Source organism: Delftia sp. DLF01 (genome assembly GCF_014852125.1).
Lineage (GTDB): Bacteria > Pseudomonadota > Gammaproteobacteria > Burkholderiales > Burkholderiaceae_C > Comamonas > Comamonas acidovorans.
Genome location: NZ_JACVAZ010000005.1, coordinates 341040 through 451937, shown reverse-complemented (window position 1 = coordinate 451937; position 110898 = coordinate 341040). Strand labels below are relative to the sequence as shown.

General features: G+C 67.7%; 100 protein-coding genes, 1 pseudogene and 1 riboswitch (1 of these 102 cut by a window edge). Of the genes and pseudogenes, 53 read left to right on the top strand and 48 right to left on the bottom strand.

Annotation, left to right across the window (positions count from 1 at the left end; translation table 11 throughout):
* From IB269_RS25740 to IB269_RS25730, 3 genes and pseudogenes are all read left to right on the top strand, one after another.
* Positions 1-824: RHS repeat-associated core domain-containing protein (locus IB269_RS25740; RefSeq protein ID WP_192368663.1), on the top strand; the 824-nt coding region annotated here is incomplete at its 5' end.
* 503 nt (positions 825-1327) lie between these two features.
* A pseudogene (locus IB269_RS25735) lies at positions 1328-1654 on the top strand (RHS repeat-associated core domain-containing protein); the annotation flags it as partial.
* Between the two features lie 1081 nt (positions 1655-2735).
* On the top strand, positions 2736-3599 hold the full coding sequence (locus IB269_RS25730) for a DUF4034 domain-containing protein (protein ID WP_192368662.1): 864 nt from the start codon (positions 2736-2738) through the stop codon (positions 3597-3599).
* A 68-nt stretch (positions 3600-3667) separates the two neighbouring features.
* Here the strand turns inward: IB269_RS25730 and IB269_RS25725 are convergent, their stop codons facing one another.
* Positions 3668-4996, bottom strand: coding sequence for a sulfatase (locus IB269_RS25725; protein WP_013800172.1), 1329 nt, complete (start codon positions 4994-4996; stop codon positions 3668-3670).
* Between the two features lie 85 nt (positions 4997-5081).
* Positions 5082-6059: a tripartite tricarboxylate transporter substrate binding protein gene (locus IB269_RS25720; protein WP_097204579.1), complete on the bottom strand. Its 978-nt coding sequence runs from the start codon at positions 6057-6059 to the stop codon at positions 5082-5084.
* Between the two features lie 102 nt (positions 6060-6161).
* Between IB269_RS25720 and IB269_RS25715 the strand changes: the two genes are divergently transcribed.
* The gene (locus IB269_RS25715; protein WP_192368661.1) at positions 6162-6677 is read left to right on the top strand and encodes a MarR family winged helix-turn-helix transcriptional regulator; all 516 of its coding nucleotides are present in this window, start codon (positions 6162-6164) and stop codon (positions 6675-6677) included.
* A 21-nt stretch (positions 6678-6698) separates the two neighbouring features.
* Here IB269_RS25715 and aldA read toward each other — a convergent pair whose 3' ends face one another.
* From aldA to IB269_RS25695, 4 genes are read right to left on the bottom strand one after another with little or no spacing between them, the layout of a single operon-like run.
* Positions 6699-8132: an aldehyde dehydrogenase gene (gene aldA / locus IB269_RS25710; protein ID WP_192368660.1), complete on the bottom strand. Its 1434-nt coding sequence runs from the start codon at positions 8130-8132 to the stop codon at positions 6699-6701.
* A gap of 16 nt (positions 8133-8148) precedes the next feature.
* The gene (locus IB269_RS25705) at positions 8149-8958 is read right to left on the bottom strand and encodes an HpcH/HpaI aldolase family protein (protein WP_192368659.1); all 810 of its coding nucleotides are present in this window, start codon (positions 8956-8958) and stop codon (positions 8149-8151) included.
* Between the two features lie 11 nt (positions 8959-8969).
* Entirely contained in the window at positions 8970-10157 is a 1188-nt protein-coding gene (gene rhmD, locus IB269_RS25700; protein ID WP_016452099.1) for an L-rhamnonate dehydratase, read from the bottom strand.
* A 29-nt stretch (positions 10158-10186) separates the two neighbouring features.
* The gene (locus tag IB269_RS25695; protein ID WP_071953834.1) at positions 10187-11482 is read right to left on the bottom strand and encodes an MFS transporter; all 1296 of its coding nucleotides are present in this window, start codon (positions 11480-11482) and stop codon (positions 10187-10189) included.
* 205 nt (positions 11483-11687) lie between these two features.
* Between IB269_RS25695 and IB269_RS25690 the strand changes: the two genes are divergently transcribed.
* Positions 11688-12695, top strand: a complete 1008-nt coding sequence (locus tag IB269_RS25690; protein ID WP_034397782.1) for a LysR family transcriptional regulator — start codon at positions 11688-11690, stop codon at positions 12693-12695.
* A 32-nt stretch (positions 12696-12727) separates the two neighbouring features.
* On the opposite strand, the gene IB269_RS25685 is transcribed toward IB269_RS25690, so the two are convergent.
* Positions 12728-13708, bottom strand: coding sequence for a hypothetical protein (locus tag IB269_RS25685; RefSeq protein WP_318652182.1), 981 nt, complete (start codon positions 13706-13708; stop codon positions 12728-12730).
* Positions 13709-13915: 207 nt separating this feature from the next.
* Positions 13916-15331, bottom strand: coding sequence for a PLP-dependent aminotransferase family protein (locus IB269_RS25680; RefSeq protein ID WP_192368658.1), 1416 nt, complete (start codon positions 15329-15331; stop codon positions 13916-13918).
* Between the two features lie 118 nt (positions 15332-15449).
* On the opposite strand from IB269_RS25680, the gene IB269_RS25675 reads away from it, so the two are divergent.
* The 4 genes from IB269_RS25675 to IB269_RS25660 all read left to right on the top strand — a co-directional run bounded on the left by IB269_RS25675 (position 15450) and on the right by IB269_RS25660 (position 20395).
* Positions 15450-16739 carry a hydroxymethylglutaryl-CoA reductase, degradative gene (locus IB269_RS25675; protein WP_123695049.1) on the top strand — a complete coding sequence of 430 codons (1290 nt, stop codon included), beginning with the start codon at positions 15450-15452 and terminating at the stop codon, positions 16737-16739.
* A gap of 41 nt (positions 16740-16780) precedes the next feature.
* A complete protein-coding gene (locus IB269_RS25670; protein ID WP_016448616.1) occupies positions 16781-17206 on the top strand; it encodes a hypothetical protein in 426 nt (141 codons plus the stop codon).
* A gap of 1 nt (position 17207) precedes the next feature.
* Positions 17208-18590, top strand: coding sequence for a tripartite tricarboxylate transporter permease (locus tag IB269_RS25665; RefSeq protein ID WP_013800161.1), 1383 nt, complete (start codon positions 17208-17210; stop codon positions 18588-18590).
* A gap of 164 nt (positions 18591-18754) precedes the next feature.
* The gene (locus IB269_RS25660) at positions 18755-20395 is read left to right on the top strand and encodes a YifB family Mg chelatase-like AAA ATPase (protein WP_192368657.1); all 1641 of its coding nucleotides are present in this window, start codon (positions 18755-18757) and stop codon (positions 20393-20395) included.
* Here the strand turns inward: IB269_RS25660 and IB269_RS25655 are convergent.
* Positions 20390-21307 (bottom strand): LysR family transcriptional regulator, encoded by a 918-nt coding sequence (locus IB269_RS25655; RefSeq protein ID WP_071953841.1) that lies wholly within the window; start codon positions 21305-21307, stop codon positions 20390-20392. The two genes, IB269_RS25660 and IB269_RS25655, sit on opposite strands and share 6 nt — an antisense overlap.
* A gap of 102 nt (positions 21308-21409) precedes the next feature.
* On the opposite strand from IB269_RS25655, the gene IB269_RS25650 reads away from it, so the two are divergent.
* Complete coding sequence (locus IB269_RS25650) at positions 21410-22612, top strand: YbfB/YjiJ family MFS transporter (protein WP_192368656.1); 1203 nt, start codon at positions 21410-21412, stop codon at positions 22610-22612.
* A 34-nt stretch (positions 22613-22646) separates the two neighbouring features.
* Positions 22647-23720, top strand: a complete 1074-nt coding sequence (locus IB269_RS25645) for an NAD(P)H-dependent flavin oxidoreductase (protein ID WP_192368655.1) — start codon at positions 22647-22649, stop codon at positions 23718-23720.
* Positions 23721-23733: 13 nt separating this feature from the next.
* On the opposite strand, the gene metC is transcribed toward IB269_RS25645, so the two are convergent.
* From metC to IB269_RS25625, 4 genes are all read right to left on the bottom strand, one after another.
* The gene (gene metC / locus IB269_RS25640) at positions 23734-24951 is read right to left on the bottom strand and encodes a cystathionine beta-lyase (protein WP_192368654.1); all 1218 of its coding nucleotides are present in this window, start codon (positions 24949-24951) and stop codon (positions 23734-23736) included.
* Positions 24951-25949, bottom strand: a complete 999-nt coding sequence (locus IB269_RS25635) for a Bug family tripartite tricarboxylate transporter substrate binding protein (protein ID WP_065345443.1) — start codon at positions 25947-25949, stop codon at positions 24951-24953. The genes metC and IB269_RS25635 overlap by 1 nt, the downstream gene beginning before the upstream one ends.
* A 191-nt stretch (positions 25950-26140) precedes the next feature.
* Positions 26141-27712, bottom strand: coding sequence for a rhodanese-like domain-containing protein (locus tag IB269_RS25630; protein WP_192368653.1), 1572 nt, complete (start codon positions 27710-27712; stop codon positions 26141-26143).
* Positions 27713-27843: 131 nt separating this feature from the next.
* A complete protein-coding gene (locus IB269_RS25625; RefSeq protein ID WP_097205496.1) occupies positions 27844-28434 on the bottom strand; it encodes a cysteine dioxygenase family protein in 591 nt (196 codons plus the stop codon).
* Positions 28435-28530: 96 nt separating this feature from the next.
* Between IB269_RS25625 and IB269_RS25620 the strand changes: the two genes are divergently transcribed.
* The 4 genes from IB269_RS25620 to IB269_RS25605 all read left to right on the top strand — a co-directional run bounded on the left by IB269_RS25620 (position 28531) and on the right by IB269_RS25605 (position 31862).
* The gene (locus tag IB269_RS25620; RefSeq protein WP_123695036.1) at positions 28531-29391 is read left to right on the top strand and encodes a LysR substrate-binding domain-containing protein; all 861 of its coding nucleotides are present in this window, start codon (positions 28531-28533) and stop codon (positions 29389-29391) included.
* A gap of 148 nt (positions 29392-29539) precedes the next feature.
* Positions 29540-29866 (top strand): DUF3649 domain-containing protein, encoded by a 327-nt coding sequence (locus tag IB269_RS25615; RefSeq protein ID WP_013800146.1) that lies wholly within the window; start codon positions 29540-29542, stop codon positions 29864-29866.
* Positions 29863-31584 (top strand): PepSY-associated TM helix domain-containing protein, encoded by a 1722-nt coding sequence (locus tag IB269_RS25610; protein ID WP_192368652.1) that lies wholly within the window; start codon positions 29863-29865, stop codon positions 31582-31584. Before IB269_RS25615 ends, IB269_RS25610 begins: the two co-directional genes overlap by 4 nt.
* Positions 31581-31862 carry a DUF3325 domain-containing protein gene (locus IB269_RS25605; protein WP_013800144.1) on the top strand — a complete coding sequence of 94 codons (282 nt, stop codon included), beginning with the start codon at positions 31581-31583 and terminating at the stop codon, positions 31860-31862. The genes IB269_RS25610 and IB269_RS25605 overlap by 4 nt, the downstream gene beginning before the upstream one ends.
* A 17-nt stretch (positions 31863-31879) precedes the next feature.
* Here IB269_RS25605 and IB269_RS25600 read toward each other — a convergent pair whose 3' ends face one another.
* Entirely contained in the window at positions 31880-32671 is a 792-nt protein-coding gene (locus tag IB269_RS25600; RefSeq protein WP_192368651.1) for an SDR family NAD(P)-dependent oxidoreductase, read from the bottom strand.
* Between the two features lie 93 nt (positions 32672-32764).
* Between IB269_RS25600 and IB269_RS25595 the strand changes: the two genes are divergently transcribed.
* From IB269_RS25595 to IB269_RS25580, 4 genes are all read left to right on the top strand, one after another.
* The gene (locus IB269_RS25595; RefSeq protein WP_192368650.1) at positions 32765-33700 is read left to right on the top strand and encodes a LysR family transcriptional regulator; all 936 of its coding nucleotides are present in this window, start codon (positions 32765-32767) and stop codon (positions 33698-33700) included.
* A gap of 260 nt (positions 33701-33960) precedes the next feature.
* Positions 33961-34734 (top strand): ferredoxin--NADP reductase, encoded by a 774-nt coding sequence (locus IB269_RS25590; protein ID WP_012202207.1) that lies wholly within the window; start codon positions 33961-33963, stop codon positions 34732-34734.
* 44 nt (positions 34735-34778) lie between these two features.
* On the top strand, positions 34779-35585 hold the full coding sequence (locus tag IB269_RS25585) for an IclR family transcriptional regulator (RefSeq protein ID WP_012202206.1): 807 nt from the start codon (positions 34779-34781) through the stop codon (positions 35583-35585).
* Positions 35586-35718: 133 nt separating this feature from the next.
* On the top strand, positions 35719-36492 hold the full coding sequence (locus tag IB269_RS25580) for an SDR family oxidoreductase (RefSeq protein ID WP_034397748.1): 774 nt from the start codon (positions 35719-35721) through the stop codon (positions 36490-36492).
* A gap of 63 nt (positions 36493-36555) precedes the next feature.
* On the opposite strand, the gene IB269_RS25575 is transcribed toward IB269_RS25580, so the two are convergent.
* The 10 genes from IB269_RS25575 to IB269_RS25530 all read right to left on the bottom strand — a co-directional run bounded on the left by IB269_RS25575 (position 36556) and on the right by IB269_RS25530 (position 47653).
* Positions 36556-37731, bottom strand: a complete 1176-nt coding sequence (locus tag IB269_RS25575) for an ABC transporter substrate-binding protein (RefSeq protein ID WP_016452145.1) — start codon at positions 37729-37731, stop codon at positions 36556-36558.
* Positions 37732-37908: 177 nt separating this feature from the next.
* Positions 37909-38616 carry an ABC transporter ATP-binding protein gene (locus tag IB269_RS25570; protein ID WP_192368649.1) on the bottom strand — a complete coding sequence of 236 codons (708 nt, stop codon included), beginning with the start codon at positions 38614-38616 and terminating at the stop codon, positions 37909-37911.
* On the bottom strand, positions 38603-39367 hold the full coding sequence (locus tag IB269_RS25565; protein WP_012202201.1) for an ABC transporter ATP-binding protein: 765 nt from the start codon (positions 39365-39367) through the stop codon (positions 38603-38605). The genes IB269_RS25570 and IB269_RS25565 overlap by 14 nt, the downstream gene beginning before the upstream one ends.
* Positions 39354-40328: a branched-chain amino acid ABC transporter permease gene (locus IB269_RS25560; protein ID WP_012202200.1), complete on the bottom strand. Its 975-nt coding sequence runs from the start codon at positions 40326-40328 to the stop codon at positions 39354-39356. The genes IB269_RS25565 and IB269_RS25560 overlap by 14 nt, the downstream gene beginning before the upstream one ends.
* Positions 40329-41192 (bottom strand): branched-chain amino acid ABC transporter permease, encoded by an 864-nt coding sequence (locus tag IB269_RS25555; RefSeq protein ID WP_043823209.1) that lies wholly within the window; start codon positions 41190-41192, stop codon positions 40329-40331.
* A gap of 236 nt (positions 41193-41428) precedes the next feature.
* Positions 41429-42367 (bottom strand): LysR family transcriptional regulator, encoded by a 939-nt coding sequence (locus IB269_RS25550; protein WP_043780296.1) that lies wholly within the window; start codon positions 42365-42367, stop codon positions 41429-41431.
* Between the two features lie 124 nt (positions 42368-42491).
* On the bottom strand, positions 42492-43478 hold the full coding sequence (locus IB269_RS25545; protein ID WP_034397739.1) for a YihY/virulence factor BrkB family protein: 987 nt from the start codon (positions 43476-43478) through the stop codon (positions 42492-42494).
* Between the two features lie 70 nt (positions 43479-43548).
* Positions 43549-45114 carry a galactarate dehydratase gene (garD, locus tag IB269_RS25540; protein ID WP_192368648.1) on the bottom strand — a complete coding sequence of 522 codons (1566 nt, stop codon included), beginning with the start codon at positions 45112-45114 and terminating at the stop codon, positions 43549-43551.
* Positions 45115-45287: 173 nt separating this feature from the next.
* Positions 45288-46286, bottom strand: coding sequence for a Bug family tripartite tricarboxylate transporter substrate binding protein (locus IB269_RS25535; RefSeq protein ID WP_063327751.1), 999 nt, complete (start codon positions 46284-46286; stop codon positions 45288-45290).
* A gap of 50 nt (positions 46287-46336) precedes the next feature.
* Positions 46337-47653 (bottom strand): glucarate dehydratase family protein, encoded by a 1317-nt coding sequence (locus tag IB269_RS25530; protein ID WP_192368647.1) that lies wholly within the window; start codon positions 47651-47653, stop codon positions 46337-46339.
* 82 nt (positions 47654-47735) lie between these two features.
* On the opposite strand from IB269_RS25530, the gene IB269_RS25525 reads away from it, so the two are divergent.
* The 7 genes from IB269_RS25525 to IB269_RS25495 all read left to right on the top strand — a co-directional run bounded on the left by IB269_RS25525 (position 47736) and on the right by IB269_RS25495 (position 55585).
* On the top strand, positions 47736-48524 hold the full coding sequence (locus IB269_RS25525; RefSeq protein WP_012202192.1) for a FadR/GntR family transcriptional regulator: 789 nt from the start codon (positions 47736-47738) through the stop codon (positions 48522-48524).
* Between the two features lie 148 nt (positions 48525-48672).
* Positions 48673-49650 (top strand): Bug family tripartite tricarboxylate transporter substrate binding protein, encoded by a 978-nt coding sequence (locus IB269_RS25520; protein ID WP_013800130.1) that lies wholly within the window; start codon positions 48673-48675, stop codon positions 49648-49650.
* Positions 49651-49696: 46 nt separating this feature from the next.
* Positions 49697-50608, top strand: a complete 912-nt coding sequence (gene kdgD, locus IB269_RS25515) for a 5-dehydro-4-deoxyglucarate dehydratase (protein WP_012202190.1) — start codon at positions 49697-49699, stop codon at positions 50606-50608.
* Between the two features lie 58 nt (positions 50609-50666).
* On the top strand, positions 50667-51626 hold the full coding sequence (locus IB269_RS25510; protein ID WP_012202189.1) for a Bug family tripartite tricarboxylate transporter substrate binding protein: 960 nt from the start codon (positions 50667-50669) through the stop codon (positions 51624-51626).
* 105 nt (positions 51627-51731) lie between these two features.
* Positions 51732-52718 carry a 2-hydroxyacid dehydrogenase gene (locus tag IB269_RS25505; protein WP_192368646.1) on the top strand — a complete coding sequence of 329 codons (987 nt, stop codon included), beginning with the start codon at positions 51732-51734 and terminating at the stop codon, positions 52716-52718.
* A gap of 44 nt (positions 52719-52762) precedes the next feature.
* Entirely contained in the window at positions 52763-54100 is a 1338-nt protein-coding gene (locus tag IB269_RS25500) for an enolase C-terminal domain-like protein (RefSeq protein ID WP_192368645.1), read from the top strand.
* A gap of 36 nt (positions 54101-54136) precedes the next feature.
* The gene (locus IB269_RS25495) at positions 54137-55585 is read left to right on the top strand and encodes an aldehyde dehydrogenase family protein (RefSeq protein WP_192368644.1); all 1449 of its coding nucleotides are present in this window, start codon (positions 54137-54139) and stop codon (positions 55583-55585) included.
* 104 nt (positions 55586-55689) lie between these two features.
* Here the strand turns inward: IB269_RS25495 and IB269_RS25490 are convergent, their stop codons facing one another.
* From IB269_RS25490 to IB269_RS25480, 3 genes are all read right to left on the bottom strand, one after another.
* Positions 55690-56004, bottom strand: a complete 315-nt coding sequence (locus IB269_RS25490) for a hypothetical protein (protein ID WP_192368643.1) — start codon at positions 56002-56004, stop codon at positions 55690-55692.
* Positions 56005-56901: 897 nt separating this feature from the next.
* Positions 56902-57594 carry an LrgB family protein gene (locus IB269_RS25485; protein WP_013800125.1) on the bottom strand — a complete coding sequence of 231 codons (693 nt, stop codon included), beginning with the start codon at positions 57592-57594 and terminating at the stop codon, positions 56902-56904.
* A 5-nt stretch (positions 57595-57599) separates the two neighbouring features.
* On the bottom strand, positions 57600-58073 hold the full coding sequence (locus IB269_RS25480) for a CidA/LrgA family protein (protein WP_192368642.1): 474 nt from the start codon (positions 58071-58073) through the stop codon (positions 57600-57602).
* Between the two features lie 76 nt (positions 58074-58149).
* On the opposite strand from IB269_RS25480, the gene IB269_RS25475 reads away from it, so the two are divergent.
* Entirely contained in the window at positions 58150-59058 is a 909-nt protein-coding gene (locus tag IB269_RS25475) for a LysR family transcriptional regulator (RefSeq protein WP_123695008.1), read from the top strand.
* Positions 59059-59062: 4 nt separating this feature from the next.
* The gene (locus tag IB269_RS25470; protein ID WP_192368641.1) at positions 59063-59698 is read left to right on the top strand and encodes a pseudouridine synthase; all 636 of its coding nucleotides are present in this window, start codon (positions 59063-59065) and stop codon (positions 59696-59698) included.
* On the opposite strand, the gene IB269_RS25465 is transcribed toward IB269_RS25470, so the two are convergent.
* Positions 59695-60717 (bottom strand): hypothetical protein, encoded by a 1023-nt coding sequence (locus tag IB269_RS25465; RefSeq protein WP_192368640.1) that lies wholly within the window; start codon positions 60715-60717, stop codon positions 59695-59697. The two genes, IB269_RS25470 and IB269_RS25465, sit on opposite strands and share 4 nt — an antisense overlap.
* A gap of 2 nt (positions 60718-60719) precedes the next feature.
* Positions 60720-61076 (bottom strand): zinc ribbon domain-containing protein YjdM, encoded by a 357-nt coding sequence (locus tag IB269_RS25460; protein WP_013800120.1) that lies wholly within the window; start codon positions 61074-61076, stop codon positions 60720-60722.
* A gap of 138 nt (positions 61077-61214) precedes the next feature.
* Here IB269_RS25460 and IB269_RS25455 point away from each other — a divergent pair, with 138 nt between their 5' ends.
* The 3 genes from IB269_RS25455 to IB269_RS25445 all read left to right on the top strand — a co-directional run bounded on the left by IB269_RS25455 (position 61215) and on the right by IB269_RS25445 (position 64049).
* Positions 61215-62108 carry a LysR family transcriptional regulator gene (locus IB269_RS25455; protein WP_065345457.1) on the top strand — a complete coding sequence of 298 codons (894 nt, stop codon included), beginning with the start codon at positions 61215-61217 and terminating at the stop codon, positions 62106-62108.
* 94 nt (positions 62109-62202) lie between these two features.
* Positions 62203-62925 (top strand): DsbA family protein, encoded by a 723-nt coding sequence (locus IB269_RS25450; RefSeq protein ID WP_013800118.1) that lies wholly within the window; start codon positions 62203-62205, stop codon positions 62923-62925.
* Positions 62926-63017: 92 nt separating this feature from the next.
* Positions 63018-64049: a cyclase family protein gene (locus IB269_RS25445; protein WP_016452163.1), complete on the top strand. Its 1032-nt coding sequence runs from the start codon at positions 63018-63020 to the stop codon at positions 64047-64049.
* Positions 64050-64193: 144 nt separating this feature from the next.
* Here the strand turns inward: IB269_RS25445 and argE are convergent, their stop codons facing one another.
* Positions 64194-65357: an acetylornithine deacetylase gene (gene argE / locus IB269_RS25440; RefSeq protein WP_013800116.1), complete on the bottom strand. Its 1164-nt coding sequence runs from the start codon at positions 65355-65357 to the stop codon at positions 64194-64196.
* A gap of 164 nt (positions 65358-65521) precedes the next feature.
* Here argE and IB269_RS25435 point away from each other — a divergent pair, with 164 nt between their 5' ends.
* From IB269_RS25435 to IB269_RS25420, 4 genes are all read left to right on the top strand, one after another.
* Positions 65522-66835: an MFS transporter gene (locus IB269_RS25435; RefSeq protein WP_071953865.1), complete on the top strand. Its 1314-nt coding sequence runs from the start codon at positions 65522-65524 to the stop codon at positions 66833-66835.
* Between the two features lie 300 nt (positions 66836-67135).
* Complete coding sequence (locus IB269_RS25430) at positions 67136-68479, top strand: C4-dicarboxylate transporter DctA (protein WP_043823239.1); 1344 nt, start codon at positions 67136-67138, stop codon at positions 68477-68479.
* Positions 68476-69162, top strand: a complete 687-nt coding sequence (locus IB269_RS25425) for a GntR family transcriptional regulator (RefSeq protein ID WP_012202175.1) — start codon at positions 68476-68478, stop codon at positions 69160-69162. Before IB269_RS25430 ends, IB269_RS25425 begins: the two co-directional genes overlap by 4 nt.
* Positions 69163-69332: 170 nt before the next feature.
* Complete coding sequence (locus IB269_RS25420; RefSeq protein ID WP_192368673.1) at positions 69333-70676, top strand: glycerophosphodiester phosphodiesterase family protein; 1344 nt, start codon at positions 69333-69335, stop codon at positions 70674-70676.
* A gap of 102 nt (positions 70677-70778) precedes the next feature.
* Here the strand turns inward: IB269_RS25420 and metH are convergent, their stop codons facing one another.
* Positions 70779-73535, bottom strand: coding sequence for a methionine synthase (gene metH / locus IB269_RS25415; protein WP_225614294.1), 2757 nt, complete (start codon positions 73533-73535; stop codon positions 70779-70781).
* 27 nt (positions 73536-73562) lie between these two features.
* Positions 73563-73689: riboswitch (S-adenosyl-L-homocysteine riboswitch) on the bottom strand.
* A gap of 277 nt (positions 73690-73966) precedes the next feature.
* Here metH and IB269_RS25410 point away from each other — a divergent pair.
* Genes IB269_RS25410 through IB269_RS25390 form a run of 5 tightly spaced genes read left to right on the top strand, consistent with a single transcriptional unit; the run spans position 73967 to position 77719 of the window.
* Positions 73967-74773: a FadR/GntR family transcriptional regulator gene (locus IB269_RS25410; RefSeq protein WP_026062625.1), complete on the top strand. Its 807-nt coding sequence runs from the start codon at positions 73967-73969 to the stop codon at positions 74771-74773.
* A complete protein-coding gene (locus tag IB269_RS25405; RefSeq protein ID WP_013800110.1) occupies positions 74770-75576 on the top strand; it encodes a transporter substrate-binding domain-containing protein in 807 nt (268 codons plus the stop codon). Before IB269_RS25410 ends, IB269_RS25405 begins: the two co-directional genes overlap by 4 nt.
* Positions 75577-75607: 31 nt before the next feature.
* Positions 75608-76336, top strand: a complete 729-nt coding sequence (locus IB269_RS25400; protein WP_099732519.1) for an amino acid ABC transporter permease — start codon at positions 75608-75610, stop codon at positions 76334-76336.
* Positions 76333-76986, top strand: coding sequence for an amino acid ABC transporter permease (locus IB269_RS25395; protein WP_012202167.1), 654 nt, complete (start codon positions 76333-76335; stop codon positions 76984-76986). Before IB269_RS25400 ends, IB269_RS25395 begins: the two co-directional genes overlap by 4 nt.
* Positions 76973-77719, top strand: a complete 747-nt coding sequence (locus IB269_RS25390; RefSeq protein WP_012202166.1) for an amino acid ABC transporter ATP-binding protein — start codon at positions 76973-76975, stop codon at positions 77717-77719. The genes IB269_RS25395 and IB269_RS25390 overlap by 14 nt, the downstream gene beginning before the upstream one ends.
* 72 nt (positions 77720-77791) lie before the next feature.
* Here the strand turns inward: IB269_RS25390 and IB269_RS25385 are convergent, their stop codons facing one another.
* From IB269_RS25385 to urtA, 7 genes are all read right to left on the bottom strand, one after another.
* Positions 77792-78151, bottom strand: a complete 360-nt coding sequence (locus tag IB269_RS25385) for an FmdB family zinc ribbon protein (RefSeq protein WP_012202165.1) — start codon at positions 78149-78151, stop codon at positions 77792-77794.
* 46 nt (positions 78152-78197) lie between these two features.
* Positions 78198-79427, bottom strand: a complete 1230-nt coding sequence (gene fmdA / locus IB269_RS25380; RefSeq protein ID WP_192368639.1) for a formamidase — start codon at positions 79425-79427, stop codon at positions 78198-78200.
* Between the two features lie 36 nt (positions 79428-79463).
* Positions 79464-80153, bottom strand: coding sequence for an urea ABC transporter ATP-binding subunit UrtE (gene urtE, locus IB269_RS25375; RefSeq protein ID WP_012202163.1), 690 nt, complete (start codon positions 80151-80153; stop codon positions 79464-79466).
* A 20-nt stretch (positions 80154-80173) separates the two neighbouring features.
* Complete coding sequence (gene urtD, locus IB269_RS25370) at positions 80174-80917, bottom strand: urea ABC transporter ATP-binding protein UrtD (protein ID WP_012202162.1); 744 nt, start codon at positions 80915-80917, stop codon at positions 80174-80176.
* A 19-nt stretch (positions 80918-80936) separates the two neighbouring features.
* Positions 80937-82139 (bottom strand): urea ABC transporter permease subunit UrtC, encoded by a 1203-nt coding sequence (urtC, locus tag IB269_RS25365; protein WP_141832868.1) that lies wholly within the window; start codon positions 82137-82139, stop codon positions 80937-80939.
* A 72-nt stretch (positions 82140-82211) separates the two neighbouring features.
* The gene (gene urtB / locus IB269_RS25360; RefSeq protein ID WP_013800106.1) at positions 82212-83126 is read right to left on the bottom strand and encodes an urea ABC transporter permease subunit UrtB; all 915 of its coding nucleotides are present in this window, start codon (positions 83124-83126) and stop codon (positions 82212-82214) included.
* Positions 83127-83236: 110 nt separating this feature from the next.
* Positions 83237-84502 (bottom strand): urea ABC transporter substrate-binding protein, encoded by a 1266-nt coding sequence (gene urtA, locus IB269_RS25355; protein WP_012202159.1) that lies wholly within the window; start codon positions 84500-84502, stop codon positions 83237-83239.
* Between the two features lie 214 nt (positions 84503-84716).
* Between urtA and IB269_RS25350 the strand changes: the two genes are divergently transcribed.
* Positions 84717-88217: an ATP-binding protein gene (locus IB269_RS25350; protein ID WP_192368638.1), complete on the top strand. Its 3501-nt coding sequence runs from the start codon at positions 84717-84719 to the stop codon at positions 88215-88217.
* 19 nt (positions 88218-88236) lie between these two features.
* Positions 88237-89229, top strand: coding sequence for a response regulator (locus IB269_RS25345; RefSeq protein WP_192368637.1), 993 nt, complete (start codon positions 88237-88239; stop codon positions 89227-89229).
* Here the strand turns inward: IB269_RS25345 and IB269_RS25340 are convergent.
* Positions 89202-89696 carry a PACE efflux transporter gene (locus tag IB269_RS25340; protein ID WP_012202156.1) on the bottom strand — a complete coding sequence of 165 codons (495 nt, stop codon included), beginning with the start codon at positions 89694-89696 and terminating at the stop codon, positions 89202-89204. The genes IB269_RS25345 and IB269_RS25340 overlap by 28 nt on opposite strands.
* Positions 89697-89770: 74 nt before the next feature.
* Here IB269_RS25340 and IB269_RS25335 point away from each other — a divergent pair, with 74 nt between their 5' ends.
* The 4 genes from IB269_RS25335 (at position 89771) to IB269_RS25320 (ending at position 93795) form a co-directional block, all read left to right on the top strand.
* Complete coding sequence (locus IB269_RS25335) at positions 89771-90682, top strand: LysR family transcriptional regulator (protein WP_099732522.1); 912 nt, start codon at positions 89771-89773, stop codon at positions 90680-90682.
* Positions 90683-90834: 152 nt separating this feature from the next.
* The gene (locus tag IB269_RS25330; protein WP_192368636.1) at positions 90835-92484 is read left to right on the top strand and encodes a M30 family zinc metallopeptidase; all 1650 of its coding nucleotides are present in this window, start codon (positions 90835-90837) and stop codon (positions 92482-92484) included.
* 5 nt (positions 92485-92489) lie between these two features.
* Positions 92490-92894, top strand: coding sequence for a hypothetical protein (locus IB269_RS25325; RefSeq protein ID WP_225614293.1), 405 nt, complete (start codon positions 92490-92492; stop codon positions 92892-92894).
* A 28-nt stretch (positions 92895-92922) separates the two neighbouring features.
* Positions 92923-93795 (top strand): PPK2 family polyphosphate kinase, encoded by an 873-nt coding sequence (locus IB269_RS25320; RefSeq protein ID WP_192368634.1) that lies wholly within the window; start codon positions 92923-92925, stop codon positions 93793-93795.
* 24 nt (positions 93796-93819) lie between these two features.
* Here the strand turns inward: IB269_RS25320 and IB269_RS25315 are convergent, their stop codons facing one another.
* On the bottom strand, positions 93820-94638 hold the full coding sequence (locus IB269_RS25315) for a fumarylacetoacetate hydrolase family protein (RefSeq protein WP_192368633.1): 819 nt from the start codon (positions 94636-94638) through the stop codon (positions 93820-93822).
* 176 nt (positions 94639-94814) lie between these two features.
* Here IB269_RS25315 and IB269_RS25310 point away from each other — a divergent pair, with 176 nt between their 5' ends.
* From IB269_RS25310 to IB269_RS25290, 5 genes are all read left to right on the top strand, one after another.
* A complete protein-coding gene (locus IB269_RS25310) occupies positions 94815-96119 on the top strand; it encodes a Glu/Leu/Phe/Val family dehydrogenase (protein WP_013800098.1) in 1305 nt (434 codons plus the stop codon).
* A 321-nt stretch (positions 96120-96440) separates the two neighbouring features.
* A complete protein-coding gene (locus IB269_RS25305; RefSeq protein WP_012202149.1) occupies positions 96441-97409 on the top strand; it encodes a Bug family tripartite tricarboxylate transporter substrate binding protein in 969 nt (322 codons plus the stop codon).
* A gap of 30 nt (positions 97410-97439) precedes the next feature.
* A complete protein-coding gene (locus IB269_RS25300) occupies positions 97440-99020 on the top strand; it encodes a class I adenylate-forming enzyme family protein (protein WP_192368632.1) in 1581 nt (526 codons plus the stop codon).
* Positions 99021-99040: 20 nt separating this feature from the next.
* Positions 99041-100039: a tripartite tricarboxylate transporter substrate binding protein gene (locus IB269_RS25295; protein WP_225614292.1), complete on the top strand. Its 999-nt coding sequence runs from the start codon at positions 99041-99043 to the stop codon at positions 100037-100039.
* 179 nt (positions 100040-100218) lie between these two features.
* On the top strand, positions 100219-100671 hold the full coding sequence (locus IB269_RS25290) for a PaaI family thioesterase (protein WP_013800094.1): 453 nt from the start codon (positions 100219-100221) through the stop codon (positions 100669-100671).
* A 58-nt stretch (positions 100672-100729) separates the two neighbouring features.
* Here IB269_RS25290 and IB269_RS25285 read toward each other — a convergent pair whose 3' ends face one another.
* From IB269_RS25285 to IB269_RS25250, 8 genes are all read right to left on the bottom strand, one after another.
* Positions 100730-101275 (bottom strand): hypothetical protein, encoded by a 546-nt coding sequence (locus IB269_RS25285; protein ID WP_012202143.1) that lies wholly within the window; start codon positions 101273-101275, stop codon positions 100730-100732.
* Positions 101276-101413: 138 nt separating this feature from the next.
* Complete coding sequence (locus IB269_RS25280; protein WP_192368630.1) at positions 101414-102493, bottom strand: Bug family tripartite tricarboxylate transporter substrate binding protein; 1080 nt, start codon at positions 102491-102493, stop codon at positions 101414-101416.
* 187 nt (positions 102494-102680) lie between these two features.
* A complete protein-coding gene (locus IB269_RS25275) occupies positions 102681-103553 on the bottom strand; it encodes an HpcH/HpaI aldolase/citrate lyase family protein (protein WP_192368629.1) in 873 nt (290 codons plus the stop codon).
* Positions 103554-103576: 23 nt separating this feature from the next.
* A complete protein-coding gene (locus IB269_RS25270) occupies positions 103577-104584 on the bottom strand; it encodes a tripartite tricarboxylate transporter substrate binding protein BugD (protein WP_017406883.1) in 1008 nt (335 codons plus the stop codon).
* A 91-nt stretch (positions 104585-104675) separates the two neighbouring features.
* Positions 104676-106040 carry an MmgE/PrpD family protein gene (locus IB269_RS25265; RefSeq protein WP_063327778.1) on the bottom strand — a complete coding sequence of 455 codons (1365 nt, stop codon included), beginning with the start codon at positions 106038-106040 and terminating at the stop codon, positions 104676-104678.
* 41 nt (positions 106041-106081) lie between these two features.
* The gene (locus IB269_RS25260; RefSeq protein ID WP_192368628.1) at positions 106082-107284 is read right to left on the bottom strand and encodes a CaiB/BaiF CoA transferase family protein; all 1203 of its coding nucleotides are present in this window, start codon (positions 107282-107284) and stop codon (positions 106082-106084) included.
* A gap of 141 nt (positions 107285-107425) precedes the next feature.
* The gene (locus IB269_RS25255; protein WP_012202137.1) at positions 107426-108592 is read right to left on the bottom strand and encodes an acyl-CoA dehydrogenase family protein; all 1167 of its coding nucleotides are present in this window, start codon (positions 108590-108592) and stop codon (positions 107426-107428) included.
* Positions 108593-108622: 30 nt separating this feature from the next.
* Entirely contained in the window at positions 108623-109528 is a 906-nt protein-coding gene (locus IB269_RS25250; protein ID WP_192368627.1) for a MaoC family dehydratase N-terminal domain-containing protein, read from the bottom strand.
* 207 nt (positions 109529-109735) lie between these two features.
* Between IB269_RS25250 and IB269_RS25245 the strand changes: the two genes are divergently transcribed.
* Complete coding sequence (locus IB269_RS25245) at positions 109736-110653, top strand: SDR family NAD(P)-dependent oxidoreductase (protein WP_017406887.1); 918 nt, start codon at positions 109736-109738, stop codon at positions 110651-110653.
* A gap of 169 nt (positions 110654-110822) precedes the next feature.
* Positions 110823-110898 carry the 5' end (the start) of a MaoC family dehydratase gene (locus IB269_RS25240; protein WP_097204682.1) on the top strand. Its footprint extends 818 nt past the window's final position, so 76 of the gene's 894 nt are visible here — the first part of the coding sequence; the start codon lies at positions 110823-110825; the stop codon falls past the right edge of the window.

Sequence of the window (110898 nt, the reverse complement as noted above, 5' to 3'; positions counted from 1 at the left end):
TCGCCATCCACCACTACCACTGCGACCACCTGGGCACACCCATGGCGCTGACGGACCAGACCGGCCAGGTGGCCTGGGCCGCCAAGCTGGATCCCTGGGGCAATGTGCTGCAGGAGTACAACCCGCAAGGCATCCACCAGGCGATCCGGCTGCCGGGGCAGCACCATGACAGGGAAACGGGGCTGTATTACAACCGGCATCGGTATTACGATCCGGTGGTGGGCAGTTATATCAATCAGGATCCGATTGGGTTGAATGGAGGAACGAACATATCAGTGTATGCGCCAGATCCATTGCAATGGATTGATCCACTGGGATTAGTGAGGTGGGCTGATGCAGTGAATAATGGGTTAGGAATTTTAGGGAACGCGGGCGGTGCAATCGTTGGCGGCGCCTTGCTGGCGGCACCAGAACCAACCCTGGTAACAAAAGTGGCTGGATCTGCCGTGCTTTCAAAATCTGTATATGGTTTTGGTGCAAGCTGGTATGGATTTACAAGAGCCTTGAGCGATGACCCAAGCTACGATATACCGAGCGATCAATCTTCATTGCCTCGTGCACTCGTTTGTGCTGCTGGATGCAATGATGCAGGCAGAGGGGTTGCAGATGTGATGGATTTAAGTTTGGATTTAGCTGTTGGAAAGATTCCAGTTAATAATAAAATAAAACTACCAATAAAATGGGGCATGGATGTGGACCCACCATGGAAACAGCCTGTCAGCAGTATGTTCACTCCCCGGCAAAACACTGCTCTGGATGTATTGCAAGGAGCGACTGCTGCGCAAAGCATGATGAACTCCGGGTCGTCCATTTGCAAGAAATAGAAATCAATGAAAATAGACCATAAATCATCTTTAGTGCATTTTGAAAAATATTCAGATATATACGCTGGACTTTTATCTATTCTGATGAATTTAATGTTAGTTATTAATTTATTCGAGAATAGTGTAAGTTTATTATTTAGTTTCTTGTTTTACATTTTTTGTGGATTGTATATATTTGGCGCAGGCTCAAGGGAACTAAGAAGAAAAAATACTAGAGGTTATTTCATTTTCTTTTTATTCTATTTAATTCCGTATTTTTTCTCTGGTGTATTTTGTTTATATTTTGCATTATTTAATAATGCTTAAAAACCGCGAATAATTCAAAATATTAATAAGCGTGCAATGATATTTTTATTCAAGTAGTAGCAAAATATGCCTGCACTACACCCAGAATCGTAGCTGCAGACACCTTGGCCCTGCTGGGGCTAGCAGTTCCAATGTGCCACGCACATTCATGCAATATATGTAGATGCAACTGCAGAGAAAAAAGAGAACAGCAATAGCGCATCGCCATCTATCACTACCGCTGCGACCACCTGGGCACACCCATGGCCCTGACCGACCAGACCGGCCAGGTGACCTAGGCCGTAAAGCTGGACCCCTGGGGCAATGTGCTGCAGGAGTACAACCCGCAGGGCCTGCACCAGGCGATCCGGCTGCCGGGGCAGCACCATGACAGGGAAACGGGGCTGTATTACAACCGGCATCGGTATTACGATCCGGTGGTGGGGAGTTATATCAATCAGGATCCGATTGGTTTGATGGGTGGATGGAACTTATCTGGATATTCAGAAGGTTCTCCCTTGAATTATTTCGATCCAGTCGGACTCGCCACAAAGGAGCAAGTTGATACAGCGGTTAACGTGCTGAAGGGGCAATTCCCCGAAATACTAAAAACACCGAAATCAGTTACTGGCGTTGTAGGTTTATCTGGAACGCTTGGGCAAGTTCTTGCCGGCAGAACAGATCTTAGTGGGAATATTCAATACAACGCAGATATTTATGGCGAAGACGGCGCTTCCATGTGTGATAGTAAATTAGATGATTTTCTTCAAACAATGGCGCATGAAATGCAGCATTTAAACGAGAGTGTTTTGATAGAATTGGATTAAGTACGGGTCAGCTACTGAACAGAATTTCGCCAAAATTTTCTAGCATCGAAGATATTATTGATCATAATGCAGATATTATGTATCAATCCACCATAAATAAATACAAAAGCATTATAAATGGTGAAAAATAAATTGATTATTAGAGTAATAATATATATAGCTCTAGCATTGTGTATATTATTATTGATACTTGGAGATTTTAGCCGTGGAATATAAATAAACTTCGTGATCAATGATATTGCAGATGGAACAAAATAAATTACGTTTTCCTATAAAAATAGGGCATGCCTACTGGAAAAATTTGCATTTCCCCTAGGACATAGAAATGAATATGCAAAAAAGGGCAAGCAATTTTACTTCAGGCTTTGTTGGATGAAATAAGAGGCAGTGGCATTATTTACATCAACAGCAAAGACAAGTCAGTTAGAAGAAAAATTTCCGAGGATTTGAAAAATATCCAGATTCATCTGCTACTGAGTAAAAAGCCCTTTACTCCAGGAGCGAGAAGGGGAAAGATGTTCTTTTTTCGAACATGCCCACGCATGGCAGGATGACCATGCAAACTCCGGATGAATCGCAGTCATACAGTTGCTTTGAGAAAATTTATTATCAGAATAATGCTCAATAAATTTCCCAAATAATCTCATTGCAGCGTTATTATAAAGATTTTTTATGGATTTCAACATTTACTATTTAATGATGAACTTTTATTGAAAGGAGTTTTCTGGAAATAATCAAATATATTTGTCAATTTATTCTGGCAATTCTGAATAACACATTCCATTTCCAAGAGGGACACATGACCGCAAAAACCACCCAAACCCTGATCCGCATCCTGCTCGCAACCCTGTCTCTCTCCGCAGCCACTGCCACCTATGCCGCGCAGTGCCCGCTGATTCCCGATGGCAATGCCACTCTGGAAGAGTCCGAGAGGGCTGCACTGCTCAGCGAGTTCAAGTTCGAGGCGCTGGACAAGGAACTGGCCCGCAAGCACAAGAAGAATCTTTCTTCCTCGGGCGGGGACTTGTTGACCATGCGGGATCTGCTGGGACTGCAGCAACTGAGCCTGCAAGAAGAGAACGTGATGCGCATGTGGGCGGATCAGCAGCCCAAGTCGTTCTTTGCCCAGCTCAATGCGGGCCTCTATTACGGCAACAAGGCATTTGGCGCCCGCGGCAACGCGCCGGCTTCCAGTGTGACGGGCAGCCAGTGGAACAGTGTCAAGCAGCTCAGCGCGAAGGCCCAGCCGTATCTGCAAAAGGCCATGGCGCTGGATGCCCGCTCGGCCTTGCCGCAGACGATGCTGATTGGATTGGCCGCGATGGAAAACCAGGTGGGTGGGCGTACTGCGGCGCAGTGGCTGCAGGCGGCCGATCAGGCCGATCCCAAGAACCTGGCGGCCCGCGTCAATGCCCTCAATTACCTGAGCCCGCGCTGGGGCGGGTCCTTGGAGGGCCTGGACCAAATGGTGTCACAGGCCGTGAAGTCGCTGCCATCGGCCAGCGCCAGCTATCTCCAATACAACCTGGTGCTTGCCAAGGCCAGCCATTACGAAGTCGTCGACAAGGACAAGAGCAAGGCCCAGGCCCTCTACAAACAGGCCAAGGACATGTGCGACAACTCGGAGGCCGCACGGGCGGGCATGGTCAGGACGTACCAGTAATCAGGAAACAAGGCAGGCCCAAAGGCCTGCCTTGTTTTATCGCCCACAGCCTGCGGGCACACACACCCTCAAAACGTCGCCGAAGGCAGATCCTGCCGGCTGAACACCAGCGACACCTTGGCTTCTTCCGGAATGGGCGGCAGTGAAGCATCCCATTGCTGCCAGGCCTGGCGCAGCTCGGCCAGGCGCTGGGGCTCGCGGTCGCGCAGGTTGGCGCGTTCGCGCGGGTCCTGGGCGACGTTGAAGAGGTATTCCACGCCTTCGATCTGCAGGTATTTCCAGTCGCCGCGCACCAGGGCGCGCTGGGCGCGGTGCTTCATGCGCCAGCACAGGTCTCGCTCGGGATTCCAGGCGCCATCGTCCATGAGGGGCAGCAGGCTGATGCCGTCCAGCGGGTAGTCGGCGTGGCCGTGCACGCCGGCGGCGGCCAGGAAGGTGGCCGACCAGTCCATGGTCAGGTTGGGGGTGTCGCTGACGGCGCCTGCCGGCATGCGGTCAGGCCAGCGCGCCACCAGGGGCACGCGGATGCCGCCTTCGAGCAGGTCCATCTTCTGGCCGATGAAGGGCCAGTTGTTGGAAAAGCGTTCGCCGCCGTTGTCGCTGGTGAAGACGATGAGCGTGTTCTCGGCCATGCCCTTTTTCTCGAGCGCGTCCAGCACCCAGCCAATGCCTTCGTCCATGTGGTGGATCATGCGCTGGTAGGTCTCGATGGTGCCACCGTCGGTGTGCTTGCCGAAGCCGCCGATGCGCCGCGATTCCTCCAGGTCGTCGCGCGTGAGCCAGGGCCAGTGCGGGGCGCTGTAGTGCAGGGACAGGTAGAAGGGCTTGTCGGCCGTCTGGCGCTCGACGAAGTCCACGGCGCGGCGGCTCAGCAGGTCGGTGAGGTAGCCCTCTTCCTCGTGCGGCTCCTCGTTGATCCAGAAGTCGGGGCGGCCACGCGGGTCGCAGTGGGCGAAGTAGTCGGCGCCGCCTGCGTGAAAGCCGTAGAACTCCTCGTAGCCCGACATGCGCGGGCCGAAATGCGGCGGGTAGCCCAGGTGCCATTTGCCGACCAGGGCGGTGGCGTAGCCGGCGTCGCGCAGCAGCGAGGCCACGGTGGGATGGTCGGGCGGCAGGCCCAGCACTTTGTCGCCGTGGACGCTGGCAATCGGCTCCTCGGCCGCGCCGCGCAGGCGGTACTGCCAGCGGCCCGTGGCCAGGGCAAAGCGCGTGGGCGAGCACACGGCCGAGTTGGAATAGCCACGCGTGAAGCGCATGCCCTGCGCGGCCATGGCGTCCAGGCGGGGCGAGACATCGGTGGCGCGGCTGTGCGCATCGCGCGCGCCCGTGCAGCCGAGGTCGGCGTAGCCGAGGTCATCGGCCAGGATGAAGATCAGATTGGGGCGCTGGGTTGCCATGGGAGCCAGGAGACAGTGGATGCGTTGGGAAAGGGAGTATCGCCAAAACGGCGGTGCCTCAGGGCCACAGGCCCTGGTGGCGCCTTCAGTCGTTGGTCAGGTGGATGCGCTTGACCAGGGCGGCCCACTGCGCGGACTGGCCCTTGGCGCGTGCCTGGGCCTCGGCCACGGTGGAGCCGACCATCTCGATGTCCAGGGCCTTGGCGCGTTCCTTTTGCTCGGGCGCGCGGATGGCCTCGTTCATGGCATCGACAAAGCGCTTTTGCACGGCGGGCGGCACGCCCTTGGGCGCGGCCAGCAGGATCCAGAAGGTGCCGTCGAACTCGGGAAAGCCCGATTCGGCAATGGTCGGCAGCTCGGGCGCCAGCGCCGAGCGCGTCTTGCCCGAGGTGGCCAGGGCGATCAGCTTGCCGCTCTGGACCTGGGGGAAGACCGTGGGGCCAGCCAGGAAGCCGCAGTCCACCTGGCCGCCCAGCAGGTCCTGCATGGCCGGCGCCGGTCCCTTGTAGGGTACGTGGACCATCTTGGCGCCCGAAGTGGCCAGCAGCGATTCCATGACCAGGTGGCCCGGCGAGCCCGCGCCGCCCGAGGCATAGGTCAGCTCGCGCGTCTTGCTGGCGGCCACCATGTCCTTGACGGACTTGAAGCCCGTGCCCGGGCCGCAGACCAGGGTCTGCGAGAAGCGCGCGGCCACGACCAGGGTTTCCAGCGCGTCGGCCTTGTAGCCCATGTTCTTGTAGACATGGGGGTTGACGGTGAGCACCGGGTCCATGGCCCACAGCCAGGTGTAGCCATCGGCGGCAGAGCGTGCGACCTCGGCCGCGCCGATGTTGCCGTTGGCGCCGGGCTTGTTGTCCACGACCACGGCCTGGCCCAGCGCGGCCTGCATGGCAGCGGCCACGGGGCGCAGCGAGATGTCGGAGGGGCCGGCCGGCGGATTGGGCACGACGATGCGTATGGGCCTGGCCTTGGGCCATTCCTGGGCCAGGGCGGGCGCCGCGCACAGCACGGCGGAGGTCAGGGCCACGGCGGCACGCGCCAGGGCTGCGAGGGGGCTGGGCATACTTGTCTCCTTGTCGTTGTCTTGCGGCCAATGTACGCAGGCCGCAGACAATGCATCTAATCCATCATCCCTAGCGTAAACCCGAAACCGGCCCGCGAGCCCATGACCGACCTCCACCGCTGGCGCCACCCCGCCGTGCTCGACGACATGTTCCTCTACCACCTGGCGCGGCTGCAGGCGGCCGCTGGCAGCCGCGTGGTGCGCCTGTGCGAGGGCCGCTACGGCATCACGCGGCGCGAGTGGCGCATGGTCTGCCTGCTGGCCGAGGCCGGGCAGCTGCAGCCCTCGCAGCTGGCCGAGCAGGCGCAGCTGGACCGCACGCGCACCTCGCGCGCCGTCACGGCGCTGCTGGCCAAGGGCCTGGTGTGGAAAGAGAGCCAGGTGGGCGATGCGCGCCGCGCACTGCTGCGCCTGAGCGACACGGGCCGCGCCCTGCATGCCGAGCTGTTCCCGCAGGTGCAGGCCATCAACCGCGAGCTCATGGACGCCGTGCCCGAGCCCGAGCTGCAGGCCATGGCCAGCGCCTTTGCCCGCATCCGTACGCGGGCGCGGGAGCTGGAGGCCAGCAGCCCGCCGCCCAAGGCGCCGCGCAATCGCAAGAAACCGGCAGCGCCCTGAAGCCAAGGTCCAGGAGGTCAATCACCCCTGCAGATACACCACATGCGTGTGCGTGTACTCGTACAGGCCGTGCTTGCCGTCGGCCCCGCCCACGCCCGACTTGCGCACGCCCGCGTGGAAGCCCTGCATGGCCTCGAAGTTCTCGCGGTTGATGTAGGTCTCGCCGAAGTCGATCTCGCGCATGGCCTGCATGGCCTTGGACAGGTCGCGCGTGTAAAGCGACGAGGTCAGCCCGTATTCGCAGTCGTTGGCCAGGGCGATGGCCTCGTCCAGGTCCTCCACCACCTGGATGGGCAGCACGGGGCCGAAGATTTCCTTGCGCATGATCTCCATGCTGGCATGGCAGCCGGCCAGCACCGTGGGCTGGAAGTGAAAGCCCGCGCCCAGGTCTGCGGCCTGCCCGCCCGTGACCAGTTGCGCGCCGTCGGCGATGGCCTGGCGCACCTTGGCCTGCACGCTGTCCAGGCCCTTTTGGTTGATCAGCGGGCCCATTTCCACGTCGGGCCGCGCAATCGGGTCGCCATAGCGCGTGGCGGCCATGGCCTGGGCAATGCGGGCCGTGAACTCCTCGGCCACCTGGCGCTGCACGTAGACGCGTTCGGCGCAGTTGCAGACCTGCCCAGTGTTGATGATGCGCGAGTCGCGGATGGCGCGCACGGCCAGGTCCAGGTCGGCATCGGCCAGCACGATGGCCGGGGCCTTGCCGCCCAGCTCCAGGTTGAGCTTGGTGATGTGGGGCGCGGCGGCTGCGGCGATGCGCTCGCCCGTGGCCACGCTGCCCGTGAAGCTGACCATGTCCACGCCCGCATGGCCGGCCAGCGCAGCGCCCGTGCCGCCCTGGCCATAGACCACGTTGAACACGCCGGCCGGCAGCTCGCACTGGGCCAGCAGCTCGGTGAAGGCATGGCAGTTGATGGGCGTTTCCTCGCTGGGCTTGATGACGATGGTGTTGCCCGTGAGCAGGGCCGGCGCCATCTTGCGGGCGATCAGGAAGAAGGGGAAGTTCCAGGGCAGGATGCCCGCGACCACGCCCAGCGGCTTGCGCAGCAAAAAGATCTGCTCGTTGGCCCGGTCGCTGGTGATGACTTCGCCCTCGATGCGGCGTGCCCATTCGGCCATGTAGTCCAGGTAGTCGGCGGTGAAGTTCACCTCGACCTCGGCCAGGCCCAGGACCTTGCCCTGCTCCTCGGTGATGGTGCGCGCAATGCGCGCGGCGTTGTCGCGGATGCGGGCCGCCACGCGGCGCAGGTACTGTGCGCGCTCCACGGCAGGGCGGCGTGCCCAGGCCCTGTGGGCGCCACGCGCAGCGGCGATGGCGCGGTCCACATCGGCCTGGCTGGACAGGGGCGAGCGCGCCAGCACCGCGCCCGTGGCGGGGTTGGTCACCTCATGCAGTTCGGAGCTGTCGGTGAAGCTGCCGGCGATGAAATTGCGCAGCACGGTAGGGGATGCCATGGAGTTCTCCTTGGGTTCAGTAGGTGCGGGATGCAGGGGCTGCCTGGTCCGTGGCTTGGGTGGCGCGATAGCGCCCCAGGTTGGCCAGCGCAGCCTGGCGCAGCAGGCTGATGTCTATGCCCACGGCGATGAAGCGGCAGCCCCAGTCCGCATAGCGGCGCGCATCTTCCTCGCGCGGCGCGAGGATGCCGCAGGCCTTGCCGGCAGCCAGCGTGGCTTCGACGGTGCGGCGTATGGCCTCCTGCACCTCGCCCTGGCTGGCGTCGCCCGCATGGCCCATGCCCGTGGACAGGTCGGCGGGGCCGATGAAGACGGCGTCCACGCCATCGACGGCCGCAATCTCGGCCGCATGGGCCACGCCCCGGGGCGATTCGATCTGCACGATCAGGCACAGCTGTTCATGCGCCGTGCGGATGTAGTCGGGCACGGCATCCCAGCGCGTGGCCCGCGTCAGGCCGCCGCCCACGCCGCGCACGCCGTGGGGCGGATAGCGCATGGCGCGCACCAGTTCGCGCGCCTGTTCGGCCGTCTCCACCATGGGCACCATCAGCGTCTGCACGCCCACGTCCAGCAGTTGCTTGATGAGCACGGTGTCGCCCTGCACGGCGCGCACCACCGGGTGCGTGGCGTAGGGCGCCACGGCCTGCAGCTGGCCCAGCAGCGTGGGCACGGTGTTGGGGGCATGCTCGCCATCGACCAGCATCCAGTCATAGCCCGTGGTGGCGATGATCTCGGCCGCATAGGGCGTGGCAAGGCCGGCCCAGATGCCGTACAGCGGCTCGGCGCGCCGCAGCGCGGCCTTGAAGGGGTTGGCAGGCAGTTGCATGGCGGGCTCCTTCAGTGCGTGTACGGGCGGTGCAGGGCGCACTCGGGATTGAGCTCCACGCCGAAGCCAGGCCTGTCCAGCGCCGACAGGCGCATGCGGCCGTTGACGGGCACGGGCTCGCCCAGCAGTTGCGGATGGAACATGGGCACGACCTCGTCGGCCTTGGGGGCCATCATCAGGAACTCGGCAAACGGGCTGTTGTGGCGCGTGGCCACGAAGTGGTAGCTGTAGACGCTGGAGCCATGCGGGATGACCAGGGCCTGGTGGGCATCGGCCAGGGCCGAGATCTTGAGCAGTTCGGTGATGCCGCCGCACCAGCCCACGTCGGGCTGGATGATGTCGCAGCAGCCCATCTCCAGCAGCTGGCGAAAGCCCCAGCGCGTGGCCTCGTGCTCGCCCGTGGTCACCAGCATGCCGGTGGGCACGTTCTTGCGCAGGGCCGCGTAGCCCCAGTAGTCGTCGGGCGGCAGGGCCTCCTCGATCCACTTGAGGCCATGGGCCTGCGCACCCTGGGCCAGGCGCGTGGCGTAGTTCACGTCCAGGCTCATCCAGCAGTCCAGCATGAGCCAGAAGTCCGGGCCCACGCGCTCGCGCATGGTGGCCAGCTCCTGCAGGTTGCGGCGCAGGCCCTCCTCCCCTTCGGCCGGGCCGTGGTGCAGCGGCATCTTGCCGCCGATGAAGCCCATCTTCTGCGCCAGGTCGGGCCGCGCGCCCGTGGCGTAGAACTGCAGCTCGTCGCGCACGGCGCCGCCCAGCAGCTGGTGCACGGGCTCGCCGCGCACCTTGCCCAGCAGGTCCCAGAGCGCCAGGTCCACGCCCGAGATGGTGTTGATGACGATGCCCTTGCGGCCGTAGTACAGCGTGGACAGGTACATCTGGTCCCAGATGCGCTCGATGTCGGTGACCCGGGCGCCTTCGAGAAAGCGGGCCAGGTGCTTTTCGACGATGTAGGCCGCAGGCTCGCCGCCCGTGGTCACGGCAAAGCCCACGCGTCCGGCGCTGTCCTCGATCTCCACCACCAGCGTGCCCAGCACGTTGATGCCGAAGCTGCGGCGGCTTTGCCGGTACTCGGGGTACTTGGCCATGGGCGTGGCGATGTGGTCGTCGATCCAGTGGCCGTCGGACTGGTCGTGGTAGTCGGCGCCGCCGCCCTTGAGCGTGAAGGCGCGCACCTGCTTGATGGTGGGGATCTGTGTCATGGGATGGTTCTGCTCCGTGTGCAAGGGGTTCAGGCGGCCGACGGTGCGGCCAGGCCCGGCGCCAGGCGTGCGCGCACGCCCAGCACCAGGGCCGCAGCCAGCAGCGTGGTGCCGGCCAGCAGGTACAGGCCCGCCGCCGGGGAGTGGAAAAAGCCCTCGGCCCAGTTCTTGACGATGGGGGCGATGAAGCCGCCCACGGCGCCGAGGGAGTTGATGAAGGCGATGCCGCCAGCGGCCGCAGCGCCGGCCAGCGTGTTGGCGGGAAAGGTCCAGAACACGGGCTGCACGGCGATGAAGCCGGCCGCCGCCAGGCACAGCGCGGCCACACCCAGCAGGGGGCTGGAGAAACTCACCGATGCAGCCATGCCCACGGCAGCCATCACCAGCGTCAGGCTGGCGATACCGCGCGGCTGGCCTGTTCGCTCGGCATGGCCCGGAATCCACCAGGCGGCCAGCAGCGCGCACAGCCAGGGAATGGCCGAGACCACGCCCACCAGCAGGCCCACCTTGGTGCCCAGCAGGCCCGCCACCTGGCTGGGCAGGTAGAACACCACGCCATAGACGCTGGCCTGGATCAACAGATAGATCAGCGCCAGGTAGAGCACGCGCGGCTGGCACAGCGCGGCCAGCAGGCTGTGGCCGTGGCTGCCCTTGGCGCGCTCTTCGCTGTCGAGGATGTCCTGCAGCAGCGCCTTGTCCTCGCGGCTGAGCCAGGTGGCGTCGGCGGGGCGGTTGTCCAAGTGGAAATACGCCCAGATGCCCACGGCCACGGCCATCAGTCCCTCCACCGCGAACAGCCACTGCCAGCCGTGCCAGCCGCCCATGCCGTCCAGCTCCAGCAGCAGGCCCGACAGCGGGCTACCGAAGATGAAGGCCAGCGGCGCGCCGAAGTAGAAAAAGCCCATGGCCTGCGCGCGGTGCGCTGCCGGGAACCAGTAGGTCAGATACAGGATGACGCCGGGGAAGAACCCCGCCTCGGCCACGCCCAGCAAAAAGCGCAGCACGTAGAACGTGGTCTGGTCGTGGGCGAACATCATGGCCGCCGACACCAGGCCCCAGGTGACCATGATCCGGCACATCCACATGCGGGCGCCCACGCGGTGCATGATCAGGTTGCTGGGCACTTCCAGCAGCGCATAGCCTGCGAAGAACACGCCCGCGCCAAAGGCGAAGGCCGCATCGCTGATGCCGGTGTCGGCCTGGAAGGCCACCTTGGCAAAGCCCACGTTGGCCCGGTCCAGGAAGGCCATGATGTACATGAGCAGAAGAAAGGGCAGCAGGCGCCAGGAGATCCTGGCGAGCAGGGGAGCGGGGAGTTTTTTCATGACGGTCCTGAAGGCGATGGAGAGCCATCACGCCCACAAAAATGGGGGCGCTGAAGGCGTGCTTTTTCGGAAGGCGAGAGGCGGCTGCGGCTTGGGTGCCGGCCGCGTCAGCGCGTCATGAAACAGGCGATGGGCTGTGCATGTCTTGTCTCCTGGATTGGGTCTGTTTTTTCTTGTCGCAGGGCCAATGTACGGCGCATGATCGATGCTCAACAAATCGAATTTCGGTCACATCCGATACCTTGTACTTATGCCTGCGAACACGCCCGAATCCGACCCGCCCGTGCTGCACCGCAGCCTGCTCAACCGTCTGCGCTACAAGCACCTGCACATGCTGGTGGCGCTGGGATCGAGCCTGAACCTGCACCGCGCATCGCTGAGCCTGGCCATGTCCCAGCCTGCGGCCACGCGCATGCTGCGCGAGATCGAGGACATGTTCGGCTGCCAGCTCTTCGAGCGCCTGCCGCGCGGCATGCGGCCCACGGCGCTGGGCGCGCAGCTGGTGCGGTTTGCCGAGGCCTCGCTCAACAGCCTGGACCGCTGCGCCGAAGACCTGGCCGCGCGCCGCCAGGGCGGCTACGGCTACCTGTCCATCGGCACCATCATGGGCGCCGCACCCGACCTAGTGATGACGGCCGTGGCCCGCATGAAGGCACAAAGCCCCCAGCTGCGCCTGCGCATCATGGGCGACACCAGCGACCAGGTGCTGCGCCTGCTGGACCAGCGGCGCATCGACATGGCCATTGCGCGGCGCAGCCCTGCGGCCCACAGCAGCAGCTACAGCTTCGAGGAACTGGGCAACGAGCGGCTGCTGGTCGTCGTGCGCAGCGGCCATCCGCTGACACGCCGGCGCAAGCTGGGCTGGCAAGAGCTTGTCGGCGACTGGCCCTGGATCCTGCAGCCGGCCACCAGCCCCGCGCGCATCGCGCTCGACCAGTTGCTGCAGCGCCTGGAGCTGCCCGCGCCCGCCGACATCATCGAATGCAGCTCGGTGTACTCCATGCAGCAACTGGTGCAACTGACCGACGCCGTGATGCTGCTGTCCGAATCCGCGCTCAAGGACTATCTGCGCATGGGCCTGGTCAGGGCGCTGCCGGTCTGCATCGACGTGCCCATGGCGCCCTTCGGCATCCTCACGCGCACCGACGACGCGCCCACGCAGGAGCAGCAGCGCTTCATCGCGCTGCTGCGCGCGCAGGCCAGCGGACACTGAGTTGGCGAGCCGGTTGCAATGACAAACCCGCCTCAGGGAAAGGGCACCCAGGTACCCCAGTCAACGCGCGCAATTCGAGGGTCCGGATGTGCATGCATGCGCAAGAAAGACTCTCGCTTGAGACGTACTTCTGCGACCGGAAGAAGGCCAGACATCTGAGGTTTCAGGTCAAGCGCTTCGGTGGACCCGGGCTCAAGATCTTCCATGATCTCGATGAACACCCGGCGTACGCTCGCCTCCTGTTCCCTGAGCTCCGTTCCCGTGAGCATGGAAATCCTTGGTGCATAACCAGGATAGGACCTCAAGCCGATACGGACGACGGCGCCCGCACCATGCGGAAAGGAGTCCAGAGCGGCGGTATGCCAGGCAACACGGGGAATATGGACGTCGGCATCCAGACGCTTCAAATCCCTGTCGACCAGATTGAGGCTCAGGACATCCTTTCTGCTTTTCAGTTCGTACAGCCCCTCGATTCTTGCATCCAGGTCGACGGACGGATTTCCCTGCGGATAGGCCTTGCCCCACATCTGGCCCATGGCCATGGTTCCCTCCATCCAAAAGCCCTTGAAGTGCCCAGGATGCAAAGAGCCAATGAATGCGCGCTTCCTCACTTCGATATCTCCGCAGGGGTCAGGCCCAGCGGCGCCCCCCGCGGACTCCTTGCCCTGTACGCATGCGGGCACCACGCTGATCAGGGCAGATCCCTTTTTCCTGATTTCCCGCTCGATCTTCTTGAGCTCCTCACCGGGATCGAAGATATCCAAGTTGCCCACCACCGGCTTTATCGCACTGACCAAGCCACTTTCAGACAGCTTCTTGAGTCCGGAATCCGTGACATAGAGAGCCATCTGACCCGCAGCACCACGCCAAACCGCCGCAGGGATGTACTCGCCCTCGATCCCAGCAAGAATCTCTTCTTGCTGGCTCCTGAAAACCGGCTCGGGACCCTTCTTGAGAACCTGGCTCGAACCTGCCACCTCCATGGTGACCAGTACATGCATGTAGCTGCCCACCAATGGCTCTTGCTGGCGCGCCAGGGGCTGCAATATTGAAGATGAGTCCGTTTGGCCCGCCTGGACTGGAGCCATTGCACAGGCTGCGAGGAGCCAGGCCAGCAGCAAGAAATATGGGTTTCCGTGCATCTTTCCGTCCAGTCATCCACCTGATCAATACGAATACCCTGATCCGGGCGCAGCTTGGCCTGTTCCTCGGGCAACGCGTTACTGTACTCGGCCGTCTGCTGCCAGCACCTGCCCCATCGCGGCCTGGAACCTCGGATCCAGCATGGCGCTGACGTTGCACCGCGACCAGCGCGAGACGGCCGAGGGATCGACATGGAAAACACGGCCCGGCGCCATGCTGAGCTTGCGCGGCACCAGTTGCTCGGCCAGCCGCAGCGAGTCCTGCACACCGGGGAAGGCCACCCACAGGTACAGGCTTTGCGGGCTGCGCGCAAAGACTTCGCAGCCGTGGGCATCGAGCCAGCCCAGCGCCTGGGCCGTGGCCTGGCCCAGCTTGTGGCGCAGGCGCACCAGGTGGCGCTCGTAGTGGCCCTCGCGCAGCATCACGTCCACCATGCGCTCGCAGTACTCGGAGCCGCTGACGTGGATCAGCGCCTTGAGGTCGGCCAGGTCGCTGGCCAGCGCGTCGTTGCAGGCGATGAAGCCCACGCGCAGCGCGGCCGAGAAGGATTTGGAGAAGCTGCCGATGTAGATGGTGCGCTCCAGCTGGTCCAGCGTGGACAGGCGCACGGCCGAGGTGGGCTTGAAGTCGGCCAGCGGATCGTCTTCGACGATGAGCAGGTTGTGGCGCTCAGCCAGCTGCAGCACCTTGTAGGCCTTGGCGGCCGAGATGTCCGAGCCCGTGGGATTGTGGGCCAGCGACTGCGTGAAGAACAGGCGCGGCCGGTGCTGGGCCAGCAGTGATTCGAGCGCGGCCACGTCGGGCCCGTCGGCCAGGCGCGGCACGCCGACCACATGGGCGCCGGCCAGCCTGAGCTTGCCGAACAGCGGGTAGTAGCCGGGCTCGTCCACGAGCACGGTGGCCCCCGGCGGCACGAAGTAGCGGATGACCAGGTCCATGGCCTCATTGGCGCCATGGGTCAGCACCAGCTGGCCCGGCGTGGCCTGCAGGCCGAAGTCACCCAGCTTGCGCACCAGGCTGTCGCGCAGCGGCGCATAGCCGTAGCGGCTGCCGTAGCGGAACAGCGATCCCAGCCCCGTGCGCACCACCTTCTGGTGGTAGCGGTCCAGCCGCATGTCGGCCAGCCATTCCACGGGCGGAAAGCCGTCGCCCACGCCCACGCAGTCGGGCTGGGTCTTGAGCTGCTCGCGCATCAGCCAGACGATGTCCATGGCCCGACCCAGCTGGCCCGCGTCCTCATCGGTGCGCTGGGCACCGCGCCCCGTGCCCAGCACGTAAAAGCCCGAGCCCCGGCGCGGCTCCACGATGCCGTGCGAGACCAGCAGGTCAAAGGCCGAGACCACGGTGTTCTTGGCATAGCGGTGCAGCTGCGCCAGCTCGCGCAGCGAGGGCAGCTTGTCGCCAGGGCGGTACACGCCGTCGACGATCTGCTGGCCGATCAGGTCGGCCAGCTTCTCGGCAATGGGGGCCGAGCGCCCTCTGGTGTCTGCCATGCGCCCTCCGTTCATGTTGCAGTGCGATGGTACTGTTCCCCGAAACTGTACCTTTTGAAAGCGGTACAGTTTTCCTACAGTCCGGCGACCAGAGTTTTGATCCGAGGAGATGTCTTCCATGGTTGCCGATTCGCGCCTGCCCAATTTCCGTGCCCTCACACCGGCCCAGCGCCGGGATTTCCTGGCCGATGCCTGCGGCCTGTCCGATGCCGAGCGCGCCCTGCTCGCCGCCCCCGGCGCCCTGCCCCTGGCGCTGGCCGACGGCATGATCGAGAACGTGTTCGGCAGCTTCGAGCTGCCGCTGGGCGTAGCGGGCAACTTCCGCGTCAACGGCCGCGACGTGCTGGTGCCCATGGCGGTGGAGGAGCCCTCGGTGGTGGCCGCCGCCTCGTACATGGCCAAGCTGGCGCGCGAGGACGGGGGCTTTCAGACCTCCAGCACGCTGCCGCTGATGCGCGCCCAGGTCCAGGTGCTGGGCGTGACCGATCCGCACGGCGCGCGCCTGGCCGTGCTGCAGGCGCGTGCGCAGATCATCGAGCGCGCCAACAGCCGCGACAAGGTGCTGATCGGCCTGGGCGGCGGCTGCAAGGACATCGAGGTCCACGTCTTCCCCGACACGCCGCGCGGCCCCATGCTGGTGGTCCACCTGATCGTGGACGTGCGCGACGCCATGGGCGCCAACACCGTCAACACCATGGCCGAATCGGTGGCGCCCCTGGTCGAGCAGATCACGGGCGGCAGCGTGCGGCTGCGCATCCTGTCCAACCTGGCCGACCTGCGGCTGGCCCGCGCCCGCGTGCGGCTCACGCCGCAGACCCTGGCCACGCAGGAGCGCAGCGGCGAGGAGATCATCGAAGGCGTGCTGGACGCCTATACCTTCGCGGCCATCGACCCCTACCGCGCGGCCACGCACAACAAGGGAATCATGAACGGCATCGACCCCGTCATCGTGGCCACGGGCAACGACTGGCGCGCGGTCGAGGCCGGCGCCCATGCCTATGCCAGCCGCAGCGGCAGCTACACCTCGCTCACGCGCTGGGAAAAGGATGCCGGCGGCGCACTGGTCGGCAGCATCGAGCTGCCCATGCCAGTGGGCCTTGTCGGCGGCGCCACCAAGACCCATCCGCTGGCACGCCTGGCGCTGAAGATCATGGACCTGCAGTCCGCCCAGCAGCTGGGCGAGATCGCCGCCGCCGTGGGCCTGGCGCAGAACCTGGGCGCCCTGCGCGCCCTGGCCACCGAAGGCATTCAACGCGGCCACATGGCCCTGCACGCCCGCAACATCGCCCTGGTGGCCGGTGCCACGGGCGACGAGGTCGATGCCGTGGCGCGCCAGCTGGCCGCCGAGCACGACGTGCGCACCGACCGCGCACTGGAAGTGCTGGCCGCGCTGCGCACCAGGGCCTGACCAGCGCGCGGCTACACAAACAAAAACCCAAGGAGACACACATGACAAGCAAGGATCCCGCCGACTGGCGGCTGGCCGAGGTCTGGGGCGACACCGTGGACCTGCGCCACCTGGCCTGGGCGATTGCCATCGGCACCGGCATCAGCGTGCTGGGCTTCTACCTGGCCAGCCGCTGGCTGGCCACGGTGGTCGAGTCGCGCCAGCTGGCCCACGCCTACGCCATGCTCGCGGGCCTGGCCGGCTGCGTGATCGCCGGCGTGATCTGCGCACGTGCCTTTCCGCCCAAGCGGGAAGTGACCGAGCTGGACACCTCGAACGACCCCGAATGGCGCCGCGAAGTGCTGGAGGAACTGGCCCGCCAGCCCGGAGGCCTGGGCACGGTGCAGGACCTGCCGCCCGCCGTGGTGCAGGAACTCAAGGAGCTCAAGCTCTACGAGCTGTTCGCCGACAAGGCCGGGAGGGCATGAGATGGAAACCCTGCTGACCAATGATATCGCCGTCGCAGCCGCCATGGGACTGATAGGCGCCGTGGTGTTCGCCGCCATCGGCCTGGTCTCCGGCACGGACGAGACCACCACGCTGGCCCCGCTCACCCTGCTGGTGGTGCTGCTGGGCGTGCCGCCCGCCGGCGTGTTCACCTTCTTCCTGGCCGGCGCCGTGGCCAAGCACATGACGCATGCCGTGCCCACGGCGCTGCTGGGCATTCCCGGCGACACGCTGGCCACGCCGCTGCTGCAGGACGCCAACATGCTGCGCAAGCTGGGCGTGCCCCATATCGCGCTGCGCAAGATGGTCTCGGGCGGCATCGTCGCGGCCTTTGTCGCCGTGCCGCTGGCCGTGCTGTTCGCCGTGATGCTGGCGCCTTTCGGCAGCATGATCACCAAGACGGCGCCCTGGATCTTCCTGGCCGCCGCCCTCCTCATCGCCTACTTCTCGGCGGGGCGCTGGGCCTCGGTGATGCTGCTGATTCCGTTCGTGGTCGTCATCATTGCGCTGCAAAGCCTCACCGCCAAATACGAGGTCAAGCTCAGCATCAGCTACTTCCTGGGCATTGCCATCGGGCCGCTGATCGCCGACCTGTTCACCGTGATCTCGCCGGCCGGCCGCCAGCGCATGCTGCGCGACAAGGTGCGCCAGTTCAACCTGGCGCCCGACGTGAAGGGCTGGTCGGGCTACTTCCCCAACCCGCTCAAGGTGCTGGACCGCGTGCAGACGCGCTGGACCCTGGCCACGGCCACCATCTCCAGCGCCACCTTCGTCTTCAGCCCCGTGGCCATGACCGTGGTGCTGGGCGAGCTGGTGGGCTCGCGCATCAAGCATGCCTACCACCGCCTGACCACGGTGCTGAGCGCGCGCAACGGCGTGACCGAGGCCACCTACATCGCCGAGGCGCTGATCCCGCTGATCGCCTTCGGCCTGCCGCTGAGCCCCGTGGCCGCCGGCCCCGCCGCGCCGCTGTTCAATGCGCCGCCGCGCTTCACCGTCGATGCCGCCACAGGCCAGGTGAACAACCTGCACAACCTGCTCAGCCACTGGGAGTTCCTGGGCTACGGCATGCTGGCCGTGCTGCTGGCGGCCCTCGTGTCCTACCCCTTCGCCATGAACTTCGCGCGCAGCGCGGCGCTGTTCGTCTCGCGCCGGGTCAGCCACGAAGCCATCATCGCCACCTTCGTGGGCCTGATCATCGTCATCAGCGTCTGGGAAGGCCAGTTGCTGGGCCTGCTCGTGATCCTGACCATGGGCCTGCTCGGCGGCCTGCTGTCACGCGGCTTCGGCTTCAACACCGGCGTGCAGTTCATGGGCTACTACACGGCCGTGCTAAGCGTTCCGGCGCTGGTGAAGCTGTTCTGATTTTTGCGCCGCAAGGGTCAGAACATTCTGAGATTTGGGGGCAGCGCCGCACCCGCCGCCCACAAGGCCCAAGGCCGTTGCCATACTGGGTCACCGAGGCCGCCGCTCCGCAGGCGGCTTCTTCCTTTGTGTGGCTTTGTGTCTGTCGTTCCTGCGAGGTGCCCATGGGTCTGGCCCTGGTTCAAAGTCGTGCGCTGCTGGGGCTGGCCGCCCCGCGTGTCACCGTGGAAGTGCATCTGGCCAACGGCCTGCCGTCGTTCACGCTGGTGGGCCTGGCCGATGTCGAGGTCAAGGAAGCGCGTGAACGCGTGCGCTCGGCACTGCTGAACTCCGGGCTGGAGTTCCCGAGCAACAAACGCATCATCGTCAACCTGGCACCCGCCGACCTGCCCAAGGATTCGGGGCGCTTCGACCTGCCCATTGCGCTGGGCATTCTCGCGGCCAGCGGCCAGATCAATGGCGATGCGCTGGGCGACTACGAATTCGCGGGCGAGCTGTCGCTGTCGGGCGCCCTGCGGCCCGTGCGCGGCGCGCTGGCCACGGCCCTGGCCCTGCACCGCCAGCAGGACGGCGCCCGCCTGGTCCTGCCGCCGGGCAGCGCGCAGGAGGCGGCCTTTGTGCCATCGGCCCAGGTGTTCTGCGCGCACCACCTGCTGGACGTGGTGCGCCGCTTCATCACACGCTCGGCCAATGCCCTGGTGCAGGCGAAGCAGGACACGGACAGTGCCTGCTGCAGCGACGAAAGCGAGGACACCGGCGAGACCGACGAAACCGACGCCTTGCCGGCAGCAGGCGACACCCAGGCATGCTCCGGCCCGGGCTGGCATGCGGTGCAGCCGCAGCCCGCCGCCCCAGTGCGCAGCAGCCTGGACCTGGCCGAGGTGCGCGGCCAGGCCCAGGCGCGGCGCGCGCTGGAAATCGCTGCGGCCGGAGGCCACGGCCTGCTGCTGGTGGGGCCGCCGGGCTCGGGCAAGTCCATGCTGGCCCAGCGCTTTGCCGACCTGCTGCCGCCCATGAGCGATGACGAGGCGCTGGAGGCCGCCGCCATCGCCAGCCTGGCCGGCCGCTTCACGCCCGAGCGCTGGCGCCAGCGTCCCACGGCCAGCCCGCATCACACGGCCAGTGCCGTGGCCCTGGTCGGAGGAGGCTCGCCACCGCGCCCCGGCGAGATTTCGCAGTCCCATCAGGGAGTACTGTTTCTGGATGAATTTCCCGAGTTCGCACGCAGCGCGCTGGAGGCGCTGCGCGAGCCGCTGGAGACCGGCCAGATCACCATCGCCAGAGCCGCGCAGCGCTGCGAATTCCCCGCGCGCTTTCAGCTGGTCGCGGCCATGAATCCCTGCCCCTGCGGCCATTGGGGGTCGACGGTGCAGCGCTGCCGCTGCACGCCCGACAAGGTGGCGCGCTACCAGGCGCGCATCAGCGGCCCGCTGCTGGACCGCATCGACCTGCATGTGGAAGTCGGCGCCCTGCCCCCGCAGGAGCTGCTGGCCGCGCGCTCGGGCGAAACCAGCGAGGCCGTGCGCGAGCGCGTGGTCCAGGCCCGCGCGCTGGCCGTGCAGCGCCAGGGCAGCGCCAACCACCAGCTCCAGGGCCAAGCCCTGGACGACCACCTGGGCCTGTCGCCCGAGGCCCTGACCTTCGCCCACAAGGCCGCCGCACGCCTGGGCTGGTCGGCCCGCAGCACCCACCGCGCGCTCAAGGTGGCGCGCACCATTGCGGATCTGGCAGGCAGCGCGGCAGTGGAGACGGGGCATGTGGCCGAGGCCATGCAGTATCGGAGGGTGTTGCGGTTGCCTTCATGAGCCGGCGGGCACCAGGCCTTGCGCATCGACAGCCGCAACCTCTTGGTCGATCCCCAACACCTCCACGCACGCATGCAGCGCAGGCGACCAGCCCTGGCGCGCGGGCACGACGAACCAGGTTTCCACACGGGCGACTTCCTGGGCGAGTGCGCCGGGCAGGGCCGTGATGTGCACACCGAAGCGGTGCTGCTGGGCCTGGACCACGCTGCGCGGCAGCAGGCCGTAGCCCATGCCGGCGGCCACGCAGCCGAGGATGGCGTCCAGCGATCCCATTTCCATGATGCGTGCGGCTACGCCGCGCGCGGCCAGCAGCAGTTCGATGCGCTGGCGGTAGCTGCAGCCCTGGCGGAAGGCCAGGAAGGGCACGGCGCTGAGCTGGGCGGCATCGGGAAAGCGCGGCAGCGCGAAGGCGGTGACCAGCACCAGCTCCTCCTCGAAGACGCGCCAGCCCTGCAGGCGGGACTGGGGCGGCATGCCGGAGACGAAGGCGCAGTCCAGCCGCCCGGCAAGCAGATCGGCCAGCAGCTCGGCCGTGGTGGCCGTGCGCAGCTCCAGGTCCAGGCCGGGCTGGGCCTGGTGCAGGCGTGCCAGCAGCGGCGGCAGGCGCAGCGCGGCCGTGGTTTCCATGGAGCCTATGCGCAGCGCGCCGGCGGCCCGGGAGCTGCCTTGCAGCAGGGCCAGCGCCTCGTCATGGTCGGCCAGCATGCGCCGCGCGTATTGCTCCAGCAGGCGGCCTGCGGGCGTGGCGTGCACGGGCGCGCTGCGTTCCAGCAGTTGCACGCCGGCCTCGTCCTCGAGCTTTTTCACATGGGCCGTCACGTTGGACTGCACGGTGTGCAGTTGCTGCGCGGCGGCGCCGAAGCTGCCGCTGTCGCAGACGGCCAGGAACATGCGCAGGGACTTCAGTTGCATCGCGGCTCCAGTGACATCCATCTTCAATCGAGATCGATGCCATCATTTTGAATCATTGGACATGATGGGCGGCAACGCCTAATGTATGCCCATCCTCCCCGCATGGCGCCCACTCCCGTGATCCAACGCAACGAAACTTCCCTGCTGCTGACCGGCTTCATGGCCACGCTCAGCGGCGTCGGCCTGGCGCGCTTTGCCTACACGGCGCTGATGCCGCAGATGGTGCATGCCGGCTGGTTCAGCGGCGAGCAGGTGGCCTACCTGGGCGCGGCCAATCTGCTGGGCTATCTGATCGGCGCTCTGGCCGCCGCGCCGCTGGCCGAACGCCTGGGCGCGCTGCGCGTGCTGCTGTGGTGCTGGGTGGCCCTGGCGCTGAGCTTTGCGGCCTGCGCCTGGCCTCTGCCCATGCCCTGGTTCTTTGCCTGGCGCTGCATCTCGGGCATTGGCGGCGCCATCCTGATGGTGCTGGGCCCCTCCGTGGCCCTGGCGGCCACGCCCGTGCAGCGGCGCGCGGCCCTGGGGCCGCTGATGTTCTGCGGCATAGGTGCCGGCGCCCTGCTGTCGGCCACGCTGATACCGCTGCTGGCGCGCCAGAGCCTGGGCGCCGTCTGGTGGGCGCTGGCGGCGGTCTGCGCCTGGGCCGGCTGGCTGGGCTGGCGCCATGTGCGGCGGCTGCCGGTGCCTGCACCCATTGCCATCACGCCCCATGCCCGGCACGTGCCCGCCGCGCCCCTGTGGACGCTGCCCGTGGTGCTGGTGATGCTGGCCTATATGACGGACGCCTTCGGCTTTGTGCCGCACACGGTGTTCTGGGTGGACTACCTGGCGCGCGAGTTGCAGTTGGGCGATGCCTATGCCTCCACGCAGTGGGCCGTGTTCGGCCTGGGCGCCATTGCCGGGCCGCTGGTGGCCTCGCTGTGCGCCACGCGCTTTGGCTGGTGGGGCACGACCACGGGCGCCTATGCGGTCAAGACCCTGGCCATTGCCATGCCGCTGTTCTGGGTGGGATTTGCGGGGCATGCGACCTCGTCCTTCCTGGTGGGCGCCCTGTCGCCGGGCATGGCGGCCATCACCTCGGGCTACCTGATGCAGCTGATCGGCCCCGCGCAGCACAAGCGCATGTGGGGCTATGCCACGGCGGCCTTTGCGCTGATGCAGGCCGTGTCGGGGTATTTCATGGCCTGGAGCTATGCGGGCCTGGGCTCGTACCAGCGCCTGTTCGTCATCGGCAGCGTGTCGCTGCTGCTGGGCACGCTCATGATCGCCGCCAGCCGCGCCAGCGCGCGCCGGCAGGCTGCCGCATGAGTGCGCGGATTCGAGACAGGAAACAAGGAGTCGTATGAGCACCGCAAAGACCGCGTGGATGGCCCGCCTTGGCATGCGCCATCCCATCATCCAGGCCCCCATGGCCGGCACGTCCACGCCCGCGCTGGCGGCTGCCGTCACCGATGCGGGCGGCCTGGGCTCGCTGGGCATTGGCGCCAGCGGCACGGAGCAGGCACGCCAGCAGGTCGTGCAGACGCGCGCGCTGACATCGGGCGCCTTCAACGTGAACCTGTTCTGCCACCGGCCGGCCCGGGCCGATGCGCAGCGCGAGGCCGCCTGGCTGGCCCATCTGGCGCCCGAGTTCGCGCGCTTCGGCGCCAAGCCGCCGGCCGGCCTGAACGAGATCTACGCCACCGCCGTCGGCAACGCGGCGCTGCAGGCCATGCTGCTGCAGGAGCGGCCCGCCGTGGTGAGCTTTCATTTCGGGCTGCCTGAGCAGGACTTCATCGACGCGCTGCGCGCGGCCGGCGTCGTGACCCTGGCCAGCGCCACGTCGCTGGACGAGGCGCGCCAGGTGGAGCAGGCCGGTGTCGATGCCATCGTGGCCCAGGGCGTGGAGGCCGGGGGGCACCGCGGCACGTTCGATCCCGCGCAGGACCGCATGATGGGCACCTTCGCCCTGGTGCGCGTGCTGGCCCGCAACACGGCACTGCCCGTAATCGCGGCCGGCGGCATCATGGATGGCGAGGGCATTGCGGCCGCGCTGGGCCTGGGCGCCTGTGCGGCGCAGCTGGGCACGGCCTTCATCCTCTGCCCTGAATCGTCCGCCAGCCCGGCCTACCGTGCCGAGCTGCGCAGCGAACGCGCCCACCACACAGGCATCACCGCAGCCATCTCGGGCCGGCCTGCGCGCGGCATGGTCAACCGGCTGCATGCGCTGGGCGCCAGCCATGGCCAGCCCCTGCCCGACTACCCGCGCGTCTACGACGCGGGCAAGGCGCTGCACCAGGCGGCGTCCGCCCAAGGCAGCTCCGACTACGCAGCACACTGGGCCGGCCAGGGTGCGCCGCTGGCGCGCGAGATGCCGGCTGCCGCGCTGGTGCAGACGCTGGCCGGCGAACTGGCGAGTGCTCAGGCAGGCCGCTAGAGCGTGTTATCCACTAAAGTGCCGCCAGCCCTTGCTCCAGGTCGGCGATGAGGTCGCGCGGCGACTCCAGGCCGATGTGCAGGCGCACCACGGGCCCGCGCGCACTCCAGTCGGTGACGCTGCGCGCCTGCGCCATGTGCGCGGCCGTCGCCAGGCTTTCGTAGCCGCCCCAGGAAGCGCCGATGCCGAAGAGGCGCAGGCCGTCGATGAAGCGGTCCACGGCGGCCTCGGCGGTGCCGGGCTGCAGCTCCAGCGACACCAGGCCGTTGGTGCCCTGGCAGTCGCGCAGCCACAGCGCATGGCCAGGGTGCGTGGGCAGCGCGGGACAGAACACGGTGGCCACGGCCGGGTGCTGCTGCAGCCAGTGCGCCACCTCCAGCGCATGCGCCTCGTGCATCTGCAGCCGTGCGGCCAGCGAACGCATGCCGCGCAGCACCAGCCAGGCATCGTCGGGGCTGACCGCCATGCCGAAGGCATCGCAGCGCGCGGCCAGCGGCTCCCAGGCGGCCTCGGTGGTGGCCACGGTGCCCATCATCACGTCGGAGTGGCCCGACAGGTACTTGGTGGCTGCCATCACCGAGACATCGGCCCCCAGCGCCAGCGGCCGGTACTGGCAGCCCGACCCCCAGGTGTTGTCGGCCACGACCAGGGCGCCGCGCGCATGGGCCATGGCCGCCAGCGCGGGCAGGTCGCACATCTCGTAGACCAGCGATCCCGGGCATTCGGCATAGACCATGCGGGTGTTGGGGCGCATGCGCGCCTGGGCGTCGCTGCCATCGGCCGCGAAGAAGTCGTACTCGATGCCGTAGGGCCGCAGCCATTGCCCGGCCAGGTGGCGCACAGGCTGGTAGGCGCTGTCGGTCAGCAGCACATGGTCGCCGGGTCGCAGGTAGCTGAGCAGGGCCATGCCGATGGCCGCCAGGCCGGTGGGCAGCAGCCGCGTGCGGTGGGCGCCTTCCAGCTCGCTGACGGCGTCTTCCAGCGCAAAGCCGGTGGGCGTGCCGCGCGCGCCGTAGCTGAAGATGCGCTCGCCGGCGCGGCGCTCGCGCATCTCGCGCTGCTGTGCCGTGCTCTCGAACAGCACGGTGCTGGCGCGCACCAGGGGCGGGTTGACGGCCGTGCCGCCGGCATAGGCCGGGCGCTTGCCCGCATGCAGCAGCCGGGTCTGCAGGTCCAGCGCGGGGGCGCCAGGGGCCGATGATCCAGGCACGGGGGCGTGTGCGGCAGCCATCAGTCGATCTTCGCGCCCGAGAGCTTGACCACGCGCGACCAGCGCTCCATGTCCTGGCGCAGCTGGGCGGCAAAGGCCTCGGGCGTATTGGCCACGACTTCGCTGCCGCCATCGACGACCAGCTTGGTCACTTCCGGCAGTTGCAGGGTGCGCACGATGGCGTCGTGCAGATAGGCCACGCGCTCGGGCGGCGTGCCGGCGGGTGCGAAGAAGCCGTACCAGTCCTCGAAGCGCGCATTGCGCAGGCCCAGTTCCTCCAGCGTGGGCACCTTGCCGAACACGCCGATGCGGCGCGGGCTGGTGACGGCCAGCGCACGCACCTGGCCCGCCTGGATCATGCCGGCCACGGACGAGGTGGAGGTGATCAGCACATCGACCTGCTGGCCCAGCAGATCGTTGATGGCCGGCCCCGCGCCCTTGTAGGGCACATGGGTCATGGGCACGCCGTTTTCCTTGGACAGCACCACGCCCACCAGGTGCGACAGCGTGCCGTTGCCGGGCGTGGCATAGGTGACGCGGCCCGGCTCGCCCTTGCTGCGCGCCACCAGGTCGGCAAAGCTCTTGAGGGGCGAGGCCGAGGCGACCACGATGGCCAGCGGCGCCGCGTTGATCTGCGTGATGGGCACGAAGTTCTTGAGCGGATCGAAGCCCGGCGCGCTGTAGAGCGCGGGGTTCACCGCCATCAGCGAGACCTGGCCTGTGAGCACGGTGTAGCCATCGGGCTTGGCCTCGGCCACGGCCTTGGCGCCGATGTTGCCGCCTGCACCGCCCCGGTTTTCCACCACGGAGGGCTGGCCCGTGGCCTCGGTCAGGCGCGTGGTGACCCAGCGTGTGCTGGCGTCGTTGCCGCCGCCCGGCGGGAAGGGCGAGATGAAGCGGATCGGCTGGGCCGGATAGCCGTTGCGCGCAGCCAGCGGCTCGGCCGTGGCCTGCGAGAGCATGGCCAGGGCCGCGAGGCTGGCGGCCAGCATCCTGGCCAGGGTGGGGATTGCGAACATGTCTTGTCTCCTGTCGTTATGTGATCTGATTTATGTCGCTCTACGGCAAGTCAGCGATATATGGCGCTGCCTTTGCAACTGACGTGACTTTGGCCAGGGGCACCAAGCAAGGGCCGCCCCCGCAGCGAGGGTGCCGTCCCCCTCCCGCGCAGCGAGAGAGGGGGAAGCGGCGAAGCCGCTCAGGGGGAGCTTCATGCACTCGGCAGGCGGAAGGCGGCCAGTTCCTGCGCGTCCAGTTGGGGCACCAGGCCCGTCTCCCAGGCCAGGTAGCGGCGTGCCGCTTCCTTGTTGCCGTCGTGGCGGTCGTGCACGAAGAACAGGTAGTCGATGCACTCGGCGTCGGTGGGGCTGTCGGGCGTGGCCTCGACGGGCAAGCCGGCCTGCTGCCATGCGGCCAGGCCGCCTTCGAGCAGCAGCGGCGCGGCGCCCTGCAGCTCCAGCGCGGCCCATTGCGCCATGCCGGGCTCGTCGGCCACCAGCACGATCTGGCGCGTCTCGCCGGCCAGATCGCTGGCAAGGCACGGGCGGATGGACCAGCGGGCCCCGGCGATGTGGCCTGCGCGGTACTTCATGCCCGCGCGCAGATCGACCACGGCCACCTCGCCCTGGCGCATGCGCTCGTGCAGGGACTGCGCCGTGATGCCTGCCAGTGCGGGGACCTGGGGCGGCTGGGCCGGTGCCAGGTCCAGGCCGCTTTGCAGGCCGCCCCGCAGCACGCAGGCGTCATGGCCGAGCTGGCGCAGCCAGCTGGCCACCACGGGGGCGCGCACGCCATCGCTGTCGAACAGCACCAGGCGCGCACCGCGCACGCCCACGTACTGGTCGCCGGCCTGCATGAGCTGGCCGCCGGGCGTGTGCTGGGCGCCGGGCAGCGAGCCGGCCTTGAATTCCTCGGGCGTGCGCACATCGCACAGGAACAGCGTGCGCGCAGCATCCTGGCTCCAGGCGCGCACGGTGTCGGCATCGACCTCGGGCACGTCGAAGCGTTCGGCCAGGGCACGGGCCTGGGCTTGCAGCGCGCTGCTGGCCGAGTCGTCGCCATAGCGGTGCGTGCCGCCGTGCTCCAGCGGCAGGTCGGCCAGGTACCAGCCCTGGGTGCCGTTCTCCAGCGCGTAGACGGGGTTGGGAATGCCCAGGTTGATCAAGGTCTGCGCGCCGATGATGGAGCGCGTGCGGCCCGCGCAATTGACCACGATGGGCGTGGCCGCATCGGGCACCAGGCGGCTCACGCGCAGCGCCAGCTCGCCATTGGGGCAGCAGATGGCGCCGGGGATGTTCATCTTGTGGAACTCGGAGACGGGCCGGCCGTCCAGCACCACCAGGGGCAGGCCCGCCGCCTGGCGCGCCGCCAGCTGCTGTGCCGTGATGCGCGGCGTGCCATAGGCGTGTTCGGCCAGTTCGCCAAAGGTCTTGGAGGGCAGGTTCACGCCGGCGAACAGCGTGTAGCCCGCAGCGCTCCAGGCCTTGGCACCGCCTTCGAGCACGGCGACCTGGGTATAGCCCAGGGCTTCGAGGCGGCGCGCGGCACGCTCGGCCACGCCCGCGCTGGCATCGCCCTCGCCACCGTCGTAGGTGACGACGCGCACCTGCCTGCGCGGCACCAGGCGGGGCACATCCAGCTCCAGCCGGCTGTAGGGCAGGGGCGTGGCGTAGAACAGGTGCGACTCGCCGTACTGGCCGTGCTCGCGCACGTCGAGCAGCGCGATCTCATGGCCGTCGTGCAGCCAGGATTTGAGGGTGTGGGCGTCAATGGATGCGGTCATTGCATGCGGTCCGGGAAAAAGATCGGCAAGGAATTTCGGGCAAAGCCCTGCCACGCGCGCCCCGTGGGGCGCGCTGCGGCATGGACAGTGAAAAGGCAGGAAGCGGGAGGTAGCGGCCGGGAGGCCGGGGCTCAGCGGCGCGTCTGCACGCCGATGGCCATGGTCTGGCAGGTGCCGGTGGCCAGGTCGTAGCTGGTGCGCTCGTTGAGCGTCTCCAGCGCGCGGCCGTACATGTGCAGGTGGCGAATGACCTGCTCGCCCTGGATCTCCACGGAGTGGATGTCCTCGGGCATGAGGGCGATGCCCTGGCCTGGCGCCACCACCACGAGTTCCGTCTCGCGCAGCGTGCCCTTGCCGGGGACGGAGCCGTCGTCGGTGCGCTCGTAGACGCGGTTGTGCTCCGTGCCTTCCACGGCGGCAATGCAGGCCCAGGTCGTATGGTTGTGCGGCACGATGCGCTTGCCCGGGCGCATGACGTTGAGGTACAGCGCATAGCTCTGGTCGGCGTCCTCGGCAATCAGGTAGCGCGCCTGGTGCTCGCCCTGCTCGGGTGCGGCGTAGTCGGCCTGTTGCCAGAAGTCTCGGCGCGCGGCCAGGCCCAGCAGTTGCTGGAGCACGGCGTCCAGGCTGGCGCGCGTGGCCGCGTCCTCGCCAATGGCCTGCTTCATGTGGTCGATGGCCGCTGTCACGGCGGCGCTGCGCTGTTCGGTGATGGTGTTCAAAGGGGGCTCCTTGTCGTCGTTGAAGCCCACTGTAGTGAGGCGCCCGGCCCGCAACAATCCACGCATGCCCAATAAATACTTCAATAAAATTGAAGTATGGAGACGCTTGACCTGGACCTGCTGCGCACCCTGGCCGCCATTGCCAGCCACGACAGCTTTGCCGCCGCCGCCGTGCAGATGGGGCGCACGCAATCGGCCATCACCCAGCAGATGCAGCGGCTGGAGGAGAAGATCGGCCACGCGCTGTTCGAGAAGCAGGGCCGGCAAAAACGCCTCACCGACCATGGCCAGCGCCTGCTGGGCTATGCGCGCCACATGCTGGCCATCCACGACGAGGCGCTGCGCAACCTGCAGCACCGCCAGGTGCAAGGCCTGGTGCGCATTGGCGCACCCCACGACGCGGCCGACAACATGCTGCCGCCCGTGCTGCAGGAGATTGCGCTGAACTTTCCGGGCATGCAGATCGACATCCATGTGGGGCGCAGCCCGTTCCTGATGGAGTCGCTCAAGCAGGGCGAGCTGGACCTGGCCATCTCCAACCGGGAGGACGAAGGCTTCGAGGGCTTTGCCCTGCGCTCCACACCCACGGTGTGGCTGTGCGGCGCGGGCTATGCCCATGACCCGGGCAAGCCCGTGCCCCTGGTCATGGCCGACGGGCCCAGCATCTTCCGCCGCCTGGGCTGCGATGCGCTGGATGCGGCCGGCATCGCCTGGACGCCGCGCCACACCTGCACCAGCCTGGTCGGCATACGCGCGGCGCTGCGCGCCGGCCTGGGCGTGACGGCACGCGGCGTGGAGCAGCTCGACCCGGGCCTGCGCGTGCTGGGCGCGGGCGACGGCATGCCGCCGCTGCCGGACCTGGTCTACCGCCTGTACATCCGCAGCCATGTGATCAGCCCCGTGACACGCCAGATCTTCGAGAACCTGCAGGCCCGCATGCGGCAGCCGGCGGGCTGAGCGCCGGGGCGCTTGGCGCGCGGCAGCGCTGGATGTGGCGGCGCACTTGACTGCACCGCTTGTAATGGGACTTATTCTCAAATAACATCCGCGCCACCGCCGCCCCCTCCGGCCGGCGTTTTTCGAGCCTTTCCAGGCCCCCCGTGCCATGCCATCTCCCACTCTTGCCCGCACCCATGACTGGTTCCGTGACTGGTTCCGTGACTACGGGCCGCTGATTTCCCGCATCCTCGCCGCGCTGTTTGGCGGCTACGCCGTGGCGGCGCTGGCCAGCGTGGCCGTGCTGGCCCTGCCCGCAGACCGCACGCAGGCGGCGATCTCGGGCACCTTGCTGAGTTTTGCCGTCTACGCGGGTGCGGTGATCTGGGTGTTTGCCGTGCGCAGCGCCACGCGCGCCTGGGCCGGCCTGCTGGTCGCCGCCCTGGTGCTGGCGCCTGCCGCGTGGTGGACCTGGGGCAAGGGGCTGGGCGCATGAACACGAACACCACGGACACCACGGACACCACGGACACGGCCGGCAAGTCTGCCAAGCCCGCGAAAGCCGCCAAGCCTGGGAAAGCCGCCAAGGCGCCCGGCATCCGCCAGACCATGTCCGACCTGCACACCTGGGTCGGCCTGCTGCTGGGCTGGTTCCTCTACGCCATGTTCCTCACGGGCACGGTGAGCTATTTCAGGAACGAGATCACGCAGTGGATGCAGCCCGAGCAGCCGCACCAGAGCCAGGCGAGCGAGCCCGCGCTGGTGGCCCAGCGTGTGGGTGACGCCATGGCGCGCCTGGCACCGCAAAGCCCTCGGTGGCTGATCAACCTGCCCGATGAACGCAGCACGGTGGCCACGGTGTTCTGGAGCCCTCCCGAAGGCCAGGGCAAGCGCCGCTTCGAGAACGGCCGCTTCGACCCGGCCACCGGCACGCGCCTCGAAGGCCCGGTGCGCGAGACGCGCGGCGGCGAGTTCTTCTACCGCTTCCACTTCCAGTTCCACTACATGCCCGTGCTCTGGGGCCGCTATCTGGCGGGGCTGTGCGCCATGTTCATGCTGGTGGCCATCGTCAGCGGGGTGATCACGCACAAGAAGATCTTTGCCGACTTTTTCACCTTCCGCTGGGGCAAGGGCCAGCGCTCCTGGCTGGACGCGCACAACGCGCTGTCCGTGCTGGGCCTGCCCTTTCACCTGATGATCACGTACACCGGCCTGGTGACCCTGGCCCTGATGTACATGCCCTGGGCCAATCTGGCCACGACCATGACGCCCGAGCAGCGCGTGGTGGCCGGCCAGCAGCTCAGTGCCTTTGTTCCCGCAGGCAAGCCCTCGGGCCAGGCCGCGCCCCTGGCACCGCTGGCCGACATGGTCCGCCAGGCCGAGCAGCGCTGGGGCGCGGGCCAGGTGGAACGCCTGAACGTCAACCTGCCCGGCGATGCCAATGCGCGCGTGACCGCCATCCGCGGCGAGAACGGCCGCGTCTCCATCAGCCCGCAGTTCATGATGTTCGACGGCGTCAGCGGCCAGCTGCTGCAGGCACAGGACAGCGTGGGCGCCGCCGCCGAGACGCGCGGCGTGCTCTATGCGCTGCACATGGGCCGCTTCGGCGACCTGCCCACGCGCTGGCTGTACTTCATCGTCAGCCTTGCGGGCACGGCCATGGTGGGAACGGGACTGGTGCTGTGGAACGTGAAGCGGCGCAGCAAGCTGCCCGACCCGGAAAGGCCGCATTTCGGCTTCCGGCTCGTGGAACGGCTGAACATCGCCACCATCGCCGGCCTGTCCATCGGCATGGCCGGCATGCTCTGGGCCAACCGCCTGCTGCCGGTGGAGATGGCGCAGCGCGCCGAGTGGGAGGTGCACGCCATGTTCATCGCCTGGGGCGCCACCCTGTTCTGGGCGATGGGCCGGCCCGCCAAGCGGGCCTGGATCGAGTTGCTGTGGGCCGGCGCCGCCGCCCTGGCCCTGCTGCCAGTGGTCAACGCGCTGACCACGGATCGCGGCCTCTTGGCCAGCCTGCGCGCGGGCGACTGGGTGTTCGCTGGCATGGACCTCATGCTGCTGGCCCTGGCCGCACTGCATGCCCATCTGGCCGTGCGCACCCAGCGCCACCAGCCCAAGGCCAAACCGGTGCGCGCCGCCCGCCCCGCGCCCAAGGCTGCCACTGCAGCAGCCGCCACAGCAGCGGCCGCCGCAGCGGAGACCAGCGCATGAGCATGGCCCATCTGTTCTGTCAGCTGCTGGCCCTGGGCGCCTTCGCCTGCCTGGCCCTGGCCATGGACCGCCACCAGAGCGACCTGTTCGGCAAGGAACTGCCATCTGCCCACACACGGCGCCTGCGCGCGGCCGGCTGGGTGCTGCTGGCGCTGTCGCTGTGGGCAGCGCTGCAGGTGGAGCCCTGGTCGCTGGGGCTGGTGGCCTGGTTCGGCCACATCGCCGCCGCAGCGGCCATCGTGCTGCTGTCCATGGTGGCGCGCGAGCGGCTGCGCTGACGGCCCTCCCGGCGCCTTCAGAGAAACATGCCGCCCGAGGCCTCGATGCGCTGGCCTTGCACCCAGCCCATGCCGGGCTGCAGCAGGGCGGCCATCACGGGGCCGATGTCGTCGGGCTGGCCCACGCGGCCCAGTGCCGTCTGGCTGGCCAGGGCCGCGCCCATCTGCGCATCGTCGCGCACACGGCCACCGCCAAAATCCGTGGCAATCGCCCCCGGCGCCACCGTGTTGACGCGAATGCCGCGCGCCCCCAGTTCGCGCGCAAGGTAGCGCGTCAGCACCTCCACCCCGCCCTTCATGGATGCATAGGCCGCATAGCCCGGCTGGGTGAAGCGCGTGAGCCCGCTGGACAGATGGATGATGCTGCCGCCATCGCGCAGCAGGGGCAGCAGGTGCTGGCTCAGGAAGAACGGCGCCTTCAGGTGGATGGCGACCAATTCATCGAACTGCGCCTCGGTGGTGGTGGCGAATGGCGCGTTGATGCCGATGCCGGCGTTGTGCACCAGCGCATCAAGGCGGTCGGCCTGCCAGGTATCGGCCAGCGCCTGGCGCACGCGGGCCGCAAAGTCCGCAAAGCCCGCGCTGCGCGCCACGTCCAGCTGCAGGGCGGCGGCCCGCCCGCCCAGCGCCTCGATGGCGGCCACGGCGGCCTGGGCCTCGTCGGCACGCTCACGGTAGGTCAGCACCACGTCCAGGCCCTGGCGCGCCAGGTGCTCGGCCGTATTGCGGCCCAGGCCGCGGCTGCCGCCCGTGACGAGGACGATGCGGCGGGCGGCAGGGGAAGAAGCGGTCGAAGGAGAAGCTGTCATGGCGGACCTCGTTAGGTGGTTTGCAATGACAGCGACTGTATTGAAGGTCGATTTTTGGATAAATTGGCTGTTTCTGATTTATTTGTTCGCCCCATGCAAACAATCAAGCTTCTGGAGCAGATGCAGATCTTCAGCCGCGTGGCCGAGATGGCCAGCTTCACGCGTGCGGCCGACAGCATGGGTTTGCCCAAGGCCAGCGTCTCCCAGGCCGTGCAGCAACTGGAGGCGCGGCTGGGCACGCGGCTGCTGCACCGGACCACGCGGCGCGTGCAGCTCACCCAGGACGGCCAGGCCTGCTACGAACGCTCCCAGGACCTGCTGGCCGACGTGGACGAGTTCCAGGGCCAGTTCCAGCAGGCCGGCGACGCGCCGCTGCAGGGCAAGGTCCGGCTGGACATGACCACGGGCCTGGCGCGCCACGTCGTCATGCCCTTGCTGCCGCAACTGCTGCAAAGCCATCCGGCGCTGGAGCTGGAACTGAGCTGCACCGAGCGCCGCGTGGACCTGGTGCGCGAAGGCTTTGATTGCGTGCTGCGCCTGGGCCCCGTGGACGAGCCCGGCCTGGTGGCACGCCCGCTGGGCCTGGTGGCGCTGGCCACCTGCGCCAGCCCCGGCTATGTCCAGGCCCACGGGCTGCCCGCCACGCTGCAGGATCTGGGCGGTCACCGGCTGGTGCACTACCAGCGCACGCTGGGCGCGCGGCCGCTGGGCTTCGAGTACGAGGAGGATGGCCAGCCCCGGTACCTGCCGATGGCGGGCGCGCTCACCGTGAACAACGCCGAGGCGTATCTCGCGGCCTGCCAGGCCGGCCTGGGGCTGATCCAGGTTCCGCGCCTGGCCGTGCAGCCGCTGCTGGACGCAGGGGAACTGGTCGAGGTGCTGCCCCGCCACCCGCCGCCGCCCATGCCGCTGCACCTGATCTACGCCCAGCGCCGCCAATTGCCGCGCCGCGTGCGCGTGCTCATGGATTGGCTGGCCGAAGCGGTCCTGCCCTGGACGCTTGGCGCTGGCCCGGCCGAAAAGCCCTAGCGAGCGCTGCAGCGATTCAGCCAGCGTCATTTTGCTTATCACTAATCCGTATCAAGACAAAGGTTCGCGCCTGCCCCTTTTGACGCCATTTACCGGACAATAGCGACCTTGCCCCGGTCACCGGCCGCCACGAAGCAGCGGCAACGCGCACACCGCGCCTGCCCCCTGTGCTTCCCGCCACCGCGTGCCTGAATGGCACTGACCTCTCATTGCAACGTCCCGGCGGGCACTGCCTGCCCCGAATTCACCGTATTGCCAACATGAGTGCTTTTCTTGAAGAACGCGTGCTGTCCGTCCACCACTGGACCGACCGCCTTTTCTCCTTCACCACCACCCGTGACACCGCGCTGCGCTTTTCCAACGGCCATTTCACGATGATCGGGCTGAAGGTCGACGGCAAGAACCTGCTGCGTGCCTACTCCATCGCCAGCCCCAACTACGAGGAGCACCTCGAGTTCCTGTCGATCAAGGTGCCCGACGGTCCACTGACCTCGCGCCTGCAGAACATCCAGGTCGGCGACACCATCCTCGTCGGCAAGAAGCCCACGGGCACGCTGCTGATCGACTACCTGCTGCCCGGCAAGAACCTGTACCTGATCGGCACCGGCACGGGCCTGGCCCCCTGGCTGGCCGTGGCCCGCGACCCCGAGACCTACGAGCGCTACGAGAAGGTCGTCGTCGTGCACGGCGTGCGCCACGCCAGCGAGCTGGCCTACCAGGAGCTGTTCGAGAAGGAACTGCCCGAGCATGAATTCCTCGGCGAGATCGTCAAGGACAAGCTGGTCTACTACCCCACGGTGACGCGCGAGCCCTTCCGCAACCAGGGCCGCATCTCCAACCAGATCACGGCCGGCACCTTCCCGCAGAACATCGGCCTGCCCGAGCTCAACCCCGAGACCGACCGCGTCATGCTGTGCGGCAGCCCCGCCATGCTGAACGAACTCAAGGAGCTGCTGGAGCACCGTGGCTTCAAGGAAGGCAACACCACCACGCCCGGCGACTTCGTGGTCGAGCGCGCCTTCGTCGAGAAGTAAAGCCCACGACACCCCGTGGCGGGGCGGCTGCCGATAATCGGCGCATGCCGCCCTCCCGCACCCCGCCGCCCCAGCCCGGCGACGATGACCGCAACTTCATCGTCGCCCTGGCGCGCGGCCTTGATGTCCTGTCCTGCTTTCGCTCCGGCGAAAAGCTGCTGGGCAACCAGGACATCGCCAGGCGCTGCGGACTGCCCAGGTCCACGGTTTCGCGCCTCACGCACACGCTGACCACGCTGGGCTACCTCATCCACGTGCCCGAAGAGGGCAAATACCGCCTGGGCACAGCCACGCTGGCCCTGGGCAGCGCCATGCTCTCGCGCCTGGACGTGCGCCAGATCGCGCGCCCGCTGATGCAAAAGCTGGCCGCCACCACCGATGCCGAGGTGGCCCTGGCCGCACGCGACCGGCACAACATGGTCTACATCGAGCACTGCCCCAGCGCGCGCTTCACGCACCGCGACCTGGACATGGGCTCGCGCATCCCCCTGGCCACCACGGCCGTGGGCCGCGCCTGGCTGGCCGCCAGCCCCGCATCCGAGCGCCAGCGCGCGCTGGACTACCTGCAATCGCACGCCCCCGAGCAATGGGCCGCCGCCCAGGCCCAGTTGCCGCTATGGCCCGGCGCCAGCACCCATCCGCAACCCTGGCTGTCGTGCTCGTTCGGCGACTGGCAGCCCGAGGTCAACGCCATCGCCCTGGCCTTCTCGCCGGGGCGTGGCCTGCCGCTGATGGCCGTCAGCCTGGGCGGGCCCTCGCGCTTCGTCACGGCCGATGCGCTGCGCCAGGACGGCGTGCCTGCGCTGCAGCGCATGGTGCGGCGGCTGCAGCAGGACATAGACCGCGCCTGACCGCAGACCGGGCCTGGCCGGCTGTCCCGCAGGCGCCCGCACAGTAGCCAAGACGACAGCGCGCGCCGCACTGCCGCCCTAGCATGGAGGGCGTTGCTCAACCATCAGGAAACCAAGGCAGGAGACACCCAGCATGAGCGTGAAAGCACTGTTCAACCTCACCGGCAAGACCGCCCTCATCACCGGAGGCTCGCGCGGCCTGGGCCTGCAGATGGCCGAGGCGCTGGGCGAGATGGGCGCCCGCCTCGCCATCACGGCGCGCAAGTCCGACGAACTGGCCGAAGCCAAGGCCCACCTGCAGGGCCTGGGCTACCAGGTCGAGACCTTCACCAACGACCTGCAGAAGTTCGACACCATCCCCGCCCTGGTCGACGACGTGCTGGCGCGCTGCGGCGACATCGACATCCTCGTCAACAACGCCGGCGCCACCTGGGGCGCCAAGGCCGAGGAATACCCGGACGAGGCCTGGAACAAGGTCATGAACCTCAACGTCTCGGCGCCCTTCTTCCTCACCCGCGAAGTGGCCAGGCGCGTGATGATCCCCAAGGGCCAGGGCAACGTGATCATCACGGCCTCGGTCGCGGCCTTCAAGGGCACGCCGCCCGGCATGAACACCGTGGCCTACAACACCTCCAAGGCGGCCGCCGTGCACCTGGCGCGCACCCTGGCCTCGGAATGGGGCCACTACGGCATCCGCGTCAACTCCATCTGCCCGGGCTTCTTCCCGAGCAAGCTGGCCAACGGCCTCATCGACAAGCTCGGCGACCAGCTCATCGCCCGCGCCCCGCTGCGGCGCATCGGCGGCGAGGAGGACCTCAAGGGCGCCGTGGTCTACCTGGCGTCCGATGCGTCTCGGCACATGACGGGGCAGGCGTTGGTGCTGGATGGTGGAGCCAGCCTTCTTTGAGGGCAACTCCAAGACAAAGCGCACCCAAGGGTGCGCTTTGTCTTTTGAGGAATGCGCGGCGCTCTACTTGTTCGCCACCGTCATCACCGCCTCAATCTTGCCGTCGCGCACAGCGGCGCCGCGCTCCGTGGTCAACGTGCCGCCACGGTCATCCACGCCCTTGACGCCGCCGGGGTTCACGTCGGGGCGCAGGGATTTGTAGGCCTCGTCGAGCTTGGCGTGGATGGCCTTGGTGTCCGAGGCCGAGCCGGCCAGCTGCATGGCCTTGACGGTGGCGTGCACGGCCGTGTAGTTCCACTGCGCCTCCGAGCCGGGGATGCGGCCCGGGTAGACCTTGCCGAAGCGTTCGACGAAGGCCTTGTTCTCGGGCTTGGTGTCCTCGGAGACGGGCATGACGCCGATGGCGCCTTCCAGCGGCGCATAGCCGCCGACCACGCGGGCCATTTCGTCGAGCTTGGCCTGGTCCATGACCACGAAGCCGCCCTTGAAGCCCAGCTCGCGCGCCTGCTTGACGACCAGGGCCGTGGGCTCGGAGGCACCGCCCACGAAGAGCACGTCGGGCTTTTCGGCCAGGGCCTTGCTCACGCCGCTGTAGAAGTCGGTGGCGCGGTTGTAGCTCATGGCGTTCTCGGCCACCACGGTGCCGCCCAGCTTTTCCCAGCCGGGCTTGAAGGCGGCGACCCAGGCCTTGGCGTAGTCGTGGTCGGCGCCCACCAGGGCCACCTTCTTGCCGAAGCGGCCCATCACGTATTTGGAGAACGGGTCGATGTACGAGGTGAACTCGGGCGGGATGCGCAGGGTCAGCTTGTTGCCCCGGTTGGTGATCTGCGGCACCGAGCTGTAGGCCAGCACGATGAAGTTGCTGCGCTCGTTGGTGGTCTGCAGCGCGAAGATGCCGCCCGAATGCGGCACCAGGATGGCCGCCGTCTTGTGCTGCTGCACCAGGCGCTGGGCGTTGATCGCGGTCTCGGACGGGTTGTACTTGTCGTCCAGCGGCACGATCTCGATCTTGACCTTCTTGCCACCGATCTCGGGCGCTGCGGCATTGATCTCGGAGACGGCCATCTGCATGCCGTCGAGCACGTTCTTGCCGTACTGGGCAGCGCCGCCCGACAGCGGGCCCGAGTAGCCGATCTTGACCACCTCCTGCGCCAGCGCAGGGCCGGCGGCGGCCACGGCGGCGCAGGCCAGGGCCAGCGTGCCCACCCTGCGGCGGGTCAATGGTGCGAATGCTGTCATGTCTGTCTCCTTGGATAGTGAAGAACGAATCGCTGCTGACGCAACGCATAAATCCGGCGCAGCCCAGACCAGGGACGCCGAGCAAGGGCCGCCCCGCAGCGAGGGCGTCGTCCCCCTCCCTCGCGAAGCGAGAGAGAGGGGGAAGCCGCGCAGCGGCTCAGGGGGTGCAGTGTCATGTCATGCACCGATGTAGGCTTTTCGGATGGAGTCGTCAGCCAGCAGCTCGGCCGGCTTGCCCTCGCGCACGATGCGGCCGCTTTCCATCACATAGGCGCGGTGCGCGATCTTCAGCGCCGCATAGGCGTTCTGCTCGGCCAGCAGCACGGTGGTGCCAGCGGCGTTGATGCGCTGTATGGCCTCGAACATCTGCTTGATGACCAAGGGCGCCAGGCCCAGCGAGGGCTCGTCCAGCAGCAGGGCCTGGGGCCGGCCCATCATGGCGCGGCCGATGGCCACCATCTGCTGCTGGCCGCCCGACAGCGAGCCGGCCGGGTCGTGCTGCTTCTCGCGCAGGATGGGAAACAGCTCCATCACCTCCTGCAGCGTCTTCTGGCTGGGGCCGGGGTCGCGGCGGTGCACGTAGGCGCCCAGCTGCAGGTTGCGCAGCACCGACATCTGGGGAAACAGCTTGCGCCCTTCGGGGCACTGCACCACGCCGGACTGCACGATGGCCGAGGGCTTGCTGCCAGCCAGCTCCTTGCCATTCCAGACGATGGAGCCGCCTGCGGCCTTGTGGATGCCGCTGGCCGTGAGGAACAGCGAACTCTTGCCCGCGCCGTTGGCGCCCAGCAGCACCACCAGCTCGCCCCGGTCGGCATGCAGGCTGACCCCGTTCAGCGCCAGGAAGCTGCCGTAGCGCAGCGACACGTTCTCAAACTTCAGCATGCTCGCTCCCCAGGTAGGCATCGATGACGGCGGGGTTGCGGCGTATTTCCTCGGGCGTGCCCTCGGCGATCTTCTCGCCGTAGCTGAGCACCAGGATCTTGTCGGCCAGGCTCATGATCATGCCCATCTTGTGCTCGATCAGCGCCACCGTGATGCCGTGGCGCACCAGCTTGCGGATCAGCTCGGCCAGGCCCTCGGTCTCCTCGGGGTTGACGCCGCCGGCAGGCTCGTCGAGCAGCATCAGCTTCGGGTCGGTGGCCAGGGCCAGCGCGAAGGCCACGCGCTTGCGCTCCTCCTGCGTGATGTCGCCCGCAATGCGGCCGGCCACATGCGACAGGCCCACGAAGTCCAGCGCGTCGCGCGCCTTCTCGCGGCACACGCGCTCTTCCTCGCGCAGGCGGCTGGAGCCGCGCAGCACGTCCCACAGGCCTGAGCGCGTGCGCAGCCGGTGGCCCACGATGAGGTTGTCCAGCACCGTGGCGCGGTCGAACAGCGCCGTGGTCTGGAAGGTGCGCGCCACGCCCAGTTTCGCCACCTGGTCGGTGCGCAGAGAGGTCACGTCCTGGCCGTTGAAGGTGATGGTGCCCGAGGTGGGCTTGTGCACGCAGCTGATCAGGTTGAAGAACGTGGTCTTGCCCGCGCCGTTGGGGCCGATGATGGCGTTGATGCGGCCTTCCTCGATCACGGTGCTGACATCGCTCACGGCGGCCAGCCCGCCGAAGGTCTTGGTCAGGTGGTCAATCTTGAGCATGCGGCTTGCCCTCCTTGGCATTGCGGCGCGCGCGCCATGCGGTGAAGCTGCCCACCACGCCGTAGGGCATGAAGATCACCAGCATCACGAGAATCGGGCCGAAGACGATGAAGCGGTACTCCTGCAGGAACTGCAGGTACTGCGTGATCCAGGGCATGCCGATGGCGCCCAGCAGCGGCCCCAGCACCGTGCCCATGCCGCCGACCATGGCGAAGATCATCATGTCGAAGGTGTGGTGCACGCCGGCCATGTCCGGACCGATGAAGCGCACGAAGCCGGCGTACAGGCCGCCCGCCACGCCCGCGTAGACCACGCTCAGCATGAAGGCCAGCACCTTGTTGCGCATGAGGTTGATGCCCAGGGCCTCGGCCAGCTCGTCGCTGTTGCGGATGGCCATGAAGGTGCGGCCCAGCAGCGACCGGACGATGCGCCGCATCACCCAGACCGAGGCCACGAGGAAGGCCAGCACCAGGTAGTACAGCGCCAGCGGCGACTCGAAGCTCAGCGCGCCCAGGGCCTCGGGCGCGGGGATGCCCATGATGCCCACCGTGCCGTGGGTCAGGCCCTCCCACTTCTCGATCACGAGGAACATGATGTAGCCCACGCACAGCGTGAAGATCGAGAAGTAATGCCCCTTCAGGCGCAGCGAGACGATGCCGATCAGGTAGCCCAGCACCGCGCACACCACGCCCGACATCACCAGCCCGCCCCAGAACGGCCAGCCATGGTCCACCGTGAGGATGCCCACGGTATAGGCGCCCGCGGCCATGAAGCCCGCATGCGCGAGGTTGAGCTGGCCCGTGTAGCCCGTGATCAGGTTCAGGCCCAGCGTGGCAATGGCGAAGATGTAGGCCGTGCTCATCACCGTGAGGTGGTAGTCGTTGCCCGCCAGCCAGGGGAAGGCGATGCCGGCGGCCAGCAGCAGGCCCCAGGCAACGCGGGAGTCGATGAATCCGTTCATTCAATGACTCCTCTTGGCGAACAGGCCCTGCGGGCGCAGCGACAGGATCACCACCAGCAGCACGAAGGCGATGATGTCCTTGTAGTCGGTGGAGATGTAGTAGGCGCCGAAGCTCTCGGCAAAGCCGATGATCAGCCCGCCCAGCACGGCGCCCGGGATGCTGCCCATGCCGCCCAGGATGATGATCACGAAGGCCTTGGTGATGACCAGGTGGCCCATGGCCGGATAGACCAGGTTGATGGGCGCATACAGCGTGGCCGCCACGGCCGCGAGCACGCCCGAGATGGCAAAGGTCAGCATGGACACGCGGTTGGCGTCGATGCCCACCATCGATGCGCCTTCACGGTTCTGCGCCATGGCGATGATGGTCGCGCCCGTGATGGTGCGCGTCAGGAACAGGTGCAGGGCCACCATCAGCGCAAAGGCCGCGCCGATGATCAGCAGGCGCTGCGCGGGCGCCGTGATGCCGCCCATCTCCACGATGGAGGTGTAGGGCGTGGGCATGCGCTGGAAGTCCGCGCCCCACAGCGCCTGGGCACCCGCCTCCAGGAACAGCAGCAGCCCGATGGAGGCGATCTTGGGATGCAGGGGCGAGGCCTTGCGCAGCGGATGGAAGATCAGCCGCTCGCTGACTATGCCCAGCACCGCCACCGCGATGGCTGCGGTGAGCATGGCCGCCCAGTAGCCCCAGCTCCAGGCCACCATGGCCTGGAAGGCCACGAAGGCGCCGATCATGTAGAAGCCGCCGTGCGCGAAATTGGGCACGTGCAGGATGCCGTAGACCAGGGTCAGGCCCAGGGCCACCAGGCCGTAGATGCCGCCCAGGGTCAGGCCGTTGAGCACTTGCTGCAGAAAAACGTCCATTCAACGCCTCCTGCGGAAAGGCGCGGCTCGGCGCCCGGCCAGGGTCTGTGCTTGCATTGTCTTGTCTCCTTTGCATGGCCGGCCGGCGCGGCGCGACAACGCATGCGGCAGACAGGCAAGGCCAGCTTAGGAGGGGGGCGGCGCCACGATCAACCCGAAGATTCCGCACAGCGGAATTCACCTGGGAAACCCCGAGACCCTCAGGGCCCCGCCAGTAACCTAGATGACAGCCGCGCTCAGATGGACAGGGCCGGCAAGTTGGCGGGCAGGCCCTGCATGGAGCGCTGCGTGTGCTCGGCCACGAAGTCCAGGAAGCTGCGCACGCGCGCCGGCATGAACTTGCGCGTGGGCAAGGTGGCGTAGAGCGTGAAATGGCCCGTGGTCCATTCGGGCAACACATGGCGCAGCCGGCCCGAACGCAGGTGGCGCGCGATCAGGTCCAGCGGCTGGGTGCTGATGCCCGCGCCGTCCAGCGTGGCACGCAGCAGCGTGCCGGTGTGGTTGGCCACCAGCACGGGCTGCACGGCCACCTCGGCCTCGCCCGCGTTGCCATCGAGCCGGCGCAGGCGCAGCACGTCGGAGCGGCCCTGGGCGCGGCGGCGCAGCAGGCACTGGTGGCCCGCCAGATCCTCGGGCACGGCGGGCACGCCATGGGCGTCCAGGTACTCGGGCGAGGCGCAGGCCAGGCCGCAGGTGGTGACGATGGGCCGCGCCACCACGTTGCCGTCATAGCCCTCCTCGGCGTTGAGGAAGGTGATGTCGTACTCGCCCACGGCGGCCTCGCTGGCCGACTCCACGAAGACCTCGATGCAGATGCGCGGATGCAGGCGGTGGAAGTCCGCCACCAGCGGCGCCAGCACATGCTCGGCAAACACGGGCGGCGTGAGCACGCGCACGGCGCCCGACAGCTCCAGCGTGTGCGCCTGCGCCAGGCTGAAGGCATCCTCCACATCGGCCAGGATGCCGCGCACGCGCTCCAGATAGGCCTCGCCGGCCTCGGTCAGCGACACGCTGCGCGTGGTGCGCTGCAGCAGCCGCGTGCCCAGGTGCTGCTCCAGGTCGGCCACCAGGCGCGTGACCGTGGGCACGGACATGTCCAGGCGACGCGCCGCCGCCGAAAACCCGGCCTCGTCGGCCACGGTCTGAAACACCCGCATGGTCTGCAATCGGTCCATGTTGTCCTTGGCCCCGGGCCTCGGTGCCCGGGGACTTTCGCTGCATTGTTCCACTCCCAAACGCCCTGCGCCGCGGCTTTGCGGGCCGCGGCGCAGGCGTTCATCTTCGTCGAAATGCAGCCGCTCAGCCCTTGCCGTCCGAAGTGTCCCTGGCCTGCGCTGGACCGGCGGGCGGCGCCCAGCGGATGGGGTGGGTGAAGCGCACCTCGGCGTCGCTGAAGGCCTTGGCCGTGGCGGCCGACAGCAGCAGGATGGCCGACGAGAAATAGATCCACATCAACAGCACCACCAGCGAACCCGCCGCGCCATAGGCCGAGACCACGGCCGCCGTGGACAGATACCAGGCCAGGGCCTGCTTGCCCAGCGTGAACAGCAGGGCGCCGACGATGGCGCCGAAGATGAGATAGCGCAGCCGGGGCTTGGGGCCGCTGCCGATGCGCATCAGCCCCACGAAGAGCAGCACGGCAATGCCGAAGGACACGCATTCGTTGATCAGGCTGATCAGCGGCCCCAGCGGCTGCATCTGCAACTTGGTGCCGGCCCAGTTGGTGATCAGCTGGATGGCCGTGGACAGGGCCATGGACACCAGCAGCAAGAAGCCCAGCGCCAGCACATAGGTCAGGCCGCGCAGCCGCAGCGCGGCCATGCGCCACCACACGGCCTTGGGCGGCGGTGGCTCGCCGTTCGAGGTCCAGAGCTTTTCCAGCGCGGACTGCAGCTCCACGAACACACCCGTGGCGCCCGACATCAGCAGGATGAAGCCGAACAGCGAGGCCAGCCGCCCCTCGTCGGGCCGCTGGGCGCTTTCCAGCGCACCGCGCACCACCTGGGCACCGCGCTCGCCGATCACGTCCTGCACCTGGTCGATCAACTGGTGTTCCACATAGCTGCGGTCCACCCACCAGCCCAGCAGGCCGACCAGCAGCAGCAGCAGCGGCGCCAGGCTCAGGATGCCGTAGAAGGACATGGCCGCGCTCATGCGCAGGCCATCGGCGTCCAGCCACAGCTGCACGGCATTCCACATGGCGCGCAGCGGGTTCAGCTCCATCAGGCGCTGCAGGCGTGCGGACCAGGACGAGGCGGGGGGAGTTTCCGGGGTATCTGAGGGCATGGCCCCCATTGTGCGCAGCGGCGCACCAGCGCCCTGTCAGCCTGTGCCGACAGGGGCCTGTGGGCGCGGCTCAGGTCACGGGCGCTGGATTGAACAGCACCAGGGCGTTGTGCAGCTTCCACTGCTCGGCCCAGGTCTTCTTGCGGCCGCTGGCCACGTCCAGCATCAGGCGGAACATCTCCCAGCCCACGTCCTCGATGCTGGCCTGGCCTTCGGCGATGCGGCCCGCGTTCACGTCCATCAGGTCATGCCAGCGCCGCGCCAGATCGCTGCGCGTGGCCACCTTGATCACGGGCACCTGGGCCAGGCCGTAGGGCGTGCCCCGGCCCGTGGTGAACACATGCAGGTTCATGCCGGCGGCCAGTTGCAGCGTGCCGCAGATGAAGTCGCTGGCCGGCGTGGCTGCATAGACCAGGCCGCTTTGGATGCCCCGGTCGGCCAGACGCTGGCCCGGCGACAGCACGCCGGTGATGGGCGCCGTGCCGCTCTTGATGATGGAGCCCATGGCCTTCTCGACGATGTTGGACAGGCCGCCCTTCTTGTTGCCCGGCGTGGTGTTGGCGCTGCGGTCCACGCGGCCCTTGTCCAGGTAGGCGTCGTACCAGGCCATCTCCTCGATCATGGCCTGGGCCACCTCGGGGCTGGAGGCGCGCGAGGTGAGCTGGTCGATGCCGTCGCGCACCTCGGTCACCTCGCTGAACATCACGGTGGCGCCTGCGCGCACCAGCAAATCGGTGCAAAAGCCCACGGCCGGATTGGCCGTGACGCCGCTGAACGCATCGCTTCCGCCGCACTGCACGCCCACCACCAGGGCGCTGGCCGGCACGGTCTCGCGGCGGCGCGCGTTCAGCCGCTCCAGATGCACCCTGGCGCTGCCCATGATGGAGTCCACCATGGACATGAAGCCCACATGCGCCTCGTCCTGCAGGCAGACCACGTCCAGCGCGGGCTCGCGCTCATCGACGATGGGAAACGAGCCCGGCGGCAGCAGCCGCTCGGGCTGCAGCTTCTCGCAGCCCAGGCTCACCACCATCACCTCGCCGCCAAAATTCGGGTTGTGGCTGATGTTGCGCAGCGTGCGCTGCGGAATCTCGGCGCCCACGGCATCGATGGCCACGCCGCAGCCATAGCTGTGCTCCAGGCCCACCACATCGTCCACATTCGGATAGCGCGGCAGCAGCTCGGCCTTGATGCGGCCCACCGCGAAATCCAGCACCCCGGCCACGCACTGCACCGTCGTGGTGATGGCCAGGATATTGCGCGTGCCCACCGTGCCATCGGCATTGCGGTAGCCCTCGAAGGTGTAGCCTGTCAGCGGCGGCAGCTCGGGCGGCTGCACCGTGGCGATCGGCAACCCCTCAAGAGACAGCGCCCCCGGCATGCGCAGCAGCCGCTCATGCACCCAGCTGCCCGCGGCAATGGCCTGCAGCGCATAGCCGATCACCACGTTGTAGCGGCGCACCTCGCCGCCCTCGGCAATGTCCACCAGCGCAACCTTGTGCGCCTGCGGCACCTTGTCGACCAGCACCAGCCCCCCGGGCATCACCGTGCCCGCAGGCAACCCCCCGTCATTGGCCACGATGGCCACGTTGTCGGCCGGATGCATGCTGATGGAAAGAGGAAGTGGGGTACTCATGGCAATGTCTCAATTTTCTAAAGGGCTGGCACTACAGCAGTAAAGCAGCTGGCACAGCCCACGCAACCGGCGCGGCCCAAGGCGAGGGACACCGAGCAAGGGCCGCCCCGCAGCGAGGGTGTCGTCCCCCTCCGCGAAGCGAGAAGGGGGAAGGCGCGAAGCGCCTCAGGGGGTCACTCTGCCTTTATTCCAGCAGCCTTGATCACCTTCCCCCACTTGACCACCTCGGCCTTCTGGTACTCGCCCAGCTCGGCCGGCGTCATCTGCGAGGGCAGCATGCCGAAGTTCTTCAGGCGCGCCTGCACCTCAGGCGTGGCGACGATCTTCATGATCTCCGCATGCAGCCGGTCCACGATGGGCTTGGGCGTGCCAGCGGGCGCGAACACGGCCTGCCACGATCCCATGTCGAAGCCTTTCTCGCCCGCCTCGGCGATGGTGGGCACATCGGGCAGGGACTCCAGGCGCCGCGAGCTGGTCACGGCAATGGGACGCAGCTTGCCGGCCTGCACGTGGGGGCCGACGACCAGGGCGGTGTCGAACATCATGTCCACCTGGCCGCCGATCACGTCCTGCACGGCCGGGCCGCTGCCCTTGTAGGGCACGTGGGTGAACTTCACGCCCGTCTGGTAGCCCAGCAGCTCCAGCGCCATGTGGTTGGAGGTGCCGCTGCCCGGCGAGGCCGAGGTCAGGCCGCCCGCTGCTGCCTTGGCCTTGCTGGCGGCCAGCACGTCGGCCAGCGTCTTGTAGGGGCTGGAGGCCGGCACCACCAGCACCAGCGGGCCCGAGCCCAGCATGGCCACCGGCGTGAAGGACTTGACCGGGTCGTAGTCCAGCTTGGCGTACAGGCTCACATTGATGGCGTGCGAGCTGATGGTGCCGCCCAGGATGGTGTAGCCATCGGCCGGTGCGCGCGCCGCAATGGCCGAGCCCACGCTGCCGCCCGCGCCGCCCTTGTTCTCGATCACCACGGGCGTGCCCAGGGCCTTGCTCAGCGGCTGGGCGATCACGCGCGCCAGCGTATCGGTATTGCCGCCAGGCGGGAACGGCACCAGGTAGGTGATCGGCTTGCCCGTGGGCCAGTTGCCCTGCGCGGCGGCGGGCATGGCGGCCAGGGCCGTGCCCAGCAGCAGGGCGCTGGCGAGGGAATGTTGGATGAGTGTGCGGCGTTGCATGGTGCTTGTCTCCGGGAAGGGCTTGTCGTTGGAATGGTGTGAAAGCGGGTTCAGAAGCGCGGCTGGTGGCCGGTGAACGCGGGGTCGTACTTGCGCATCTGCCCCAGGTCGTCGCGGTTGCGGATGCCGCAGTGCAGGTAGTTGTCGTGCAGGCGGGCCAGGGCCTCGCGGTCCAGCCGCACACCCAGGCCGGGCGCCGTGGGCACGCGCAGGCTGCCCTGCTCGAACTGCAGCCGGCCGCCCTCGACGACTTCCTCGTCCTGCCAGGGGTAGTGCGTGTCGCAGGCATAGGTCAGCAGGGGTACGCTGGCGCACAGGTGCGTCATGGCCACCAGGCTCACGCCCAGGTGGGAATTGCTGTGCATGGACAGGCCCAGGTCGAAGGTGCGGCACAGGGTGGACAGGCGCTGCGTGGCGCGCAGCCCGCCCCAGTAATGGTGGTCGCTGAGCACGATCTTCACGGGGCAGCCCATGTCGGCGTTGCGGCGGAACTCGGCAAAGTCCGTCACCACCATGTTGGTGGCCAGCGGCACATCGCACTCGCGTGCCACGGCGGCCATGCCGTCCAGGCCGGGCGCCGGGTCCTCGTAGTACTCGAGCACGCCCTGCAGCTGCTGCACGATCTTCAGGCTGGTCTCCACCGTCCAGTTGCCATTGGGATCGATGCGCAGCGGCGTGCCCGGAAAGGCCTCGGCCAGTGCCAGGATGCCGGCCGCCTCCTGCTCGGGCGGCAGCGCGCCGGCCTTGAGCTTGATGCTCTGGAAGCCGTACTGCGCAATCATGCGCCGCGCCTGCTCCACCAGCTGCTGCGGCGCCAGGGCCTCGCCCCAGGCGTCGGGCGAAGAATCTGGTCCATAGGGCCTGTCGATGTGCTCGGCGTACTTGTAGAACAGGTAGGCCGAGAACGGCACGCTGTCGCGCGCGGCGCCGCCCAGCAGGTCCACGATGGGGGCGCCCGCCATCTGGCCCTGCAGGTCCAGCATGGCGACCTCGAAGGCGCTGACCACCTTGGCCACCGTCTTGGACACATGCGTGCCCGGCGCCAGCGACACCTGCTGGCCCAGGAATTCGGAAGCCGTCAGCGCAGGCGGCGCCACCAGGGCCGCGACGCGGACCTCCATCTCGTTGAGCGCCCAGGGCGACAGCCCCACCAGCGCGGGCGCGGCCTTGGCCAGCGCATCGAGCATGGGCTGGTCACCATAGCTTTCGTTGATGCCGACCAGGCCCGATGCCGTCTCGATCTCGATGATGGAGCGCAGCGCCCAGGGCTCGTGGATGCCGGCCGCATTGAGCAGCGGCGGATCGCGGAAGGCAATGGGCGTGATGCGTATGCGGCGGATCGCGTGGGTCGCGTGGGTGGTGCTCATCTGGAATGCGGGTTCAGGAGGATCAAAAAAACTCGATGGCGTGGACGTCTTGTGATACGTTGTCGTACAACTTGGAGCGATTATGATCAGCACCATGGAAAGTTCGGCAAAGGGATTTCCCGCATCACCCCCAACGATCGAGCTTCCCCTGCGAGGAAAGTCCGGTCGCAGCGGCCGCAATCTGGCCGCCCTGCTGTTCGACGAGTTCGCGAGCAAGATCCGCAACGGCCTGCTGGCCGAAGGCGAGAAGCTGCCCACGGAGTCGTCGCTGGTGCAGACCTACGAAGTCAGCCGCACCGTGGTGCGCGAGGCGCTGTCGCGCCTGCAGGCCTCGGGCCTGGTGGAGACGCGCCACGGCATAGGCACCTTCGTGCGCGCCGCCCAGCCCGCATCCACGCTGATGCTCAATGCCGACGAGCTGACGGCCGCCGTGGACGTGATGGCCGTACTGGAGCTGCGCATCAGCCTGGAGACCGAAAGCGCCGGCCTGGCCGCGCTGCGCCGCAGCCCCGAGCAGCTTCAGGGCATACGCATGGCGCTGCAGGCCTTCGAGATCGCCTTTGCGCGCGGCGAGGACACGGTGGCCCATGACCTGGCCTTCCACACCCAGATCGCCGAGGCCACGGGCAACCGCTACTTCGGCGACATCCTGCGGCACTTCGGCGCGCAGCTGATTCCGCGCACGCGCATCGCCTCCATCCATCAGCCACAGCGCGACCCCGATTACCTGCGCCGCGTCAACCGCGAGCATGAGGAAATCCTCGCCGCCATCGAGCGCCAGGACGCCGACTCGGCCCGCGCGGCCATGCGCATCCACCTGACCAACAGCCGCGAACGCCTGCGCCTGGCACAAAAGACCAGCGCCGCCTGAGTGCTCCCATGGGCCTTTCGGGGCCGATGGCGTTGCCACGGGAATTCAGACAACCAAGGGAAAACCCTTTATCACTGCTTGCAGATCTCGGTTAAAAATCGGTTTCAGTTGTACGACAACTGACAACATAAAATCCGGAGACAAGAGCATGACCCTGAGCCGAAAGCAGTTCCTGCGCGCCGCTGGCGCCACCGCCCTCGTAGCCACCGGCGCCGGTGCGCTGGCCCAGAGCAACTGGCCCACGCGCCCGCTGCGCCTGGTGGTGCCCTACCCGCCGGGCGGCAGCTCGGACATCATTGCGCGCGCCATCGGCCCGCTGCTGTCGGCAGAACTCAAGCAGCCCGTGGTCATCGAGAACAAGCCCGGCGCCAACGGCAACCTGGGTGCCGACATGGTGGCCAAGGCCCAGCCCGACGGCCACACGCTGATGCTGTGCGACCTGGGTGCGCTGGCCATCTCGCCCTCGCTCTACACCAAGCTGTCCTTCGACCTGTCCCGGGACCTGCGCGGCACGGCCATGCTGGCCTACTCGCCCCACCTGCTGGTGGTCCACCCCTCGGTGCCGGCCAACAACCTGCAGGAGCTGGTGGCCCTGTCCAAGAAGGAAGACCTGAGCTTTGCCGTCACTGCCACGGGCAGCGCCCCGCACCTGGCCGGCGTGGAACTGGCGCGCGCCACGGGCGCCCGCTGGGAATACGTGCCCTACAAGGGCGGCGTGCAGTCCATCCAGGACACGGTGGCAGGCCAGACCCAGGTGCTGATGAACGGCATGCTGGCCACCTACCCCCATGTGCAAAGCGGCAAGCTCAAGCTGCTGGGCCTGTCCAAGGGCACGCGCATGCCGCTGGCCGCCAACGTGCCCACCATCGCCGAGCAGGGAGTGCCCGGCTTCGAGACCGGCACCTGGCAAGGCGTGGTCGTTCCGGCCAAGACGCCCGAGGCCGTGGTCCAGCGCCTGCATGAGGCCCTGATCACCGCCATCCGCTCGCCCGAGGTGCGCGCCCGCCTCACGGGCCAGGGCGCCGAGGTCGTGACCATGAACCCCGCCGAGACCGCGCGCTTCCTGACCACCGAACGCCAGCGCTGGCAAAAAGTGGTTCAAACAGCCGGTTTGAAGCTCGACTGATTCCACCCTTTTTTCTTTCTTCCCCACCCTTATTCCCGAGAGCACCATGACCCCCCAAGACCTCAAAGACGTGATGAGTTCCGGCCTGCTGTCCTTCCCCGTGACGGACTTCGACAGCAACGGCAACTTCAATGCCAAGGGCTATGCGGCCCGCCTCGAATGGCTGGCCCCCTACGGCGCCAGCGCGCTGTTCGCGGCAGGCGGCACGGGCGAGTACTTCTCGCTGTACGGCGAGGAATACGGCCAGATCATCAAGACCGCCGTGGACACCTGCCGCGGCAAGGTGCCCATCATCGCGGGCGCCGGCGGCCCCACGCGCACGGCCATTGCCCATGCCCAGGAAGCGGAGCGCCTGGGCGCCCACGGCGTCCTGCTGCTGCCCCACTACCTAACCGAAGCCGGCCAGGAAGGCCTGATCGCCCATGTGGAGCAGGTCTGCAAGAGCGTGAAGTTCGGCGTCATCGTCTACAACCGCGACCGCACCCGCTTCACGCCCGAATCGCTGGCCATCCTGGCCGAGCGCTGCCCCAACCTGGTGGGCTTCAAGGACGGCATGGGCAACATCGAGACCATGTCCGCCATCTTCATGAAGATGGGCGACCGCTTCGCCTACCTGGGCGGCCTGCCCACGGCCGAGGTCTATGCGGCCGCCTACAAGGCCCTGGGCACGCCGGTGTACTCCTCGGCCGTCTTCAACTTCATCCCCAAGACGGCGATGGCGTTCTACGAAGCCGTGCGCACCGACGACATGGCCACGCAGCACAAGCTGCTCAAGGAATTCTTCATGCCCTACCTGAAGATCCGCAACCGCGTCGAAGGCTACGGCGTGAGCATCATCAAGGCCGGCGCCAAGCTGGTCGGCCACGACGCAGGCCCCGTGCGCGCCCCGCTGACGGACCTCAAGCCCTCCGAGCTGGAAGAGCTCAAGGCCCTGATCGACAAGCTCGGCCCGCAATAAGCCACAGGACCGGACGCAGGGGCCAGTCCGGCCCTTGCGCCCCCCAGGAGACAAGAACATGAAGAAGATTCTGATCACGCTGGGTGCCGCACTGGCCCTCACGGCGCAGGCGGCCGGCAGCTTTCCGGACAAGGCCGTCAACATCATCGTGCCCTTCCCGGCCGGCGGCTCCACCGACACCGTGGCGCGCGCCATGGCCCTGAGCATGGGCGAGCAGCTGGGCAAGCCCTTCGTGGTGGAAAACCGCCCGGGCGCCACCGGCACCATCGGGGCGGGCGCCGTCAAGCGCGCACCGGCCGATGGCTACACCCTGCTGGTGGCCTCGCTGGGCCCCTTCGTGGTCACGCCGCACCTGGTCAAGAACGTGCCCTATGACGCAGGCAAGGACTTCGACTACATCACCATCCCCGTTCAGGCACCCAACGTGCTCGTGGCCAGCCCCGCGCAGAAGGCCCGCACCGTGGCCGAGGTCATCGCCGCGCTCAAGGCCAACCCCGGCAAGATCAGTTTCGCGAGTTCGGGCAACGGCTCATCGGACCATCTGTCGGCCGAGCTGTTCTGGCAGCAAAGCGGCACCGAAGGCATGCACGTTCCCTACAAGGGCGGCGCCCCGGCCATCACGGACCTGATCGGCGGCCAGGTGGACTTCTCGTTCCAGAACGTCAACGCCGTGCTGCCCCATCTGCGCAGCGGCAAGCTGCATGCGATCGCCGTGACCGGCAGCCAGCGCTCGCCCGTGCTGCCCGATGTGCCCACGCTGGCCGAGGCCGGTGTCAAGGGTGCCGAGGTCTACTCCTGGCAAGGCCTGGCCGCGCCCAAGGGACTGCCCGCCGATGTGAAGGCCAAGCTGGCCAAGGCCGCCATCGCCTCCGTGCAGCAGCCCGACATCCGCAAGCGCTTCGTGGAGCAGGGCCTGGAGATCGTGGGCAACACGCCCGAGGAATTCACGCGCTACCAGGCCCAGGAATCGGAGCGCTGGAAGCAACTGATCCAGACCCGAAAAATCACCGCTGATTGAGCTAGAAACAACGGGCCGGCCCCAGGGCCGTTCCCGCTGGCCTGCGCACCGCAGGCCCTTTTCACCGGGGCTTCCAGCCCCCGCAAGTTCCAAGGATTCCAAGGCATGGCGACCTCCCGTCCACGCGTTCTCCAGTTCGGCAAGATGCCGCTGCCCCAGCTCGATGCCGAGCTGGCCCAGGCCTATGAGGTAACGCTGCTGTCCGAGCAGCCCGACCGCGAGCGCTTCCTCGCCGAGCACGGCGCGCAGTTCGAATACCTGGTCACCTCGGCCGCCATGGGCGTGCCCGCGAGCGTGGTGCAGGCCCTGCCCAGGCTGCGCTTCGTGAGCAGCTTCGGCGTGGGCTTTGACGCGCTGGACCGCGAGTCCCTGCTGCGCCAGGGCGTCCGCGTGGGCTACACGCCCGGCGTGCTGGACGACTGCGTGGCCGACATGGCCTTCGCCCTGCTGCTGGATGCGGCGCGTGGCCTGAGCGAGTCCGACCGATTCGTGCGCCGGGGCGACTGGAGCCGAGGCCGCTTCGGCATCCGCACGCGCGCCAGCGGCAAGCGCCTGGGCATCTTCGGCATGGGCCGCATCGGCTCCACCGTGGCGCGCCGCGCGGCCGGCTTCGACATGGAGGTGGCCTATCACAACCGCCGCCCGGTCGAAGGATCGCCCCACCTCTACCAGCCCTCGCTGCTGGAGCTGGCGCGCTGGGCCGACTTCCTCGTCATCACGGCCGCAGGCGGCGACGGCACGCAGCACCTGGTCAACGCCGAGGTGCTGGACGCGCTGGGCCCGCAGGGCTTTCTGATCAACGTGGCGCGCGGCAGCGTGGTCGACGAGGCCGCCTTGGTCCAGGCCCTGCAGCAGGGCCGCATCGCAGGCGCGGGCCTGGATGTGTTCGAGGACGAGCCCCGCCCCCATGCCGAGCTGCTGTCGCAGGACAACGTGGTGCTTGCGCCTCACATCGCCAGCGGCACGCATGAAACCCGCCGCGCAATGGCAGACCTCGTGCTGCGCAACCTGGCGCAGTTCATCGCCACGGGCCGGCCCGAGGCCGAGGTGCCGTGGTCCGCCGCGCAGCAGGCGGCCACCGCCGCCGCATAGCCGTTTTTTCCCAGAGACCGATCCAAACGATCCAAGAGCACGCCATGTCCTCCACCCCGACCATCACCGAGATCGAAGTCATTCCCGTCGCCGGCCGCGACGGCATGCTCATGAACCTCAGCGGCGCGCATGCGCCCTACTTCACGCGCAACATCGTGCTCGTCCACGACAGCGCGGGCCACACCGGTGTGGGCGAAGTGCCTGGCGGCGAAGGCATACGCCAGGCGCTGGAGGACAGCAAGGCGCTGCTCATCGGCCAGTCCGTGGGCAACCACCTCAAGCTGCTGCAGAACCTGCAGCAGGCCCTGGCCGGCCGCGACACGGGCGGGCGCGGCCTGCAGACCTTCGATCTGCGCATTGCCGTGCATGCCGTCACCGCCGTGGAATCGGCCCTGCTGGACCTGCTGGGCCAGCACCTGGGCGTGCCCGTGGCAGCCCTGCTGGGCGAAGGCCAGCAGCGCGACCGCGTAGAGATGCTGGGCTACCTGTTCTTCACCGGCCCCACCGACAAGACCGACCTGCCCTACGTCCAGCCCGGCGAAGACCAAAGCGGCATCGACGACTGGACGCAGGTGCGCCACATGACCGCCATGGACCCGGCCGCCATCGTGCGCCAGGCCGAGGCGGCGCACGCGCGCTACGGCTTCAACGACTTCAAGCTCAAGGGCGGCGTGCTGGCCGGCGAGCAGGAAGTGGAGGCCGTCACCGCGCTGGCCAGGCGCTTTCCGCAGGCGCGCGTCACGCTGGACCCCAACGGCGGCTGGCTGCTCAAGGACGCCATCCGCCTCATGCGCGACATGCACGGCGTGCTCGCCTATGCCGAAGACCCCTGCGGCGCCGAGAACGGCTTCTCGGGCCGCGAAGTCATGGCCGAATTCCGCCGCGCCACCGGCCTGCCCACGGCCACCAACATGATCGCCACCGACTGGCGCCAGATGGTGCATGCGCTGTCGCTGCAGTCCGTGGACATCCCCCTGGCCGACCCGCATTTCTGGACCATGGCCGGCTCCGTGCGCGTGGGCCAGACCTGCCGCGACTGGGGCCTGACCTGGGGCTCGCACTCCAACAACCACTTCGACATCTCGCTGGCCATGTTCACCCACGTGGCCGCCGCCGTGCCCGGCAAGGTCACGGCCATCGACACGCACTGGATCTGGCAGGACGGCCAGTACCTCACCCAGAACCCGCTGCAGATCAAGGGCGGCTTCGTCGAGGTGCCCAAGACCCCGGGCCTGGGCGTCACCGTGGACCGCGCCGCGCTGCAGCGCGCCAACGCCCTGTACCTGGAGCACGGTCTGGGCGCGCGCAATGACGCCATGGCCATGCAGTACCTGATTCCCGGCTGGACCTTCGACAACAAGCGCCCCTGCATGGTCCGCTGACCCCTTCCTTCCGTTACCCCTTTCCCGGAGCACCTCATGTCCCGCTACGACAACCTCATCAACGGCCAATGGAAGGCCGCCGACGGCTACAGCGCCAACACCAACCCCAGCGACCTGTCCGATGTGATCGGCGAGTACGCCCAGGGCAATGCCGCCGACGTGGAAGCCGCCATCGCCGCGGCGGCCGCGGCCTTTCCCGCCTGGAGCACCTCGGGCATCCAGGCCCGCCACGACGCCCTGGACAAGATCGGCAACGAAATCCTGGCCCGCAAGGAAGAGCTGGGCGACCTGCTGGCGCGCGAGGAAGGCAAGACCCGCACCGAAGCCATTGGCGAAGTCGGCCGCGCAGGCCAGATCTTCAAGTTCTTCGCGGGTGAATGCCTGCGCCTGGCCGGCGAAACCCTGCCCTCCGTGCGCCCCGGCATCGGCGTGGAAATCACGCGCGAGCCCGTCGGCGTGGTGGGCCTGATCACGCCGTGGAACTTCCCCATCGCCATTCCCGCCTGGAAGATCGCCCCGGCCCTGGCCTTCGGCAACTGCGTGGTCCTGAAGCCCGCCGACCTCGTGCCCGGCAGCGCCTGGGCGCTGGCCGACATCATTCACCGCTCGGGCATTCCGGCCGGCGTGTTCAACCTCGTCATGGGCCCGGGCCGCGTCATCGGTGATGCCCTGGTGCGCCACAGCGACGTGGCCGCCATCAGCTTCACCGGCTCCGTCGGCGTGGGCCGCGGCATTGCGCGCGCCTGCGTGGAAAGCGGCAAGAAGGTGCAGCTGGAGATGGGCGGCAAGAACCCGCAAATCGTGCTGGACGACGCCGACCTCACCCAAGCCGTGGAGCTGTCCGCGCAAAGCGGCTTCTACTCCACGGGCCAGCGCTGCACGGCATCGAGCCGCCTCATCGTCACCGACAGGATCTACCCCGCCTTCATCGAGGCCCTGCAGGCCCGCATGGCCAGGATCAAGGTGGGCGACGCCCGCGCCGCAGGCACCGACATGGGCCCCGTGGTCAGCCAGGCCCAGCTGGAGCAGGACCTGAGCTACGTGGAAATCGCCAAGGCCGAAGGCGCCGTGCTGGCTGCGGGCGGCACAGCCGCCGCCTGCCACACCGGCAGCGGCAACAAGGGCTACTACATGGCGCCCACCCTGTTCGTGGACACACAAGCCGCCATGCGCATCAACCGCGAGGAAGTCTTCGGCCCCGTGGCCAGCGTCATCCGCGTGAAGGACTACGAGGAAGCCCTGGCCGTGGCCAACGACACGCCCTTTGGCCTGGCCGCAGGCATTGCCACCACCAGCCTCAAGCACGCCACCCACTTCAAGCGCCACAGCCAGGCCGGCATGGTCATGGTCAACCTGCCCACGGCCGGCGTGGACTACCACGTGCCCTTCGGCGGCCGCAAGGGCAGCAGCTACGGCCCGCGCGAACAGGGCCGCTATGCGCAGGAGTTCTATACGACGGTGAAGACCGCCTACACGCTGGCCTGAACAGCATCCGGCTGACGAGAAAAAAGCACCTTTCGAGGTGCTTTTTCATTGGGCGGATTCCGGGTGTCAGCAGCCCGGGGCGCCCTGGCAAGCGGACCAGCGAATCAGCGCTGGAACGCCACCGCAGCAGCCGCTATCCGCCGCAGATACGCCGGGTCTTCCTGCAGGCAATGCACGTAGTTGACCTCGTCCTCCACCAGTTCCTCCATCCGCTGCGCAGCACCGCAAATGGCCTGCAGCGCATTGGCCACCACCTCCAGATTGCGATGGCCCTCAGGCCGCTCCAGCCAGGCCAGCGCCAGCTGGCCCAGCGAGTACACCTCGCTGCTGCCCTGCAGCGTCAGCCGGCCGATCTCGGTCACGGCATGGCTCAACTGCTGCGGGCTGGGCTGGGTCAGGGTTGTGGAAGCGGTACTCATGGCGCAACCCTTCCCACGGCAGATGCGCCAGAGTGAGGCGCATGGGTGGCAGAGGGGAATGCAAAAGAAGAAATGCCGTGCATGGTTTCGTACTCCTTCGTGAGAACAAAAACCACCGGCCCGTGTTCTTACGCACAGACAGGTGGACGGGATGTTAAGAACACGAACGAAGCCGTGCGGACGCCCTTGCGGGTAGCCCCATCCCGTCCGTAACCGCAGGAACGCAGGCTTGCGCCCACGCTCCGGAAATCAGACGTGACAAGGCCTCCTTGACGGCGAGGCCGCACCGCTTCGTTTTGGGTGTTCTTACGCACCGGCCCCGGAACAGGGGGTTACCGCGATGATAGAGGCTTTCAAGAGGGCAAGCGCCCCAGCACTCCAGGCCGAGCGAAGCGAAGGCCCGCGCCCACTCCCCGTATGGCCGCGCCTGCGCCGTGGCGGTTGCGGGGTTGCAGTCCTGCCGAAGGACAGGACTGCTTCGTCATCTGACTCGCCGTGATTGTTTGAACGTAGCGCGCAGCGCGAAGTGAGTTTCACGGCGAACCCCGCAACCGCCACGGCGCAGGTTGCCCCGCAGCGCAGCGAAGGGGTCGCGGACATTCGGGCGCTTTTCTTTGCTCACTTTCTTGTAGCGAGACAAGAAAGTGAGTCGGCCGCCGGGCCGAGACCCGGCCTCGAAAAACAACCACCCGGCAGGGGCAAAAGATTGCACCTAAGCCAAAAGCAATCGAGGCACAAACAAGGTGGGCGGGAGTTAAGAACATGTGCAAGGCATGCGGACGCCCTTACGGGTAGCCCCATCCCGCCCCAAACCCAAAGACAGCCAGGCCCCCAAAAGCCCCAGCCATCAAACCCCGGCCAAGGATGGCAGCTCCCGCATCACTTCAGAAAAGCACTTCAGAAAAACAGCACCCGCACCCAAGGCGCCACCACCACATTCAACGCCCCCGCAATCATCATCACCAACGAAGCAACCACCGCCTGCACATCCCCAAACTGCCGCGCCTTCGCCACCCCGCTGCCATGGGCGGCACCGCCCAGAATGGCGCCCGCAGCCAGCTTGCTGCGCACGTGCGGCAGCAGCCGCAGGATGGTCTCGCCCATGAGCATGCCGCTGACGCCCGTGAGCAGCACGAACAGCGCGGCCAGGTCGGTGGGCCCGCCCAGCACGCGCTCGGCCTCGATGGCGAAGGGGGTGGTCACCGAGCGCACGGCCAGGCCCTTTTGCAGGTCCACGGGCAGTCCGAAGGCCTGTGCGAACCAGATGGTGGTAGCAATGGACACGCCACTGGCCACGAGTACGCCGGTGGCGATCGACATCCAGTGCTTGCGCAGCAAGTGGCGGTTTTCGTGCAGGGGCAGCGCAAAGGCCACCGTGGTGGGGCCCAGCAGCCAGACCAGCCAGTGCGTCTGGGCGATGTACTGCGGGTAGCGCACATGGGTCAGCAGCGCCAGCGCGATCAGCACCATGGGCGTGGCGACGATGGGCATGAGCAGCGGATGCGGATGGCGGCGGTACACGCGCTTGTTGGCCGCATAGCAGGCCAGCGTGGCCAGCAGCGACAGCAGGCCTATGGCCTGGTCGGACATGGCGTTCATTCCTGCTCCCTGTGCAGCCCGGCGCGCGTGGAGCGGCGCCGGGCCAGCCACAGCTCCAGCCGGTAGACGCGGTCCACGGCCAGCGCCGTGGCGGCCATCACGCAGGCCGTGCTGGCCACGATGACGCCCAGGATGCGCAGACCCTGGTGCTGGATCAGGTCGGTGTATTCGGTGACGACCAGCATGGCGGGCACGAAGAACAGCAGCATCTCGGCCAGCAGCCAGTTGGTGCCGCCCTGCAGCCAGCGCGCCTTGACCAGCCCGCTGAACAGGCCCGTGGCCAGCAGCGCGAAACCGATCAGCCCGGCCGGCATGCCCCAGCCGAAATGGGCGCGCACGGCCTCCATGGCCACCCACAGCGCACTGAGCAGCCCCACCTGCAGCGCGCCGCGCAGCAGCGGCCAGCAGCGGTGCAGCAGACCCTGAAACACCTGCGGCCGCAGGACGGGCATGGCGGAAATCTTTGACATGGGGCAATCCTAGGGTTTGCACTCAGATTCGTAAAATGAATAATCTCCATTTTTCCCATGCACAAAAGGAATCCTCATGGACCTGCGCGCGCTGCGCTACTTTGTCGAGGTGGTGCGCTGCAACAGCTTCACGCGTGCGGCCGAGGCGCTGCATGTGACCCAGCCCACCATCAGCAAGATGGTGCGGGCGCTGGAGGAGGAGCTGGGCGGCCCGCTGCTGCTGCGCGAGGGGCGCGGTGTGCAACTGACCGACGCAGGCCAGGTGGTCCATGCGCGCGGCCTGCAGGTGCTGGAGCAGTCACGCCAGCTGCTGCAGGAGGTGGCCGAGGTGGACGGCATTGCGCGCGGCAGCCTGAGCGTGGGCATCATGCCCACGGCCGGGCACTACATGGCGCCCGTGATCGCGCGCTTTCAGCAACTGCATCCGGGCGTGGAACTGCATGTGCAGGAGCAGGGCGCACGCGCCCAGCGCCAGCTGCTGCTGGACGGCAAGCTGGACATGGCGCTGGGCCTGCACGGCGCGGGCGAGGCGGGTGGCGACCTGGCCGGAGAGGGCCTGGAGTACTGCACCATCGCCCACCAGAAGACACGCGTGGCCTTTGCCGCGCACGAGGTGCCCGACCCGGACGCACCCGTGCACTGGAGCGAGCTGGCCCAGCGGCCCTTTGTGTTCTACACCTCGGACTTCGCCCTGCACCAGGCCGTGCTGGAGCATTGCGCGGCGGCAGGCTTCAGCCCACAGGTGCGGCTGCAGACGCGCTACTGGGACTTCATCGGCGACCTGGTGGCAGAAGGCGTGGGCGTGGCCGTGATGTTCGAGCACGTGATCGCGCGGTTCGACCCCCGGCGCGTGTCCAGCCGCCCGCTGGTGGGGCCTGAACTGCACTGGGACGTGGTGCAGCTGTGGCGCAGCGGCTATCTGTCGCGCGCGGCGAGGGCCTGGCTGGAGTGCGTGCGTGCGGTCTATCCCGACGACAATCGCTGAGTCCATGCAACCCAGAAAACGCCCACCCTTGCGCCCTTTTGCAGGTCCGGCCCTGCGCGCCCGGCCCGCCTTCGTCGACCGGCCCGACACCGGCCCCTCACGCCTGCTGTGCTTCAACAAGCCCTACGGCGTACTCAGCCAGTTCACCCCCGAGGGTCGCTGGCGTGGCCTCAAGGAATACATCGACGTGCCGGGCGTGCATGCGGCAGGCCGGCTCGACGCCGACAGCGAAGGACTGCTGCTGCTGACCAATGACGGGCCGCTGCAGGCGCGCATCGCCGATCCGCGCTTCAAGATGGAGAAGACCTACTGGGTACAGGTCGAGGGCCTGCCCGACGAGGCCGCGCTGCAGGCGCTGCGCCAGGGCGTGCAGCTCAACGACGGCATGACGCTGCCCGCGCAGGCGCGCCGGCTGGAGCCGCCGCCCGTGCTGTGGCAGCGCGACCCGCCCATCCGCGTGCGCCAGAACATTCCCGACTGCTGGATCGAACTGGTCATCCGCGAAGGCCGCAACCGCCAGGTGCGCCGCATGACGGCGGCCATTGGCCACCCCACGCTGCGGCTGGTGCGCGCGGCCATCGGGCCCTACACGCTGGACGGCCTGGAGCCCGGCCAGTGGAAGGACGTGGAGCCCGCCTAAGGCTCCGGATTGTCGGGAAGTGCCACAGCCTGCCAGCGTTGCAGGCCGAGCCACGGATGAAAGCGCCGCGCCTCGCCCACTTCCACACGCTCCACACTGCCGGCCAGCAGCGGCCACAGGCGCTGCAATTGCGCCGAGCGCTGCTGCGTGCAGCGCCGCGCGCGGGCCAGCAGCTCGCTGCCCTGGCCCAGCAGGCGCGACAGTTCGCGCAGGCGCGGTGGCGGCAGGCATTGGGCGCTGGCCAGCATCAGCCAGGACGGTGCCTGGCCCGCCTGGGCGGGGCCGCTGGCGGCGAACTGCTCGAGCAAAGCGACATGGGCGCTGAGCAGGGGCGCGGGTGGCTTCTCGGCCAGCATGACCTCCAGCAGCTTGCCATCGATGCGCCAGCGGGCGGGCACCACGGCGTGCTCTACCGAGTTGCCGAAGCGCGTGGACTGGCGATGGCGGACGGCACGGCTGCCCTGCTCCAGCAAGGGCTGCAGCAGTTCGGCCAGGGCCTGCTCGCGCTGCGCCGTGGGCGCTTCGGCCAGCGTGATGCGCAGCGGCACGGCCTCGTAGCCGCGCAGCTGGTCGCGCCAGGCCATCCAGCCCGCCGTGTCGGGGCCGCCCAGCAGCAGGGCGAGGAAGGCGCCCAGGCCGGCCAGGGCCGAGCCGGTCCACCAGGACACCTGCACAGGCTGCCGCCCGGCGATCAGCCAGCCCGTCAACCAGACCAGCGCCCCCGCGCAGGTGGCTGCCAGCAGGCCCATGCCGAAGGCGAGGAAGGGTGCGCCATCGAGCCGGTCGGGCAGCAGCACCAGCATGGCCACGCAGGCCGCGCCGGCGCACAGCGCGATAGCCCACCAGCCGGCCACGGGCAGGGTGCGCGCGGTGTGCTCTGTGTGGCCTATGCGCCCCGCCACCGCAAGCAGCATGAGGGCCACCACCGCGCCAGCGGTCAGCGCAATGAACAGGGGCGCAAACACCCACAGCGCCAGCAGCCCGAGGACCGCCGATACCGCAAGCGACAGCGCCAGCATGCTCAGGCCTTCTTGAGGAACTCCGACTTGAGCAGCATGGAGCCCAGTTCGGTCTTGCAGTCCACGTTATGGCCGTCGGCGCCATCGACCAGGCGGATGCCCTTGATCTTGCTGCCCTTCTTGAGCACGGTGGACGAGCCCTTGACCTTGAGGTCCTTGACCAGGATCACGGCATCGCCGTCGGCCAGCGCATTGCCGTTGGCGTCGCGCACGATGCCGTCGCCAGCGGCGGCTTCGCCGGACTCTTCTTCGGCCTGCATGGGCCATTCGAAGGCGCAGTCGGGGCAGATGTAGCTGGTGGCGTCGGGATAGGTGTTTTCAAGGCCGCACTGGGGGCAGGCGGGAGTGGTCTGGGGCATGGGATGGACAGATTCGGTGAAGACAAAGAGGCGCGGCGGGCGCGCCGTACCTGGCGATTGTCGCCCCTGCCCCCGCAGGCATGCCCCGGCAAACCCGAGCGGCCTGCTACGCTGCGCGCCATTCTTTGCTTTTTCCCCATGGATACGCTGACCCCCTTGCGCGCCTTCCGGCGCATCGTAGAACTGGGCTCCATCGCCAAGGCGGCCGACGCGCTGGACCTGTCCTCGGCCGCGCTGAGCAAGCAGCTGCGCGCGCTCGAAGCCCATCTGGGCGCCGTGCTGCTGCAGCGCACCACGCGCCGCATGAGCCTGACCGACACGGGCCAGGCCTACTACGCAGAGTGCTGCAGGCTGCTCGATGAATTCGATGCGCTGGAGCAGTCGGTGCGCGCGCAGGCGCAGCAGGTGGCCGGCCGGCTGCGCGTGAATGCGCCGCTGTCGTTTGCGCTGAGCACGCTGTCGCCGCTGCTGGCGCGCTTCATGCAGCGCCATCCGCAGCTGCAGATCGACCTGTCCATGGAAGACCGGCTGGTGGATGCGGTGGGCCAGGGCTTCGATGTGTCCATCCGCCTGAGCGCGGAGCTGGCGGACTCCTCGCTGATCGCGCGGCGCCTGGCCTCGCTGTCGCAGATGCTGTGCGCGGCCCCTTCCTATCTGCAGGCGCATGGCCGCCCGGCCAGTGCCGCCGCGCTGCGCGGCCATGCGCTGCTGAACTACAGCCTGGCGCATGCGCCCCGCGAAGCGGGCGAGAGTCCCCAGGCGCCGTCCGAGGCGCGTGCCAACGTCAACAACAGCCTGATGCTGCGCGACCTGCTGGTGGCGGGCCTGGGCATTGGCGCCCTGCCCTCGTTCCTGGCGCGGCCGGCGATTGCGGCAGGCCAGCTGGTCGCACTGGACCTTGCGGACCAGGCCGCGCAGGCCCGCCATGTCTACGCGGTCTATCCCACGCAGCGCCACCTGCTGCCCAAGGTGCGCGCCTTCGTGGACTTCCTGGCCGAGGAGCTGCCTGCCGCCATGGGCGAGGATTGTTGACGCCGCGTTAAGAGTTCCTCAAGCGCACGCCCCTTTTTCGCGCCGGGCCTGCGGCCTACGCTTGCCGTCCATCACAGCCATGAAGGACACAAGCATGACGCAATGCAATGATTTTTCCTGCGCCCTGCCCGCGCAGGATGCGGCGGCGCCCTCGCCGCAGCAGGCCCTGCAGGCGGCGCCCGCAGCGGCGCCTGCGGTCGCCCCCGCCATCGACTTCTTCCATGACGTGGTCTGCGGCTGGTGCTACGTGATGTCGCCACGCCTGCGCCAGGTGGCGCGCGAGCTGGGCCTGCGCGTGCGCCACCGCAGCTTCGTGCTGCAGGCCTCGCGCGCCGAGATGGTGGCGGCCTTCGGCTCCATGGAGCGCGCCAAGCAGGTCATCCTGGAGCACTGGCAGGCCTGCGCGGAGCATGACGACGAGGACCGCATCGACATCGAGGGCATGCGCCGCGAGGCCTTCGAGTACCCCAGCGGCATGGCCGGCGCACTGGCCTGCCAGGCGGCCCAGATCCTGGGCGGCGATGACGCGCACTGGGATCTGTTCGACGCCATCCAGCACGCCCACATGAGCGAGCACCGCAACATCGGCGACGCCGAAGTGCTGCTGGACATCGCCACGCGCACGGGCTTCGAGCGCAATGCCTTCGCGGGCTGCATGGAAGGCGCCCAGGCGCTGGAGCAGGTGCGCCAGGACCGCGCGCTGGCGCAGCGCATGGGCCTGCGCTCCATTCCCACGCTGATCGCGCCGCGCCTGCCGCCGCTGCAGACCCAGTCGCTGGCTGCGCTGCGCGAACGGCTGCACTTCCTGGCGGCCTGAGCGCCCCCGTCTTTGCTTTTTTCATCGGCGTTTTTCCGCCTTCCCTCGCGCGCGGCATGCGCGCCCTTTTTCAGCAGACCAAGGACTCTTGCATGACTCTCCAACGCTTCGCTCGCCGCATGGCGCTGCACTCTCTCGTGATCGCCCTGGCCGCCGCCTTCGCGGGCACCGCGGCCCAGGCCCATGGCGGCCACGAGCCCCCGGCCGGCGCACGCCAGGACGTGGGCACCAGCCCCTGGGGGCCGGCCGACGAGATCGGCCGCCTGAACCTGATCACGCCGGCCTCGCGCGCGGCCATCCTGCAGCGCATCACGGGCGGGCAGGTCTATGACCTGGCCACCGAGTACTACGTGGGCATGCCCAGCTGGCAGGACGCGGGCGATCCGCACTACCAGTTCTGGATGACGCACACGCCGCGCGGCACCGTGGTGGACGATCCCATGAACGTGGGCAAGGACATGAACGCCACGCGCAGCTACACGGGCACGGCGTTTTCCATGTACAGCCACACGGGCACGCACATCGATGCGCTCAACCACTTCGGCATCCGCGGCAGGATCTGGAACGGCTTCAGCGCAGACCAGCATCTGGGCGACCGGGGCTGGCAGCGCACGGGCATCGAGAAATTCCCGCCGCTGGTAGCGCGCGGCGTGCTGATCGACGTGGCGGCCGCCAAGGGCCTGGAGATGCTGCCCGACCAGTACCGCATCACGCGCCAGGACCTCAAGGATGCGCTGGCACGCCAGAAGGTGACGCTGCAGGAGGGCGACATCGTGCTGGTGCGCACGGGCCGCATGAAGCTGTACGGCCAGCCCCAGGCCTACATGGCCAAGCCGCCGGGCCTGGGCCTGGATGCCGCGCGCTTTCTGGTGGAGGAAGGCGGCGCCATGATCGTGGGCGCCGACAACCTGAGCCTGGAGACGTTCCCGTCCGAGGTAGACGACGACTACGTACCGCTGCACAGCTACCTGCTGGCGCAAAAGGGCGTGCCCATCATGGAGCTGGTGGCGCTGGACGATCTGTCGCGCGACAAGGTCTACGAGTTCGCCTTCATCGGCGGCCCGCTCAAGATCCGCGGCGGCGACGCCGCGCCGCTGCGGCCCATCGCCATTCCTGTGCGCTGAGCGGGGCAAGACGAGATTTCTTGAGCTTGACCTCGAAACTCCCGCGCCCCCAAGGCGAGGGACACCGAGCAAGGGCCGCCCCGCAGCAAGGGTGTCGTCCCCCTCCGAAGAGAGGGGGAAGGCGCGAAGCGACTCAGGGGGTGATCACAGACTCGTGCCCATTTTGCTGAGGAAGCGCTCGCAGGCGTCGAGCTGGGCCAGCTCGACGAACTCGTCGGGCTTGTGCGCCTGCTCGATGGAGCCGGGGCCGCAGACCACGGTGGGAATGCCGGCGTTGTGGAACAGGCCGGCCTCGGTGCCGTAGGCCACCTTGCGCTTTTCCTGGTCGGCGGTCAGCGCGCGCACCAGTTGGGTGATGGCGGCTTCTTCCGAGGCTTCCAGCGCGGGCGCGCTGGCGCCGGTCTCGATCTCGATGCGCGCGTCGGCGAACTCGGCGCGCATGCGCGGCAGCAGTTCGTCGCGCACATAGGACTCGACCTGGGCCTGGATGCCATCCACCGACATGCCGGGCAGGTTGCGGAATTCATAGGCGAATTCGCACAGCTCGGGGATGGTGTTGACCGCGATGCCACCCTGGATCTGGTTGGTGGTCATGGTGGTGAAGGGCACGTCGAAGAATTCGTCGTAGGGGCCGTGCGCCTTGAAGTGGTCGGCGATGTCCCGGATGCGACAGATCAGCCGCGCCGCGTACTCGATGGCATTGCTGCCGCGCGGCGTGAGCGACGAATGCGCGGCCTTGCCGTGCACGCGGCAGCGGTAGAGGTTGATGCCCTTGTGCGCCACCACCACCTGCATGCTGGTGGGCTCGCCGACCACGCAGCCGTCGAAGCGCGCGCCCTCGGCCTTGAGCTGGTTGATCATCACGGGTGCGCCCGCGCAGCCGATTTCCTCGTCGTACGAGAAGGCCAGGTGCACGGGCCTGGCGCGCTGCGTGGCCAGGAATTCGGGCACCAGCGCCAGCGAGGCGGCGATGAAGCCCTTCATGTCGCAGCTGCCGCGCCCATAGAGGCGCCCGCCCTTTTCGGTGAGCGCAAAGGGGTTGGTGCTCCACTGCTGGCCATCGACCGGGACCACGTCGGTATGGCCGGACAGCACGATGCCACCCTGCGTTTCGCCGTTGTGGGCCGGCAAAGTGGCGAAGAGATTGGCCTTGGCGCCGTCCGGAGAGTGGAACAATCGGGCACTCACGCCCAGCGTGGCCAACTCATCGCGTACACACTCGATCAGTGCCAGGTTGGAGTTGCGGCTGGTGGTGTCGAATGCGACCAGTGTTTCCAGCCAGTCGCGGGTGTTTTTCCAGGTAGTCATGTGGTTCCATCTGCGCCATGGCCTGCGCCGCCCTTCGTGGACGACGCAGGCCATGGCATAGGCATTGCATATGGCGAAGCAGTGTACGCCCGGGTTGCGGCCCGGGCAGGCACGCCGACCCATGCCCCGGGCGTGACTGCCGTCTTTTCAATCCCTTTTCGGAAATGGACCCTGCTTTGACCAAGCAAACCGTCTCGACCCGCAACATCGTGGCTGCCGTCATCGGCAACGCGCTGGAGTGGTATGACTTCCTGGTGTTCGCCTTCATGACACCCATCGTCGCCAAGCTGTTCTTTCCCAGCAATCCCGACAATCCGGACGACAACATCAACCGCATCCTGATGACCACGGCCGTGTTCGGCGTGGGCTTTTTCATGCGGCCCGTGGGCGGCATCCTGCTGGGCCTGTACGGGGACCGCAAGGGCCGCAAGGCGGCCATGGTGATGGTGACGGGCCTGATGGCCGTGGCCATCGCGCTGATCACGCTGGCGCCCACGTATGCGGCGGTGGGCATCCTGGCGCCGCTGTTCATCGTGCTGGCACGGCTGCTGCAGGGCTTTGCGGCCGGCGGCGAGTTCGGCACGTCCACGGCACTGCTGATCGAGCTGGCACCGCCCGGCAAGCGCGGCTTCTATGGCTCCTGGCAGATGGCCGGCCAGATGCTGGCCCTGCTGATCGGCGCGGCCACGGGCACGCTGATCACCGAGATCTTCACCGAGGAGGAACTGATGGCCTGGGCCTGGCGCGTGCCCTTCGCCGTGGGCCTGCTGATCGTTCCCGTGGCGCTGTACATCCGCCGCCATGTGGAGGAGCCCGAGGTCTTCAAGGAAATGCAGGCCGCTCAGGCCAGCGGCAAGGCGCGCCAGATCGGCATCATGGAGATGCTGCGCACGCATGCGCGCGAGACGCTGGTGGGCATGGGCCTGGTGGTCACGGCCACGGTGTCCATCTACATCACCTTCACCTATCTGGTGACCTATGCCACGGTGACGCTGAAGCTGCCCATGCGCGATGCCTTCATGGTGCAGATGGCCGGGGCCGCGCTGATGGTGGTGATCATGCCGTTCTTCGGCGCCCTGTCGGACCGCGTGGGCCGCCGCATGCTGACCATCGGCTCGCTGATCGGCTACCTGGTGGTGCTCTACCCGCTGTATGCCTGGCTGACGGACGGCCCCACGGTGCAGAAGCTGCTGATCACCCAGCTGGTGGTCTGCGTGTTCGTGGCCGTGTTCTTCGGCGTGTTCAGCACGGTGATGGCCGAGCTGTTCCCGCCCCAGGTGCGTTCGGCCGGCATGTCCATGGCCTACAACGTGGCGGTGATGATCTTCGGCGGCTTTGCGCAGTTCATCGTGACCTGGCTGATCCGCTCCACGGGCTCGCCCATGGCGCCGGCCTTCTATGTGATGTTCGGCGTGACGCTGGGCCTGTTCGCGGCCTTCTTCATCAAGGACCGCGCTCTGGAGCGCAACCTGCGCTGATCCCGGTGCGGTGCGCAAGGCACCGCGCCCGCGCATGCCCCGCCACGGGGCCTGCGCCCCGCCCGCGCACCCGCCTGCGCACCATGCGCGGGCATGACGGCCACCCGCCCTGCACCACGGCGGGGAGGCCCGCCCGCATCGGCGGATTTCATGCAGAAAAAGTCAGGGCTGATGCTCTCTGGAGTGCCGCAAATCTGCAGGGAATACCCTCTGCTGGCACGCGTTTCGCTTGTCTACATTCTTGCATGCAAGTTGTAAATCCACTTGCATACAAGATTCCACAACTTGCGAAAGACGACTATGCGCCGCTTTGCCAGATCACTGTTCGGACAGGTGGTGATCGCACTCATCCTGGGTGTGCTCGCCGGAATATTGGCCCCTGAATGGGCCGTGAAGCTCAAGCCCCTGGGCGATGGCTTCATCAAGCTCATCAAGATGATCATTCCCGTGCTGGTGTTCTGCGTGGTGGTGCACGGCATCGCGGGCGCAGGCGACCTCAAGCGCGTGGGCCGGGTCGGCGTCAAGTCGCTGATCTACTTCGAGGTGCTGACCACCATCGCCCTGGTGCTGGGCCTGGTGCTGGCCTTCGTGTTCCAGCCCGGCGCGGGCATGAACGTGGACCCGAGCAAGCTCGACGCCTCGGCCATGAGCGCCTACGCCAGCAACGCCGACAAGCTGACCAGTGGCGGCACGGTGGACTTCCTGATGAAGCTCATCCCCACCACCGTGGTGCAGGCCTTTGCCACGGGCGACGTGCTGCAGGTGCTGCTGTTCGCCGTGCTGTTCGGCTGCGCGCTGACCATGCTGGGCGAGCGCGGCGCGCCCGTGCATGCGCTGATCGACACGCTGTCGAACGTGCTGTTCAAGATCATGGGCATCCTCATCAAGCTGGCCCCGCTGGGCGTGCTGGGTGCGATCTCGTTCACCGTGGGCCAGTACGGCATAGGCTCGCTCAAGCAGCTGGGCATGCTGGTGCTGCTGTTCTACGTGGCCGTGATCTTCTTCGTCTTCGTGGTGCTGGGGCTGGTGATGCGCTTTTCGGGCTTCAGCCTGATCAAGCTGCTGCGCTACCTGCGCGAGGAGCTGATGGTGGTCTTCGCCACCACCTCCTCGGACAGCGTGCTGCCCCAGATCATGGCCAAGCTGCGCAACATGGGCGTGCGCGACTCCACCGTGGGCCTGGTGATTCCCACGGGCTACTCGTTCAACCTGGACGCCTTCTCCATCTACATCACGCTGGCGGCCGTGTTCATCGCCCAGGCCACGAACACGCCCATCGGCATGGCCGACCTTCTGACCATCCTGGCGATTGCGCTGGTGACCTCCAAGGGCGCCCACGGCGTGCCGGGCTCGGCCATCGTGGTGCTGGCGGCCACGCTGCATGCGATTCCGGCCATCCCCGCCATCGGCTTGGTGCTGGTGCTGTCGGTGGACTGGTTCATGGGCATTGCCCGCGCGCTGGGCAACCTGATCGGCAACTGCGTGGCCACCGTGGCCATCGCAGCCTGGGAGGGTGATATCGACCGCGAGCGCGCCCATGCCGTGCTCAACGGCCTGGCCGACAATCAGGGGCCCGACGCCGAGCCCTCCGGCGCCGCCGCCGTCCCCGCAACCGTGACTCCTGCCCACCCTGCAACGCAATGACACCTGTAAGCCCCCAGCACATCGCCGAGCGCGTCGTCGAAGCCATCCTGGCCCAGAAACTGGCGCCCGGCGAACGGCTGGGGGAGCAGGAGCTGGCCGACAACTTCGCGGTCAGCCGCACCATGGTGCGCGAGGCGCTGATGCAACTGCAGGCGCGCGGCTTCGTGCAGGTGCAGCCCCGGCGCGGCTGGTACGTGGTCCAGCCCTCGGCCGAGGAGGCGCAGGACGCCTTCGCGGCGCGCCGCATCATCGAGACCGGCATCCTGGGCGAGGCCGGCCGCCCGATGCAAAGCGTGATCGGCCAGCTGCGCCGCCACATCGCCCAGGAGCAGGACGCCATTGCCGGCGCCGACGCGGCCACGCGCGCCTTCCTGCTGGCCGACTTCCACGTCTGCCTGGCCGAGCAGATGGGCCACCGCCTGCTGGCGCTCACCCTGCGCGACCTCACGGCGCGCACCACGCTGGCGGCCACATTGTTCCAGTCCACGCACAGCGCCAGCCAGTCCTGCGCCGAGCACGAACGCATCGTCGAGGCGCTGGAGCGCGGCGACACCGAGGGCGCCAAGGCCCTGCTGCTGGAGCACATCGGCACGGTGGAACGCTCGCTGGAGATCCGCCCGCCCGAAGCCCCCGACGCCAGCGACCGCCTGCGCGCCACGCTGGCGCCCCTGTTCGGGGGATAACCCTGTGTCGGAGGGTCGGCAAATTTCCACCGACCGTCGCTAAAACGCCAATCTGGGTCATAGGGGACGCACTGTCATGGTGCCGACACGGCTGACTGCATACGCTGCTGAGTTGGCGCATTGCGCGCCGTTCATCAACCCACCACTGCTCGGATATGACCCAACGTCCTATGTCCTTTTCCCGCACTCCCCTGCTCGCGTCCCTGTGCGCGGCTGCAGTCCTCACGGCCTGCGGCGGTGACGGCGGCTCGTTCTACCTCACGCTCGACGGAAAGCAGCCCCAGGTGATCGCCCACCGCGGCTTCTCGGGCAAGTTCCCGGAGCAGACGCGCATGGCCTACGAGGCCGCCGCCGATGCAGGCGCGGACATGCTCGAACTCGACATGCACATGACGAAGGACTGCCAGCTGGTCGCCCGCCACAACGCCTGGCTCAGCGACAGCACCAACGTGGCCGACGTGGCCAAGACCAATGCCGAAGTGGCACGCCGCCAGCGCACCACGGCCGGCGTGCTGGTCAACGTGAAGTACCCCGCCGTGCCTGCCAACGGCCCCTCGCAATACCTGAGCGACCAGCTCGATGCCAACGATCCCAAGTCCGTGCTCAAGGCCCTGGTGGTCGATGGCGAGGACCATCGCAACGACTGGTCCATCAGCGACTTCACGCTGCAGGAGCTGCGCAGCTGGCTGACCGGCACCATCCTGGACAACCGCAGCGAGCGCCCCACCGAGTGGAACGGCAAGTTGCCCCTGATCAGCGCCCAGGACGTGCTGGACATCGCCGCCGCCAAGGGCAAGGCCCTGGGCCGCACCATCCCCGTCTACGCCGAGACCAAGAACCCCTACTGGAACAACCAGCAGGCGATCGCCAACGGCTGCGGCGCACCCGGCTCGCGCCCGTTTGAAGACGCGGTGATCAAGCTGCTGGACCAGAACAAGCTCAACGCCAAGGACTCGGCCATCTACATCCAGAGCTTCGACCCGGCCAGCCTCAAGTACCTGCGCCAGGCCGGCATGAAGGCCAAGGGCGTGCAGCTGATCGACGGCAACGACTTCAGCCTGCGCGACGGCTCCATGGTCTACATCACCAACGATGAGTGGACCTTCATCAGCGGCCGCCCCTACAGCTGGACCCTGGCCGGCGACGCCCGCACCTTCGCCGCCATGCTCACGCCCGCAGGCCTGGCCGACATCAAGACCTATGCCGACGGCATCGGCCCCTGGAAGCCCCAGGTCCTGGCCCACTCCGTCGTGCCCTACAAGGACGGCGCCGGACTCAAGGACGTGAACACCGTCAAGGACACGGGCCTGATCCGCGACGCCCACAAGGCCGGCTTGATCGTGCACAGCTTCACCTTCCGCAACGAGCCGGGCCGCCTGGCCGGCCTGTACAAGGGCGACCCCGTGCAGGAATACCTGACCTACTACCGCCTGGGCATCGACGGCGTGTTCACCGACTTCACGGATACGGCCGTGACGGCGCGCAAGGCTTACAACAAGGAAATCGGGCTCTGATCGAGCGCTGAATGCCGCTGCGGCGGCGTCCATAAAAAAGCCAGGGCATGCCCTGGCTTTTTTCTTGCAACGCGCGGCACCAGTCCGCGCGGACAAACGTTCTCACCCCAGATTCGGCGCCAGCAACCGGCGCAGTTCCTCGATGTCCATGCCCCGGCGCGCGGCCATGTCGGCCAGTTGGTCCTCGCCGATCTCGCCGACGTTGAAGTAGACGGCGTCGGGGTGGCCGATGTAGAAGCCGCTGACGCTGGAGGCCGGGTTCATGGCCAGGCTTTCGGTCAGGGTCATGCCGATCTCGTCGGCCTTGAGCACGGCGAACAGGTCGGTCTTGGCGCTGTGGTCGGGGCAGGCCGGGTAGCCGGGCGCGGGGCGCACGCCCTTGTACTGTTCCTTGATCAGCGCTTCGTTGCTGAGGTCCTCGTCGGGCGCATAGCCCCACAGGTCCTTGCGCACGCGCTGGTGCAGGCATTCGGCGAAGGCCTCGGCCAGGCGGTCGGCCAGGGCCTTGAACATGATGCCGGAGTAGTCGTCCAGCGCGTCTTCGAACTCCTTGTCCTTCTTCTCGGCGCCGATGCCGGCCGTGACGGCGAACAGGCCCGCATAGTCCTGGATGCCCGATTCCTTGGTGGCCACGAAGTCGGACAGGCAGCGGCTGGGGCGCATCAAGGGCTGGCCATCCGGGCCTTCCACCATCTGCTTTTCGGTTTGCTGGCGCATGCCGTACCAGGTCATCAGGACCTGGCTGCGGGACTCGTCGGCATAGAACTCGATGTCATCGCCCACGCGGTTGGCCGGGAACAGGCCGATGGCGCCGTTGGCCTGCAGCCAGCGGCCTTCGATGATTTTCTTGAGCATGGCCTGGCCGTCGGCCAGCACCTTGCGCGCCTCGACGCCGACGATCTCGTCGTCGAGGATGGCCGGATAGGGGCCGGCCAGGTCCCAGGTCTGGAAGAACGGGCCCCAGTCGATGTACTCGGCGATCTCGGCCAGGTCGAAGTTGCGGAACACGCGCCGGCCCAGGGCGCGCGGCGCCACGGGAGCCTGGGAAAAGTCCACGGGCGTGGCGTTGGCGCGCGCCTTTGCCAGTGGCCACAGCGGTGTCTTCTTCTTGTTGGCGTGCTGGGTGCGCACCTTGTCGTAGTCGGCCTGGATCTCGGCCAGGTAGTTGCCCTTGTTCTCGCCCAGCAGGCTCTGGGCCACGCTGACGCTGCGCGAGGCATCGGGCACGTAGACCACGGGGCCTTCGTACTTGGGCGCGATCTTGACGGCGGTGTGCACGCGCGAGCAGGTGGCGCCGCCGATCAGCAGCGGAATCTTCTTGATGCGGAAGTAGTCGTCCTTGTGCATCTCGCCGGCGACGTATTGCATCTCTTCGAGGCTGGGCGTGATCAGGCCCGACAGGCCGATGATGTCCGCGCCCTCGGCCTTGGCCCGGGCCAGGATCTCATGGCAGGGCACCATCACGCCCATGTTGATGACCTCGAAGTTGTTGCACTGCAAAACCACGGTGACGATGTTCTTGCCGATGTCGTGCACGTCGCCCTTGACGGTGGCGATGACGATCTTGCCCTTGCTGGACACGTCCAGGCCCGCCGCTTCCTGCTGGCGCTTTTCCTCTTCGATGTAGGGCACGAGGTGGGCCACGGCCTGCTTCATCACGCGCGCCGACTTGACCACCTGGGGCAGGAACATCTTGCCGGCGCCGAACAGGTCGCCCACGATGTTCATGCCGTCCATGAGCGGGCCTTCGATCACGTGCAGCGGGCGGCCGCCGCCCTGCACCACGATCTGCTGGTAGGCCTCTTCGGTGTCGGCGACGATGAAGTCGGTGATGCCGTGCACCAGGGCGTGCGACAGGCGCTCGCCCACGGTCTTCGGGTTCTCGGGCGTGCCGCGCCATTCGAGCTTCTTGCTGTCGTCCTTGGCGGCGCCCTTGGCGGCGTCGGCAATCTCCAGCAGGCGCTCGGCGGCGTCAGGGCGGCGGTTGAGCACCACGTCTTCCACGCGCTCGCGCAGCTGGGGCTCCAGGTCGTCATAGACGCCGACCATGCCGGCGTTGACGATACCCATGTCCATGCCCGCCGAGATGGCGTGGTACAGGAAGACGGTGTGGATGGCCTCGCGCACGGGGTCGTTGCCGCGGAAGCTGAAGCTCACGTTGGAGACACCGCCCGAGACCTTGGCGCCGGGCAGATTCTTCTTGATCCAGCGCACGGCCTCGATGAAGTCCACGGCGTAGTTGTCGTGTTCCTCGATGCCGGTGGCCACGGCGAAGATGTTGGGGTCGAAGACGATGTCCTCGGGCGGGAAGCCCACCTCGTCCACCAGGATGCGGTAGGCGCGCTCGCAGATCTCGATCTTGCGCTGGTAGGTGTCGGCCTGGCCCTTCTCGTCGAAGGCCATGACCACGGCGGCCGCGCCGTAGCGCCTGATCAGCCGGGCCTGGCGCTTGAATTCATCCAGGCCTTCCTTCATGGAGATGGAGTTGACGATGCCCTTGCCCTGCAGGCAGCGCAGTCCGGCCTCGATGACCTCCCACTTGGAGCTGTCCACCATGACCGGCACCTTGGCGATGTCGGGCTCGGAGGCGATGAGGTTCAGGAAGCGCACCATGGCGGCCTTGCTGTCGAGCATGGCCTCGTCCATGTTCACGTCGATCACCTGGGCGCCGTTTTCCACCTGCTGGCGTGCCACGGACAGCGCTTCCTCGTACTGCTCGTTGAGGATCATGCGCGCAAAGGCCTTGGAGCCTGTGACGTTGGTGCGCTCGCCCACGTTGACGAACAGCGTGCCCTCGCCGATGGAGACAGGCTCCAGGCCCGACAGACGCATGGGAGGGGGAGTGAAAGAGGACGACATCAAGCTCACCTGCAAAAACGGCATGGCAACAGGTGAGCGTCGTTGGCACCGTGGGCGCGGTCCGGCCGGGAACCTGCACCTGGCCCAAGCCTGACGCGGCACGCGATCCGGTGTACGGATGGGCGGGTGCCGCGCTGCAACGCTCCTCGGGCCAAAGCCCGGGATTCTACGGCGGCTGGCGGCGGCCTGCAGTGCGGGTTTTACGCCCGCATTCGGGGCAGGCCTGCACAAAGCCATGCGGCACTGCACCAAAGCGCGGCAGCGCGGGCCGCCGGCGGCGCCTTCGGGGCGAATTGTCGATACCCCATCGCCCCGGATTCCTTGCAGTGCCTGAGGACAACGCTCCTTTTTTTGCATCTGGCACGCAATTCGCTATCTGCTGGGTACGTGGTCTGACCAGTCAGGCCAAAACCCTCCACCCGCGCCAGCCCATGCAAAGCATTCCGATCTCGATGGCCCAGACGCTGCAGCAGCACATCCTGAGCGGCCACTACCCCGGCGGCAGCCAGCTGCCGCCGCAGCGCGAGCTGGCCCGGCAGCTGGGCATCAGCCGCGCTTCGCTGCGCGAGGCGCTGTCCATGCTGGAGGCCCTGGGCCTGGTCGAGATCCAGCCGGGCAAGGGCGTGCGCATCAACGGCCCGCACAGCGGCCGTGCACGCATGCACCGCGCCTATGCCACCCCGGCGCTGGGCACGCTGTCGCCGCGCCAGCTGATCGAGCTGCGCCTGGTGCTGGAGCCTGGCTGGGCCGCGCTGGCGGCCGTGCGCGCCGACGACAGCGGCCTGCGCCAGCTGCAATGGACCCAGTCCCAGCTGGCCCACGCACTGGCCCGCAGCGACCTGCTGGCCGCCGCCGACGCCGATCTGCAGTTCCACCTGCTGCTGGCCCAGTTGTCGGGCAACCCAGGCCTGGTGGCCATGGCGCGCCAGCTGGAGCTGGCCATCAGCCACAGCCTGCGCCTGCCGTTTGCCTGGAGCGGCGCCGACGACCAGCCCGTGCGCGAGCACGACGCCATCGTGCAGGCCGTCTGCGCGGGCGATGCGCCGGGTGCCGCGGGCGCCATGCGCGCCCACCTGCTGTCGGCCGCCAGGCGCAGCGGCATCGATCTCGACACACCGGACGACGCGGCGGCGCCCGACGCGACGGCGCCCGACGCAACGGCGCCCGATACATCTGCGCCCGACCCTGACCCGCTTTCCTTTCGCCTCACCCCACCTTCCGAAGGAGCTTTCGCATGACTTCCCCCCTGACACCCCGCCGCGCATTCATCCGCACCGCCCTGGCGGCCGCCACCCTGGCCGCTGCCGGCCTGGGCGGCGCAGCCCATGCCGACATGCTGGCCAACATCCAGAAGGCCGGCGTGCTGCGCGTGGCGATTCCGCAGGACTTCCCGCCCTTCGGCTCGCTGGGCACCGACCTGAAGCTGCAGGGCTATGACATCGACATGGCCGCCCTGGTCGCCCAGGAGCTGGGCGTGAAGGTGGAGCTGGTGCCCGTGACCAGCACCAACCGCATCCCCTTCCTGACCACGGGCAAGGCCGACATCGTCATCTCCAGCCTGGGCAAGAACGCCGAGCGCGCCAAGGTGATCGACTTCACCCAGGCCTATGCGCCCTTCCCCAAGAGCGTCTACGGCCCCAAGGACGTGAGCATCAAGGCCCCTGCCGACCTGGCCGGCAAGACCGTGGGCGTGACGCGCGGCTCCACCGAGGACCTGGCCCTCACGCAGGTGGCGCCGGCCTCGGCCACCATCAAGCGCTACGAGGACAACAACGCCACCGCGCAAAGCTATCTGACGGGCCAGGTGCAGCTGGTGACGCTGGGCAACATCGTGGCCAACGCCGTCAACGAGCGCACCAGGCTGCGCCAGCTGGACGTGAAGTTCGCGGTCGAGGACACGCCCTGCTACATCGGCGTGGCCAAGGGCGAGCCGGCGCTGCTGCAGAAGGTGGACGCCATCATCACCAAGCTCAAGGCCGACGGCCGCCTGACCGGCCTGTCCCAGCGCTGGATGAAGATGCCGCTGCCCGCCACCCTGTAACCGCTGCGCCCCTGTTTCCGGAAATCCTTCCATGGCCTATCAATTCGACTTCGGCGCCGTGTTCGACTACAGCGGCCTGCTGGCACAGGGCGCAGGCTTCACGCTGGCGCTGACGGCAGCGGGCGCCGTGCTGGGCGGCGCCATCGGCGTGGCCGGCGGCGTCAGCCGCGCCTGGCGCATTGCGCCGCTGCACTGGCTGTTCAAGGTGTACGTGGAGGGCATACGCAACACGCCCTTCCTGGTGCAGCTGATGTTCGTGTTCTTCGGCCTGCCTTCGCTGGGCGTGCAGATCAACGAATGGCAGGCCTGCCTGCTGACCACGGTGATCAACCTGGGCGCCTACATCACCGAGATCGTGCGCGCCGGCATCCAGGAGACGCCGCGCGGCCAGCTGGAAGCCGCTGGCGCGCTGGGCATGGGCCGCTGGGCGGTCTTCCGCCATGTGGTGCTGCGCCCTGCGCTGCAGCGGGTCTGGCCCTCGCTGAGCAGCCAGATCGTGATCGTGATGCTGGGCACCTCGGTGGTCTCGCAGATCGCCGCCCAGGACCTGACGTTTGCGGCCAACTTCATCCAGTCGCGCAACTTCCGCGCGTTCGAGACCTACCTGGTGGTGACGGCGGCGTACTTCTTGCTGGCCCTGGCACTGCGCCAGTTGCTGGCCTGGATAGGCCAGCGCTTCGTGGTGGGCCGCCGCACGCCGCGTGCAGCCCGGCCCGCTGCACCTGCTGCACCTGCAACCACTGCCGGAGACGCCGCATGATTGCCGACATTCCCCTGCTGCCCATCCTGGCCAAGCTGGCCGAGGGCCTGCTGGCCACGCTGGCGCTGTCGCTGCTGGCCTTCGTGCTGGGCGGCGCCACCGGATTGCTGGTGCTGTTCGCCCGCGTGGGCCGCAGCCAGAACCTGCGCCGCCTGGCCAAGGCCTATATCCAGGCCTTCCAGAACACGCCGCTGCTGATGCAGATGTTCATCGTGTTCTTCGGCTCGTCCATGGCCGGCCTGGACATCTCGCCCTGGACGGCGGCCGCCATTGGCCTGACGCTGTACACCAGCGCCTACCTGGCCGAGGTCTGGCGCGGCTGCGTGGAGTCCATCCCCAGCGGCCAGTGGGAAGCCTCCTCCAGCCTGGCCATGGGCTACCTGCAGCAGATGCGCCATGTGGTGCTGCCGCAGGCGCTGCGCCTGTCGATAGCACCCACGGTCGGCTTCTCGGTGCAGATCATCAAGGGCACGGCCGTGGCCTCGATCATCGGCTTCAGCGAGCTGACCAAGCTCGGCTCCATGCTGGCCAACGCCACCTTCCAGCCCTTCCTCATCTACGGCCTGGTCGCCGCAGGCTACTTCCTGCTGTGCTGGCCCCTGTCCCTCTACGCATCCCATCTGGAGAAGAAACTCTATGCCGCTCGTTGATGTGCGCGCCGTTCACAAGCATTACGGCAACAACCATGTGCTCAAGGGCGTGGACCTGAGCGTGGACAGCGGCCAGGTGGTCGCCATCATCGGCCGCAGCGGCTCGGGCAAGAGCACGCTGCTGCGCTCCATCAACGGGCTGGAGGCCATCCAGTCCGGCCAGATCGTGGTGGACGACGCCGTGCTCAAGGGCTCGGAGGGCAGCGCGCCCTCGCCCGCCCAGCTGCGCGCGCTGCGCCTGAACGTGGGCATGGTGTTCCAGCAGTTCAACCTGTTCCCCCACCTGACGGCGGGCGAGAACGTGGCCCTGTCGCCCACCGTGGTCAAGGGCGTGAAAAAGCCCGAGGCGGCGGCGCTGGCGCGCCAGATGCTGGCCAAAGTCGGCCTGGGCGACAAGTACGACAGCTACCCCGACCAGCTCAGCGGCGGCCAGCAGCAGCGCGTGGCCATTGCACGCGCGCTGGCCATGCAGCCCAAGGTGCTGCTGTGCGACGAGATCACCTCGGCCCTGGACCCGGAGCTGGTCAACGAGGTGCTGGCCGTGGTCAAGCAGCTCGCCGCCGAGGGCATGACGCTGATCATGGTCACGCACGAGATGCGCTTTGCCCGCGACGTGGGCGACCAGCTGGTGTTCATGCACCAGGGCCTGATCCACGAAAGCGGCCCGGCCAAGCAGCTGTTCGCCAACCCGCAGACGCCGGAGCTGGCGGGCTTCATCGGCGCCGTGCACTGAGCGGGACGGCCAGGCAGGACAAAGGCCCGCGTCGCGGGCCTTTTTTGCATCGGTGCGGCGCAGGGGCCGCGGTCAGTGGCTGATCATCCAAGGCCGCTTGGTCGGGAAGGTCTTGGCGCCGTTGGGCGCCGTGACCGTGGAGCCGCGCTTGCTGGCGCCGCTGCAGCAGCCGCAGCCCGAAGGGTGGCGCATGCGCGCGTAGCTGCCCTCGGCCACATCGCGTGAGCGCCTGGGCTCGTGCCGGGCGCGCTCGTTGGTGTCGTGGGCGCGGCGCTGTTCGGGGCTGGTGCAGGCCAGGCGCGGCGCGCTGACGAAGACGCGGGGCGAGGCCGCCTCGCAGCTGGGGCAGGGCGCGGGCTCGTTGCGCTGCGAGAGGCTGCGCAGCGCGTCGAAGCCGCCGCATGCGGTGCAGTGGTAGTCATAGGTGGGCATGGGCGGCCTCTGGCGGATGGTGGATGGCGGGTGTCGTATGTCGGGCTTACTTGTCCTGGGCGATGGGCAGATCCACCCCGCCCGTGATGATCTTCTGTGGTCCCTCGGCCGTGGGATTGATGTCGAAGTCGAAGATCTCCGTGGGCAGCCACAGCGTGGCGCAGGCATTGGGCACGTCCACCACGCCGCTGATGTGGCCCTGCACGGGCGCCGTGCCCAGCAGCGAGTAGGCCTGGGCGCCGCTGTAGCCGAATTTCTTCAGGTACTCGATGGCGTTCAGGCAGGCCTGGCGGTAGGCCACGGTCACGTCCAGGTAGTGCTGCTTGCCCTTTTCGTCCACCGAGATGCCTTCGAAGATCAGGTAGTCCTTGTAGTTGGGCGTCATGGGGCTGGGCTTGAAGATGGGGTTCTTGATGCCGTACTTGGCCATGCCGCCCTTGATCAGCGAGACCTTCATGTGCACCCAGCCCGCCATCTCGATGGCGCCGCAGAAGGTGATCTCGCCATCACCCTGGCTGAAGTGCAGGTCGCCCACGCTCAGGCCCGCGCCGTCCACGTAGACGGGGAAGAACACGCGCGAGCCGCGCGAGAGGTCCTTGATGTCGCAGTTGCCGCCGTGCTCGCGCGGCGGCACGGTGCGTGCGCCTTCGGCGGCGGCCTTGTCGCGCGCCTCGCCCTGCATCTGGCCCATGTGGGCGGTGGTGGCGTTGGGCGGGTTGGCCAGGCCGGGAATGCGGTCGGGGTCGGTGGCGATGAGGCCGGTCTCGCGCTCGTTCCAGCTGGCCAGCATCTTGGGGTCGGGCAGGCAGCCGATCAGGCCCGGGTGGATGAGGCCTGCGAAGTTGACGCCGGGGATGTGGCGGCTCTTGGTGAACATGCCGTGGAAGTCCCAGATGGACTTCTGGGCCAGCGGGAAATGCTCGTCCAGGAAGCCGCCGCCATTCTGCCTGGAGAAAAAGCCGTTGAAGCCCCAGAGGCTGTCGTCGCGCGCGCCGATGTCCAGCAGGTCCACCACCAGCAGGTCGCCGGGCTGCGCGCCCTTGACGCCCACGGGGCCGGACAGGAAGTGGACGGTGGACAGGTCCACGTCGCGCACGTCTTCGGCGCTGTCGTCGTTCTTGATGGCGCCGCCGGTCCAGTCATAGGTCTCCAGCTTGAACTCCGCGCCCGGCTCCACCCAGACCGCCATGGGAATGTCGGGATGCCAGCGGTTGTGCACCTGCGGGTTGTCGTAGGGGGACTGGTTGAGATCGACCTTGATCAGGGTTTCGGCCATGGTGTGCTCCTTGCGATGGCAGTGGGAAAAAACGGATCAGACGGAGAGGTAGGACTTGATGCGCTGTTCATCCGTATCAGCACGGGCCGTCTCATGGACCAGGCGGCCGCCCTCGATGACGAACAGCCGGTCGGCCACATCCATGGCGAAGGAAAGCACCTGCTCGCTGACCACGATGGTGATGCGGCGCAGCTTGCGGATCTCGTTGAGCGCCTTGGCGATGTCCTTGATGATGGAAGGCTGTATGCCCTCGGTGGGCTCGTCCAGCAGCAGCACCTTGGGGTCGGTGACCAGGGCGCGCGCAATGGCCAGCTGCTGCTGCTGCCCGCCCGAAAGGTTGCCGCCCTTGCGCCGGCGCATGTCCCAGAGCACGGGGAACAGGGCGTAGATGTCGTCGGGCACCTGGCGCGTCTTCGCGTTCTCCAGGCCCGTCTGTATGTTCTCTTCCACGGTCAGCGTGGGGAAGATCATGCGGCCCTGGGGCACGTAGGCAATGCCCTTGGCCACGCGCCGGAAGCTCTCGTCCTTCGTGACGTCCTGGCCGGCCACGGTGATCTGGCCGCTCTTGGCGGGCATGACGCCCATCAGGCTTTTGAACAGCGTGGTCTTGCCCATGCCGTTGCGGCCCATGATGGCCACGGTTTCGTTCTCGCGGCCCTCGAAGCTGATGCCGTGCAGCGCCTCGCTCTGGCCATAGGCCACGTACAGATCCTTGACTTGCAGCATGTGAATTCCTTGTGCGTGCCTCAGTGGCCGAGGTAGACGTCGATGACCTTGGGGTCGGCCTGCACCTTGTCCATGGGACCCTCGGCGAGGATCTTTCCCTGGTGCATGACGGTGACCTTGTGCGCGATGCGCGCCACGAACTCCATGTCGTGCTCGATGACGATGACGGAGCGGTTCTTGCAGATGCGCTGCAGCAGTTCGGCCGTCAGCTCGCGCTCGCGGGCGCTCATGCCGGCGATGGGCTCGTCCAGCATCAGCAGCTCGGGCTCCTGCATGAGCAGCATGCCGATCTCCAGCCACTGCTTCTGGCCATGGCTGAGCAGGCCGGCCTCGGTGTCCAGGCGCTCGTCCAGGCCGATGTCGGCGGCCACGGCCTGCACGCGATCTCGCACCGCCTCCGTGCACTTGAAGGCCAGCGCGCCGAAGACCGAGCGGCCTTGCGGGTAGGAGACCTCCAGGTTCTGGAAGACCGACAGGTTCTCGTAGATGGACGGCGTCTGGAACTTGCGCCCGATCCCCAGGCGCACGCGCTTGTGCTCGGCCATGCGCGTGAGTTCCTCGTTCTTGAACTTGATGCTGCCGGCCGTGGCGCGGGTCTTGCCGCAGATCAGGTCCAGCAGCGTGGTCTTGCCCGCGCCGTTGGGGCCGATGATGACGCGCAGCTCGTTCTTGTCGATGTACAGGTTCAGCGCGTCGATGGCCTTGAAGCCGTCGAAGGAGACCGTCAGGTCTTCCACGGCCAGCGTGAAGTCGGTATTGCTCATGGTGTGCTCCCGCTGTGGTTCAGGCGCCCTGGCGGCCCATGCCTTCGGACAGGGCGGACGTGGGCTTGGTGGCGGCCGGGGCCGGGGCAGGTGCTGCCTGGGCTCCCTGCGCTGCGGCAGGTGCTGCGCCAGGTGCCGTGCCCTTGCGGCGGCTGTTCCACCACGGAACGATGCGGCTTTCCCACAGGCCGGCCAGCCCCATCGGGAAGGCCATGGTCACGCCGATGAACAGGCCCGCCATGAGGAACAGCCACAGGTCCGGGAAGCTTTCCGAGAAATAGGTCTTGCCCGCGTTGACCAGCAGCGTGCCGTACACGGCGCCCACCAGGCTCATGCGCCCGCCCACGGCGGCGTAGATGACCATTTCGATGGAGGGCACGATGCCCACGAAGCTGGGCGACATGAAGCCCACCTGCAGCGTGAACATGGCGCCGCCTATGCCCGACAGCGCAGCGGCCAGGCAGAACACGAAGACCTTGAAGTTGGCCACGTCGTAGCCGGAAAAGCGCACGCGGTCTTCCTTGTCGCGCATGGCCAGCAGCAGGGTGCCCACCTTGCCGGTCTGAATCCAGCGGCACAGCACGATGGCGCCGATCAGCAGGGCCACGCAGACGTAGTAGAGGATGTACTTGGCGCTGTCCGTGCGCGTGTCCCAGCCCCACAGGGTCTTGAGGTCGGTCATGCCGTTGACGCCGCCCGTGTAGCCCTGCTGGCCGATGATGAGCACGGTGACGATCAGCGCCACGGCCTGCGTGATGATGGCGAAGTACACCCCGCCCACGCGGCGCTTGAACATGGCGAAGCTGATGAGCCAGGCCAGCAGCGTGGGCACGGCGATGACGGCGGCCAGCGAGAACGGCAGGCTCTTGAAGGGCAGCCAGAACGAGGGCAGCTCGGTCAGCTGGTTCCAGTCCATGAAGTCGGGGATGCCGGGCGTGGACTGGATCTTGGTGCTGATGGGGTCGGACGCCTCCAGCTTCAGGAACATGGCCATGGCGTAGCCGCCCAGGCCGAAGAACACGCCCTGGCCCAGGCTGAGCACGCCGCCATAGCCCCAGACCATGACCAGGCCGATGGCGACGAAGGCATAGGTCAGGTACTTGCCGACCAGGTTGAGGCGGAAGATGTCCAGCGCCAGGGGCAGCACCACCGCCAGCAGGACGGTGAGCAGCACCAGGCTGGCGAGCTGGTAGCGCTGTATCCAGGCTTTGAGGGCTTGCATGGAATGACTCCGGTGAACTCAGGGGAAATCGGGGGAACGCGGCGGAACTCGTGGACAGGGCCGGCGCCGGGATCAGCGCCGCACCTTGGACGCGAACAGGCCCTGGGGACGCAGCATCAGGATGAAGACGATCAGCGACAGCGTGATCACCTTGGCCATGGAGCCCGCGAGGAAGAACTCGGTGATGGACTGCGTCTGCGCAATGCCGAAGGCCGAGACCACGGTGCCCAGCAGGCTGGCCGCGCCGCCGAAGGTGACCACCAGGAAGGCGTCCACGATGTACAGCGAGCCCGAGGTGGGGCCGGTGGAGCCGATGGTGGTGAAGGCCGCGCCCGCCACGCCTGCGATGCCGCAGCCGATGGCAAAGGTCAGGCGGTCGGTCTTCTTGGTGTCGATGCCGATGGCGTTGGCCATCACGCGGTTGCTGACCGTGGCACGCACGCGCAGGCCCCAGCGGCTCTTGTGCAGCGCGATCAGCACGCCGGCCGTGACCACCGCGGTCAGCGCCAGCACGAACAGGCCGTTGATGGGAATGTCCAGCCCCTCGGCCGGCGCCCACGAGCCCATCAGCCAGTCAGGCAGGGTGGGGCTGACTTCCTTGGGGCCGATGAAGGTGCGAAAGCACTGCTGCAGCGCCAGGCTCACGCCCCAGGTGGCCAGCAGCGTGTCCAGCGGGCGCTTGTAGAGGTGGCGGATCAGCCCCCACTCCACCAGCCAGCCGGCCGCGAAGGCGAACAGGAAGGCGGCCACGATGGCCAGCGGGAAGTAGTAGGGCATGAACTCGGGCGCGTGCTGCGCCGTGAGCGTGGAGCCCAGGTAGATGGTGTAGGCGCCAATGGTCATGAACTCGCCATGCGCCATGTTGATCACGCCCATCTGGCCAAAGATGATGGCCAGGCCCAGGCCCATCAGCAGCAGCACGGCGAACAGGCTCAGCCCCGCGAAGCCCTGCATCAGGCCGATGTTCATCATGTCGGAAAAACTCATGGTGCTGCTCCTGCGCGCAAGCCAATCGGGAGAGGGGGAAACGGTTCACGCGGCGGCCCGCCCACCAGGCCGCAGGCCGCCACGCATCACCTGCCTGAACGGATCAGGACTTACTGGTAACCCTTGGGGAAGGGATCGGGTTTGATGAGTTCAGGCGACTCCGAGACCACCTTGAACGTGCCGTCCGGCTGCCCCACGGCAATGCGCGACTTGCTCCACAGGTGGTGGTTGGCGTCCACCTTCACGTAGCCTTCGGGCGCGGTCTTGAGTTCCAGCCCCGGCGATGCGGCCACCACCTTGTCCACGTCGAAGCTCTTGGCCTTTTCCACGGCGGCCTTCCACAGCCAGGGGCCCAGGTAGCCGGCCTGGGTGACGTCGCCGATGACGGCATTGGGGCCGTACTTGGCCTTGAAGGCGGCCACGAACTTCTTGTTGTTCTCGTTGTCCAGCGTCTGGAAGTACTTCATCGAGGAGTAGAAGCCCGTGAAGTTCTCGCCGCCCACGCCGGTCATCTCGTCCTCGGTCACCGACAGCGTGACCAGCAATTGCTTGTCACCCGTGATGCCTGCGGCCTTGAGCGCCTTGTAGAAGGCCACGTTGGAGCCGCCCACCACGGCCACGAAGATGCAGTCCGGCTTTTGCAGCTTGATCTTGTTGACCAGCGAGCCGAAGTTGGTGCTGCCCAGCGGGTAGTACTCCTCGCCGACGACCTTGCCCTTCTGGAAGTTCTCGATGTGCTTGCGCGCGATCTTCATCGAGGTGCGCGGCCAGATGTAGTCCGAGCCGATCAGGAAGAAGGTCTTGGCCTTTTTCTCGGCCTTGGCCCAGTCCAGGCTGTACAGGATCTGCTGCGTGGCTTCCTGGCCCGTGTAGATCACGTTCTTGGACTGCTCCAGGCCTTCGTAGAAGGTGGGGTAGTACAGCAGGCCGTTTTCCTTCTCGAACACGGGCAGCACGGCCTTGCGCGAGGCGCTGGTCCAGCAGCCGAAGACGGCGGCGCAGCGGTCGTTGATGAGCAGTTTCTTGGACTTCTCGGCGAAGGTGGGCCAGTCGGAGGCGCCGTCTTCCTTGATCACGCGGATCTTGCGGCCCAGGATGCCGCCCATGGCGTTGATCTGGTCGATGGCCAGTTGCTCGGCCTGGATGGAGCCGGTCTCGGAGATCGCCATGGTGCCCGTGGCCGAGTGCAGCTGGCCCACGACGACTTCGGTATCGGTCACGGCCAGCTTGGTGGTGTTGACCTGGGCCGTGGGCTGGGCGAAGGACCAGGCCGGCAGCCCGGCCACCGAGGCGGCGCCAAGCGCCTGCAGGACGCGGCGGCGGCCCATTTCCGTGCCGGGGGAACCAGGTGTGCGGGGGTCGGAGGGGTGGCTCATGGTGACTCTCCTGTAAGGATCGGTTGGGTGATCTGCAAGTGGCTGAAAACTGGCGTTGCGGTTACGGCTTGTTTCCGCGCTGGGTCCAAGATTAGGAAGAACCCTTGAAACCGCCCATACGTCAATTGACGTAGCCATCTGCGTACGCACCCCGCGCACTCCTCTTGAAAGCCGCGCCAGCATTGGCCCCGCACGTTTCTTGCTAGACCTGGGAATGCACTCCGCACCCCCGCCCGACAGCCCCGCCAGCACCTCGCCCGCGCCGCAGACCATCTTTCGGTTCCGGCGCGAATACAACGCCTGGGTGGCCGACGAGACCATGGAGGACTACGCGCTGCGCTACACGCCGCGCAGCTTCCGGCGCTGGAGCGAGTTCCGCGTGGCCAACACGGCCTTCGGCTCGCTGTCCTTCCTGGCGCTGGAGGCGATCGGCGGCGCCATTGCGCTGAACTACGGCTTTGCCAACGCCATGTGGGCCATCGTCACCGTGGGGCTGGTGATCTTCCTGACGGGGCTGCCCATCGCCGTCTGCGCGGCACGCTACGGGCTGGACATGGACCTGCTGACGCGGGGCGCGGGATTCGGCTACCTGGGCTCGACCATCACCTCGCTGATCTACGCCGTCTTCACCTTCATCTTCTTTGCGCTGGAGGCGGCCATCATGGCGCTGGCCCTGCAGCTGGTGGTGGACTGGCCGCTGCAGTGGTGCTATGCGCTGTCGGCCCTGGTGGTGCTGCCGCTGGCCATGCGCGGCATCACGCTGATCTCGCGCCTGCAGGCCTGGACGCAGCCGCTGTGGCTGTTCCTGCTGGTGCTGCCCTTCGTGTGGATGGCGCTGTCCCAGCCCCAGCTGTACCGCGACTTCGCCAGCCTCACCGGCCTGCGCTCGGGCAGCAGCCGGTTCGATCCGCTGATGTTCGGCGCGGCGGCGGCCGTGATCTTCGCGCTGGTGGTGCAGATCGGCGAGCAGGTGGACTTCCTGCGCTTTCTGCCGCCGCGCACCCGGGCCAACCGCCTGCGCTGGTGGGGCGCGGTGCTGGTGGCAGGGCCGGGCTGGGCCGTGATGGGCATGCTCAAGATGGCGGGCGGCGCGTTTCTCGCCTTCGCGGCCATGCAGCTGGAGGGGGTGGACGCCTCGCGCGCGGCCGAGCCCACGCAGATGTTCCTGGTGGGCTTCCAGCAGGTGCTGCAGGCCCTGGGCCTGCCGGGGCTGGCCGTGGCGGTGACCGTGGTCTTCGTGGTCATCTCGCAGGTCAAGATCAACGTGACCAATGCCTACGCGGGGTCGCTTGCCTGGTCCAACTTCTTCGCGCGCATCACGCGCAGCCATCCGGGGCGCGTGGTCTGGATGGTGTTCAACGTGGTCATCGCCACCTTGCTGATGACGCTGGGCGTGTTCGGCGCGCTGGAGAAGGTGCTGACCATCTACAGCAACGTGGCCATCGCCTGGGTGGGTGCGCTGGTGGCCGACCTGGTCATCAACAAGCCGCTGGGACTGAGCCCGCCGGGCATCGAGTTCCGCCGCGCCCATCTGTACGACTTCAATCCCGTGGGCCCGGGCGCCATGCTGCTGGCCGCCGCCGTGGCCTGCTGCGCCTATGCGGGCCTGCTGGGCGAGACGGCGGCCGCGTTCTCGCCCTTCATCGCGCTGGCGCTGTCCATGCTGCTGTCGCCGCTGCTGGCCTGGCTGACGGGCGGGCGCTACTACCTGGCGCGGCCCGCAGGCAACCTGTGGAAGCCCGGCGAGACCGTGCGCTGCGCCGTCTGCCAGAAGCATTTCGAATCCGAGGACATGGCGCACTGCCCTGCCTACGGCGCGCCCATCTGCTCGCTGTGCTGCTCGCTGGAGTCGCGCTGCCATGACCGCTGCAAGACCGGATCGCGCGCGGGCGAGCAGTTGCATGCGCTGGCCTCAGCCCTGCTGCCGCCGCGCTGGGCGACCAAGGTGAACTTCCGCGCGGGCCAGTACCTGGTGGTGATGCTGTCGCTGTGCGCGGTGACGGCCTTCATGGTGGGCGTGGTCTACATGCAGGAAAGCCTGCAGGCAGGCAGCGTCGATGGCGGCGCGCTGCGCATCCCCTTCCTCAAGGTCTTCGCGCTGCTGGCCCTGCTGTGCGCCGTGGCCGCCTGGTGGGTGGTGCTGAGCACGGACAGCCGGCGCATGGCCCAGGACGAGTCCGAGCGCCAGAACCAGCTGCTGCTGCAGGAGATTGCCGCCCACAAGCGCACCGATGCCGAGCTGCAGGCCGCCAAGGACCATGCCGAGCAGGCCAGCCAGGCCAAGACGCGCTATGTGGCCGGCATGACGCACGAGCTGCGCTCGCCGCTCAACAGCCTGCTGGGCTATACGCAGATCCTGCTCAAGAGCCCGCAGGTCGATGGCTGGGTGCGCGAGACCCTGTCCACCATGCAGCACAGCGGCCAGCACCTGCGCGCGCTGATCGACGAATCGCTGGAGCTGGCCAGCATCGAGGCCGGCCGCCTGCGCCTGGACCTCGCCCCCCTGCCCCTGCCCGCGCTGATCGACGGCATCGAGGCCATGATGCGGCCCCAGGCACAGGCCAGGGGGCTGCAGTTCTCGGTCGAGACGCTGGGCACCATGCCGCGCTGGGTGCGGGCCGACGCCAAGCGGCTGCGCCAGATCCTGATCAACCTGCTGTCCAACGCCGTGCGCTTCACCCAACGCGGCGAGGTGCGGCTGCGCATGGACTTCAGGCCCCATGTCTCGCGCATCGAGGTCATTGATACCGGCATCGGGATCGAACCGCAGGACATGGAGCGCATCTTCGTGCCCTTCGAGCGCGGCAGCGCGGGGCGGCGCGTCAGCGAGGCGGGCACGGGCCTGGGGCTGACCATCACCCATCTGCTGACCGAGCTGATGGGCGGGCAGCTCACCCTGAGCAGCACGCCCGGCGAGGGCAGCTGCTTCACCGTGCGCCTGTACCTGCCCGAGATGGCGCCCGACGCGTCCTGGGTCCCTCCGGGCGCCGCCGCCACGCTGCACACCGTCATCGGCTATCTGCCGCCCCGGCGCACCCTGCTGGTGGTGGACGACCAGCCGCTGCAGCGCCAGCTGCTGGCCGGCCTGCTGCTGCCGCTGGGCTTCGAGATCCGCGAGGCCGCCAGCGGCCGCGAGTGCCTGGAGATCGTGGAGCAAAGCCCGCCCGACCTGGTGCTGCTGGACATCAGCATGGACGACCTGGACGGCTGGCAGACCGCCGCCCTGCTGCGCGCGCGCTGGGAAGCGCAGCAGCTGCCCGTGGTCTTCGTCTCGGCCAACCTGTTCGACAACGACCCGCCGCGCCTGGCCGATGCGCGCTGCCAGGGCTTCGTCGCCAAGCCCGTGACCGAGTCCGAGCTGCTGCAGGTGCTCGAGCGCGTGCTGCGGCTGGAATGGGTGCATGACAACCGCCCGCTGCTGCTGCCGGCGCCGCGTGCAGAGCAGGCAGAGGCCAAGGCAGCGGAGGCGCCAGCAGCCGCCCCCTTCCCGCCCGATCTGCGTGAAGACCTGGCCCGGCTGGCGCGATCGGGCCAGGCCACTGCCCTGCGCGAGCGCCTGCGCCAGGCGCGCCAGCAGGCGCCCGCGCATGCCGCGCTGCTCGATGCGCTGCAGGCCTGCGCGAACCGCTTCGACTTCGATGCGCTGGCGCGCATGCTGCCGCGGCCCGAGCAAGAGGATGAAGAAGACGAAGAAAGAGAGGAGACCGATGAATGAGAACCCGCAAAGGCCACAGATGACGACCGCCGACAGCAGCAGCCACCCCAGCCCCCCCCCTCACAACGCCCACGTCATCCTTGTGGTGGACGACGCGCTGGACAGCCTGCGCATGCTGTGCGACGCGCTGGCCGCCGAAGGCTACGTGGTGCTCGCCGCCCGCGACGCCGACGAGGCCCTGCAGCGCTTCGCCCTCACCGTGCCCGACGGCGTGCTGCTGGACGCCGTCATGCCCGGCATGGACGGCTTCACGCTGTGCCGCACGCTCAAGGCCACGCCGGCCTGGGCCCATGTGCCCGTGGTGTTCATGACCGGCCTGTCGGACACGGACCAGATCATCCGCGGCTTTGCCAGCGGTGGCGTGGACTACGTGGTCAAGCCGCTGCGCATCCCCGAGGTGCTGGTGCGCCTGGCCACCCATGTGCGCAATGCCCGCGCCACGCGCCAGGCGCAGGAGGCCGTGGACGTGGCTGGGCTGGGCGTGGTGGTGCTCGACGGCCAGGGCCGCGTGGCCTGGCGTTCGCCCCAGGCATCGCGCTGGTTGGAGGAGGCCTTTGCGGACCAGCCCTTCCCGCTGGAGGCGGCCGGGGACTGGCTGGCCGGCGCCCGCCAGCCGGATGAGCACGGCAAAGCGGATCAGCCCGGCCAGGCGGATCAGGAGGGCCAGCCCGCTCCCCAGGATCTGGCGCTGGCCCTGGCCGATGGCCGCCAGCTGCTGGCGCGCCACATGGGCGCCAGCGGCCTGGGGGAGTCGATGGTGCTGCTCAGCCACGAGGCGCCGCAGACGCCGGCCGCGCGCCGGCTGCAGCAGGTGGCGCTCACCCCGCGCGAGACCGAGGTGCTGTCATGGCTGAGCAAGGGCAAGACCAACCGCGACATCGCCGACATCCTGGGCATGAGCCCGCGCACGGTGAACAAGCACCTGGAGCACATCTTCGAGAAACTCGGCGTGGAGACCCGCACGGCCGCCGCCGCCGTGGCCGGTCAGTTGCTGCAGGCCGGCTCGCCCTGAGCACGCGGGGCCACCGCAGCGGACGCCGAGGCCGAGGCCGGCAGGCCGAACACATGGTCGAAGCACCAGTTGAAGACATAGGTGTAGACCAGGAAGAAGACCAGCAGGCCGGCCTCCATCACCGTGGCCTCCCACAGCGTGACACCGAACCACCAGGCCATCAGCGGGATCAGCACCATGGCCAGCCCGCCCTCGAAGCCCAGGGCGTGCACCACGCGGCGCATCACCGAGCGGCCCTTGACGCTCTGGCGCGCCTCCCATTGCTCGAACAGGTGGTTGAAGGTCAGGTTCCAGACGATGGCCAGCGTGGAGGCGGCAATCGCCATGCCGCCCGAATGCCCGGCGCTCTGGCCGATGGCCATGAACAGCAGGCTGGAGGCCGCGATGGCGATCAGTTCATACAGGGTCACGAAGACCACTTTGCGCTTGGGCCCCTGGAGGCCCTTTTTGTGTGTCTGCAAGGTCATAGGGGGCGCAGTTTATTTGTCCGGAATTGAACGTTAAAGTCAGATTCTTTCAATAAAACTGACAGGTTCCCGCCATGTCCTTCCCCGCTGACCAGGTGCCGCTGTTCCTTGCCGTGCTGGACCACGGCTCGTTTTCTGCCGCCGCACGCCGGCTGGGGCGGGTGCCCTCGGCCGTGAGCATGGCCATCGCCCAGCTGGAGGCAGAGCTGGACCTGCAGCTGTTCGACCGCAGCGGCCGCGAGCCCCGGCCCACGGCGGCGGCGCGCGCACTGGAGCCCCAGGCCCGGCTGCTGGCCGCCCAGCTGCAGCAGCTCAACCACCAGGCGCTGGCCCTGCACCAGGGACTGGAGGAGCGGCTGACCCTGGTGATCGCGCCCGAGCTGCTGTCCACGGCCTGGGCCGCGCCGCTGCAGCCGCTGGTCGAGGAATTCCCGGGGCTGGAGGTGGAGGTGCTGGTGGCCGCCCAGGTCGATGCGCTCAAGGAACTGCATTCGGGCCGCGCGCATCTGGCCCTGGTCTTCGAGCGCCCGGCCATCGACGGCCGCGAGGATTTCCAGGAGATGGGCCAGGAAACCATGGTCGCCGTGATGGCGGCCAGGCACCCGCTGGCCCGGCAACTGGGCGTGGACGGGCAGCAGCGCCTGGACGTGGGCCAGCTGGCCGGCGCACGCCAGATCCTGCTGGCCAGCCGCGACCTGGCCCATACCGATCCGCGCTTCGTGATCTCGCACCAGCTGTGGCGCACGGACAGCCATCTGGCGGCCCTGTCGCTGGTCTCGGCCGGCCTGGGCTGGGGGTGGCTGCCCTTCAGCGTCGCCGAGCCCCTGCTGCAAACGGGCGCGCTGCTGCGCATCCCGCTGTGCAACATCAGCAACGGCACCCAGCTGTTCGTGGACTGGGTGTGGTCCAAGGAGCGCCCGCTGGGGCTGGCGGCGCGGCGGTTCGTGGAGCAGCTGCAGGTGCCGGTGCGGCTGGAGCCCAGGTGAGGCCTGCGGCTTGCGACCTGCAGGCAAGCCCTGCGCCTACACGCGGGAAACCGGCCGGTGCTTGCCGCCTGCAGGCAGGCCTGGGATAGTTGCGCAAGCGTCCGGCCGCCTCCTTCTTCTTCTGGCTGGACATGGACCATCGAGAGGAACCCATGTTTCAAGATCACTTTGGGGGCAAGGCCCTTGTTGCACTGGCACTGGGTGCGGGACTGGCAGGCTGCGGCGGCGGGGGCGGCGGCTCCACGCCGGGCGACTCCATCACGACACAGCTGAGCCCCGCCTGCACGGGCGCCTCGTGCGGCGCGACCGACGCCACCACCTATTCCGGCCAGGGCGTCGGCGTCTGGAGCTACACCAACGCCACCGCCGCAGAGCAGCCCGTTGCCGTGGGCCTGCGCAATCTGGGCACCCGGCCCGTGACGCTGATCTATACCAACACCGGCGATGCCGCCGTGGCCCTGCCGCCCATCACGCTCACGCCGCCAGCCGCAGCGGCGCAGGGCATTGCGGCGCAACAGTCGCTGAGCGCTGCGCAGCTGGTCAACCAGATCCCCCAGCGCGTACGTGACTTCAAGCCGAGCCTGCCCGCCCCGGTTTCAGGGCAGAGCGTGCAGCCCTCGCGCGCGGTGTCGGCGGCCGTGCTGCCCGTGGGCAGCCAGCGCAGCTGGTTCGTCAACACGGAAAGCCCCACGGTCGAGACGCGCAGCGCCACGCTGCGGCGCCAGACCACGGCGCCCACGCCCACGGGCACCCGCACCATCAATCTGTGGCTGGAAGACAGCGAGTACGGCGGCGCCAAGGTCAGCGACGCCCTGCTGGACACCGTGATACAGCGCTTTTCCAGCGGGCCGGATTCCGTGCACGCCCTGGTCACGGGGCTGGCAGGCCAGCCCTGGGGGCCCCAGGCCCACAGCGAGCTGATCGCGGCCGACCAGCCGATCGACATCGTGTTCGTGAACTTCACGCCCGACAGCCAGCCCTACGGTCTGCTGGGCTACTTCTGGGCCGTGAACAACTTTAAGCGCACGGCCGGCAACTCGCAGTTCCAGTACAGCAACGAATCGCTGTCGTTCTACATGGACACGGAAACGCTGTACCTGGGCGGCGCCAACGGGCTGACCACGCAGATCAGCACGCTGTCGCACGAGTTCATCCACATGATCAACTTCTACCAGCGCGGCGCGCTCAAGGGCTCGGACTACATGTTCGACACCTTCCTGGAAGAGATGTCGGCCCTGATGTCCGAAGACATCCTGGCCGAAAGACTCACACCCGGCACCAATCCCATGCGTGACGGCCGCATTACCGGCTGGATGTCCAAGCCCGGCTTCAACTGCGACCTGGCCAGCTGGGCCTCGGATGTCAACGCCACCTGCTTCGGCTACAACGTCACGGGCAGCCTGGGCGCCTATCTGCTGCGCCAGCACGGCGTGGGCTTCTACCAGCAGATGCTGAGGAACACCTCCTCGCCCGACTCGCTGCAGGTGCTAGGCAACGCCATTGCACAGGCCGGTGGCCCCTCGTTGCCCGTCACGCTGCAGCGATGGGGTGCCAACATCGCCCTGCTGCCTTCCAGCGGCCCGGCCGGCTACGGCTGGCCCGCACGCACGGACCAGGGCTTCACCCTGGTGGGCATCGACGGCCAGCGCTATGCGGCTGCACGCCGCCTGCCCGCCGCCGTGCCCGCTCAGCTCGCGGCGCGCGGCCACTTCCCCTTCGTACGCCAGCCGGACGCCCAGGGCCTGTACCAGGAGCAGTTGCGCGTTCCCGCCGGCACCACCCTCACCGCCATCGTGCAATGACCGCCATGACCCAGACATCCCATACCGCAGTCGCCCGGGCCCTGCCCCTGCTGCTGGCCAGCAGCCTGTCGCTGCTGGCCACGGCCTGCGCCGCGCCACCTCCACCTCCTGCAACCGCACCGGCACCCGCTTCGGCATCGGCCGCGCCCGCCGCGCCGGATGCCGGCCAGCCCCTGACCCTGCAAGGCCGTCTGGTGCTGCGTGGCAATGCGCCCCATGAGCAGCCCGTGCTGCAGACCGCCTCCGGCGAGACCTGGCAGCTCAAGGGCCTGAGCGCCGAGCAGGTCACGCAGTGGCAGCGGCAGAACGTGGAGGTCCGGGGCCAGCCCGGCCCCAGGCCCGCCGCTGGCGCCGCGCCTTCGATGGTGTCGCCGCAACTGCAGGTGCAGTCCATTCGCGCCCAGCCCTGACCTTCTCCGCTCACCCACCGCTCAAGCCATGGACGCCTTCAACCCTTTCTCCAGCCGCGATGCGGACGTGCAAAAGCTCTGGGAGCAGTGGCAGCCGCGCTCCGCCAAGTCCGACAAGGACAAGCCGATTGCCCTGGCCGACTTCGACCCCGGCGCCAAGCCCTTTTCCAACGGCAACGGCAAGACCGAGGACAAGGCCGCCGTCGAGGCCCTGGCCGAAGAGATCGACGCGCTGCAGAACCTGCTGTACGCCGACCGCCGCTACAAGCTGCTGGTCGTGCTGCAGGGCACGGACACGGCGGGCAAGGACGGCACCATCCGTGGCGTCTTCGGCCGCACCAGCGCCCTGGGCATGAACGCCGTGGGCTGGAAGGCGCCAACCGATGCAGAGCGCGCGCACGACTACCTGTGGCGCATCCACCAGCGCGTGCCGGGCGCAGGCGAGATCACGGTATTCAACCGCAGCCACTATGAGGATGTGCTGGTGCCCGTGGTCAACGGCTGGATCACGCCTGAGCAGCAGCGCCAGCGCTTTGCCCACATCAACGACTTCGAGCGCATGCTCAGCGAGACGGGCACCGTGGTCGTCAAGTTCCTGCTGCACATCAGCGCCGACGAGCAGCGCGCGCGCCTGCAGGAGCGCCTGGACGACCCGGCCAAGCACTGGAAGTTCGACGAGAACGACATGAAGGTGCGCACGCAGTGGAAGGACTACCAGCAGGCCTACGGCCAGTTGCTGGGCGCCACGCACACGCCTTGGGCGCCCTGGACCATCGTGCCCGCGGATTCCAAGACGCACCGCAACCTCATGATCGCCACCTTGCTGCGCGAGGTGATGCGCAACCTGGACCTGCGCTTTCCCGAGGGCGATCCGGCCCTCAAGGACTACAAGATCACCTGATCACTCGATGGCCTGCCTGAAGCCTCACAGCTGCAGGCGGGCCTCGGCGATGCCGTCCAGCTCAGCCACCACCAGGTCACCGGCCTGCGCAAAGGCCAGTCCATTCCACGTGCCCGTAGTCACCACCGTGCCTGCGGGCACGCTGCCATAGCGGCGCACCAGTTCCTGCAGCCAGCCGGCCAGCAGCCACAGCGGGTCGCCCAGCGGATGCGTTCCGGTGAACGCCTGCAGCGGCGCCGCGCCCACGCGCAGCCGGCAGACCTGGGCTGACCAGTCCCGCGGCGACTCGCGTGGCAGCAGCCGCGAAGCGTCCTGCCAAGGTCCCAGCACTAGGGCGCCATGGCACAGGCCGTCGGCGGCCAGCAGCAGCGGCGGTGCCTTCAGGTGCTGGCGCCAGCGCGTATCCACCACCTCGATGGCGGCGGTGATGCCGTCGATCAGCTCCAGGCCCTCGCCGGGCTGCAGGGCGGCGGCCATCGCGGCCGTGACATCGCGGCCCAGACGCAGAGCGATCTCGGCTTCGATGCCGCGCAGGTGCAGCGGCGCGCCGCCAGCGACCGAGGGGCTGGCCCAGACGCCTTCTTCGGGCAGCGGCGCATGGGTCAGCGGGGCATCGCGGCGCGGCGCGCCAGACTTCCAATAGCCCGGAACGCGGCCCGGCCCCTGCGGGCTGCCGGCCACGCGCCAGCCCAGGGCGGGCGCAATGGCGGCCTGCACGGCCTGTGCATCTGCGGGCGTGCGCACCACGTCGGCCCAATCGTCGGCGTCCAGCAATTCGCCGCTGTGGCGTGCCTGGAGCAGCGCGTGGGCCAAGGCTGTGGGAGTGCGGGGCGTGTTCGTCATGGAGCGGCTTTCCTGGAGTGCATCGGTGGGTCTCAAGCGGCCCCGATTGTCCGCTGGACAAGGCGCTCCCAGGGTTATGCATTAAATGCATAAGGCTCTCGCTCATAAGGCGTTGGACAGCGCATAGCCCCGGGAATAAGCTCAAAACCCTCAGACAACTCTTGTGTGGAACCACCATGCAGCAACCCGCTTCGGCCGGCGTTACCAACCACGCCATCCCTTCCTACCTGCAGGCCGATCACCTCGGCCCCTGGGGCAACTACCTGCAGCAGGTCGATCGCGTCACGCCCTATCTGGGCCATCTCGCCCGCTGGGTCGAAACCCTCAAGCGCCCCAAGCGCATCCTGATCGTTGATGTGCCGATCGAGCTGGACAACGGCACCATCGCCCACTACGAAGGCTACCGCGTGCAGCACAACCTGAGCCGCGGTCCCGGCAAGGGCGGCGTGCGTTTCCACCAGGACGTGACCCTGTCCGAAGTCATGGCCCTGTCGGCCTGGATGTCGGTCAAGAACGCTGCCGTCAACGTGCCCTACGGCGGCGCCAAGGGCGGCATCCGTGTCGATCCCAAGACGCTGTCGCGCGGTGAGCTGGAGCGCCTGACGCGCCGCTACACCAGCGAGATCGGCCTGCTGATCGGCCCCTCCAAGGACATCCCCGCGCCTGACGTCAACACCAATGGCCAGATCATGGCCTGGATGATGGACACGTACTCCATGAACACCGGCGCCACCGCCACCGGCGTGGTCACGGGCAAGCCCGTGGACCTGGGCGGCTCGCTGGGCCGCGTCGAGGCCACCGGCCGCGGCGTGTTCACCGTGGGCGTGGAAGCGGCCAAGCTGACCGGCCTGTCGGTCCAGGGGGCGCGCATCGCCGTGCAGGGCTTCGGCAACGTGGGCGGCACGGCCGGCAAGCTGTTCGCCGACGTGGGCGCCAAGGTCGTGGCCGTGCAGGACCACACCGGCACCATCCACAACGCCAATGGCCTGGACGTGCCGGCCCTGCTGGCCCACGTGGCCGCCAAGGGCGGCGTGGGCGGCTTTGACGGCGCCGAGGCCATGGACGCTGCCGACTTCTGGAGCGTGGACTGCGACATCCTGATCCCCGCCGCACTGGAAGGCCAGATCACCAAGGACAACGCCGGCAAGATCAAGGCCAAGATGGTGATCGAGGGCGCCAACGGCCCCACCACCACCGAGGCCGACGACATCCTGACCGAAAAGGGCGTGCTGGTGCTGCCCGACGTGCTGGCCAATGCCGGCGGCGTGACGGTGAGCTACTTCGAATGGGTGCAGGACTTCTCCAGCTTCTTCTGGAGCGAGGACGAGATCAACGCCCGCCTGGTGCGCATCATGCAGGACGCCTTCGCGGCCATCTGGCAGGTCGCCCAGCAGCACGGCGTGACGCTGCGCACCGCCACCTTCATCGTGGCCTGCCAGCGCATCCTGCATGCGCGCGAGATGCGGGGACTGTATCCCTGATCACCCCCTGAGGCGCTGACGCGCCTTCCCCCTCTCTGCTTGCTTCGCAAGGGAGGGGGACGACACCCTCGCGGCGGGGCGGCCCTTGCTCGGTGTCCCTGACTTGGGCCGCGCCAGTTTTTGGCGCTGTGCACCACACGGTCAATGAAAGGCGCTTCGGCGCCTTTTTTTCTTGTGGCCGCCTTTTCGGCAACGGGTTAGCACGCGTTCCAGTGGGCCTAAGCGCGGGTTTCCGAATGGCGAAGCGGATCTCCAGTCAAACCCTGGTGCCCTGGGGCCCAGGGTTTTCTATCGTTGCGGGCAGTGAACTGGAGACTGCCCATGACCGTCCGACGCAGCCTGCTGGCCTTGCTGGCCGCTTTGCCTTTTTTCTCCCTGGCTCCTGCCGCCGCGCTGGCGGCGGCCTGGCCTGAACGCCCCATCACCATCGTGGTGCCGGCCGCCGCTGGCGGCACCACGGACATTGCTGCGCGCGTGCTGGCCGAGAAGATGGGCAAGGACCTGGGCACCTCGGTGGTGGTGGAGAACAAGGGCGGGGGCGGCGGCAGCATCGGCACGGCCCAGGTGGCGCGCGCCAGGCCCGATGGCTACACGCTGCTGATGGGCAACATCGGCCCGGTGGCCATCAATTTCAGCCTATACAAGCAGCTCAGCTACAAGGAAAGCGATCTGCGCGGCATCACCAATGTGATCTCCGTGCCCAACATCCTCGTGGTCCATGCCGATTCGCCCGTGCGCAGCGTGCGCGAGCTGGTGGAGCTGGCCAGGACCCGGCGCCTGAACGTGTCCACGTCGGGCGTGGGCCAGTCGCCGCACATGTCCTCGGAGATGTTCCGCCAGAAGGCCGGCATCGAGGTCACGCTCGTGCCCTTTCCCGGCGCCGCGCCTGCGGTCACGGCGCTGCTGGGCCAGCAGGTGGACTACATGATCGACAACCTGCCCAGCTCCATGCCGCACATCAGGAGCGGCAAGTTCCGCGCGCTGGCCATCACCAGCGCCACGCGCTCGGCCCAGTTGCCCGAGGTGCCCACCATGACCGAGGCCGGCGTGCCCATGCAGGTTACGGCCTGGTTCGGGCTGCTGGCCCCTGCCGGCACGCCCGATGCCGTGGTCGAGCGCATCCAGCAGTCGGCCCGGCGCGCCATGCAGACGGCCGAAGTGCGCCAGCGCTTTGCCGACCTGGGTGGCGTGCCCGGTGGCGAGACACCGGCCGAGTACGACGCCTTCATCGCCCAGGAACGCAAGAGCTGGGCCCAGATCGTCAAGGCCGCAGGCCTGTCGCTGGAATAGTTCTCCCCTCCCGTCCGTCCCTCCCCTCCCATGCAAGAAGACATCGCCGCCCTGCTGCGCCAGCCCTTTGGCTCGCTGCCCGAACTCGTCGCGCTGCAGGCCAGCCAGCACCCCAGCCACACCGCCCTGGCCATGGACGGCCGCAGCCTCGACTACGCCGCGCTGCGCCTGGGCATGGACCGCGTGGCCCTGCGCCTGCAACGCCAGGGCCTGGGCCCCGGCGACGTGGTGGCCATCTGCGCGGGCAGCTCGCCCGAGTACGTGCTGGCTTTCCTGGGTGCGTTGCGCGCGGGCGTGGCCGTGGCGCCGCTGGCCCCGTCGGCCACCGCCGGCCACCTGAGCGCCATGCTGGACAACTGCGGCGCCCGGCTGGTGCTGCGCGACGCGGACACCGCCGCGCAATGGCCGCTGCAGGCCGGACAGGATCTGCAATGCGTGGCTCTGGACGGCGCTGTCGAAGCCGGCATGCCGTGGTCGCAATGGCTGGCTGCGGACGAAACGGACCATGGCACGGCACCCACGCCCATCCACCCCCAGCCCGACTGGCCCTTCAACGTCATCTACTCCTCGGGCACCACGGGCGTGCCCAAGGGCATCGTCCAGTCCTGGGCCATGCGCTGGGCCCATGTGCAGCGCGCCATCCACAACGGCTACGGGCCCGATGCCGTCTCGCTGTGCGCCACGCCGCTGTACTCCAACACCACCCTGGTCGCGGCCCTGCCCACGCTGGGCCTGGGCGGCACCCTGGTGCTGATGCGCAAGTTCGACGCGGCGCACTACCTGGAACTGGCCGAGCGCCACCGTGCCACCCACACCATGCTCGTGCCCGTGCAGTACCAACGGCTGATGCAGTGCCCGGGGTTCGACGGCGCCGACCTGAGCCGTCTGCGGCACAAGTTCTGCACCAGCGCGCCGTTCCATCCCGCGCTCAAGGCCGAGGTGCTGCGCCGCTGGCCCGGACGGCTCATCGAGTACTACGGCATGACCGAAGGCGGCGTGCGCTGCGAGCTGCACTGCCATGACTTCCCCGACAAGCTGCACACCGTGGGCAGGCCAGGGCCGGGCGCCGACATCCGCTTCATCGATGAGCAGGGCCGCGAACTGCCGCCCGGCGAGCAGGGCGAGATCGTGGGCCGCTCGGCCGGAATGATGAGCGGCTACCACCGCCTGCCCGACAAGACGCAGGAGGCCGAATGGTTCGACGCCCAGGGCCTGCGCTTCATCCGCAGCGGCGACGTGGGCCGTCTGGACGAGGACGGCTTCATCGTGCTGGGCGACCGCAAGAAGGACATGATCATCACGGGCGGCTTCAACGTCTACCCGAGCGACATCGAGTCCGTGCTGCTGCAGCACCCGCAGGTGGCCGAATGCGCGGTGATCGGCGTGCCCTCCGATGCATGGGGCGAGACCCCCGTGGCCTACGCCGTGGCGCGCCCCGATGCCACGCCCTCGGCCGCCGAGCTGCGCGAATGGCTGAACGCCCGCGTGGGCAAGACCCAGCGCGTGGCCGAGCTGCGGCTGGCCGCCAGCCTGCCGCGCAGCGAGATCGGCAAAGTGCTCAAGCGCGCGCTGCGCGAGCAGTACCAGGCCGGCGCCCTGTCCTCTTCATGAAACGGAGTCCCCTCATGCCCATGCCCATGCCCCCACTCCCGCGCCGCCGCCTGCTGTCCTGCCTGGCCCTGGCGACCTGCGCCCTGCTGGCCCCCGCCGCCCATCTCGCCCATGCTGCCGAGGCCTGGCCTGCCAAGCCCATACAGCTGGTCATTCCCTATCCACCCGGCGGCAGTGCCGACCTCCTGGGCCGCCCTCTGGCCGTGCAACTGCAGCAGCAGCTGGGCCAGCCCGTGGTGCTCGAATACAAGCCCGGCGCAGGCGGCACGCTGGCCTCGCAATACGTGGCGCGCGCCAGGCCCGATGGCTACACCGTGCTCATGGTGCTGGCCGCCCATGCCATCAACGACAGCCTCTATCCCAAGCTGCCCTACGACACCCGCCGCGACTTCGCGCCCGTGTCTTTGGTGGCCAACCTGCCCATGGTGGTTGCGGCCAGCAGCAAGCTGCCGGCAAAGAACATCCAGGAACTCATCCAGGCCGCCAAGACCAACCCCGGCAAGCTCACCTTCGGCTCGGCGGGCAACGGCAACACGGGGCATCTTGCGGCCGAGTACTTCGGTTCCATGGCAGGCGTGCGCATGACCCATGTGCCCTACAAAGGCAGCGCGGGCGTGGTCAACGCCATGCTGGCCGGCGACATCGACCTGACCTTCGACAGCATCTCCACCTCCATGCCCCACATCCGCAGCGGGCGCATGCACGCGCTGGCCGTCACCAGCCCGCAGCGCTCGGCGCTGGCGCCCGAGGTAGCCACCATCCAGGAGCAGGGCATCGCAGGCTTCGACGTGACCGGCTGGTACGCCGTCATCGCGCCGGCCGGCACGCCCGCCGAAGCCACCCAGCGACTGAGCCGCGAGATCGCCACCGCCCTGCGCCAGCCCGCGCTGCAGGCCCAGCTGGCCGCCGGCGGCTACGAACCCGTGGGCTCCACGCCCGAGGCGCTGCAGGCGCATATCGACAAGGAAATCACGCGCTGGGCCACTGTCGTCAAATCGACAGGTGCACGGGTGGATTGAAAGTCACCCCCTGAGCGGCTGCGCCGCTTCCCCCGTGTGCACGGCGCCCTCTCTCGCTTCGCGGGAGGGGGGCATCCGGGCAACCGGCGGCACCCTCGGTGCGGGACGGCCCTTCCTCGGTGCCCCGGAGTCGGTACACGCCAGTCTCGAGCGCCGCGCCCAATGCGATGATCATGTCCATGAATACACCCATCAAAGAACACCCGGCCAACCCCTTCGAAGGCGAGGCGCCCGGCATCCTCTTCGGCCTGCCCATGCCCATGGCCCGCGCCATGAAGCTCAGCGGTGAACGCATCGGCGAGGACCGCGCCCAGATCCGCATGGGCTTTCAACCGGATCAGGCCAACAGCCGCGGCGACGTGCACGGCGGCGCCATCGCCTCGCTGCTGGACTGCGCCCTGGCCTCGGCCTGCCGCTCGCATGACCCCACGGCCTTCGGCGTGGCCACCATCGACCTAACGCTGCACTACGTCTCGGCCGGCAGCGGCGATCTCATCGCCACCGCCCACTGCGAGCGGCGCGGCCGCTCCATCAGCTTCGCGCGCGGCGAAGTTCGTTCCGAGGATGGCACCCTGGTGGCCCTGGCCACGGGGACGTTCAAGCTGATGGCGCGCAGCCCGGCACAGGCCTGAGCGCAGGGCACGCGCGGCGCCGGATGGCGCCGGACGGCACTTGCGTGCCGCCGCGTCGTCAGAGCCGCTTTTCCTTGGCCTCGATCAGCTTTTGCATCAGTTCGCAGACCTGCCTGGCCTGCTCCTGGGTGATGTCGATGTTCTCGATCACCGAGCGCTTGAACTGGATGCCGTTGACTGCGCCGCTGTTCTCGATGAAGCCCAGCGTCAGGGTGCGGTTCAGGAAGTAGATGACGGCGGCGATGCCCCAGCCGATCAGCATGACCACCAGACCTGCAAAGAAGCTCTGGGCCATCATGGACCCGCCCATGAACAGGGACAGGGCACCAATGCCCAGCGCCGTCTTCCAGGGCTTGTGATAGCCGTAGTAGGTGGAGCAGATGCCCTGCAGCGGGATCAGGCGCGACTGGGTGCCCGACAGCGAGGCGCTGCTGAACTCCAGGCGCTCGCTGCCCACGCGGATGGTGGTGGTGGGATCGATGTTGACCTTGGACAGGATCCAGGCGACCAGGCCGCCTTCGCGGCCTGTGATGGCAATGTGGTTGCCCTTGTCGTCTATGGGTTGCTCGCTGGCCTTCCAGGCCTTGATGACCAATGCACTCACGGTAATACCCTCTCTTGAATGTTTGAGAAACCACGGGCTGTCCCGTCATGGCATTGCACCACCGGGGCCGCCTGAGGAGGGGCGATTACAGCACAGGGCATGAGTGCAGCCGTGGGCAACCAGGGCCGCTGTGCGCCATCAACCGGGTTGCACCCCCGCCGCCTGCAGCAGCCGCCCCCAGACCGGAGCCTCTTGCGCCCAGGCCTTGCCGAAGCGCTGAGGGCTGTCGTCATCAACAGGGACGAAACCGGCGGCGATGATGCGGGCCGTGCCTTCGCGGCTGGCCACGGCGCGGTTGGAGATCTCGCCCCATTGCCGCGTGAGGTCGGCCGGCAGGCCCTTGGGGCCGGCGATGGCCAGCCAGCCGGACAGTTCCATGGCCTCGTGGCGGTAGCCGGCCTCGGCAAATGTGGGCACCTCGGGCAGCAGGGGCACGCGGCGCGTGCCGGTGACGGCCAGGGCGCGCAGCTTGCCTGGATCGATGTGGGGCTTGAGCGTGAGCAGGCTGCCCATGCCGATGGGGATGCGCCCGCCCAGCATGTCCTGCACCATCAGCGCCTCGCCCCGGTAGGCGGCATGCGCCATGCCGGCACCGGCCATGTCGCTGAGCACGGCGCAGGCCAGGTGGCCGTGCGAGCCTATGCCGTAGGAGCCATATGAGAGCTTGCCCGCGTTGGCCTGGGCCCAGGCCATGAATTCGCGCAGGTTGGTGGCGGGCACGTCGGCCGTGACCACCAGGGCGATGGGCGCCATGCACACGCGCGACAGGGGCGTGAGGTCGGTCAGCGGGTCGTAGGCGGTCTTCTTGTAGAGGTATTTGTTGGTGAGCATGGTGGAGGTGGTGCCCAGCAGCAGGGTGAGCCCGTCCGGCGCGGAGCGGACCACCATTTCGCCGCCGATCAGTCCGGCCGCGCCGGGCTTGTTGTCCACCACCACGGTCTGGCCCAGCTGCTGGGCCATGCGCTCGCCCAGGATGCGCGCAATCACGTCGGTGGCGCCGCCCGCCGCAAAGGGCACGACGATGCGCACGGGCCGTGTGGCAAAGCCGGCCTGCGCCAGCACGCTGGCGGGCCCTGCCGCCACGGCGCCGGCCGCCAGGGCCAGCGCCTGGCGCCGATTCAATCGGTTGTTCAGTCGGTCATCCATTCGGTCTTCAAGTCGGTCATTCAATTGGCCGTTGAATCCGCTGTTCGATGCCGTCCCCGAGATCACTGCCATCACACGCTCCTTTGCCTGGGTGCCTCCATGGGTGGAGACACCGGATCAAGAAACCGCCGTCTCGAAATCAATCGAGTTAGCCAAGCGTATTCGAGGCAGATGGATTCACCATCAGGGAAATCATTGGACTATTTGCAACAGAATCAGAAAACTCTTGGCGCAAAACGGCCTATCAGTCTCATTTTCATCAAGACCGTGCCGCAGATCTCTGTTGCGCCCAGGCATGGCGCAGCAGCACCTGTTCGGCCTGCTTGAGCACGGGCGCATCGACCATGCGGCCGTCCAGCACGCAGACGCCGCCTCCGGCCTCGGCCAGGGCCTGGCGCAGGCGCTGCGCGTGGGCCACGGCCGCTGCATCGGGGTCGAAGACGGCGTGCAGGGGCTGGACCTGGGCCGGGTGGATGCACAGCTTGCCGCCAAAGCCCATGCGCCGCGCGCGTGCCGCGTCCTGGGCCAGCCGCTCGGGGTTGCGCGTGTCCACCGTCACGCCGTCCACGGCCGCGCCGATGCCGGCGCGGCGCGAGGCCAGGACCAGGGCCATGCGCATGGGCAGCAATTCTTCCTCGCCCTGCTCGCAGGCCATGCCCGCATCGACCTGGAAGTCCAGGTGGCCGAAGGCCAGCCGCACCACCTGGGGCGCGGCAGCCAGGGCGTCGGCCGCGTCCAGGCCGACCACGCTTTCGATGAGGGGCAGCACGGCTGCCCGTGCACCGGCAGCCTGGGCCACCGCATGCAGTGTCTGGGCGCGCTCGGCCTTGGAGACCATGGCGCCGGCCACGCCCTGCTCCACCAGCTGCGCCAGCGCGCGCAGGTCATCCGCATGCCAGGGCGTGCCTTCGGCGTTGATGCGCACCAGCAGGCGGGCACGGGCCGGGCCTTCCAGCGCACCCACGGCCTGGGCCAGCGCCTGGCGGGCGCCGTCCTTGTCGGCCGGGGCCACGGCGTCCTCCCAGTCGGCGATGACCATGTCGGCGCCGCTGTCCAGGGCCTTGCCCAGGCGCTCGGGCCGCGTGGCGGGGACGAAGAGAAAGGAAGTGGCCTGTCGCGCCAGATCGTGCATGCGGATGTCCTTGGGAGAGCGGTTTATTCGGCCGAGACGCCTGCGGCCTTGATGACCTTGTCCCAGCGCGCCACCTCGGCCTGCAGGTGGGTGCGCAGGCCTTCCGGCGTGGCCTTGTCGGGCGTGACCAGGTCGGAGCTGAGTTCGGCGATGCGCTTTTTGACGTTCTCGTCCTTGATGGCCACGTTCAGCGCCTTGTTGATGGCCATGACCACCTCCTTGGGCGTGCCCTTGGGCGCGTACATGCCGTGCCAGACCTTGACGTCAAAGCCCTTGAGGCCCTGCTCGTCCAGCGTGGGGATGTCGGGCAGCGAGGACAGGCGCTTGGGCGTGGTCACGCCGAAGACCTTGGCGCGCTGGCCGTCCTTGATTACGGGCACGGTCTGCGTGGTCTGGTCGCACAGCAGGTCCACCTGGCCGCCCATGAGGTCGTTCATGGCCGGGCCTGCGCCCTTGTAGGGCACGGTGGTGAGCTTGACGCCCGCCTGGTGCATGAACAGCATGCCGCACAGCTGGGAGACGGCGCCGATGCCGGCATTGGCCAGCGAGACCTTCTCCTGGTTCTTCTTCACGTAGTCCAGCAGCTCGGCAAAGTTGTTGGCCGGGAAGTCCTTGCGCGACAGCAGGGTCATGGGCACGTCCAGCACCTGGCCGATGTACTCGAAGTCCTTGAGCGGGTCATAGGGCAGCTTCTTGTACAGCGCAGGCGCCGTGGCCATGCCCATGTGGTGGATGAGGATGGTGTAGCCGTCGGCCTTGGCCTTGGCCACGCGGTTGGGCGCAATGGTGCCGCCCGCACCCACGGTGTTCTCGACCAGCACGCTCTGGCCCAGCACCTGGCCCATGGGCACGGCCAGCAGGCGCGCCACCACATCGGTGGGGCCGCCAGCGCTGTAGGGCACGACGAGGACGACGGGCTTGTCGGGCCAGGCCGCGGCCAGGGCGCCGGTAGTCGTCCCGCCGGCGGCAAGGGCGCAGGCGGCGGCCGCTGCGTAAACGAGGCGGCGGCGGAAAGAAGTGGTGCGTTGCATGGTTTGTCTCCTGTGCACTTTGGTGGAAGCGGGAGGCGCTCTGTGGTGGCGCCTTTCCCATGGATTCGCCGGCCGGGGCCGGCGCGAAAACTCAGTCAAGCAGGCGCTGCACGCGCGGCCAGTGCGCGATCTGCCACAGCCGCGCTACAGCGGCCTGGGCGGGGTCGTCCTGCAGGGCACCGCCATAGGCGATCAGGCGCAGCGCCTTGGCCGTGATCTCCTCGCGCGACAGCGTGTTGCCCGGATCGCCCTTGGGCTCTTCCACGCGGCCGTGCAGCGTGCGGCCATCGGTGGTGAGCACGGTGACCTTGCCGATCCAGCGCTGGGGGTAGGCGGCATCGACCTCGGGGTCCAGCACCATGCCCACCTTCTCGCGCAGGGCCACCGTGGTGGCGGCCAGGTATTCGTTGTCGAACTCGTCCAGGCCCGCATGGCCGTGGCGCGCGGCCAGCGCCAGCACCGTGCCCATGGAGAACTTGCTCTGGTGCACCGTGCCGGGATCGACCACGGGGCCCAGCACGTCGATGGCGCCCTGGTGCACGTGGCAGGTAACCTGCGCCAGGTCGGCGGGGGTCAGGCCGTGGTCCTGCATGACCTGCAGCAGCGCGTCGGCGGCCGGGTGCGTGTGGCGGCAGGAGGCATGCCATTTGAACGAGGTCTCGGCCGTGGCCCAGCGCGTGCCGATGCCGTCCGTGAGGCGCGTGGGATCGGCGTCCGTGGACATGCCTGCCGCCAGGCCCTGCGGCCCGGTGAAGATGTCCTGCGCACCGGTGAATCCGTCCCGGGCCAGGTAGGCCGACATCAGGCCCGCAGCGGCCGCATGCGCCGTGTGCAGCTGCTTGCTGTCGGCGCCCGTGCGCAGGAACTCCCACAGCCCTGCCGACTGCGTGCCGGCCGAGCCGAAGGCATGCTGCATCTGCGCAGGCGTGAGGCCCAGCAGCCGGCCCACGGCGGCCGCGGCGGCCAGGGTGCCGGCCGTGGCCGTGGTGTGGAAGATGCGGTAGTGGCTGCGGCCCAGGAACTCGCCCACGCGGATGCCGACCTCATAGCCGGCCACGCAGGCGGCCATGAGCTCGGCGCCGCTGGCGCCGATGCTCTGTGCCACGGCCAGCGCGGGCGGGAAGACCACGGCGGCGGGATGGAAGACCGAGCCGTTGTGCACATCGTCCTGCTCGGCCACATGCGAGGCCGCAGCATTGGCCAGGGCCGCCATCATGGGCGAGGTGGTGTCGGCACTGCCCAGGATCTCGCTAGGCCCCTGCGCCGGTCCCTGGGACAGCGCAAAGCGCGTGATGCTCTGCACGGGGCGCGCGCCCTGGCCTGCAAGCACGGAGCCGAACCAGTCCACCCAGAGGTCTTCGGCGCGCTGCTGAACGGCGGCGGGAACGTCGTCCCAGCGCAGCGAGGCAGCGAATTGGGCCAGCGGATGGATGCTCACTTGGGTGTCGTTTTTCATGGGTTGGGTCTCCGGCGCATTCTTGGGCATGCGCCCTGGTTTCAGGGGGCGGTTTTTCCCGGGGTCGGGCACAGGGCACTGATGCGCTCGGCGCTCCAGCCCAGCTCGGCCAGAATGGCGGCGCTGTGCTCGCCCACGGCGGGCACGGCCTCCATGCGGTAGTCGAAGGCGCTGTTGGCACCGGGGGGAAGCAGGGCCTGCACGGGTCCGGCCGGCGTGTCCACGCTGCACCAGCGCTGGCGTGCGGCCAGTTGGGGATGGGCCCACAGGCCGGCCATGTCGTTGACGCGCGCATTGGCAATGCCGGCCGCATCCAGACGCTGCACGACCTGGGCAGCATCGAGCGCGTTGAACACGCCCAGGATCAGCGCACGCAGCTCCTCGCGGTTGGCGTTGCGGCGCGCATTGCTGTCAAAGCGCGCATCCGTGGCCAGCGCGGGCTGCAGCAGCACCTGTTCGCAAAAGAGCTTCCACTCGCGTTCGTTTTGCAGGCCCAGCATCACCGTCCCCCCGTCACCGGCCTCGAAAGGCCCGTAGGGATAGATGCTGGCGTGCGAGGCGCCGGTGCGCGGCGGCGGCGGTGCGCCGTCGAAGGCGTAGTACATGGGGTAACCCATCCACTCGCCCAGCGCCTCCAGCATGGACACGTCGATATGGCTGCCCTCGCCCGTGCGCCCGCGCAGCAGCAGGGCCGACAGGATGTTGGTGTACGCATACATGCCGGCCGCGATGTCGGCCACCGAGATGCCGGCCTTGGACGGCACCTCGGGCGTGCCCGTGACCGAGAGAAAGCCCGCCTCGCTCTGGATCAGCAGGTCGTAGGCCTTCTTGTCGCGGTAGGGGCCGTCTGCGCCGTAGCCGCTGATGTCGCAGACGATGAGGCGCGGAAAGCGCTCGCGCAGCGCCGCATAGGACAGGCCCATGCGCGCGGCCGCGCCGGGCGCCAGGTTCTGCACCAGCACGTCGGCACCCTCCAGCAGCTGCAGCAGCGCCTGCATGGCCTCGTCCTGCTTGAGGTCCAGCGCCAGGCTCTGCTTGCTGCGGTTGATCCAGGTGAAGTGCGAGGACTGGCCCTGCACGCGCTGGTCATAGCCGCGTGCAAAGTCGCCGCTGCCGGGCCGCTCGACCTTGATCACGCGCGCGCCCAGGTCGGCCAGCTGGCGCGTGCAAAACGGTGCGGCCACCGCATGTTCCAGCGAGACGACGGTGGTGCCGTCAAGCGGCCGAAGACTTTGCTTTTTCATATTGGAAATCCATTGCACTTTGGCGCCGCCTGTGCAACTGGCACGGCCCAAGGCCAGGGACACCGAGGAAGGGCCGCCCCGCCCCGAGGGTGTCGTCCCCCTTTGGGGGAAGGCGCGTAGCGACTCAGGGGGTACTTCATTTCAGAAAGAACGCGGGAGACCGAGGATGTGCTCGGCCACGTAGGAGTAAATGAGATTGGTCGAGATCGGCGCCACCTGGTACAGGCGCGTCTCGCGGAACTTGCGCTCCACGTCGTATTCGCAGGCAAAGCCGAAGCCGCCGTGGAACTGGATGCAGGCATTGGCCGCCTCCCAGCTGGCCTTGGCCGCCAGGTACTTGGCCATGTTGGCCTGGGCGCCCATGGCCTGGTTGGCGTCGAACATCTCGCAGGCCTTCCACCGCATGAGGTTGGCGGCCTCGACCTCGATGAAGGCATCGGCAATGGGGAACTGCACGCCCTGGTTCTGGCCGATGGGGCGGCCGAACACGTTGCGGTCGCGCACATAGTTGGTCACGCGGTCCAGGAACCAGTAGCCGTCGCCAATGCATTCGGCCGCAATCAGCGTGCGCTCGGCGTTGAGGCCGTCGAGGATGTACTTGAAGCCCTTGCCTTCCTCGCCGATCAGGTTCTCCTCGGGGATTTCCAGGTTCTCGAAGAACAGCTCGTTGGTCTCGTGGTTGACCATGTTGGGGATGGGGCGCACGGTCAGGCCGCTCTTTTGCGCCTCGGCCAGGTCCACCATGAAGATGGACATGCCCTCGCTCTTTTTCTTCACCTCGGCCAGCGGCGTGGTGCGCGCCAGCAGGATCATCCAGTCGCTGTGCTGCACGCGGCTGATCCAGACCTTCTGGCCGTTGACCACGTAGCGGCCATCCTTCTTGACGGCGCTGGTCTTGATCTTGGTGGTGTCCGTGCCCGTGGTGGGCTCGGTCACGCCCATGGACTGCAGGCGCCATTCGCCCGAGGCGATGCGCGGCAGGTATTTCTCCTTTTGCGCCTGCGAGCCGTGGCGCAGCAGCGTGCCCATGTTGTACATCTGGCCGTGGCAGGCGCCCGAGTTGCCGCCGCAGCGGTTGATCTCTTCCATGATCACGCTGGCCTCGGTCAGGCCCAGGCCCGAGCCGCCGTACTCCTGCGGGATCAGCGCGGCCAGCCAGCCGGCCTTGGTCAGCGCGTCCACGAAGGTCTCAGGATAGGCGCGCTGCTCGTCGATCTTGCGGAAATACTCGTCAGGGAACTCGGCGCACAACGCACGGATGGCGTCGCGGATTTCGGGGAAATTGTTGGAAAGCGTGTGTTCGATCATGGTGGTCTCAAGGCTCGGTGTTCAGGGGTCTCAGGCCAGGGTGGCTTTTCCGGTCATGGTCAGCCAGCCTTCGTGGTCCTGGGCCCAGAGTTCAATGGTCTTGCCGTCCGCAGAAGGCTTTCCATGCACGCTGAAGGCATGCAGGTCGAAGGTGGGGCGCACGGCCTTGAACTCGAAGGACAGCACCTGCGCCTGGGGCAGCTCGCGGCGCAGCAGGTCCAGCAGCAGCGTGGCGATCAGCGGGCCGTGCACGATCAGGCCCGGATAGCCTTCGACGCCCGTGACGTAGCGGCGGTCGTAGTGGATGCGGTGGCCGTTGAAGGTCAGGGCCGAGTAGCGGAACAGCAGCACGTCGTCGGGAACGATGGTGCGCGACCAGGTTTGCTGGCCGTCCAGCGGCGGCTTCTGCGGCGTGGGCGCGGGATCGCCGGGCTGGGCAGCGGCGCGGTAGACGATGTCGTGCTCCTCGGTCAGCGCCAGGCCCTGGTCGTTGCTGTAGGCATGCTCGACCAGCACGAACAGCAGCTCGCCCGAGCGGCCGCTCTTGTGGCTGACCGAGCCGATGGTGGAGCGGCGCTGCACCTTCTGGCCCACCTGCAGCGCGTTGCCTGCCTCCCAGCGCAGGCGCCCGCCGGCCCACATGCGGCGCGGCAGCGGCACGGGCGGCAGAAAGCCGCCACGGCGCGGGTGGCCGTCGGGGCCGATCTCGCTTTGGCGTGCATGGGGCAGGAAGTACATCCAGTGCCACAGCGGCGGCAGCGCCGTGCCGTCGGCGGGCTCAGGGTCTTCCCGGTCCAGCGTGGCCGACAGCGCGGCCACGGGCGCGGCCGTGATGCTGTCTGCCAGGGTTTCGCTGCGGCCCTGCCAGGACTGAAGATGCGCCAGCGCGGCGGCGTCGAGGGTGTCGGTAGCTTGCTTGTCTGTCATGGCCGCCATGGTCGGTGCAAGCGCGGCGGCCCGCAATCCGCGTTTTCTTAAGCAAGCCTTTGGCCGCGCTGAAGGCTGGGCCGGCGCGGCCTGTCCGCCGCTGCTTTCATTCCCGCGAAGTCCGCCCTTGTGATTGGCGAATGGCGCGGTGCGGCGTTTGCCGGCATCCTTGGTTCCGACTTCTTTCCAACGAACACTGAACGGGGACGACAGGCCATGGCGCAGAAAATGATGCAGGACAAGGTAGTGGTGGTGACGGGTGCCGGCGGCGGCATCGGGCGCGACATGGCGCTGGCCATGGCGGCCGAGGGCGCCAAGGTGGTGGTCAACGACATCGGCACCTCCACCACGGGCGAGGGCACGGACGCCGGCCCGGCGCAGAAGGTGGTCGATGAGATCAAGGCCGCAGGCGGCCAGGCCGTGGCCAACACCGACAGCGTGGCCGAGGCCGCCAGCGCGGCCCGCATCGTGCAGTGCGCCGTGGACAGCTTCGGCCGCATCGACGGCGTGGTCAACAACGCCGGCATCCTGCGCGACCGGTTCTTCCACAAGATGAGCCTGGACGAGTGGGACGCCGTCATCAAGGTCCACCTGTACGGCAGCTACTACATGAGCCGCGCGGCCGCCAACCATTTCAAGGAGCAGGAAAGCGGCGCCTTCGTGCACATGACCTCGACCTCGGGCCTGATCGGCAACCTGGGCCAGGCCAACTACAGCGCCGCCAAGCTGGGGCTGACGGCCCTGTCCAAGTCCATTGCGCTGGACATGCAGAAGTTCAACGTGCGCTCCAACTGCATCGCGCCGTTCGCCTGGAGCCGCATGATCGGCTCCATCCCCACCGACACGCCCGAGCAGCAGGCGCGCGTGGCCAAGATCCAGCAGATGACGCCCAACAAGATCGCCCCGCTGGCCGTCTACCTGCTGTCCGACGCGGCCCGCGACGTGAACGCCCAGGTCTTCGCCGTGCGCAACAACGAGATCTTCGTCATGAGCCAGCCGCGCCCGCTGCGCTCGGTGCACCGCAGCGAAGGCTGGTCTCCCCAGTTCATTGCCGAGCACGGCATGCCTGCGCTCAAGGCATCGTTCGTCCCCCTGGACCGCTCGGCAGATGTCTTCAGCTGGGACCCTGTTTGAACGACACCCCCTGAGGCGCTACGCGCCTTCCCCCTCTCTACTCGCTTCGCGAGGGAGGGGGACGACACCCTCGGTGCGGGGCGGCCCTTCCTCGGTGTCCCTGAGTCGGGCCGCGCCAGTTGCGAGGGTTGAAGCGCGCCAGCGCAATCAAACACTGAGAGGAACCGTGATGGCCATCAGCTATCAGCACCTGAAACAGCGCCCCTTCGAGCCCGTGCGCCAGCACTATGGTGAGCGCGACACCA

Excerpts from the sequence above, each read along its gene's own strand:
- IB269_RS25420 (WP_192368673.1), top strand. The coding sequence starts at position 69,333 with ATGTCCTTTTCCCGCACTCCCCTGCTCGCGTCCCTGTGCGCGGCTGCA.
- urtB (WP_013800106.1), bottom strand. The coding sequence starts at position 83,126 with ATGAGTTTTTCCGACATGATGAACATCGGCCTGATGCAGGGCTTCGCG.
- IB269_RS25555 (WP_043823209.1), bottom strand. The coding sequence starts at position 41,192 with ATGGACGTTTTTCTGCAGCAAGTGCTCAACGGCCTGACCCTGGGCGGC.
- IB269_RS25605 (WP_013800144.1), top strand. The coding sequence starts at position 31,581 with ATGAGCATGGCCCATCTGTTCTGTCAGCTGCTGGCCCTGGGCGCCTTC.
- IB269_RS25305 (WP_012202149.1), top strand. The coding sequence starts at position 96,441 with ATGACCGTCCGACGCAGCCTGCTGGCCTTGCTGGCCGCTTTGCCTTTT.
- IB269_RS25325 (WP_225614293.1), top strand. The coding sequence starts at position 92,490 with ATGACCCAGACATCCCATACCGCAGTCGCCCGGGCCCTGCCCCTGCTG.
- IB269_RS25395 (WP_012202167.1), top strand. The coding sequence starts at position 76,333 with ATGATTGCCGACATTCCCCTGCTGCCCATCCTGGCCAAGCTGGCCGAG.
- IB269_RS25705 (WP_192368659.1), bottom strand. The coding sequence starts at position 8,958 with ATGCAACTGCCTGCCAACCCCTTCAAGGCCGCGCTGCGGCGCGCCGAG.
- IB269_RS25510 (WP_012202189.1), top strand. The coding sequence starts at position 50,667 with ATGAAGAAGATTCTGATCACGCTGGGTGCCGCACTGGCCCTCACGGCG.
- IB269_RS25620 (WP_123695036.1), top strand. The coding sequence starts at position 28,531 with ATGGAGACGCTTGACCTGGACCTGCTGCGCACCCTGGCCGCCATTGCC.
- IB269_RS25480 (WP_192368642.1), bottom strand. The coding sequence starts at position 58,073 with ATGTCAAAGATTTCCGCCATGCCCGTCCTGCGGCCGCAGGTGTTTCAG.
- IB269_RS25300 (WP_192368632.1), top strand. The coding sequence starts at position 97,440 with ATGCAAGAAGACATCGCCGCCCTGCTGCGCCAGCCCTTTGGCTCGCTG.
- IB269_RS25295 (WP_225614292.1), top strand. The coding sequence starts at position 99,041 with ATGCCCATGCCCCCACTCCCGCGCCGCCGCCTGCTGTCCTGCCTGGCC.
- IB269_RS25265 (WP_063327778.1), bottom strand. The coding sequence starts at position 106,040 with ATGAAAAACGACACCCAAGTGAGCATCCATCCGCTGGCCCAATTCGCT.
- IB269_RS25310 (WP_013800098.1), top strand. The coding sequence starts at position 94,815 with ATGCAGCAACCCGCTTCGGCCGGCGTTACCAACCACGCCATCCCTTCC.
- IB269_RS25260 (WP_192368628.1), bottom strand. The coding sequence starts at position 107,284 with ATGAAAAAGCAAAGTCTTCGGCCGCTTGACGGCACCACCGTCGTCTCG.
- IB269_RS25490 (WP_192368643.1), bottom strand. The coding sequence starts at position 56,004 with ATGAGTACCGCTTCCACAACCCTGACCCAGCCCAGCCCGCAGCAGTTG.
- metC (WP_192368654.1), bottom strand. The coding sequence starts at position 24,951 with ATGGCTGCCGCACACGCCCCCGTGCCTGGATCATCGGCCCCTGGCGCC.
- IB269_RS25580 (WP_034397748.1), top strand. The coding sequence starts at position 35,719 with ATGAGCGTGAAAGCACTGTTCAACCTCACCGGCAAGACCGCCCTCATC.
- IB269_RS25270 (WP_017406883.1), bottom strand. The coding sequence starts at position 104,584 with ATGCAACGCACCACTTCTTTCCGCCGCCGCCTCGTTTACGCAGCGGCC.
- argE (WP_013800116.1), bottom strand. The coding sequence starts at position 65,357 with ATGACTACCTGGAAAAACACCCGCGACTGGCTGGAAACACTGGTCGCA.
- IB269_RS25560 (WP_012202200.1), bottom strand. The coding sequence starts at position 40,328 with ATGAACGGATTCATCGACTCCCGCGTTGCCTGGGGCCTGCTGCTGGCC.
- IB269_RS25340 (WP_012202156.1), bottom strand. The coding sequence starts at position 89,696 with ATGACCTTGCAGACACACAAAAAGGGCCTCCAGGGGCCCAAGCGCAAA.
- IB269_RS25595 (WP_192368650.1), top strand. The coding sequence starts at position 32,765 with ATGCAAACAATCAAGCTTCTGGAGCAGATGCAGATCTTCAGCCGCGTG.
- IB269_RS25500 (WP_192368645.1), top strand. The coding sequence starts at position 52,763 with ATGTCCTCCACCCCGACCATCACCGAGATCGAAGTCATTCCCGTCGCC.
- IB269_RS25430 (WP_043823239.1), top strand. The coding sequence starts at position 67,136 with ATGCGCCGCTTTGCCAGATCACTGTTCGGACAGGTGGTGATCGCACTC.
- IB269_RS25350 (WP_192368638.1), top strand. The coding sequence starts at position 84,717 with ATGCACTCCGCACCCCCGCCCGACAGCCCCGCCAGCACCTCGCCCGCG.
- IB269_RS25630 (WP_192368653.1), bottom strand. The coding sequence starts at position 27,712 with ATGACCGCATCCATTGACGCCCACACCCTCAAATCCTGGCTGCACGAC.
- IB269_RS25650 (WP_192368656.1), top strand. The coding sequence starts at position 21,410 with ATGGCGCCCACTCCCGTGATCCAACGCAACGAAACTTCCCTGCTGCTG.
- IB269_RS25390 (WP_012202166.1), top strand. The coding sequence starts at position 76,973 with ATGCCGCTCGTTGATGTGCGCGCCGTTCACAAGCATTACGGCAACAAC.
- IB269_RS25715 (WP_192368661.1), top strand. The coding sequence starts at position 6,162 with ATGACCGACCTCCACCGCTGGCGCCACCCCGCCGTGCTCGACGACATG.
- urtC (WP_141832868.1), bottom strand. The coding sequence starts at position 82,139 with ATGCAAGCCCTCAAAGCCTGGATACAGCGCTACCAGCTCGCCAGCCTG.
- IB269_RS25320 (WP_192368634.1), top strand. The coding sequence starts at position 92,923 with ATGGACGCCTTCAACCCTTTCTCCAGCCGCGATGCGGACGTGCAAAAG.
- IB269_RS25610 (WP_192368652.1), top strand. The coding sequence starts at position 29,863 with ATGAACACGAACACCACGGACACCACGGACACCACGGACACGGCCGGC.
- IB269_RS25465 (WP_192368640.1), bottom strand. The coding sequence starts at position 60,717 with ATGCTGGCGCTGTCGCTTGCGGTATCGGCGGTCCTCGGGCTGCTGGCG.
- IB269_RS25665 (WP_013800161.1), top strand. The coding sequence starts at position 17,208 with ATGGAAACCCTGCTGACCAATGATATCGCCGTCGCAGCCGCCATGGGA.
- urtA (WP_012202159.1), bottom strand. The coding sequence starts at position 84,502 with ATGAGCCACCCCTCCGACCCCCGCACACCTGGTTCCCCCGGCACGGAA.
- IB269_RS25655 (WP_071953841.1), bottom strand. The coding sequence starts at position 21,307 with ATGCAACTGAAGTCCCTGCGCATGTTCCTGGCCGTCTGCGACAGCGGC.
- metH (WP_225614294.1), bottom strand. The coding sequence starts at position 73,535 with ATGTCGTCCTCTTTCACTCCCCCTCCCATGCGTCTGTCGGGCCTGGAG.
- IB269_RS25660 (WP_192368657.1), top strand. The coding sequence starts at position 18,755 with ATGGGTCTGGCCCTGGTTCAAAGTCGTGCGCTGCTGGGGCTGGCCGCC.
- IB269_RS25435 (WP_071953865.1), top strand. The coding sequence starts at position 65,522 with ATGGACCCTGCTTTGACCAAGCAAACCGTCTCGACCCGCAACATCGTG.
- IB269_RS25450 (WP_013800118.1), top strand. The coding sequence starts at position 62,203 with ATGACGCAATGCAATGATTTTTCCTGCGCCCTGCCCGCGCAGGATGCG.
- IB269_RS25405 (WP_013800110.1), top strand. The coding sequence starts at position 74,770 with ATGACTTCCCCCCTGACACCCCGCCGCGCATTCATCCGCACCGCCCTG.
- IB269_RS25600 (WP_192368651.1), bottom strand. The coding sequence starts at position 32,671 with ATGACAGCTTCTCCTTCGACCGCTTCTTCCCCTGCCGCCCGCCGCATC.
- IB269_RS25345 (WP_192368637.1), top strand. The coding sequence starts at position 88,237 with ATGACGACCGCCGACAGCAGCAGCCACCCCAGCCCCCCCCCTCACAAC.
- IB269_RS25635 (WP_065345443.1), bottom strand. The coding sequence starts at position 25,949 with ATGTTCGCAATCCCCACCCTGGCCAGGATGCTGGCCGCCAGCCTCGCG.
- IB269_RS25615 (WP_013800146.1), top strand. The coding sequence starts at position 29,540 with ATGCCATCTCCCACTCTTGCCCGCACCCATGACTGGTTCCGTGACTGG.
- urtD (WP_012202162.1), bottom strand. The coding sequence starts at position 80,917 with ATGAGCAATACCGACTTCACGCTGGCCGTGGAAGACCTGACGGTCTCC.
- IB269_RS25645 (WP_192368655.1), top strand. The coding sequence starts at position 22,647 with ATGAGCACCGCAAAGACCGCGTGGATGGCCCGCCTTGGCATGCGCCAT.
- IB269_RS25330 (WP_192368636.1), top strand. The coding sequence starts at position 90,835 with ATGTTTCAAGATCACTTTGGGGGCAAGGCCCTTGTTGCACTGGCACTG.
- IB269_RS25410 (WP_026062625.1), top strand. The coding sequence starts at position 73,967 with ATGCAAAGCATTCCGATCTCGATGGCCCAGACGCTGCAGCAGCACATC.
- IB269_RS25590 (WP_012202207.1), top strand. The coding sequence starts at position 33,961 with ATGAGTGCTTTTCTTGAAGAACGCGTGCTGTCCGTCCACCACTGGACC.
- IB269_RS25530 (WP_192368647.1), bottom strand. The coding sequence starts at position 47,653 with ATGAGCACCACCCACGCGACCCACGCGATCCGCCGCATACGCATCACG.
- urtE (WP_012202163.1), bottom strand. The coding sequence starts at position 80,153 with ATGCTGCAAGTCAAGGATCTGTACGTGGCCTATGGCCAGAGCGAGGCG.
- IB269_RS25670 (WP_016448616.1), top strand. The coding sequence starts at position 16,781 with ATGACAAGCAAGGATCCCGCCGACTGGCGGCTGGCCGAGGTCTGGGGC.
- IB269_RS25730 (WP_192368662.1), top strand. The coding sequence starts at position 2,736 with ATGACCGCAAAAACCACCCAAACCCTGATCCGCATCCTGCTCGCAACC.
- IB269_RS25520 (WP_013800130.1), top strand. The coding sequence starts at position 48,673 with ATGACCCTGAGCCGAAAGCAGTTCCTGCGCGCCGCTGGCGCCACCGCC.
- IB269_RS25525 (WP_012202192.1), top strand. The coding sequence starts at position 47,736 with ATGATCAGCACCATGGAAAGTTCGGCAAAGGGATTTCCCGCATCACCC.
- IB269_RS25495 (WP_192368644.1), top strand. The coding sequence starts at position 54,137 with ATGTCCCGCTACGACAACCTCATCAACGGCCAATGGAAGGCCGCCGAC.
- IB269_RS25280 (WP_192368630.1), bottom strand. The coding sequence starts at position 102,493 with ATGGCAGTGATCTCGGGGACGGCATCGAACAGCGGATTCAACGGCCAA.
- IB269_RS25445 (WP_016452163.1), top strand. The coding sequence starts at position 63,018 with ATGACTCTCCAACGCTTCGCTCGCCGCATGGCGCTGCACTCTCTCGTG.
- IB269_RS25425 (WP_012202175.1), top strand. The coding sequence starts at position 68,476 with ATGACACCTGTAAGCCCCCAGCACATCGCCGAGCGCGTCGTCGAAGCC.
- IB269_RS25485 (WP_013800125.1), bottom strand. The coding sequence starts at position 57,594 with ATGTCCGACCAGGCCATAGGCCTGCTGTCGCTGCTGGCCACGCTGGCC.
- IB269_RS25570 (WP_192368649.1), bottom strand. The coding sequence starts at position 38,616 with ATGCTGAAGTTTGAGAACGTGTCGCTGCGCTACGGCAGCTTCCTGGCG.
- IB269_RS25565 (WP_012202201.1), bottom strand. The coding sequence starts at position 39,367 with ATGCTCAAGATTGACCACCTGACCAAGACCTTCGGCGGGCTGGCCGCC.
- IB269_RS25385 (WP_012202165.1), bottom strand. The coding sequence starts at position 78,151 with ATGCCCACCTATGACTACCACTGCACCGCATGCGGCGGCTTCGACGCG.
- rhmD (WP_016452099.1), bottom strand. The coding sequence starts at position 10,157 with ATGACACAGATCCCCACCATCAAGCAGGTGCGCGCCTTCACGCTCAAG.
- IB269_RS25545 (WP_034397739.1), bottom strand. The coding sequence starts at position 43,478 with ATGCCCTCAGATACCCCGGAAACTCCCCCCGCCTCGTCCTGGTCCGCA.
- IB269_RS25675 (WP_123695049.1), top strand. The coding sequence starts at position 15,450 with ATGGTTGCCGATTCGCGCCTGCCCAATTTCCGTGCCCTCACACCGGCC.
- IB269_RS25275 (WP_192368629.1), bottom strand. The coding sequence starts at position 103,553 with ATGCACGATCTGGCGCGACAGGCCACTTCCTTTCTCTTCGTCCCCGCC.
- IB269_RS25245 (WP_017406887.1), top strand. The coding sequence starts at position 109,736 with ATGGCGCAGAAAATGATGCAGGACAAGGTAGTGGTGGTGACGGGTGCC.
- IB269_RS25725 (WP_013800172.1), bottom strand. The coding sequence starts at position 4,996 with ATGGCAACCCAGCGCCCCAATCTGATCTTCATCCTGGCCGATGACCTC.
- IB269_RS25585 (WP_012202206.1), top strand. The coding sequence starts at position 34,779 with ATGCCGCCCTCCCGCACCCCGCCGCCCCAGCCCGGCGACGATGACCGC.
- aldA (WP_192368660.1), bottom strand. The coding sequence starts at position 8,132 with ATGGCATCCCCTACCGTGCTGCGCAATTTCATCGCCGGCAGCTTCACC.
- IB269_RS25470 (WP_192368641.1), top strand. The coding sequence starts at position 59,063 with ATGCAACCCAGAAAACGCCCACCCTTGCGCCCTTTTGCAGGTCCGGCC.
- IB269_RS25690 (WP_034397782.1), top strand. The coding sequence starts at position 11,688 with ATGCTCAACAAATCGAATTTCGGTCACATCCGATACCTTGTACTTATG.
- kdgD (WP_012202190.1), top strand. The coding sequence starts at position 49,697 with ATGACCCCCCAAGACCTCAAAGACGTGATGAGTTCCGGCCTGCTGTCC.
- IB269_RS25290 (WP_013800094.1), top strand. The coding sequence starts at position 100,219 with ATGAATACACCCATCAAAGAACACCCGGCCAACCCCTTCGAAGGCGAG.
- IB269_RS25250 (WP_192368627.1), bottom strand. The coding sequence starts at position 109,528 with ATGGCGGCCATGACAGACAAGCAAGCTACCGACACCCTCGACGCCGCC.
- garD (WP_192368648.1), bottom strand. The coding sequence starts at position 45,114 with ATGAGTACCCCACTTCCTCTTTCCATCAGCATGCATCCGGCCGACAAC.
- IB269_RS25695 (WP_071953834.1), bottom strand. The coding sequence starts at position 11,482 with ATGAAAAAACTCCCCGCTCCCCTGCTCGCCAGGATCTCCTGGCGCCTG.
- IB269_RS25315 (WP_192368633.1), bottom strand. The coding sequence starts at position 94,638 with ATGACGAACACGCCCCGCACTCCCACAGCCTTGGCCCACGCGCTGCTC.
- IB269_RS25680 (WP_192368658.1), bottom strand. The coding sequence starts at position 15,331 with ATGGCAGACACCAGAGGGCGCTCGGCCCCCATTGCCGAGAAGCTGGCC.
- IB269_RS25720 (WP_097204579.1), bottom strand. The coding sequence starts at position 6,059 with ATGCCCAGCCCCCTCGCAGCCCTGGCGCGTGCCGCCGTGGCCCTGACC.
- IB269_RS25400 (WP_099732519.1), top strand. The coding sequence starts at position 75,608 with ATGGCCTATCAATTCGACTTCGGCGCCGTGTTCGACTACAGCGGCCTG.
- IB269_RS25575 (WP_016452145.1), bottom strand. The coding sequence starts at position 37,731 with ATGACAGCATTCGCACCATTGACCCGCCGCAGGGTGGGCACGCTGGCC.
- IB269_RS25550 (WP_043780296.1), bottom strand. The coding sequence starts at position 42,367 with ATGGACCGATTGCAGACCATGCGGGTGTTTCAGACCGTGGCCGACGAG.
- IB269_RS25535 (WP_063327751.1), bottom strand. The coding sequence starts at position 46,286 with ATGCAACGCCGCACACTCATCCAACATTCCCTCGCCAGCGCCCTGCTG.
- fmdA (WP_192368639.1), bottom strand. The coding sequence starts at position 79,427 with ATGGCCGAAACCCTGATCAAGGTCGATCTCAACCAGTCCCCCTACGAC.
- IB269_RS25255 (WP_012202137.1), bottom strand. The coding sequence starts at position 108,592 with ATGATCGAACACACGCTTTCCAACAATTTCCCCGAAATCCGCGACGCC.
- IB269_RS25460 (WP_013800120.1), bottom strand. The coding sequence starts at position 61,076 with ATGCCCCAGACCACTCCCGCCTGCCCCCAGTGCGGCCTTGAAAACACC.
- IB269_RS25475 (WP_123695008.1), top strand. The coding sequence starts at position 58,150 with ATGGACCTGCGCGCGCTGCGCTACTTTGTCGAGGTGGTGCGCTGCAAC.
- IB269_RS25335 (WP_099732522.1), top strand. The coding sequence starts at position 89,771 with ATGTCCTTCCCCGCTGACCAGGTGCCGCTGTTCCTTGCCGTGCTGGAC.
- IB269_RS25505 (WP_192368646.1), top strand. The coding sequence starts at position 51,732 with ATGGCGACCTCCCGTCCACGCGTTCTCCAGTTCGGCAAGATGCCGCTG.
- IB269_RS25455 (WP_065345457.1), top strand. The coding sequence starts at position 61,215 with ATGGATACGCTGACCCCCTTGCGCGCCTTCCGGCGCATCGTAGAACTG.